The 87481-nt window shown below is 69.7% G+C and carries 95 protein-coding genes and 4 tRNA genes; 13 read left to right on the top strand and 86 right to left on the bottom strand.

Annotated features, from left to right (window positions below; all coding sequences use genetic code 11):
• Positions 1-1625 (bottom strand): DUF2264 domain-containing protein (locus EST92_RS03805; RefSeq protein WP_254068469.1); only part of this gene is annotated, 1625 nt, incomplete at its 3' end.
• Between the two features lie 278 nt (positions 1626-1903).
• Here EST92_RS03805 and EST92_RS03800 point away from each other — a divergent pair.
• On the top strand, positions 1904-2962 hold the full coding sequence (locus tag EST92_RS03800; protein WP_129279503.1) for a hydroxyacid dehydrogenase: 1059 nt from the start codon (positions 1904-1906) through the stop codon (positions 2960-2962).
• Positions 2963-3023: 61 nt separating this feature from the next.
• Positions 3024-3716, top strand: a complete 693-nt coding sequence (locus EST92_RS03795; protein ID WP_129279502.1) for an ester cyclase — start codon at positions 3024-3026, stop codon at positions 3714-3716.
• Positions 3717-3810: 94 nt separating this feature from the next.
• Here the strand turns inward: EST92_RS03795 and groL are convergent, their stop codons facing one another.
• Together groL and groES are read right to left on the bottom strand one after the other, a co-directional pair.
• Positions 3811-5436, bottom strand: coding sequence for a chaperonin GroEL (gene groL, locus EST92_RS03790; RefSeq protein ID WP_129279509.1), 1626 nt, complete (start codon positions 5434-5436; stop codon positions 3811-3813).
• Between the two features lie 134 nt (positions 5437-5570).
• Entirely contained in the window at positions 5571-5879 is a 309-nt protein-coding gene (gene groES, locus EST92_RS03785; protein ID WP_006604922.1) for a co-chaperone GroES, read from the bottom strand.
• Between the two features lie 536 nt (positions 5880-6415).
• Here groES and EST92_RS03780 point away from each other — a divergent pair.
• Positions 6416-7774: an FtsW/RodA/SpoVE family cell cycle protein gene (locus tag EST92_RS03780; protein WP_129279508.1), complete on the top strand. Its 1359-nt coding sequence runs from the start codon at positions 6416-6418 to the stop codon at positions 7772-7774.
• Between the two features lie 493 nt (positions 7775-8267).
• Complete coding sequence (locus EST92_RS03775; protein WP_129279501.1) at positions 8268-9593, top strand: class I SAM-dependent methyltransferase; 1326 nt, start codon at positions 8268-8270, stop codon at positions 9591-9593.
• Here the strand turns inward: EST92_RS03775 and EST92_RS03770 are convergent.
• The 4 genes from EST92_RS03770 to tsaB all read right to left on the bottom strand — a co-directional run bounded on the left by EST92_RS03770 (position 9577) and on the right by tsaB (position 12471).
• Positions 9577-9942, bottom strand: a complete 366-nt coding sequence (locus EST92_RS03770) for a hypothetical protein (protein ID WP_129279500.1) — start codon at positions 9940-9942, stop codon at positions 9577-9579. The genes EST92_RS03775 and EST92_RS03770 overlap by 17 nt on opposite strands.
• A gap of 125 nt (positions 9943-10067) precedes the next feature.
• Complete coding sequence (gene tsaD / locus EST92_RS03765; RefSeq protein WP_129279499.1) at positions 10068-11198, bottom strand: tRNA (adenosine(37)-N6)-threonylcarbamoyltransferase complex transferase subunit TsaD; 1131 nt, start codon at positions 11196-11198, stop codon at positions 10068-10070.
• A 5-nt stretch (positions 11199-11203) separates the two neighbouring features.
• On the bottom strand, positions 11204-11731 hold the full coding sequence (gene rimI, locus EST92_RS03760) for a ribosomal protein S18-alanine N-acetyltransferase (RefSeq protein ID WP_343283768.1): 528 nt from the start codon (positions 11729-11731) through the stop codon (positions 11204-11206).
• Between the two features lie 65 nt (positions 11732-11796).
• Positions 11797-12471, bottom strand: coding sequence for a tRNA (adenosine(37)-N6)-threonylcarbamoyltransferase complex dimerization subunit type 1 TsaB (gene tsaB / locus EST92_RS03755; RefSeq protein WP_129279498.1), 675 nt, complete (start codon positions 12469-12471; stop codon positions 11797-11799).
• Positions 12472-12607: 136 nt separating this feature from the next.
• On the opposite strand from tsaB, the gene EST92_RS03750 reads away from it, so the two are divergent.
• Positions 12608-13174, top strand: a complete 567-nt coding sequence (locus EST92_RS03750; protein WP_129279497.1) for a hypothetical protein — start codon at positions 12608-12610, stop codon at positions 13172-13174.
• Positions 13175-13264: 90 nt separating this feature from the next.
• Here EST92_RS03750 and EST92_RS03745 read toward each other — a convergent pair whose 3' ends face one another.
• The 9 genes from EST92_RS03745 to EST92_RS03705 all read right to left on the bottom strand — a co-directional run bounded on the left by EST92_RS03745 (position 13265) and on the right by EST92_RS03705 (position 22097).
• Complete coding sequence (locus tag EST92_RS03745) at positions 13265-13537, bottom strand: hypothetical protein (protein ID WP_129279496.1); 273 nt, start codon at positions 13535-13537, stop codon at positions 13265-13267.
• Positions 13538-13741: 204 nt separating this feature from the next.
• A complete protein-coding gene (gene tsaE / locus EST92_RS03740; RefSeq protein WP_129279495.1) occupies positions 13742-14269 on the bottom strand; it encodes a tRNA (adenosine(37)-N6)-threonylcarbamoyltransferase complex ATPase subunit type 1 TsaE in 528 nt (175 codons plus the stop codon).
• A 204-nt stretch (positions 14270-14473) separates the two neighbouring features.
• On the bottom strand, positions 14474-15811 hold the full coding sequence (locus EST92_RS03735; protein WP_129279494.1) for an alpha/beta hydrolase: 1338 nt from the start codon (positions 15809-15811) through the stop codon (positions 14474-14476).
• Positions 15808-16995, bottom strand: a complete 1188-nt coding sequence (gene alr / locus EST92_RS03730) for an alanine racemase (protein ID WP_129279493.1) — start codon at positions 16993-16995, stop codon at positions 15808-15810. The genes EST92_RS03735 and alr overlap by 4 nt, the downstream gene beginning before the upstream one ends.
• 59 nt (positions 16996-17054) lie before the next feature.
• Complete coding sequence (locus tag EST92_RS03725) at positions 17055-17870, bottom strand: L,D-transpeptidase (protein WP_254068467.1); 816 nt, start codon at positions 17868-17870, stop codon at positions 17055-17057.
• 108 nt (positions 17871-17978) lie between these two features.
• Positions 17979-19403 carry an NAD(P)H-hydrate dehydratase gene (locus EST92_RS03720; protein WP_129279491.1) on the bottom strand — a complete coding sequence of 475 codons (1425 nt, stop codon included), beginning with the start codon at positions 19401-19403 and terminating at the stop codon, positions 17979-17981.
• A gap of 121 nt (positions 19404-19524) precedes the next feature.
• Entirely contained in the window at positions 19525-19893 is a 369-nt protein-coding gene (locus tag EST92_RS03715) for a holo-ACP synthase (protein ID WP_129279490.1), read from the bottom strand.
• On the bottom strand, positions 19890-21737 hold the full coding sequence (glmS, locus tag EST92_RS03710) for a glutamine--fructose-6-phosphate transaminase (isomerizing) (RefSeq protein ID WP_129279489.1): 1848 nt from the start codon (positions 21735-21737) through the stop codon (positions 19890-19892). Before glmS ends, EST92_RS03715 begins: the two co-directional genes overlap by 4 nt.
• Before the next feature lie 81 nt (positions 21738-21818).
• Positions 21819-22097, bottom strand: coding sequence for a hypothetical protein (locus EST92_RS03705; protein WP_254068465.1), 279 nt, complete (start codon positions 22095-22097; stop codon positions 21819-21821).
• 195 nt (positions 22098-22292) lie between these two features.
• On the opposite strand from EST92_RS03705, the gene coaA reads away from it, so the two are divergent.
• A complete protein-coding gene (gene coaA / locus EST92_RS03700) occupies positions 22293-23276 on the top strand; it encodes a type I pantothenate kinase (RefSeq protein ID WP_129279488.1) in 984 nt (327 codons plus the stop codon).
• Positions 23277-23289: 13 nt separating this feature from the next.
• Positions 23290-24231, top strand: coding sequence for a DUF389 domain-containing protein (locus EST92_RS03695; protein WP_129279487.1), 942 nt, complete (start codon positions 23290-23292; stop codon positions 24229-24231).
• A gap of 28 nt (positions 24232-24259) precedes the next feature.
• On the opposite strand, the gene glmM is transcribed toward EST92_RS03695, so the two are convergent.
• The 4 genes from glmM to EST92_RS03675 all read right to left on the bottom strand — a co-directional run bounded on the left by glmM (position 24260) and on the right by EST92_RS03675 (position 28732).
• The gene (gene glmM / locus EST92_RS03690; RefSeq protein WP_129247634.1) at positions 24260-25618 is read right to left on the bottom strand and encodes a phosphoglucosamine mutase; all 1359 of its coding nucleotides are present in this window, start codon (positions 25616-25618) and stop codon (positions 24260-24262) included.
• Positions 25619-25756: 138 nt separating this feature from the next.
• Positions 25757-26260 carry a 30S ribosomal protein S9 gene (rpsI, locus tag EST92_RS03685; protein WP_129247635.1) on the bottom strand — a complete coding sequence of 168 codons (504 nt, stop codon included), beginning with the start codon at positions 26258-26260 and terminating at the stop codon, positions 25757-25759.
• Positions 26261-26304: 44 nt separating this feature from the next.
• On the bottom strand, positions 26305-26748 hold the full coding sequence (gene rplM / locus EST92_RS03680) for a 50S ribosomal protein L13 (RefSeq protein WP_129247636.1): 444 nt from the start codon (positions 26746-26748) through the stop codon (positions 26305-26307).
• Between the two features lie 349 nt (positions 26749-27097).
• The gene (locus tag EST92_RS03675; protein ID WP_129279486.1) at positions 27098-28732 is read right to left on the bottom strand and encodes an ATP-binding cassette domain-containing protein; all 1635 of its coding nucleotides are present in this window, start codon (positions 28730-28732) and stop codon (positions 27098-27100) included.
• A 56-nt stretch (positions 28733-28788) separates the two neighbouring features.
• Here EST92_RS03675 and EST92_RS03670 point away from each other — a divergent pair, with 56 nt between their 5' ends.
• Positions 28789-29661: a hypothetical protein gene (locus EST92_RS03670; protein WP_129279485.1), complete on the top strand. Its 873-nt coding sequence runs from the start codon at positions 28789-28791 to the stop codon at positions 29659-29661.
• A gap of 52 nt (positions 29662-29713) precedes the next feature.
• Here EST92_RS03670 and truA read toward each other — a convergent pair whose 3' ends face one another.
• From truA to EST92_RS03425, 47 genes are all read right to left on the bottom strand, one after another.
• Positions 29714-30568, bottom strand: a complete 855-nt coding sequence (truA, locus tag EST92_RS03665; protein ID WP_129279484.1) for a tRNA pseudouridine(38-40) synthase TruA — start codon at positions 30566-30568, stop codon at positions 29714-29716.
• An 82-nt stretch (positions 30569-30650) separates the two neighbouring features.
• Positions 30651-31124 carry a 50S ribosomal protein L17 gene (gene rplQ, locus EST92_RS03660; protein WP_129279483.1) on the bottom strand — a complete coding sequence of 158 codons (474 nt, stop codon included), beginning with the start codon at positions 31122-31124 and terminating at the stop codon, positions 30651-30653.
• A gap of 189 nt (positions 31125-31313) precedes the next feature.
• A complete protein-coding gene (locus tag EST92_RS03655) occupies positions 31314-32336 on the bottom strand; it encodes a DNA-directed RNA polymerase subunit alpha (RefSeq protein WP_003956430.1) in 1023 nt (340 codons plus the stop codon).
• Positions 32337-32445: 109 nt separating this feature from the next.
• Positions 32446-33072, bottom strand: coding sequence for a 30S ribosomal protein S4 (gene rpsD, locus EST92_RS03650; RefSeq protein WP_006604895.1), 627 nt, complete (start codon positions 33070-33072; stop codon positions 32446-32448).
• Between the two features lie 28 nt (positions 33073-33100).
• A complete protein-coding gene (rpsK, locus tag EST92_RS03645; RefSeq protein WP_004571845.1) occupies positions 33101-33505 on the bottom strand; it encodes a 30S ribosomal protein S11 in 405 nt (134 codons plus the stop codon).
• Positions 33506-33569: 64 nt separating this feature from the next.
• Positions 33570-33950 carry a 30S ribosomal protein S13 gene (rpsM, locus tag EST92_RS03640; RefSeq protein WP_006604894.1) on the bottom strand — a complete coding sequence of 127 codons (381 nt, stop codon included), beginning with the start codon at positions 33948-33950 and terminating at the stop codon, positions 33570-33572.
• A 195-nt stretch (positions 33951-34145) separates the two neighbouring features.
• Positions 34146-34259 (bottom strand): 50S ribosomal protein L36, encoded by a 114-nt coding sequence (gene rpmJ, locus EST92_RS03635; RefSeq protein WP_003956441.1) that lies wholly within the window; start codon positions 34257-34259, stop codon positions 34146-34148.
• Between the two features lie 60 nt (positions 34260-34319).
• Positions 34320-34541 (bottom strand): translation initiation factor IF-1, encoded by a 222-nt coding sequence (gene infA / locus EST92_RS03630; protein WP_003956442.1) that lies wholly within the window; start codon positions 34539-34541, stop codon positions 34320-34322.
• 214 nt (positions 34542-34755) lie between these two features.
• Positions 34756-35598 (bottom strand): type I methionyl aminopeptidase, encoded by an 843-nt coding sequence (map, locus tag EST92_RS03625; protein ID WP_129279482.1) that lies wholly within the window; start codon positions 35596-35598, stop codon positions 34756-34758.
• A 175-nt stretch (positions 35599-35773) separates the two neighbouring features.
• On the bottom strand, positions 35774-36427 hold the full coding sequence (locus tag EST92_RS03620) for an adenylate kinase (protein ID WP_129279481.1): 654 nt from the start codon (positions 36425-36427) through the stop codon (positions 35774-35776).
• The gene (gene secY / locus EST92_RS03615; protein WP_006604891.1) at positions 36427-37740 is read right to left on the bottom strand and encodes a preprotein translocase subunit SecY; all 1314 of its coding nucleotides are present in this window, start codon (positions 37738-37740) and stop codon (positions 36427-36429) included. The genes EST92_RS03620 and secY overlap by 1 nt, the downstream gene beginning before the upstream one ends.
• A gap of 225 nt (positions 37741-37965) precedes the next feature.
• Positions 37966-38421 carry a 50S ribosomal protein L15 gene (gene rplO, locus EST92_RS03610; protein ID WP_006604890.1) on the bottom strand — a complete coding sequence of 152 codons (456 nt, stop codon included), beginning with the start codon at positions 38419-38421 and terminating at the stop codon, positions 37966-37968.
• Position 38422: 1 nt separating this feature from the next.
• Positions 38423-38605 (bottom strand): 50S ribosomal protein L30, encoded by a 183-nt coding sequence (gene rpmD, locus EST92_RS03605; protein ID WP_006604889.1) that lies wholly within the window; start codon positions 38603-38605, stop codon positions 38423-38425.
• On the bottom strand, positions 38605-39207 hold the full coding sequence (gene rpsE, locus EST92_RS03600; protein ID WP_006604888.1) for a 30S ribosomal protein S5: 603 nt from the start codon (positions 39205-39207) through the stop codon (positions 38605-38607). Before rpsE ends, rpmD begins: the two co-directional genes overlap by 1 nt.
• A gap of 46 nt (positions 39208-39253) precedes the next feature.
• A complete protein-coding gene (rplR, locus tag EST92_RS03595; protein WP_129247643.1) occupies positions 39254-39637 on the bottom strand; it encodes a 50S ribosomal protein L18 in 384 nt (127 codons plus the stop codon).
• 3 nt (positions 39638-39640) lie between these two features.
• Positions 39641-40180: a 50S ribosomal protein L6 gene (gene rplF, locus EST92_RS03590; protein WP_129247644.1), complete on the bottom strand. Its 540-nt coding sequence runs from the start codon at positions 40178-40180 to the stop codon at positions 39641-39643.
• Between the two features lie 22 nt (positions 40181-40202).
• Entirely contained in the window at positions 40203-40601 is a 399-nt protein-coding gene (gene rpsH / locus EST92_RS03585; RefSeq protein ID WP_006604885.1) for a 30S ribosomal protein S8, read from the bottom strand.
• A gap of 240 nt (positions 40602-40841) precedes the next feature.
• The gene (locus EST92_RS03575) at positions 40842-41027 is read right to left on the bottom strand and encodes a type Z 30S ribosomal protein S14 (RefSeq protein ID WP_003956452.1); all 186 of its coding nucleotides are present in this window, start codon (positions 41025-41027) and stop codon (positions 40842-40844) included.
• A gap of 5 nt (positions 41028-41032) precedes the next feature.
• On the bottom strand, positions 41033-41593 hold the full coding sequence (rplE, locus tag EST92_RS03570; protein WP_006604884.1) for a 50S ribosomal protein L5: 561 nt from the start codon (positions 41591-41593) through the stop codon (positions 41033-41035).
• Entirely contained in the window at positions 41593-41916 is a 324-nt protein-coding gene (rplX, locus tag EST92_RS03565) for a 50S ribosomal protein L24 (RefSeq protein WP_006604883.1), read from the bottom strand. Before rplX ends, rplE begins: the two co-directional genes overlap by 1 nt.
• A 3-nt stretch (positions 41917-41919) precedes the next feature.
• The gene (gene rplN, locus EST92_RS03560; RefSeq protein WP_003998823.1) at positions 41920-42288 is read right to left on the bottom strand and encodes a 50S ribosomal protein L14; all 369 of its coding nucleotides are present in this window, start codon (positions 42286-42288) and stop codon (positions 41920-41922) included.
• Positions 42289-42392: 104 nt separating this feature from the next.
• Positions 42393-42674, bottom strand: coding sequence for a 30S ribosomal protein S17 (gene rpsQ, locus EST92_RS03555; RefSeq protein WP_006604882.1), 282 nt, complete (start codon positions 42672-42674; stop codon positions 42393-42395).
• Complete coding sequence (gene rpmC, locus EST92_RS03550; RefSeq protein ID WP_004950453.1) at positions 42674-42898, bottom strand: 50S ribosomal protein L29; 225 nt, start codon at positions 42896-42898, stop codon at positions 42674-42676. The genes rpsQ and rpmC overlap by 1 nt, the downstream gene beginning before the upstream one ends.
• The gene (rplP, locus tag EST92_RS03545; RefSeq protein WP_004571829.1) at positions 42898-43317 is read right to left on the bottom strand and encodes a 50S ribosomal protein L16; all 420 of its coding nucleotides are present in this window, start codon (positions 43315-43317) and stop codon (positions 42898-42900) included. The genes rpmC and rplP overlap by 1 nt, the downstream gene beginning before the upstream one ends.
• 5 nt (positions 43318-43322) lie before the next feature.
• Positions 43323-44150: a 30S ribosomal protein S3 gene (gene rpsC, locus EST92_RS03540; RefSeq protein WP_018090897.1), complete on the bottom strand. Its 828-nt coding sequence runs from the start codon at positions 44148-44150 to the stop codon at positions 43323-43325.
• Positions 44150-44497 carry a 50S ribosomal protein L22 gene (gene rplV / locus EST92_RS03535; RefSeq protein ID WP_037839423.1) on the bottom strand — a complete coding sequence of 116 codons (348 nt, stop codon included), beginning with the start codon at positions 44495-44497 and terminating at the stop codon, positions 44150-44152. The genes rpsC and rplV overlap by 1 nt, the downstream gene beginning before the upstream one ends.
• 44 nt (positions 44498-44541) lie before the next feature.
• Positions 44542-44823 carry a 30S ribosomal protein S19 gene (gene rpsS, locus EST92_RS03530; RefSeq protein WP_129279480.1) on the bottom strand — a complete coding sequence of 94 codons (282 nt, stop codon included), beginning with the start codon at positions 44821-44823 and terminating at the stop codon, positions 44542-44544.
• A gap of 12 nt (positions 44824-44835) precedes the next feature.
• On the bottom strand, positions 44836-45672 hold the full coding sequence (gene rplB, locus EST92_RS03525) for a 50S ribosomal protein L2 (protein WP_006604876.1): 837 nt from the start codon (positions 45670-45672) through the stop codon (positions 44836-44838).
• A 39-nt stretch (positions 45673-45711) separates the two neighbouring features.
• Positions 45712-46035, bottom strand: coding sequence for a 50S ribosomal protein L23 (gene rplW / locus EST92_RS03520; RefSeq protein ID WP_006604875.1), 324 nt, complete (start codon positions 46033-46035; stop codon positions 45712-45714).
• Positions 46035-46685: a 50S ribosomal protein L4 gene (gene rplD, locus EST92_RS03515; protein WP_129247646.1), complete on the bottom strand. Its 651-nt coding sequence runs from the start codon at positions 46683-46685 to the stop codon at positions 46035-46037. Before rplD ends, rplW begins: the two co-directional genes overlap by 1 nt.
• An 8-nt stretch (positions 46686-46693) precedes the next feature.
• Entirely contained in the window at positions 46694-47338 is a 645-nt protein-coding gene (gene rplC, locus EST92_RS03510; RefSeq protein WP_006604873.1) for a 50S ribosomal protein L3, read from the bottom strand.
• Positions 47339-47352: 14 nt separating this feature from the next.
• On the bottom strand, positions 47353-47661 hold the full coding sequence (gene rpsJ, locus EST92_RS03505) for a 30S ribosomal protein S10 (protein ID WP_003948644.1): 309 nt from the start codon (positions 47659-47661) through the stop codon (positions 47353-47355).
• A 446-nt stretch (positions 47662-48107) separates the two neighbouring features.
• On the bottom strand, positions 48108-49301 hold the full coding sequence (gene tuf, locus EST92_RS03500) for an elongation factor Tu (protein ID WP_129279479.1): 1194 nt from the start codon (positions 49299-49301) through the stop codon (positions 48108-48110).
• A gap of 159 nt (positions 49302-49460) precedes the next feature.
• The gene (gene fusA, locus EST92_RS03495; protein WP_129247648.1) at positions 49461-51581 is read right to left on the bottom strand and encodes an elongation factor G; all 2121 of its coding nucleotides are present in this window, start codon (positions 51579-51581) and stop codon (positions 49461-49463) included.
• Between the two features lie 39 nt (positions 51582-51620).
• Positions 51621-52091 (bottom strand): 30S ribosomal protein S7, encoded by a 471-nt coding sequence (gene rpsG / locus EST92_RS03490; protein ID WP_004571813.1) that lies wholly within the window; start codon positions 52089-52091, stop codon positions 51621-51623.
• 2 nt (positions 52092-52093) lie between these two features.
• Complete coding sequence (gene rpsL / locus EST92_RS03485; protein ID WP_003948652.1) at positions 52094-52465, bottom strand: 30S ribosomal protein S12; 372 nt, start codon at positions 52463-52465, stop codon at positions 52094-52096.
• Positions 52466-52856: 391 nt separating this feature from the next.
• Complete coding sequence (locus tag EST92_RS03480) at positions 52857-53336, bottom strand: DUF1707 and DUF4190 domain-containing protein (protein WP_129279478.1); 480 nt, start codon at positions 53334-53336, stop codon at positions 52857-52859.
• A 236-nt stretch (positions 53337-53572) separates the two neighbouring features.
• Positions 53573-57472, bottom strand: a complete 3900-nt coding sequence (locus EST92_RS03475; protein ID WP_129247650.1) for a DNA-directed RNA polymerase subunit beta' — start codon at positions 57470-57472, stop codon at positions 53573-53575.
• 100 nt (positions 57473-57572) lie between these two features.
• Positions 57573-61055: a DNA-directed RNA polymerase subunit beta gene (gene rpoB / locus EST92_RS03470; RefSeq protein ID WP_129247651.1), complete on the bottom strand. Its 3483-nt coding sequence runs from the start codon at positions 61053-61055 to the stop codon at positions 57573-57575.
• Positions 61056-61675: 620 nt separating this feature from the next.
• Positions 61676-62062, bottom strand: a complete 387-nt coding sequence (gene rplL, locus EST92_RS03460) for a 50S ribosomal protein L7/L12 (RefSeq protein WP_129279477.1) — start codon at positions 62060-62062, stop codon at positions 61676-61678.
• A gap of 84 nt (positions 62063-62146) precedes the next feature.
• Complete coding sequence (gene rplJ, locus EST92_RS03455) at positions 62147-62698, bottom strand: 50S ribosomal protein L10 (RefSeq protein ID WP_129279476.1); 552 nt, start codon at positions 62696-62698, stop codon at positions 62147-62149.
• A gap of 317 nt (positions 62699-63015) precedes the next feature.
• Positions 63016-63876, bottom strand: a complete 861-nt coding sequence (locus EST92_RS03450; protein ID WP_254068463.1) for a hypothetical protein — start codon at positions 63874-63876, stop codon at positions 63016-63018.
• A 149-nt stretch (positions 63877-64025) separates the two neighbouring features.
• Entirely contained in the window at positions 64026-64742 is a 717-nt protein-coding gene (rplA, locus tag EST92_RS03445; RefSeq protein WP_129279475.1) for a 50S ribosomal protein L1, read from the bottom strand.
• Between the two features lie 82 nt (positions 64743-64824).
• Positions 64825-65259 carry a 50S ribosomal protein L11 gene (gene rplK, locus EST92_RS03440; RefSeq protein ID WP_129279474.1) on the bottom strand — a complete coding sequence of 145 codons (435 nt, stop codon included), beginning with the start codon at positions 65257-65259 and terminating at the stop codon, positions 64825-64827.
• A 168-nt stretch (positions 65260-65427) separates the two neighbouring features.
• Entirely contained in the window at positions 65428-66291 is an 864-nt protein-coding gene (nusG, locus tag EST92_RS03435) for a transcription termination/antitermination protein NusG (protein ID WP_129247656.1), read from the bottom strand.
• A 73-nt stretch (positions 66292-66364) separates the two neighbouring features.
• A complete protein-coding gene (gene secE, locus EST92_RS03430) occupies positions 66365-66661 on the bottom strand; it encodes a preprotein translocase subunit SecE (protein WP_129247657.1) in 297 nt (98 codons plus the stop codon).
• Positions 66662-66768: 107 nt separating this feature from the next.
• A tRNA-Trp gene (locus tag EST92_RS03425) sits at positions 66769-66841 on the bottom strand.
• A 183-nt stretch (positions 66842-67024) separates the two neighbouring features.
• Here EST92_RS03425 and EST92_RS03420 point away from each other — a divergent pair.
• Positions 67025-68260, top strand: a complete 1236-nt coding sequence (locus EST92_RS03420; protein WP_129279473.1) for a pyridoxal phosphate-dependent aminotransferase — start codon at positions 67025-67027, stop codon at positions 68258-68260.
• 148 nt (positions 68261-68408) lie between these two features.
• Positions 68409-69473, top strand: coding sequence for an adenosine deaminase (locus tag EST92_RS03415; RefSeq protein WP_129279472.1), 1065 nt, complete (start codon positions 68409-68411; stop codon positions 69471-69473).
• Here the strand turns inward: EST92_RS03415 and EST92_RS03410 are convergent.
• The 6 genes from EST92_RS03410 to EST92_RS03385 form a co-directional block, all read right to left on the bottom strand.
• Positions 69463-70518, bottom strand: coding sequence for a UDP-N-acetylmuramate dehydrogenase (locus tag EST92_RS03410; RefSeq protein WP_129279471.1), 1056 nt, complete (start codon positions 70516-70518; stop codon positions 69463-69465). The two genes, EST92_RS03415 and EST92_RS03410, sit on opposite strands and share 11 nt — an antisense overlap.
• A 59-nt stretch (positions 70519-70577) precedes the next feature.
• Positions 70578-71012, bottom strand: coding sequence for a MaoC family dehydratase (locus EST92_RS03405; RefSeq protein ID WP_129279470.1), 435 nt, complete (start codon positions 71010-71012; stop codon positions 70578-70580).
• Position 71013: 1 nt separating this feature from the next.
• The gene (locus EST92_RS03400; RefSeq protein ID WP_129247662.1) at positions 71014-71466 is read right to left on the bottom strand and encodes a MaoC family dehydratase N-terminal domain-containing protein; all 453 of its coding nucleotides are present in this window, start codon (positions 71464-71466) and stop codon (positions 71014-71016) included.
• Positions 71467-71550: 84 nt separating this feature from the next.
• Positions 71551-71715: a 50S ribosomal protein L33 gene (gene rpmG, locus EST92_RS03395; RefSeq protein WP_006604855.1), complete on the bottom strand. Its 165-nt coding sequence runs from the start codon at positions 71713-71715 to the stop codon at positions 71551-71553.
• 88 nt (positions 71716-71803) lie between these two features.
• A tRNA-Met gene (locus EST92_RS03390) sits at positions 71804-71876 on the bottom strand.
• A gap of 46 nt (positions 71877-71922) precedes the next feature.
• Positions 71923-71995: transfer RNA gene (locus EST92_RS03385), tRNA-Thr, on the bottom strand.
• A 181-nt stretch (positions 71996-72176) separates the two neighbouring features.
• Between EST92_RS03385 and EST92_RS03380 the strand changes: the two genes are divergently transcribed.
• Positions 72177-73439, top strand: a complete 1263-nt coding sequence (locus tag EST92_RS03380) for an amidohydrolase family protein (RefSeq protein ID WP_129279469.1) — start codon at positions 72177-72179, stop codon at positions 73437-73439.
• Between the two features lie 89 nt (positions 73440-73528).
• Positions 73529-74191, top strand: coding sequence for an NAD(P)H-binding protein (locus EST92_RS03375; RefSeq protein ID WP_129279468.1), 663 nt, complete (start codon positions 73529-73531; stop codon positions 74189-74191).
• Between the two features lie 210 nt (positions 74192-74401).
• On the opposite strand, the gene EST92_RS03370 is transcribed toward EST92_RS03375, so the two are convergent.
• Positions 74402-74483: transfer RNA gene (locus EST92_RS03370), tRNA-Tyr, on the bottom strand.
• A gap of 188 nt (positions 74484-74671) precedes the next feature.
• On the opposite strand from EST92_RS03370, the gene EST92_RS03365 reads away from it, so the two are divergent.
• Positions 74672-75160 carry a YajQ family cyclic di-GMP-binding protein gene (locus tag EST92_RS03365; RefSeq protein ID WP_129247666.1) on the top strand — a complete coding sequence of 163 codons (489 nt, stop codon included), beginning with the start codon at positions 74672-74674 and terminating at the stop codon, positions 75158-75160.
• A 121-nt stretch (positions 75161-75281) separates the two neighbouring features.
• On the opposite strand, the gene EST92_RS03360 is transcribed toward EST92_RS03365, so the two are convergent.
• The 12 genes from EST92_RS03360 to EST92_RS03305 all read right to left on the bottom strand — a co-directional run bounded on the left by EST92_RS03360 (position 75282) and on the right by EST92_RS03305 (position 87124).
• The gene (locus EST92_RS03360) at positions 75282-75674 is read right to left on the bottom strand and encodes a YccF domain-containing protein (RefSeq protein ID WP_129279467.1); all 393 of its coding nucleotides are present in this window, start codon (positions 75672-75674) and stop codon (positions 75282-75284) included.
• 179 nt (positions 75675-75853) lie between these two features.
• Entirely contained in the window at positions 75854-76717 is an 864-nt protein-coding gene (gene htpX, locus EST92_RS03355) for a zinc metalloprotease HtpX (protein ID WP_129247668.1), read from the bottom strand.
• Between the two features lie 241 nt (positions 76718-76958).
• Positions 76959-78503: an NADH-quinone oxidoreductase subunit N gene (locus EST92_RS03350; protein WP_129279466.1), complete on the bottom strand. Its 1545-nt coding sequence runs from the start codon at positions 78501-78503 to the stop codon at positions 76959-76961.
• Positions 78503-80185: an NADH-quinone oxidoreductase subunit M gene (locus tag EST92_RS03345; RefSeq protein ID WP_129279504.1), complete on the bottom strand. Its 1683-nt coding sequence runs from the start codon at positions 80183-80185 to the stop codon at positions 78503-78505. Before EST92_RS03345 ends, EST92_RS03350 begins: the two co-directional genes overlap by 1 nt.
• A gap of 112 nt (positions 80186-80297) precedes the next feature.
• Entirely contained in the window at positions 80298-82295 is a 1998-nt protein-coding gene (locus tag EST92_RS03340) for an NADH-quinone oxidoreductase subunit L (protein ID WP_129279465.1), read from the bottom strand.
• Entirely contained in the window at positions 82292-82654 is a 363-nt protein-coding gene (gene nuoK, locus EST92_RS03335; RefSeq protein WP_129279464.1) for an NADH-quinone oxidoreductase subunit NuoK, read from the bottom strand. Before nuoK ends, EST92_RS03340 begins: the two co-directional genes overlap by 4 nt.
• A complete protein-coding gene (locus EST92_RS03330; RefSeq protein WP_129279463.1) occupies positions 82654-83277 on the bottom strand; it encodes an NADH-quinone oxidoreductase subunit J in 624 nt (207 codons plus the stop codon). The genes nuoK and EST92_RS03330 overlap by 1 nt, the downstream gene beginning before the upstream one ends.
• Positions 83274-83864 carry an NADH-quinone oxidoreductase subunit I gene (locus EST92_RS03325; protein ID WP_129279462.1) on the bottom strand — a complete coding sequence of 197 codons (591 nt, stop codon included), beginning with the start codon at positions 83862-83864 and terminating at the stop codon, positions 83274-83276. The genes EST92_RS03330 and EST92_RS03325 overlap by 4 nt, the downstream gene beginning before the upstream one ends.
• A complete protein-coding gene (locus tag EST92_RS03320) occupies positions 83861-84829 on the bottom strand; it encodes a complex I subunit 1 family protein (protein WP_129279461.1) in 969 nt (322 codons plus the stop codon). The genes EST92_RS03325 and EST92_RS03320 overlap by 4 nt, the downstream gene beginning before the upstream one ends.
• Positions 84826-86091, bottom strand: a complete 1266-nt coding sequence (locus tag EST92_RS03315; RefSeq protein ID WP_129279460.1) for an NADH-quinone oxidoreductase subunit C — start codon at positions 86089-86091, stop codon at positions 84826-84828. The genes EST92_RS03320 and EST92_RS03315 overlap by 4 nt, the downstream gene beginning before the upstream one ends.
• On the bottom strand, positions 86088-86732 hold the full coding sequence (locus EST92_RS03310) for an NADH-quinone oxidoreductase subunit B (RefSeq protein ID WP_129279459.1): 645 nt from the start codon (positions 86730-86732) through the stop codon (positions 86088-86090). Before EST92_RS03310 ends, EST92_RS03315 begins: the two co-directional genes overlap by 4 nt.
• On the bottom strand, positions 86723-87124 hold the full coding sequence (locus tag EST92_RS03305; RefSeq protein ID WP_129279458.1) for an NADH-quinone oxidoreductase subunit A: 402 nt from the start codon (positions 87122-87124) through the stop codon (positions 86723-86725). Before EST92_RS03305 ends, EST92_RS03310 begins: the two co-directional genes overlap by 10 nt.
• Positions 87125-87481: the final 357 nt, after the last annotated feature.

Below are 87481 nucleotides of genomic sequence, written 5' to 3'. Positions count from 1 at the left end.
GGGGTGGTGGCCCAGCCGGTCTGGCGTACGCGGGTGCCGGGGGCGGCGCCGGTGACCCGGTGGACGCGGAGTTCGGCGCGGCCGTGGACGAGGGTGGCGGACAGGATCCGGACGCCGGCGAGTTCGGTGCCGTCGGCATGGCGCGGTGTGTGGAGGGAGGAGGCCCGGTCGGGCCCGGTGGCATGCGGGGTGGCGGGGCCGCGGGTGGTGGGACGGCCGTCGAGGAGCAGGGCGAAGTGGTTGTCGGGCAGGGCCGGGTCCTCGGCGGCGGGCGCCGTGGGGCCGGTGCGGGTGGAGTAGGCGAAGCGGGCGTAGTAGGGGTCGGGGGTGCTGCGGACGGAATTGCTGCCGTGGTTGTGGAGGCGGACCAGGCCGTCGGAGGCGGTGGACTGGAGCAGCAGGCCCGTGGGGCCCAACGGCCCGGCGGCGTCGGCGGTTTCGGCGGGGAGCGCCTCCTCGGGAGCGGTCCAGGCGGGACGGTCGGCGGGGAGCAGCAGGCCGAGGAAGCCCTTGGCCGCCCAGTAGGGCGAGGCCGGGCCGGAGTAGCTCTGGAGCATCGGTGCGTACGGGCCGTACCAGCCGAGCGGTAACAGGCCGTCCCGGGTGAGGGCGCCGCGGTCGAGGAAGTGCCGCAGGGTCCCGGAGGCGAGGCGGCGGGTGGCGCCGGGGGTGAGCGGGGTGTGTCCGGTGAGGGCGCCCAGCCACGGGGCGGCCGCGGCGGCGAAGCGGTAGGTGAGGGAGCGGCCGAAGGGCAGCGGTGCCCCGTTGGCGTCGAAGAGGCGGGTGCAGGCGTCCAGTTGGGCGTGCAGGCGGGGGCCGTAGGTGGCCAGGAGGGCCCGGTCGGCGCCGAGATGGGCGTGCAGGACCGGGTAGAAGTGCAGCGCCCAGGCGTTGTAGTGGTCGAAGGCACGGTTGTCGCCGTCCGCATACCAGCCGTCGCCCCGGTACCACTCCTCGATGCGGGTCAGCGCACGGTCGATGGCCGCGCCGGCGCGGTCGGTCTCGATGCCCGCCTCGCGCAGGAAGCCGCCGACGGTGAGGCCGAAGAGCCACCAGTTGTTGTCGACGGGGGACGGGCCCAAGGCGGGCAGCAGCCACTCGACGACGCGGGCGCGGATGCCCTCGTCGAGGGTGTCCCACAGCCGGCGCCGGGTCAGGCGCAGCCCGAGGGCGAGCGAGGCGGCCTCGACACGGGCCTGGCGGACGGCGTCGATACGGGGCCAGGAATCCGGGTCGGCCGAGGTCAGCTCCCGTACGGCGGTGGGCCTGCGGGTGCCCGCGGCGAGGCCTTCGGCGTAACGGGGGAGGTAGCCGTGCGGGTCGCGGCCGTCGGCGCCGGCCACACGGAGCGCCGCGAGCAGGAACGTACGGGCGAAGCCTTCGAGGCCGTCCGAGCGGGGACCGGAGGAGCTGGGGCGGGCTCCGGGGAGGACGATCAGACCGTGGCGCGGGGAGGCATAGCGGGCGGCGGCCCCCAGCAGGCCGTCGGCCGTCGCCTCCCAGTGGGCGCGGGTCCAGCCGGTGTACGGGCTGCGGCGGCGGTCCTCGGGCGGCAGCGCAAATGGCGGGTGACACGGAGGACGCCGACGGCGTACGGCAGCAGGCTCGGGGTGCGGCTCGGACATGGCTCCCCCTGAGGCGGTGGGCGGCGGCCGGGTGACGAAATCCTTCAGTGGTGCCTGACCGCACGTCAATCGGGCATACCGGCCAACGGTTTCCCCGTCTCCTGCGCCCTTCATTCCCCCCACTCCTTCCCCTCGTCACCGGTCCGCTCCCCGCCGTCCGCCCGCCGGCGGTCGCCACCCTCAACCCTGCGGCGACACACTGGAAGAGCCGCTCCCGCCACCGGTGGCGGCAGGTGACGCGCACTGACGGGCGACCGCGAAGGAGCACGTTCCTCACTATGCACCCGACCTCTGACACCGCCGCCGGACCTGTGGAAAAGCCCCCTGCCCGGCCCACGTTGCTGCTTTCGATGGCACCCGGCCTCGCCGGCCGGCTGCTCGATGCCCGGCATCGCACCCGCCTGGTGGCGCTGGCCCGTACCGACCCGCACCTCGTCGCCCACGACCTGGCCGACCCCACCCCCGCGGTCGCCGCCGCCCTCGCCGACGCCGAGGTGCTCCTCACCTGCTGGGGCGTCCCGCCGCTCACCGGCGCCGTCCTGGCCGCGGCGCCCCGGCTGCGCGCCGTCATCCACGCCGCCGGCTCGGTCCGACACCACATCACCGACGCCTGCTGGGAGCGCGGCATCGCCGTCAGCTCGGCCGCCGGCGCCAACGCGCTCCCGGTCGCCGAGTACACGCTCGCCGCGATCCTCTTCGCCAACAAGCGGGTGCTGCACTCCGCCCACCGCTACCGGGACCTGCGCGCACCGCACGACTGGCAGCACGAACTGGCCGGCGCCGGCAACCACCAACGCACCGTCGGCGTCCTCGGCGCCTCCCGTATCGGCCGTCGCGTCATCGAGCTGCTGCGCCCGTTCGACCTGCGGGTTCTGCTGTACGACCCGTACGTGGACGCCACCGAGGCCGCCCGGCTCGGCGTGACATCGGTCCCGCTCGACGAACTCTGCGCCGGCAGCGACCTCGTCACCGTGCACGCCCCGGAGCTGCCCGCCACCCGCCATCTGCTCGGCGCACCCGAACTGGCCCTGATGCCCGACGGCGCCACCCTGATCAACACCGCCCGTGGCTCGCTCGTCGACCCGGCGGCGCTGCTCCCCGAACTGCTCAGCGGCCGCCTGCACGCCGTCCTCGACGTCACCGAACCCGAACTCCCGCCGCCCGACTCGCCGTTGTGGGACCTTCCGAACGTCCTGCTCACCCCACACATCGCCGGTTCGCTGGGCGGCGAGCTGCACCGTATGGCCGACCGTGCGCTGGACGAAGTGGCGCGGTTCGCGGCCGGCCTGCCCTTCGCGGACCCGGTCCTCCCGGCGTTCCAGGACCGCTCGGCCTGACCGCACCAGAGCCGCATTTCTCCCTAAAATTGATGTACTCCACCCATTTCGGGGAGGTGCCATGAAATTCGTACAAATAATCGACTACAAGACCGAGCGGCCTGACGGCATGAATGCACTCATGGACGAGTGGGTCGAGCAGACCAAGGGCAAGCGAACCGCCACCCACAGCCTCGTCGGCAAGGACCGGTCCGACGCGTCCCACTACGTCGAGATCGTCGAGTTCCCTTCGCACGAAGAGGCGGTGAAGAACTCCCACCTGCCGGAGACCGACCGGATCTTCCAGGAGATGGTGGCGCTCTGCGACGGGATGCCGTCGTTCACCGACCTCGACGTCGTCCGGGACGAACAGTTGAATGCCGCAACCGCCCGCCGGGTCTTCGACGAGATCTGCGTCGCGGGCAACCTCGACGTGATCGACGAGGTGTACGCGCCCGACTACCGGGACCACGACGTCATGAAGGAAGAGGAGACCGTTACCGGGTCCGACGTCATGCGCGGTGACGTCACCAGATGGCGCGGTGCCTTCGACTTCGCCTTCCGCCTCGACGACCAGATCGCCCAGGGCGACGATGTCGTCACACGGTGGACCTGGACCGGCACGCACCAGGGCGAATTCATGGGCGTCCAGCCGACCGGAAAGAAATACACCATGACGGGGACCACGACCTTCCGGTTCCGCGACGGAAAGATCCAGGAAGGCTGGTGGCACTACGACGTCGTGGGCCTGATGCGGCAACTGGGGGTGTTCTGACCGGGCCGTCAAGGATCACGCACGAAGGCCCCTGTCCCGCTGCTGACGAGCGGGACAGGGGCCTTTGCGCCGACCGTGCGGCGATGGCTGTGCGTCAGTGCGCGTGACCGTGGCCGTGCCCGGCCTCGGCCGGCTCGTCCTCGGCGGGCTTCTCGACGACCAGGGTCTCGGTCGTCAGCAGCAGCGAGGCGATCGACGCGGCGTTCTCCAGGGCGGAGCGGGTGACCTTGACCGGGTCGATGACGCCGGCCTTGACCAGGTCGCCGTACTCGCCGGTGGCGGCGTTGAAGCCCTGGCCCTTGTCCTGCTCGGCGACCTTGGCGGTGATCACGTAGCCCTCCAGGCCCGCGTTCTCCGCGATCCAGCGCAGCGGCTCGACGACGGCGCGGCGGACGACGGCGACACCGGTGGCCTCGTCGCCCTCCTTGCCGAGGGAGCCCTCCAGCACCTTGGCGGCGTGGACCAGAGCGGAGCCACCACCGGAGACGATGCCCTCCTCGACCGCGGCGCGGGTCGCGGAGATGGCGTCCTCCAGACGGTGCTTCTTCTCCTTGAGCTCGACCTCGGTGGCCGCACCCACGCGGATGACGCAGACGCCACCGGCGAGCTTGGCGAGGCGCTCCTGGAGCTTCTCGCGGTCCCAGTCCGAGTCGGTGGTCTCGATCTCGGCCTTGATCTGGGCGACGCGTCCGGTGACGTCGTCGGCCTTGCCGCCACCGTCGACGATGGTGGTGTCGTCCTTGGTGACGGTCACCCGGCGGGCGGTGCCGAGCACGTCCAGACCGGCCTGGTCGAGCTTGAGGCCGACCTCCTCGGCGATGACGGTCGCACCGGTGAGGGTGGCGATGTCGCCGAGCATGGCCTTGCGGCGGTCACCGAAGCCGGGGGCCTTGACGGCCACGGCGTTGAAGGTGCCACGGATCTTGTTCACGACCAGGGTCGACAGGGCCTCGCCCTCGACGTCCTCGGCGATGATCAGCAGCGGCTTGGAGGCACCGGCCTGGATGACCTTCTCCAGCAGCGGCAGCAGGTCCTGGATCGAGGAGATCTTGCCCTGGTGGATCAGGATGTACGGGTCCTCGAGGACGGCCTCCATACGCTCCTGGTCGGTGACCATGTAGGGCGAGAGGTAGCCCTTGTCGAAGGCCATGCCCTCGGTGAAGTCGAGCTCCAGACCGAAGGTGTTGGACTCCTCGACGGTGATGACACCGTCCTTGCCGACCTTGTCCATCGCCTCGGCGATCAGCTCGCCGACCTGCTTGTCCTGGGCGGACAGGCCGGCCACGGCGGCGATGTCGGACTTGTCGTCGATCGGGCGGGCGGTCGCGAGGAGCTCGTCGGACACGGCCTTGACGGCGGCGTCGATGCCCTTCTTGAGCGCGGCCGGGGAGGCACCCGCGGCGACGTTGCGCAGGCCCTCGCGGACCAGCGCCTGGGCCAGCACGGTGGCGGTGGTGGTGCCGTCACCCGCGATGTCGTTGGTCTTGGTCGCCACCTCCTTGACGAGCTGGGCGCCAAGGTTCTCGTACGGGTCGTCGACCTCGACCTCACGGGCGATGGTGACACCGTCGTTGGTGATCGTCGGGGCGCCGAACTTCTTGTCGATGACGACGTTGCGGCCCTTGGGGCCGATCGTCACCTTGACGGTGTCGGCAAGCTTGTTGACGCCGCGCTCAAGGGCGCGACGGGCGTCCTCGTCGAACTTCAGGATCTTCGCCATGGGTTGCTTCAAGTCCTCTCATTGCGATCCTCGGCCACGCAGTGGGGACCGCTGTCGCTCAAACGAACTGCGCCCCTGCCCCGGGTTGTTTAGACGCGGGAACCAGGGGCGCAGATCACGGCAAAACCGGTGACTTACTTCTCGACGATCGCGAGCACGTCGCGAGCCGAGAGCACGAGGTAGTCCTCGTTGTTGTACTTCACCTCGGTGCCGCCGTACTTGCTGTAGAGCACGACATCGCCGACGTTCACGTCGAGCTCGATGCGCTTGCCGTCCTCGACACGGCCCGGGCCCACGGCCAGGACGACGCCCTCCTGGGGCTTCTCCTTGGCGGTGTCCGGAATGACCAGGCCCGAGGCCGTGGTCTGCTCGGCGTCGAGCGGCTGGACCACAATGCGGTCCTCAAGCGGCTTGATGGCAACCTTGGAGCTGGTGGTCGTCACGATCCGACCTCCCCCTTCGGAGATCTCACGGGGTTAACTGTCTGAGGTGGCGACCAGGTGGATCCGTCGTCGCGGGTGCCGGACCTGCCCGTCGCTGTATGTCTGGCACTCCCCACTGGAGAGTGCCAACGCCGAGACTATGACGCGGTTAGCACTCGGTCAAGCGGAGTGCCAGCGCGGCGGGGGGAGGGTTCCACCGTCCTGGGTTGACCCGCCGTACGGCGGCGCGCCCCGGGGCCACCCCCCGACCCCAACCACGACCCTCCGGGCCGGAATCCGGGCAGGTTTCCAGGCAGGCTTCCGGGCAGGTCTGCGGGACGACCTCCGGACGGTTTCTACTAAATCGGACACACCTTCCCTTCCCTCGCAACCACGTCACGGGCTGCCCCGTCTACCTCTTTGCTGCCGAACCGACGAACCGGGCGCGCGCCCGGACGGCCGGCGGCGTCGACGACCGATGGCGGAGGACTCGCGTGCGTGGACTGACCAGCGTTCCCCGGGCTGCCAGGGAGCGGGAGAGCGATGCCGAACGCACCATGACGTTCGCCGCCCTCGCGCAGGCACCGGACCGCCGGCGGACCGAGGCGTGGCTGCTCGCCGTCGTCGTCCTGATCGCGGACTTCGGCTACGCCTACACCGGTCTGTCGATGACCGGCCGGCTGCCCAGCGGGCTGACCGGCTTCGCCGTCAGCATGTTGTTCGTGGCGCTGGTGCCGCATCTGGTGCTGCGCCGCTTCGCACCCCGCGCCGATCCGCTGATCCTGCCGCTGGCGACGCTGTTGACCGGCATAGGCCTGGTGCTGCTGCACCGCCTGGACGTCACCTACGCGCAAACGCCCCGGCTGAAGATCGCCGAGGCGGCGAGCGGCCAGCTGGTCTGGACGGTGATCGGGGTCGCCGTGTGCATCGGCATCCTGCTGGTGCTGCGCGACCACCGCATTCTGCAGCGCTACATCTATCTGACGATGGTGGTCGCGCTGGTGTTACTGATGGCGCCGGCCTTCTTCGGCGCGGACATGTACGGCGCCAAGCGCTGGATCCTGCTCGGGCCGCTGTCGCTGCAGCCCGGCGAGTTCGTGAAGATCATGATCTCGGTGTTCTTCGCGGGCTATCTCACCGTCAACCGCGACGCCCTGGCGTTGGCCGGGCGGCGGGTGCTGGGCGTCCAGCTGCCCCCGGGGAGGCAGCTCGCGCCGATCTTCACGATCTGGGTGATCAGCCTGCTGGTGCTGGTCTTCGAACGGGACCTGGGCACCTCGTTGATCTTCTTCGGGGTCTTCGTGATCATGCTCTACATGGCGACCGAGCGCACCAGTTGGGTGCTCTGCGGGCTGGCCATGGCCGTGGTCGGGGCCACCGTGGTCGGCTCGACGGAACCGCACGTCAAGGGCCGGATCATGGCCTGGCTGCACCCGATGGACATCTTCCTGCCACAGGCGCAGCGGCCGCCGGGACTGATCTCCGACCAGGCCGCACAGGCGCTGTTCAGCTTCGGCAGCGGCGGAATCTCGGGCAGCGGCCTGGGCCAGGGCCACCCGGAACTGATCGGCTTCGCCGGCAACAGCGACTTCATCCTCACCACGGTGGGCGAGGAGCTGGGCCTGGCCGGGATGATGGCCGTGATCATGCTGTACGTGCTGCTCGCCCAGCGCGGGTTGCGGGTTGCGCTGACCGCGCGCGACCCCTTCGGCAAGCTGCTGGCGGTCGGACTCTCCGGCGCGCTGCTGCTCCAGGTCTTCGTCGTCGCCGGCGGCGTCACCGGGCTGATCCCCCTGACCGGCAAGGCCCTCCCGTTCCTGGCCAAGGGCGGCTCCTCACTGGTCGCGAACTGGGTGATGGTGGCGTTGCTGCTCCGCATCAGCGACCATGCGCAGCGCCGGCGGGAGCCGGCGTAGTTTTCCCACGTTGTCGGCTTTCCCGCCGTGGGGCTTGCTCGCCGTGGCGCCTGCGGCGGGCTGGGTGGGTGTCGGGTGCGGTGACGGACCTCCGGGGCCTGTTATGTGGACTGCTTCGCTTTACGTCCACATAACAGGCCCCTCCGGCCCGTCCCCTCCCGTGAGTGGAGTACGTGACGGTGAGTGGGGGCGGGCCACCGATCACCGCTTTTTCCGTACGACCCATAAGGCGCGCTCGACCAGCCACGTTCACCCCCACCGGCCTTCCCCATCCCCCAACGGGAGGGGACGGGCCGGAGCGGGTGGGTGTCCGGACGTAAAGCGAAGCAGTCCGGACACCCACCCGCGGAGGCCCGTCACCGCACCCGACAGCCCCGCGCAGCGGCACCGCCCGCCGCAGGCGCCACGGCGCGCGCACCGCGAAGCGGGCGACAAACGGCGAACAACCCCCACGGCGGGAAAGCCAAAAACGTGGGGAGAGACAATGAACCCCATGGACGACCTCGACGCTTTCGTCGGCCTGCTCGCGCCGGAGGGGCAGGCCCTGCTTGCCGAGTTGCGGGACCACGACCCCGCCGACGAGTTGGCGGCAGCCACCCGGCTGCGCCGCGACCACCCCGCGCCGCTGGTCTCCGCCGCCCTCGGCCAGGCCCGGCTGCGTCAGCGCGCGGCGGCGAAGTTCGGGGCGGACGCGCAGCTGATGTACTTCACGCCGAACGGCGTCGAGCAGTCCACCCGTACCACCGTCGCCGCCCACCGCGCGGCCCGGTTCGCCGCGCTGGGCGTCCGTACGCTGGCCGATCTGTGCTGCGGCATCGGCGGTGACGCGCTGGCGCTGGCGCGGGCCGGGGTCCGGGTGCTGGCCGTCGACCGCGACCCGCTGGCCTGTGCGGCGGCCCGGGCCAATGCCGAGGTGCTGGGGCTCGCGGAGCTGATCGAGGTGCGCTGTGCGGACGTGACGGAGGTGGACACCGCCGGATACGACGCGGTGTTCGTCGATCCCGCGCGGCGCAGCAAGGCCCCGACAAGAGGGGCGGGGCGCAGCCCCTCGGGCAGGGGTGGTGGCCGGGCGACGGGTGGGCGCATCTTCGACCCGGAGGCGTACTCACCGCCGCTGTCGTGGGCCGTCGAGGCGGCCCGTACGGCGCCGTGCGCGGCGCTGAAGATCGCGCCCGGGGTGCCGCACGACGCCCTTCCCGAGGACGCCGAGACGGAGTGGATCTCGGACGGCGGCGACGTCAAGGAGGCCGTGGTGTGGTTCGGGTCGGCGGCGGAGGGCCGGGGCCCGGTCCCGGGCGGCCGCCGTGCCACTCTGCTGCCGGCCGGTGAATCGCTGCTCGGCGCGGGGTTGCCGGAACCGGCCGCCGCGGGCCCGAACGCCGCCCCGGCCGGCGGCGCTTCGGAAGACCACGCCCCGGTGGGGCCGGTCGGGGACTGGCTGTACGAACCGGACGGCGCGGTGATCCGGGCCCATCTGGTGGCGGACGTCGCCCGGCAGATCGACGGCCGGCTGATCGATCCGACGATCGCGTACATCACCGCGGACCGGCTGACGGCGACGCCGTACGCGACCGCCTACGCGCTCACCGACGTGCTGCCGTTCAACGTCAAGAAGCTCAAGGCCCTGCTGCGGGAGCGCCAGGTCGGGGTCGCGGTGATCAAGAAGCGGGGTTCCGCGGTGGAGCCCGAGGAACTGCGCAGGAAGCTGAAGCTGGGCGGTGGCCGCAACTCCTGCACGATCTTCCTCACCCGCGTCGCCGGCGCCCCCACGATGCTGCTGGGGCACCCGGCCACGGACCCGGTCACGCCAGGTCGGTGAGGTCCTCGGCGTAGATCTGGGAGAGCGGCTGCGGGCCGATGTACTGCTGGCAGGTGCACTGCCCGGCCTCGTACTGCACCGGCCGGTGGTCCTCGTCCCAGACCACCGCCACCTCGACCCGCTCATGGCACTTGCCCCGCTTGTCGTGCTTGGCGAGGTGGTGGGTGCAGCCGCACACCGGCTCCGGCGGTTTGTGGGCGGCAGCCAGCTCCTGCCGCTCCTGGCGCGCGGACTCCAGCCGCTCCATCTTGCGTTCGTGGCGGGTGCGCAGCGCCGTACGGCCGGCGTCCACGACCTTCGCGAATCCGCCCGCCATGAAGAAGATGAAGACCCACCAGAACCAGTCCACGGCCTGCCGCCTCCCCACGTGCGCGCCCAGTGCTGGTTGCCAGGGTAAGACCTCGGGTCACGCGCCGGGCGGGGGGAGGCGACAGCGCGCGAAGAACGACAAACGCCCTCCGCCCGCGGCCGTCGTCAGGAGTAGAGGTTGTGCTTGCTCACCTCGTGGACGTGGTCGTGGCCGTGGTGGTGCCCGGCCGGGGCCGCGGGCGCCTCGCCGGGCACGTGCGGCTCGGTGACCGGCAGCGACGAGTCCGCGGACAGGTCCCAGTCGGAGGCCGCACGGCCGCGGGCCACCATCTCCGCGCCCAGGGCGGCGACCATCGCGCCGTTGTCGGTGCACAGCTTGGGCCGCGGCACCCGCAGCGTGATGCCGGCGTCCTCGCAGCGGCGCTCGGCCATCGCCCGCAGCCGGGAGTTGGCCGCCACCCCGCCGCCGATCATCAGATGCTCCACGCCGTTGTCCTTGCAGGCCCGGACGGCCTTACGGGTCAGCACGTCCACCACGGCCTCCTGGAAGGACGCCGAGACGTCCGCCACCGGCACCTCCTCGCCGGCCGCCCGCTTGGCCTCGATCCAGCGGGCGACGGCCGTCTTGAGCCCGGAGAAGGAGAAGTCGTAGACCGGGTCGCGGGGGCCGGTCAGCCCGCGCGGGAAGCGGATCGCGTCGGGGTCGCCCTCGCGGGCGTAGCGGTCGATGACCGGGCCGCCCGGGAAGCCGAGGTGGAGCACCCGGGCGATCTTGTCGAAGGCCTCGCCGGCCGCGTCGTCGATGGTCGAGCCGAGCGGCCGGACGTCGGAGGTGATGTCGGGGGCGAGGAGGAGGGAGGAGTGGCCACCGGAGACCAGCAGGGCCATCGTCGGCTCGGGCAGCGGGCCGTGCTCCAGCTGGTCGACACAGATGTGCGAGGCGAGGTGGTTGACGCCGTAGAGCGGCTTGCCGAGGGCGTAGGCGTACGCCTTGGCGGCCGAGACGCCGACCAGCAGCGCACCGGCCAGGCCCGGTCCCGCGGTGACCGCGATCCCGTCCAGGTCGGAGGCGGCGACCCCGGCGTCCTTCAGGGCCCGCTGGATGGTGGGGACCATCGCCTCCAGGTGGGCGCGCGAGGCCACCTCCGGCACCACCCCGCCGAAGCGGGCGTGCTCGTCGACGCTGGAGGCGACCGCGTCCGCGAGGAGGGTGTGACCGCGGACGATGCCGACACCGGTCTCGTCGCAGGAGGTCTCGATGCCGAGGACGAGCGGTCCGCCGCGTGAGTCAGCCATGAGTGTCAAGTTCCTTGTACGGGGGGTGCTTCGGAGGAGGTCTGGGTGGTGCGGCGCATCACCAGGGCGTCGACGTTCCCGGGCTGGTAGTAGCCGCGGCGGAAGCCGATCGGCTCGAAGCCGAACCGCTCGTAGAGGCGCTGGGCACGGAGGTTGTCGACCCGTACCTCCAGCAGCACCTCACGGCACTCGAAGTCCGTGGCGGCGCCGAGGAGTTCGGTCAGCAGCCGGGAGCCGAGGCCGGAGCCCCACTGGTCGCGGGCGGTGGCGATGGTCTGGATGTCGCCGGTGCCGTCGATGGCGGCCAGTCCGCCGTAGCCGACCAGCCGGCCGTCCCGCTGGGCGCCCTCATCGGCGCGGCTGCGCGGCGGCACCAGTTCGGCGACGAGATAGCGGCGGGTGGCGTGTGGGCCGCGCGCATGGGCCAGCTCGGACCAGAACATGCCCGGCGACCAGGCGTCCTCGGGGAACAGCTCCCGTTCCAACGCCAGCACCGGCGCAAGATCCCACCAGCGCATCTCGCGCAGCACCAGGTCGCGGTCGCCGGGACCGCCCGGCGGCGGCGCCGGGGGCCGGGGATCGGGCGACGGGCGGACGCTCACCGGGGAGTGACCACCTTGTAGTTGGCCGGGACCTGGGCGTCCGGGCGGCGCAGGTACAGCGGCTGCGGCGGCAGCATCTCCTCGCCCGCCGCCAGCTTCTGTGCGGCCAGCGCGGCCAGCGCGGCGGCGGACTGGTGCTCGGGCCCGTCGCGTCGTACGCCGGTGAAGACGGTGTCGTAGAGCAGCGCACCCGCGCCCACCGCGGGGACCCCGGCCACCTCGTCGGCGATGTCCGCGGGGCGGTCGACGGCGGGCTCGGTCAGCCGGGTCACCGGGCGGGACGTCGCGCCGGGCTCGTAGCGCGCCCAGTAGACCTCCTTGCGGCGGGCGTCGGTGGCCACGACGAAGGGCTCGGTCAGCCCGGAGGCGTGGGCGAGGCCGTCGAGCGTGCACAGGCCGTGGACGGGCACGCCGAGCACCGCCCCGAAGGTGGCGGCGGTCACCAGGCCGACCCGCAGGCCGGTGTACGGCCCGGGGCCCACGCCGGCCACGATGTCGCTGACCGCGTCGAGCTTCCGGCCGGCCTCGGCCAGCACCCGGTCGACGGCGGGCAGCAGCAGTTCACCGTGCCGGCGGGCGTCCACCTGACGGGACTCGGCGAGGACGCCGGATCCGTCGTGGAGCGCGACGGTGACGGCGGGGGTGGCGGTGTCAAGAGCTAGCAGCAGCACGCCTCAAGACTACGGCGCGGCGGACGGTCTCCGTTCCGGTGCTACCGTCGCCCCGGTAGCCAGCAGCAAGCAGCCCGGCGTCAAGGCCCGGGACTCCCCGCCGGCGGCGGGGAGAGGGAGGAAAGGTGGCACAGCGGTGCCCGCTAAGAGCAGCACGATCGTCACCGCGCTGACGGCGGCGGCCCTGGTCGCGGTCGGGGTGCTCGGGTACCAGGCCTCGGCGTCCGCCCCGGACAGCCTCAACGAGGCCCGCAAGGACAGCCACCACGCCTCCAAGGACCAGCGGGACCACAACGACAAGAAGGCCAAGGCCCCGGCTCCCGCCCCGGTCCCCGCGGCCTCCGGCACCGGCCGGCGGATCGTCTACTCGCTCGGCGCCAAGCGGGTCTGGCTGGTCGACGCGAAGGGCACGGCACGGCGTACGTTCGCGGTCACGCCCAGTACGGTCAGCCCCCCGACCGGCAGTTACGCGGTCGGCTCGCGGTCGGTGAGCGTGATGGGCTCGGACGGCATCGCGATCGAGCACGTCGTGCGGTTCGCCGCCGTCAACGGCGTCACGGTCGGCTTCAGCGCCGCCGTGAACGGCTCGCGGCCCGCACCGGACGCGGGCAAGAAGACCGGCGGCATCCGGGAGTCGCGCGAGGACGGCAAGGCGATGTGGGACTTCGCGCTGCACGGCACCAAGGTCGTCGTGGTCTCCTGACCGCGCAGGACCTGCAGCCGCGCGGGGCCCGGACCGCGCAGGACCTGAACCGCCCGCGGCCCCGGAGCGTCGTGCTGTCGCCCCTACGGGCTACGCCGCGTCCCGGCCGCCGGTGGACGCCGGCCTCGTTCCGGCCCCGGCCTCCTCTTCCCGGTCCTGCTGATCTTCCTGCGCGCGCTGCTCTTCCGGAGCGCCGGGCACCGCGGCCCGGCGGGCCTCCTCGGCGGCGTCGGGGGGCGTGGAGACGGCGCTGGCCGCGGCGCACGCCGCCAGCAGCTCGTTCATGGTCGGCGTCTCGCGCGCCTCGCGCCCGGCCGCCTCGACGGGCCCTTCAGGCGTAGGGAAGGGCTGGTGGGCCGACATGGATGCCTCCCGGGGCTCCTGGGGCAACGCGACAGAAGCTAGGCTGGCTACTTAGGCTGACCTAACTAGGGGTCTCTCCCCATGTCACCACGCCCGGCACCAGGTACGCAACATCTTACCGACGGCTTGTCGGAAACTACGGGCGGGCGACCGGTCGCGACGCCGCTCCACAACGGCGCGACAGTCGGCGGCTCCGCCCCGAGGTCAGCAGGTCTCCAGGGCGGGCAGCCCGGCGTCCACCCAGCGCGCGCCGAAGCCGGTCACCGTCACCTCACGGACGTCGTCCACGTCCTCTTCCGGCGCCCCGGCCGGGCCGTCGCTCCCCACGGCCCGCCCGATGACCACATGCAGCCGGTTCTCGGACAACTCCTCGACCTTGCCCTCGCCCCACTCCACGACCACCACCGACTCCGGCAGCGAGACATCGAGGTCGAGGTCCTCCATCTCGTCCAGGCCGCCGCCGAGCCGGTAGGCGTCGGCATGCACCAGCGCGGGGCCGCCGGTCAGCGAGGGGTGGACCCGGGCGATGACGAAGGTGGGGGAGGTGACCGCGCCGCGCACGCCCAGGCCCTCGCCCAGGCCGCGGGTCAGCGTGGTCTTGCCGGCGCCCAGCTCACCGGTGAGCAGCACCAGGTCGCCGGGGCGCAGCAGCGGGGCCAGCCGACGGCCCAACTCCTGCATCTGGTCAGGGGACTTGACGGTGAGGTGCGCGATCGCGCCGGTGGTGCTCATGCCGCAAATGGTACGGCCCGGACGCGGTGGCGGTCCCGGACCGGGTGACAGGGCGGGCCGCCGGGCGCGTGGATCATGCCTGGTAGGGGACTCGAAGGCCGTGCGGGGCCAGTCCTGGCGAGGGCCCGTCGGCCGTGCGGGGCCGGCCTCCGGCCCACGCCGAGCCAGCCTCCGGCCCACGCCCGAGGCCGGCCGACCCGCCGCTCAGGCGCGGGCGGTCCGGGAGCTGCGGGCCGTCGCGCTCGCCCGTTCCACCAGCGACACCAGATGGTCGTTGACCAGCTCGGGCCGCTCCAGCATCACCAGATGTCCGGCGTCCGGAACACACACCAGCTCCGCGTCGGGCAGCACCTCGGCGATCGTCCGGCTGTGGTCGGCGGGCGTGATCAGATCGCTCTCCCCGGCGAGCACCAGCGCGGGCACCGCGTCGTACGCCACCAGCGCCTCGGTCTTGTCGTGCACCGCGAACGCCGGGAAGAACTCGGCGACCACATCGATCGGGGTCGCCTCGATCAGCCGCTCGCCGAACCGCGCGATGCCCGGGTCCACCTTCTCCGGCGTCCCGAACGAATACCGCTTGATCAGCCCCGCGAAGAGATCGGCGGTGGCCCGCCGCCCGCGCTCGACGATCTCGTGCTGCCAGCCCAGCGCCTTGAGCACGCCCGGCGCGAGCCAGTGGAAGGCCTTCATGCCCATCGACGGCAGCCCGTAGGTGACCTCGCTGAGCCGCCCCGCGGACGTGCCGATCAGGGCCACCCCGACCACCCGCTCCGCGACGAACTCCGGGAACTGGTCGGCCAGCGCCATCACCGTCATGCCGCCCATGGAGTGCCCGACCAGCACGATCGGCCCCTCGGGGACCGCGGCGTCCAGCACCGCCTTCAGGTCCCGGCCCAGCAGATCGATGGTGACCTCTTCGGTGCCGTCGATCTGGCTGTGGCCGCGCGAGGAGCGGCCGTGGCTGCGCTGGTCCCAGTGGACGGTGCGCACCGTGCCGCGCAGCGCGGAGCGCTGGAAGTGCCAGGAGTCCTGGCTGAGGCAGTAGCCGTGGCTGAAGACGACCGTGGGGGCCGCGGAGCGCCGGCCGAGCGCCGCCGTGAGCCGCTTGCGCAGACCGCCCTGGGCCTCCTGCGCGGCCCGGGCCTCCTTGCCACGGACGGGCTTGGCCGACCGGTCGCCCTTGCCGTTCCGGCCGTTCTTGGCCGCCCGGCCCGCCCGGTCGTCCTTCTCCGGCCGGCCCGGCTCCGGGCCCACCTCGTCGACCTCGTAGTACAGCTCGGTGCCGTCCTCGGCGATCGCCGCGCCCGGTGTGCCGCGCAGCGTGCCGTACGGGCCGGCGGCGTCCAGCGCGAGCCGGGCCCGGCGGCGCATCCCGCGGCCGACCGTCATCCGCTCTATCGCCACCCCGGCCGCGGCACCCGCCGCGACCACGCCGATCGCGGCGCCGGCGATACCGGCGTGCCGGCCCGCCCGCGCCCAGTTGCCGGCGGCCTCGGCCGCCGCCTCGACCGCCTGCGCGGCGGCCTCCTGTCCCTCGGTCATGCCGTACCCCCCGTGAGCGTGCGGTCTCCTTCGGTTGCGCTGCGCGTGTCGCTGTCCACATAGACGCGCGGCACCCGCGTTCCGATCCGGGTGACGATCTCGTAGCCGATGGTTCCGGCCACCCGGGCCCAGTCCTCCGCGGTCGGCTCACCGCGGTCGCCGGGGCCGAACAGCACCGCCGGATCGCCCGGCTCGGCGCTGTCGCCGCCCAGGTCGACCACGAACTGGTCCATCGCGATCCGCCCGGCGACCGTGCGCCACTTGCCGGCGACCAGCACCGGGCCACCGTTCGAGGCGTGCCGCGGGACGCCGTCGGCATAGCCGAGCGGGACCAGTGCCAGGGTCGTCTCGCCGGGGGTCGTGTAGTGATGCCCGTACGACACGCCGTGGCCGCCCGGGACGCGCTTGACCGACGCCAGCGCGGCCTCCAGCGTCATCGCCGGCCGCAGCCCCAGCTCCGGCGAGGTGCCGACCTCGGGGCTGGGAGAGATCCCGTAGATGCCGATACCGGTACGGACCAGGTCGAAGTGCGCCTCGGGGAGGGTCAGCAGCGCCGGGGTGTTGGCGAGGTGCCGCACCTCGGGGCGCAGCCCGGCCCGCTCGGCGATCGCCAACCCCTCGTGGAAGGCGGTCAGCTGGGCGGCGATGGAGGGGTGGCCGGGCTCGTCGGCGCAGGCGAAGTGCGACCAGACGCCGGTGATCCGCAGCACGCCCTCGGCCTCGGCGGCGCGGGCCGCGGCGGTCAGTTCCGACCAGTCGGCGGGCATACAGCCGTTGCGGCCGAGACCGGTGTCGATCTTGAGCTGGACGCGGGCGGTCCGGCCGCAGGCCCGCGCCGCCGCGGTCACCTCGCGCAGCGCCCACATGCCGCTCACCGAGACGTCGATGTCCTGCTCGACGGCCGTGCGCCAGGGGCCGCCCGGCGTCCACAGCCAGCACATCAGCCGCCCGGTGTCACCGGCCGCGCGCAGCGCGAACGCCTCCTCGGGCAGCGCCGTGCCCAGCCAGTCCGCACCGGCCTCACGGGCGGCGCGCGCACAGCGCACCGCCCCGTGTCCGTAGCCGTCCGACTTGACCACGGCCATCAGCTCTGCCCGGGGTGCACGGTCCCGCAGGGCACGCACATTCGACCGCACGGCGGCGACGTCGACGGTGGCGCGGGCGCGCTTTGCTGTCTCGTTCATCCCCCTCAGTGTTGCAGGCGACGCCGTGGGGCCCCGGGGGACGGGCGGGGAAACCGTGCTCACACCCCGGGTTTCCGCCCCCAGACGTACACAATGTCGCCCTTCTTCAGTACCTCCCAGACCCTCCGCGCGTCCGTCATGGTGAGGTTGACGCAGCCGTGCGAGCCGGGCCCGGAGAAGATGTCCTCGTAGACGCCGTGCAGCGCCTCCCCGCGGTCGAAGAACTGCGCGTAGGGCATCGCCGTGTGGTACAGGTTCGAGATGTGGTGCCGGTGGCGCAGATAGATCCGGTACATCCCGGTACGGGTCTCCATCGACGGCGCACCGGAGCGGATCGTGACCGGGTCGAAGATCACCCGCCCGTTCTGCTGCACCCACATCAGCTGCCGGTTCAGATCGACGCAGGCCGTACGCTCGGCCCGGTCGGGGCAGTGCCCGGCCCGGTTGGGGTCCTTCTTGGCCCGCATCAGCCGCACCATGGCCCCGGTGACCGGCCCGGCGAAGCCGGTCGCCGGCGCGATGCGGTGCGCCTGTTGGAAGCGCCGGATCGCCCGGCAGTCCCCCAGGCTCTGCCGCCCGTCCACGTCCCGCCGCAGGTAGCGCTCGGCCTGCCGCTGGTAGGGCCCGGTGGACTGGCTGCACGCCGCCGCCCGGAGCCCGTGGGGCACTTCGGACCGCGGTACGTACTCGGTGTGCGACCGCGGCGGCCCGTAGGGGGCGGCCGCCGGTGCCCGGCCGGTGCGGGCCGGCTCCTGCGGGAGGCCGGGTACCAGGTCGGACGCCTCCGCGGACGACGGGACGACGGCCACCGCGGGCGGCCCGACGGCAACGAGCAGCGAGGCGCAGACCAGCAGCGCCGAAAAGGTGCGTTTCATGCCCTCACGCATGCCATGATCGGACGGTCATACCGCCCGCCGCGCACCAGGTTCGCCCTGGTGCCCGCCCCTTTCCCCCGCGGGGCGTAACGCCGTACGCGGCAGCTGTCAGTCCGTCACATCCCGCCAGGCCGCGTCCAGATGGGCGGCCACTTCGGAGGCCAGGATCGGGGCGCCCGCCGGCCCGGCCGCCCGGCGCGCGGCCAGCCCGTGCAGATACGCGCCGACGGATCCCGCGTCCCGGGCCGGCAGCCCCGCGGCGAGCAGCGAGCCCGTCACCCCCGACAGCACGTCCCCGCTCCCGGCCGTCGCCAGCCAGGCGGTCCCGGTGGGGTTGACCCGCACCGGCCCGTCGGCCGCCGCTACCAGCGTCGTCGAGCCCTTGAGCAGCACCGTGGCGCCGAAGCGCCGCGCCAACTCCCGTACGGTCGCCAGCCGTGCCGCCTCGACCTGGCCGCGCCCGCTCCCGAGCAGCGCCGCGGCCTCCCCGGCGTGCGGCGTCAACAGCGTCTCGGCGCGGCGTTCCCGCACCCGCTGTGGCGTCAGGAACCGCAGCCCGTCCGCGTCCACCAGCACCGGCACGTCCGACGCCAGCACGTCGTCCAGCGCGTCCGACTCGTCCCCGATCCCGGGCCCGATCACCCACGACTGCACCCGCCCGGCCTTGTCCGGCGGCCCGGCATGCACCAGCGTCTCCGGGAACCGGGCCAGTACCGCGTCCGCGGCCGGCCCGACGTAGCGCACCGCCCCCGCGCCGCCCCGCAGCGCCCCGGCCACCGCGAGCACCGCCGCCCCCGGATACCGCGCGGACCCGGCGACCACCCCCACCACGCCCCGCCGGTACTTGTCGCTCTCGGCCGCCGGGCGCGGCAGCAGCTCCGCCACGTCCGCGTGCTGCAACGCCTCCATGGCGGCGTCCGCCGGCAGCGTGAGCCCGATGTCCACCAGCCGCAGCGCCCCCGCCCGCTCCCGCGCCGGGTCGGTCAGCAGCCCCGGCTTGTACGCGCCGAAGGTCACCGTGGCGTCGGCCCGCACCGCCTCCCCGCTCACCTCGCCGCTGTCCGCGTCCACCCCGCTCGGCAGATCGACGGCCACCACCGGCGCCGACTCCCATGCCGCCCGCGCCAGTTGCGCCGCCTCGGGCCGCAGCCCGCCGCGCCCCCCGATCCCGACGATCCCGTCCACCACCAGATCGGCCCGGGCGATGTCCCGCAGCGCCGCGTCCGACACCCGGCCCCCGACCGACCGCAGCGCGGCGAGCCCGCCCCGGTGTGCCCGTTCGGGCGACAGCAGCACCGCCACCACCCCGGCCCCCCGCCGCGCCAGCCGGGCACCGGCGTACAGCGCGTCCCCGCCGTTGTCGCCGCTGCCCACGAGCAGCACCACACGGGCGCCGTACACCCGCCCCAGCAACTCCGCGCAGGCCACGGCCAGTCCGGCCGCGGCCCGCTGCATCAGGGCCCCTTCGGGCAGCCGGGCCATGAGCTCCTGCTCGGCGGCCCGCACGGTCTCCACGCTGTAGGCAGTTCGCATACCCACAAGTCTCGCCCCTGGGAGGCGGGGTACGGCGCATTTCCTCTGTGCACGAGAACGGCGCCCGCCCACCGACGAACGGGGGCGGGCGCCACAGCAGGCTCCAGGAGGACGACAGGGCCTACGCCTCGGCGACCACCACGGCGGAGGCGACCCCCGCGTCATGGCTCAGCGACACATGCCAGGACCGGACGCCGAGTTCCGTGGCGCGCGACTCGACCGTCCCGCACACCCGCAGCCGCGGCTGCCCGCTGTCCTCGACACACACCTCGACATCGGTCCAGCGCAGCCCGCCCGGTGCCCCGAGCGCCTTGGCCACCGCCTCCTTGGCGGCGAACCGGGCCGCCAGCGACGCGGTACCGCGGCGTTCCCCGCTCGGCAGCGTCAGCTCCGCGGGGAGGAACAACCGCCGCGCCAGCTCGGGCGTACGGTCCAGCGCCGCCCCGAAGCGGTCGATCTCGGCGACGTCGATCCCGACCCCGACGATCATTCGACGGTCACCGACTTGGCGAGGTTGCGCGGCTGGTCGACCTCGTTGCCGCGGGCGGTGGCCAGCTCACAGGCGAAGACCTGCAACGGCACCGTCGACACCAGCGGCTGCAGCAGCACCGGCGTCCGCGGAATCCGCACGAGGTGATCGGCGTACGGCACGACCGTCTCGTCGCCCTCCTCCGCGATCACGATCGTCCGCGCCCCCCGGGCCCGGATCTCCTGGATGTTCGACACGATCTTGTCGTGCAGCACGGACCGCCCACGCGGCGACGGCACGACCACCACCACCGGCAGGTCCTCCTCGATCAACGCGATCGGCCCGTGCTTGAGCTCACCGGCCGCGAAGCCCTCCGCGTGCATGTACGCGAGTTCCTTGAGCTTCAGCGCGCCCTCCAGCGCCACCGGATAGCCCACGTGCCGGCCGAGGAACAGCACCGTGTTCTTGCCGGCGAGGCTGCGCGCCAGCTCCCGTACCGGCTCCATCGTGCCGAGCACCTGCTCGACCTGGGTGCCGATGGCCGCGAGTTCGCGCACCACGGCCCGGATCTCGTCGCCCCACTTGGTGCCCCGTACCTGCGCGAGGTAGAGCGCCACCAGATAGCAGGCCACCAGCTGGGTCAGGAACGCCTTCGTCGACGCCACCGCCACCTCCGGCCCGGCGTGCGTGTACAGCACCGCGTCCGACTCCCGCGGGATGGTCGACCCGTTGGTGTTGCAGATGGCGAGCACCTTCGCGCCCTGCTCGCGCGCATGCCGCAGCGCCATCAGGGTGTCCATGGTCTCGCCGGACTGGCTGATGGCGATGACCAGCGTGTGCCGGTCCAGGATCGGGTCCCGGTAGCGGAATTCGCTGGCCAGCTCGGTCTCGCAGGGGATCCGCGTCCAGTGCTCGATCGCGTACTTGGCGATCATCCCCGCGTGGTACGCCGTCCCGCACGCCACGATGACGACCTTGTCGACCTCGCGCAGCACCTCCGGCGGGATCCGCACCTCGTCCAGCGACAGCACGCCCGACGCGTCGATCCGCCCCAACAGCGTGTCCGCGACGGCCTTCGGCTGCTCCGCGATCTCCTTCAGCATGAAGTAGTCGTAGCCGCCCTTCTCGGCGGCCGAGGCGTCCCAGTCGACGTGGTACTCCCGCACCTGCGCGGGCACCCCGTCGAAGTCGGTGACCGTCACCGTCTCCCGGCGCAGCTCCACGACCTGGTCCTGGCCCAGCTCGATCGCCTCGCGGGTGTGCGCGATGAACGCCGCCACGTCCGAGGCGAGGAACGCCTCGCCGTCCCCGACCCCCACCACCAGCGGCGAGTTCCGGCGTGCCCCGACCACCACATCCGGCTCATCGGCATGCACGGCGACCAGCGTGAAGGCGCCCTCCAGCCGCCGGCACACCTGCCGCATCGCCTCGGCCAGCTCCCCGCAGGACGAGTAGGCCTCGGCGAGCAGGTGCGCCACGACCTCGGTGTCCGTCTCGGACGCCAACTCGTGCCCACGGTCGGTGAGTTCGGCGCGCAGCCCGGCGAAGTTCTCGATGATGCCGTTGTGCACGACGGAGACCCGGCCGGCGTTGTCCAGATGCGGGTGGGCGTTGGCGTCGGTGGGCGCGCCGTGGGTCGCCCACCGGGTGTGCCCGATGCCCGTCGACCCCGTCGGCAGCGGACGGTCGGCCAGTTCCTTCTCCAGATTGGCGAGTTTGCCGGCCTTCTTGGCGGCCGCCAGCCCGCCGTCGGCCAGCACGGCGACACCCGCCGAGTCGTAGCCGCGGTACTCCAGCCGCTTCAGCCCGGCCAGGACGACGTCAAGGGCGCTCTGCCCGCCCACATATCCCACGATTCCGCACATGGAGGCAGCGTACGCTGCGGGCGCGCACGGCCCGCAGCGGCACGTTGCGGCGGGTCACAGCCGAAGGATCGGACCCGCCCCTCAATACCCCAGAGCTATCCGATCATGCGCCTCGCGCACCGTCTCCAGGAACTCCTCGTCCGCCTCCGCGTCCACGCCGATCCCGCCGGCCGGCTCGTAGCGCTCCAGGAAATCGGCGAGGTCCTCGCCCAGATCCTCGTCCGGCAGCTCCTCCGCCAGCTCGGCGTAGACCCGCGCGGCGAAGCAGTCCGACGCGGCCTTCCTGCCCCTGACGCGGACCGCTCCCGCGGACCTCCCCCACGGCCGCTGTCCCAACAGACCGGCCTTACGCGCTCCCACACGTGCCCCCTTGCATCGTCCACGGCCCTGGGCGGGCGTGTCCCCGCCACCGACCGTACCGGGCAATATCCATTCGGGTACAGACAGCCAGGTGGAGAAGCGCCCAAGCCGACCCTGACAGGTACAACCCCACCCGCGGACGCCAGCGTGGCACCCGGAGGTGAACGGCACATGACGGCTGCGCACAATGGGCGCGTGCCCTCGACGACCGATCCGCAGCAACGACGCCGCGCCGAAAGCTCCCCGTACGTCGATCTGACGCGCGCGCAGTGGAGCGCCCTGCGGGAGAAGACCCCGATGCCCCTGACGGCCGACGAGGTCGAACGGCTGCGGGGGCTCGGCGATGTCATCGACCTCGACGAGGTCCGCGACGTCTATCTCCCGCTGTCCCGGCTCCTCAACCTCTATGTCGGCGCCACCAGCAACCTGCGCGGCGCGCTGAACACCTTCCTCGGCGACGCGGGCGGCGGCCCCCAGACCGGCACCCCCTTCGTCATCGGGGTCGCGGGCAGCGTGGCGGTCGGGAAGTCCACCACCGCCCGGCTGCTGCGGGCGCTGCTGGCCCGATGGCCCGAGCATCCGCGGGTGGAGCTGGTCACCACCGACGGCTTCCTCTTCCCCAATGCCGAGTTGCACCGCCGCGGTCTGATGTCCCGCAAGGGCTTCCCGGAGTCCTACGACCGGCGGGCGCTGACCCGCTTCGTCGCGGACGTGAAGTCCGGCCGGGCCGAGGTCTCCGCGCCCGTCTACTCCCACCTGATCTACGACATCGTGCCCGGCGAGCGGCTGACCGTACGCCGCCCGGACATCCTCATCGTCGAGGGGCTGAACGTCCTGCAGCCGGCGCTGCCCGGCAAGGACGGCCGCACCCGCCTCGGCCTCGCCGACTTCTTCGACTTCTCCGTCTACGTCGACGCCCGCACCGAGGACATCGAGACGTGGTACCTCGGCCGCTTCCGCAAGCTGCGCGAGACCGCCTTCCAGAACCCGTTCTCGTACTTCCGCAAATACACCCAGGTCTCCGAGGACGAGGCCCTCGACTACGCCCGGAAGATGTGGCGGACCATCAACAAGCCCAATCTGCAGCAGAATGTGGCCCCGACCCGCGGCCGCGCGAACCTGGTGCTCCGCAAGGGCCCGGACCACAAGGTGCAGCGGCTGTCGCTGCGCAAGCTCTGAGGAGTACGAACCCGTGCTGCATCTGCGACTGATGATGCCCGCCGACCGTACGGACGAGGTGGTCGAGCTGCTGGAGACGACCGTCGGAACGACCCATCTGGCGGTACTGAGCGGTGCCGCACGTGACCCGCAGGGCGATGTGGTGCTGTGCGACGTGGCGCGGGAGGCCGGGAACGGACTGCTGGCCCGGCTGCGGGCGATGGATCTGGACAAGACCGGCTCGATCGCGATCGAGCACATCGACCTGTCGCTGTCGCTGCGCGCGGACCGGGCGGAGGACGAGGCCCCCGGCGAGGGCGCCGACGCCGTGCTGTGGGAGTCGCTGAGCGATGCGACGCACGAGGAGTCGACTCTCTCCGTCACCTACCTGGCATTCCTGACGCTCGCCACGATGATCGCGGCCTGCGGTGTGGTCCTCGACAACGCGATCCTGATCGTCGGCGCGATGGCCGTGGGGCCGGAGTTCGGCCCGCTGGCCGGCTTCTGCACCGCGCTCGTCCGGCGCGCACCGCGGCTGGCCTGGCGCTCGCTGACGGCGCTGCTCGTCGGATTCGCGGTGGCGATGGCGGTGACCGTCGGCTTCAGTCTGTTCATGGATGCGGTGGGGCTCTTCCACATCACGGCCGTGGAGGCCGCGCGGCCGAACACCAACTTCATCTACCGGCCCGACTGGTTCTCGTTCGTCGTCGCCGTGCTCGCCGGCATTGCCGGGGTGCTCTCGCTGACCTCCGCGAAATCGGGCGCGCTGGTGGGCGTGGCGATCTCCGTGACCACGGTCCCGGCCGCCGCCAATGCTGCGGTCGCCCTCGGCTACGGGGAACTCGGCCAGGCCTGGCACTCCATGGAACAGCTGGTGCTGAACCTGGCGGGCATCGTGATCGCGGGCACGCTGACCCTGGCCACCCAGAAGCTGCTGTGGGCCCGGCACGACTCGGGCCCGGCCCCTCGCAGTTAGCGAAGAGCCGGGCCCGGCACGACAGCCCCTACCCCAGTGCGGACTTGACCGCGTCGGCCAGCCGTCCGGCCACCGCCCGGGCCTGCTCGATGTCGGCCGCCTCCACCATCACGCGGACCAGCGGCTCCGTGCCGGACGGCCGCAGCAGCACCCGCCCGGTCGCGCCCAGTTCCCGCTCCGCCTCGGTGACCGCCGCGGTCAGCTCGGGGGAGGTGGCCACCCGCGCCTTGTCGACGTCGGGGACGTTGATCAGGATCTGCGGCAGCCGCTCCATGACGCCCGCCAGCTCGGCCAGTGGCCGGCCGGTCGCGGCGACCCGGGCGGCCAGCATCAGCCCGGTCAGCGTGCCGTCGCCGGTGGTGGCGTGGTCCAGCACGATGACGTGCCCGGACTGCTCACCGCCCAGCGCGAAGCCGTGCGCCTTCATCTCCTCCAGGACGTACCGGTCGCCGACCGCGGTCTGCACGAGCTCGATGCCCGCGCGCTCCATGGCCAGCTTGAAGCCCAGGTTGGACATGACGGTCGCGACCACGGTGTTCTTGCGCAGCGTCCCGGCCTCGCGCATCCCGAGCGCCAGCACCGCCAGGATCTGGTCCCCGTCGACCTCGTTGCCCTCGCGGTCCACCGCCAGGCAGCGGTCCGCGTCGCCGTCGTGGGCGACACCCAGGTCGGCGCCGTGCTCGACGACGGCCGCGCGCAGCAGCGCGAGGTGGGTGGAGCCACAACCGTCGTTGATGTTCAGCCCGTCGGGCTCGGTGCCGATCGTGATGACCTCGGCGCCGGCCCGGGCGAAGGCCTCCGGCGAGACCCGCGCCGCCGCGCCGTGCGCCCCGTCGATGACGACCTTCAGCCCGTCCAGGCGGTTGGGCAGGACGCCGACGAGATGCGCGACGTAGTTGTCGAAGCCCTCGTCGTAGACGGTGACCCGGCCCACGCCGGCACCGGTCGGCCGCTCCCAGGGCTCACCGGAACTGTGCGCACGGTAGGTCTGCTCGATACGGTCCTCCAGCTCGTCGGCGAGCTTGTGGCCGCCGCGGGCGAAGAACTTGATGCCGTTGTCGGGCATCGGGTTGTGGCTGGCGGAGAGCATCACGCCGAGGTCCGCGCCGAGCGAACCGGTCAGGTACGCGACCGCCGGGGTCGGGAGCACCCCCACCCGCAGCACGTCCACGCCGGCACTGGCCAGGCCCGCGACGACCGCGGCCTCCAGGAACTCCCCGGACGCACGTGGATCACGTCCGACCACCGCCACCGGCCGGTGACCTTCGAAGGTGCCCACTTCGGCGAGCACATGCGCCGCAGCGACCGACAGACCGAGCGCCAGCTCCGCCGTCAGATCCGCATTGGCGACACCGCGCACACCGTCCGTGCCGAAGAGTCGTCCCACTGGTGTCCTCCGAGTAGATGAGCTTGGACCAGAGATTTACGTCCAGGTATACGCGTCCGGTCCCGGATAGCCGAACGCCCCGGCAGCACGGAGGTGCCACCGGGGCGTACGCCAAGGGCTGCATGGAGCAGCGCGCGGTCAGCGCTTGCTGTACTGCGGCGCCTTGCGGGCCTTCTTCAGACCGGCCTTCTTGCGCTCGACCGCACGGTCGTCACGCTTGAGGAACCCGGCCTTCTTCAGCGCGGGGCGGTTGTTGTCGGCGTCCGCCTCGTTCAGCGCACGGGCCACGCCCAGGCGCAGCGCACCGGCCTGGCCGGAGATGCCACCGCCGGCGATGCGGGCGATGACGTCGTAGCGGTTGTCGAGCTCGAGCACCTTGAAGGGCTCGTTGACTTCCTGCTGGTGCACCTTGTTGGGGAAGTAGCCCTCAAGGGTGCGGCCGTTGATCTTCCACTGGCCGGTGCCCGGAACGATCCGGACGCGGGCGATGGCGTTCTTGCGACGGCCCAGGCCGGCCGCCGGCTGCGGGTCGCCGAAGCGGGACGCGAGGGACTCGGAGGTGTACTCCGACTCCACGACCTCGGTCTCGGTGGTGTACTCCTCGACCTCGTCCAGCGGGGTCTCGGGGGTGGTCTCAGCCACGATGCTCCTCAGATTCTCTCTGTCGTCTTAGGGGGTGGCCGGACTTACTGCGCGACCTGGGTGATCTCGAACGGGACCGGCTGCTGCGCAGCGTGCGGGTGCTCGGCGCCCGCGTAGACCTTCAGCTTCGAGAGCATCTGACGGCCGAGGGTGTTCTTGGGGAGCATGCCCTTGATGGCCTTCTCGACGGCCTTCTCGGGGTTCTTGTCGAGCAGCTCGTCGTAGCGGACGGAGCGCAGACCACCCGGGAAGCCGGAGTGCCGGTAGGCCATCTTCTGGGTCCGCTTGTTGCCGGACAGGTGCACCTTGTCGGCGTTGACGATGATGACGAAGTCACCCGTGTCAACGTGCGGCGCGTAGACCGGCTTGTGCTTACCCCGCAGGAGGGACGCGGCCTGGGTGGCCAGGCGGCCCAGGACAACGTCCTGCGCGTCAATGATGTGCCACTGGCGCTGGACATCGCCGGGCTTGGGGCTGAACGTACGCACGTCTTAGCCTTTGCTTGTGAGTTGGGGTCTCCCCTGGTCATTAAGACCTTGGGGAAGGGTCCTGTACTGGTCGCCTCGGCTGATCACACAGCAGGGCGGCTCTACGGGTGACGCAACCCGATCGTCCGCCGCTGGCCATCGGCCGACGGGACCGGCGTAAGGGCCCCTCACGTGAGATAGAGCAAGCCAATACGCATAACGAACTGGCAGAATACCGGGCCGTCCCCAGCGGGGTCAAAACACGCCCCGAACCGGCGTACGGTTCCGGACCGGGACGGGGCGCGGTCACCGTCGGTATCGCCCGCCCTACGGCGGGCACCCGCCGCCCGGTGCCCGCCGGCCGCCCCCGCTACCGCTTCCGCGCCACCCTGCGCTCGTCCCACACGGGCTCGGCGGTCTCCCGCACCAGCCCGTCCGACCCGAACACCAGGAACCGGTCGAAGGCCTTCGCGAACCACCGGTCGTGCGTCACCGCCACCACCGTCCCCTCGTAGGCCTCCAGCCCCTCCTGCAGCGCCTCCGCCGACTCCAGGTCCAGGTTGTCCGTCGGCTCGTCGAGCAGCAGGGCGGTGGTGCCGGCCAGCTCCAGCAGGAGGATCTGGAAGCGGGCCTGCTGGCCGCCGGAGAGCCGCTCGAAAGGCTGCTCGGCCTGCTTCTCCAGCTCGTAGCGGCGCAGCGCCGACATGGCCTGGCCCTTGTCCCGGGCGTGCTCGGTCCACAGGATGTCGAGCAGGGTGCGGCCCAGCAGCTCGGGGTGGGCATGCGTCTGCGCGAAGTGACCGGGCACCACGCGGGCGCCCAGTTTCCAGCTGCCCGTGTGGGCCACCGGGCTCTCCGTGTCCCCGGCCAGCAGCCGCAGGAAGTGCGACTTGCCGGAGCCGTTGGAGCCGAGGACCGCGACCCGCTCGCCGTAGAAGATCTCCAGGGAGAACGGCTTCATCAGGCCGGTCAGCTCCAGGTCCGCGCAGGTCACCGCCCGTACACCGGTCCGCCCGCCGCGCAGCCGCATCGTGATGTCCTGCTCCCGCGGCGGCTCCGGCGGCGGCCCGGCCTCCTCGAACTTCCGCAGCCGGGTCTGTGCCGCCGCATAGCGCGAGGCCAGCTCGTGGCTGACCGAGGCCGCCTGCCGCAGCGAGACCACCAGCTTCTTCAGCTGCGCATGCTTCTCGTCCCAGCGCCGCCGCAGCTCCTCGAAGCGGGCGAAGCGCTCCTTGCGCGCCTCGTGGTACGTGGCGAAGCCCCCGCCGTGCACCCAGACGTCGGAGCCCGCCGGCCCCGGCTCGACGCTGACGATCTTCTCCGCGGCGCGGGCCAGCAGCTCCCGGTCGTGGGAGACGAACAACACGGTCTTGCGGGTGGTGCGCAGCTGCTCCTCCAGCCAGCGCTTGCCGGGGACGTCCAGATAGTTGTCCGGCTCGTCCAGCAGCAGCACCTCGTCGGTGCCGCGCAGCAGCGACTCCAGCACCAGCCGCTTCTGCTCGCCCCCGGACAGCGTGCGCACCTGCCGCCACTGCGCCTTCTCGTACGGCATCCCCAGGGCCGCCATGGTGCACATGTCCCAGACCGTCTCGGCCTCGTAGCCGCGCGCCTCGGCCCAGTCGCTGAGCGCCTGGGCATAGGCCATCTGCGCGGCCTCGTCGTCGCCCTCGGCGCTCATCATCGCCAGCTCGGCGGCGTCCACCGCCGCGGCTGCCTGCCTGATCCGCGGCTGCGCCACCGAAACCAGCAGGTCACGCACCGTACGGTCATCGCGTACGGAGCCCACGAACTGCGGCATCACGCCCAGCCCGCCGCTGACCGTGACCGCCCCGCCGTGCGGCTGCAACTCCCCCGCGATCAGCCGCAGCAGCGTCGTCTTCCCCGCGCCGTTGGCTCCCACCAGTGCGACCGACGCGCCCTCCCCCACGCGGAAGGACACATCTCCCAGCAGGACCCTCCCGTCCGGCAGGTAGTACTCCAGATGCCCGGCCTCAAGATGTCCCATGAGCGGGATTGTCACCGGTCGTTCCGCGTTCCACCAACCCCATTAGGATGCGCGGCATGAGCTTTGGGCAGGGGGGGCCGTTCGACGGCCCCGGGGGTTCTTCGTCGTCCACTCCGGACTGGGGTGCACTCGCCGAGGAGAGCGAGGCACAGGCCCGCCGCAAACGCCGGCTGTGGATCGGCGGCGGCGCACTGGCGACCCTCGCGGTGGCCGGCATCGTCACCGCCGCCGTCATGGCCGGGAGCGGCGGTTCCCCGGGCGGCGGCGCGTCGGCGTCGCCCACGGCGTCCGACCAGGCCGCGGCGCCGGACGACAAGCCGTCCTTCCCCGACGTGTCGGTGCCGCCCCCGCCGAACCCGCAGGACTACATCTCCGATCCGAAGAAGGACACCGCGCCGCTCACCCCGGCCACCCTCTTCCCGCAGAAGAGCATGGTCGTCGGCGAGCACACCTACCCGCGCACCAGCACCGCCAGCACCAAGGACTGCACCGCCGCCGCCCAGGGCGCGCTGGTCTCCTCGCTGTCCCACAACGGCTGCAAGCAGCTGCTGCGCGCCACGTACTCCAAGGGCGGCGTCGCGGTCACCCTCGGCGTCGCGGTCTTCGACTCGCCCGCCAGGGCCGCCAAGGTCATGAACGAGGGCAAGCCCAACCTGATGCCGCTGCCCGGCAACGGCGTCCCCTCGGACTTCTGCCAGGGCACCAAGTGCCGGATGGCGACCAATGCCACCGGCCGGTACGCCTACTTCACCATCGCCGGCTACCTCAACGGCAAGGACGTCACCGGCACCGAGACCAAGGCCCAGCAGATCGCCCGGGACGGCGGGGCCTACGCCTTCACGCAGATCACCCAGCGCGGCAAGGACCAGGCCGCGAAGGCCGCCGAGCGGCAGCTGAAGGAAGCCCAGCGGAAGGCCGGCCGGTCCTGACCCCGGCCGGCGGGCCCGGCGGCGCCACCGCCGGGCCCGGCCACCCGCCGCCTCAGCAGCAGCCGGCCCCCGGCAGCGTCCGCTTGTTCCGCGCCTCCTGGTTGCGCGCCCTCAGCAGCTCATCGGCCGGATAGCCGACCTCCTCCAGCGTCAGCCCGTGCGGCCGCACGACATGCACCGCGGAGTCCCGCACCCCCGCCGCCAGCACCTTGCCCGGCCAGTCCGTCGGCCGGTGCCCGTCCCCCACGAACAGCAGCGCGCCGATCAGCGAACGCACCATGTTGTGGCAGAAGGCGTCCGCCCGCACGGTCGCCGTGATGATCCCGTCCGTGCCCCGTTCGAGGCTCAGGGCCTGGAGCGTACGGATGGTCGTGGCGCCCTCCCGCTTCTTGCAGTACGCCGCGAAGTCGTGCTCCCCGAGCAGCGGGCGGGCCGCCTCGTTCATGGCGTCCACGTCGAGCGGCCAGTCGTGCCACAGCACATGGCTGCGCAGCAGCGGGTCGACGCCGCCCGGGTTGTCGGTGACCCGGTACGCGTAGCGCCGCCAGACGGCGGAGAAACGGGCGTTGAAGCCGCTGGGCGCCTCCCTGACGGCCCACACCCGTACGTCCTTGGGCAGGCGCCCGGCGAGCCGCTTGAGCAGCTTCCCGCTCTGCTCGGCCCAGATCTCCCGGGGCAGGTCCACATGCGCCACCTGCCCCCGCGCGTGCACCCCCGCGTCCGTCCGTCCGGCCACGGTCAGCTCGTAGGTCTCCCGCGAACGGGTGACCGTACGCAGCGCGTCCTCGATCTCCCCCTGCACCGTCCGCCGCCCGCCGGCCTGCTTGGCCCAGCCCGAGAATTCCTTGCCGTCATAGGAAAGGTCCAGCCGCACCCGGACGTAGCCGGGCTCCACCTCGTCACTCACGCGATCAATCCTCTCAGGCTCCCGGCAACGCGAAGCGGGCCCGCCCCCGAAGGGACGGGCCCGCTCACAGCCAGGCAGCGCCTCAGGCGTCCTTGCTCTCCTCGGCCGGAGCCTCGGTGGCCGCCGCGGCGGCCTCGGCGTCCTTGGCCGCACGCTTGGTCGCGGCCTCGGCCTCACCGGTGGCCTGCTGGGCCACGGTCAGCGCCTCCACCAGCTCGATGACGGCCATGGGCGCGTTGTCGCCACGGCGGTTACCGATCTTGGTGATACGGGTGTAGCCACCCGGGCGGTTCTCGAACCGCGGCGCGATCTCGGTGAACAGCGTGTGGACGACGCTCTTGTCCGAGATCAGCTGCATGACCTGGCGGCGGTTGTGCAGGTCCGCCTTCTTCGCCTTGGTCACCAGGCGCTCCGCGTACGGACGCAGACGACGGGCCTTGGCCTCGGTCGTCGTGATGCGACCGTGCTCGAAGAGAGCGGTGGCGAGGTTGCGCAGCATCAGACGCTCGTGCGCAGCGCTGCCGCCCAGACGGGCACCCTTGGTGGGCTTCGGCATTTCTTTCTCCTTGGTATCTGCCCCGGCCGTATCAGGTACCGAGGTCAGGACCCGGTGAGCGGTTGCTCACCGGCAACAACCAGCGCCCCGTGAGGGGCGCGGGGCTGCGAAGACCTTGCTGCTCCGCAGCGTGGGCGCGACCGGCCACAGCGGTCGCGCAGCCACAATCCGGCAGTCTCGACCGAGCTCTCAGTACTGCTCGGTCTCGACGAAGCCCGCATCCGCGTCGTCGTCCGCGCCGAAGGCGTCCGCCGCAGCCGTCGGGTCGAACCCGGGCGGGCTGTCCTTGAGGGCCAGGCCCATGCCGGCCAGCTTCGCCTTGACCTCGTCGATCGACTTCGCACCGAAGTTGCGGATGTCGAGCAGGTCGGCCTCGGAGCGCGCCACGAGCTCACCCACGGAGTGGATGCCCTCACGCTTGAGGCAGTTGTACGAGCGGACCGTGAGCTCCAGCTCCTCGATCGGCAGCGCCAGGTCGGCAGCGAGGGCGGCGTCCGTGGGGGACGGGCCCATGTCGATGCCCTCGGCGTCGATGTTGAGCTCACGCGCCAGACCGAACAGCTCGACCAGGGTCTTACCGGCCGACGCCATGGCGTCACGCGGGCGCATGGCCTGCTTGGTCTCGACGTCGACGATCAGCTTGTCGAAGTCGGTGCGCTGCTCGACACGGGTCGCCTCGACCTTGTAGGTGACCTTGAGCACCGGCGAGTAGATGGAGTCGACCGGGATACGGCCGATCTCCTGGCCCACCTGCTTGTTCTGGACGGCGGAGACGTAGCCGCGACCGCGCTCGACGGTCAGCTCCATCTCCAGCTTGCCCTTGCCGTTGAGAGTGGCGAGGACCAGGTCGGGGTTGTGCACCTCGACCCCGGCCGGCGGCGCGATGTCCGCGGCGGTGACCAGACCCGGGCCCTGCTTGCGCAGGTACATCACGACGGGCTCGTCGTGCTCCGAGGAGACGACCAGCTGCTTGATGTTCAGGATCAGGTCGGTGACGTCCTCCTTGACGCCCGGCACGGTGGTGAACTCGTGCAGGACACCGTCGATCCGGATGCTGGTCACCGCAGCACCGGGGATCGAGGAGAGGAGGGTACGACGCAGGGAGTTACCGAGGGTGTAGCCGAAGCCCGGCTCCAGCGGCTCGATCACGAACCGGGAGCGGTATTCGTCGACGACCTCTTCGGTCAACGAGGGACGCTGAGCAATCAGCATGGTGTTCGATCCTTCAGTCGTGGACGCCCGCTATTTGACGCCCGCTGTACTGACAAGGGTACGGGCGGCACGGCGCAAAACGCTCCGTACCGCCCCCACCGGTCAGCTCTTACTTGGAGTAGAGCTCAACGATCAGCTGCTCCTGCACCTGGGTGTCGATCACCTGGCGCTCGGGCATGCTGTGCACGAGGATCCGCAGGTTCGACGGAATCGCTTCCAGCCAGGCCGGAACCGTCTTCTCGCCGGCCTCGGCCTTGGCCACCTCGAAGGGGGTCAGGTTCCGAGAGCCCTCGCGGACCTCGACGATGTCGTTCACGGACACACGAGCCGACGGGATGTCGGTCTTGCGGCCGTTCACGTTGATGTGTCCGTGACGGACCAGCTGACGGGCGTGGTCGCGGGACTTGGCAAAGCCGGCCCGGTAGACCACGTTGTCGAGGCGGGTCTCAAGGATGCGCAGAAGGTTCTCACCGGTCTTGCCGGTCTTCTGGTTCGCTTCCTTGTAGTAGTTCACGAACTGCTTCTCAAGGACACCGTAGATACGGCTGCACTTCTGCTTCTCACGAAGCTGGAGCAGGTACTCGCTGTCCTTGGTGCGCCCGCGACCGTGCTCACCCGGGGGGTAAGGACGGATCTCGATCGGGCACTTCGCGCTCTCGCACTTGCTCCCCTTGAGGAAGAGCTTCTGCTTCTCCCGACGGCAACGCTTGCAGTCGGCCCCGGTGTAACGCGCCATTGTCTAGTTGTCTCCTACTTCAGGGTGGTCAGACGCGGCGACGCTTGGGCGGGCGGCATCCGTTGTGCGGGGTGGGGGTGACGTCCTGGATCGAACCGACCTCGAGGCCGGTGGCCTGGAGCGAGCGGATCGCGGTCTCACGGCCGGAGCCGGGACCCTTGACGAAGACGTCGACCTTGCGCATGCCGTGCTCCTGCGCGCGGCGGGCGGCCGACTCGGCGGCCATCTGCGCGGCGAAGGGGGTGGACTTGCGCGAGCCCTTGAAGCCGACGTGGCCGGCCGAGGCCCAAGAGATCACGTTGCCCGTGGGGTCCGTGATCGAGACGATCGTGTTGTTGAACGTGCTCTTGATGTGAGCGTGCCCGTGGGCGACGTTCTTCTTCTCCTTGCGGCGCACCTTCTTGGCGCCGGCCGTACGGCCCTTCGGAGGCATTCATTACTCCCGTGGAGGTGGTCGGTCCTACAGCGAAGACCGCTGGTGAGCGTCCTGCTGAGGACTACTTCTTGCCCGGCTTCTTCTTGCCGGCGATCGCGCGACGCGGGCCCTTGCGGGTACGGGCGTTCGTGCTGGTGCGCTGACCGTGCACCGGCAGACCGCGGCGGTGACGCAGACCCTGGTAGCAGCCGATCTCGACCTTGCGGCGGATGTCGGCCTGGATCTCGCGACGGAGGTCACCCTCGGTCTTGAGGTTGTTGTCCACGTACTCGCGGATCTTGACGAGGTCTTCCTCGGCCAGGTCGCGAACACGGGTGTCCGGGTTCACGCCGGTGGCGGCGAGAGTCTGCTGAGACAGCGTCCGCCCGATACCGAAGACGTAGGTGAGGGCGACCTCCACGCGCTTTTCGCGCGGGAGATCAACGCCTGCGAGGCGTGCCATTGATGTGGCTCCTGATGGCTATTCGGAGGTCTTCCGCAGCACCGTTCCCGTAAGACTCTGCAGAATTACGAGCCGGGTCCCCGGCCTCCGAGCCGGGGGTGTCGTCCCACGCGAGAAGTGCGGGGGTCGGGTGACTGCGTATGTACGTGTGTGCTTGCGTCGCGCGAACTGCGAAATGCAGGTGGTCGGCGTGCGTCAGCCCTGGCGCTGCTTGTGGCGCAGGTTGTCGCAGATGACCATGACCCGGCCGTGGCGGCGGATCACCTTGCACTTGTCGCAGATCTTCTTGACGCTCGGCTTGACCTTCATGGGATGTGAGGTTCTCCGGGTCAGTGCCGTCACCCCACGGGAGCGGGGCGCCGACAAGATCTACTTGTAGCGGTAGACGATCCGGCCACGCGTCAGGTCGTAGGGAGAGAGCTCCACGACGACCCGGTCATCCGGGAGGATGCGGATGTAGTGCATCCGCATCTTGCCGCTGATGTGCGCGAGGACCTTGTGACCGTTCTGGAGCTCCACCTTGAACATGGCGTTCGGGAGGGACTCGATCACGGTGCCCTCGATCTCGATGGCACCTTGCTTCTTGGCCACGCTTCGCCCTTCGAATCGGCTACCTTGATCGACTCCCTTTCAACCGTGATCCCTGTAGACAGGCATACGGATGCACGAGAGCCGACGCGTCAGTCTACGTCAGCGCCTACGAAAAGACGAATCCAGAAGTATTGCCCACGGCACGTGATCCTTACGCGCCAAGGGCGCGGCGCACTCCGGGCCGCGGCGCACACGAGGGGGCCGCGCCCGCTCCTTACGCCCCAGCGGAGGGGTCGGGCGCCGCCGTGATCCCCAGCTCGGCCAGCTTGGCCTTGCCACCGTCCGGCGCGGTGAGCACCAGCGGGCCGTCCTCGGTCAGCGCGACCGAGTGCTCCCAGTGCGAGGACCAGCTGCCGTCGTTCGACTTGACCGTCCAGTCGTCGTCGAGGACGTGGGTCTTGGCCGTGCCGAGATTGACCATCGGCTCGATCGCGATGCAGAAGCCGGGCACCAGCTTGGGGCCGCGGCCGCGCTTGCGGTCGACGTAGTTCAGCAGATGCGGGTCCATGTGCATCTGCGAGCCGATGCCGTGGCCGCCGTAGTCCTCGACGATGCCGTACTTGCCGCTGGCGGGACGGGGCTGGCGGCGGATGTAGCCCTCGATGGCCTTGGAGATGTCGACCAGCCGGTTACCCTTCGCGACCGCGGCGATACCGGCCCACATGGACTCCTCGGTGACCCGGCTCAGCTCGACCAGCTCCGCCGAGTGACCGGAGCCGACGAAGGCGGTGTACGCGGCGTCGCCGTGCCAGCCGTCGATGATCGCGCCGCAGTCGATGGAGATGATGTCGCCGTCCCGCAGCACCGTCTCGGCGTCGGGGATGCCGTGGACCACGACGTCGTTCACCGAGGTGCAGATCGTCGCGGGGAAGCCGCCGTAACCGAGGAAGTTCGACTTCGCTCCGTGGTCGGCGAGCACCTTGCGGGCCGCGTCGTCCAGGTCCTTGGTCGTGGCGCCCGGCACCGCGACCTCCCGGGTCGCCGCGTGGATGGCGGCGACCACCAGCCCCGCCTCGCGCATCTTCGCGATCTGCTCGGGGGTCTTGATCTCCACCATTACGGCCTTCCTTTGCGGCTGGTCCGCCGCCGCTCCCGCGGAGGTGGCCGACCGCCGCTGTGTCTCACTCGATGGTCGCTGCCTACGGTAACCGGTCCGGAGCCGGGCGGCCCCACCCCGGATACACCGCGGCCGCGGTACCCCGTAAGGGCACCGCGGCCGTGCGGCCTGCTGCTTATGCGCCGCGCTGGAGGGCATCCATCGAGCGCTTGGTGACCTCTTCGACCTTTCCGAGGGCCGGGATCGTGACGACCAGATCCTGGTCCTTGTAGTAGTCGATGATCGGCTCGGTCTCCGTGTGGTAGACCTCCAGCCGCTTGCGGACGGTCTCCTCGCGGTCGTCGTCCCGCTGGTACAGCTCGCCACCGCAGACGTCACAGACGCCCTCGGCCTTGGGCTTGTTGTACTCGGCGTGGAAGACGTGGCTGGAGTCCTTGCGGCAGATGCGCCGACCGGCGATCCGCTTGACGACCTCGTCCTCGGGGACCTCCAGGTCCAAAACGGCGTCCAGCGTGAGGCCGTTGTTCTTGAGGTACTCGTCCAGCGCCTCGGCCTGGCCGAGGTTCCGCGGGAAGCCGTCCAGGAGGAAACCCCCGGCGGCGTCGGCCTGTTCCATACGGGCTTCGGCCATCCCGATGGTCACCGAGTCGGGGACCAGATTGCCGGCGTCCATGTACGACTTCGCCTCGACACCCAGGGGCGTGCCCTGGCTGATGTTGGCACGGAACAGGTCCCCCGTGGAGATGTGCGGGATCGCGAGGTTCTTGGCAAGGTACGCAGCCTGCGTACCCTTGCCGGCCCCCGGGGGTCCGACGAGGACGATTCGCATCAGCGGAGGAACCCTTCGTAGTTGCGCTGCTGAAGCTGGCTCTCGATCTGCTTCACGGTCTCCAGGCCCACACCCACGATGATGAGGATGCTCGTCCCGCCGAACGGGAAGTTCTGGTTCGCGTTGAAAAGCACCAACGCCACTGTTGGTACGAGCGCGATCAGCCCCAGGTACAGCGAGCCCGGCCACGTGATCCGGTTGAGCACGTAGCTGAGGTACTCGGCCGTCGGGCGACCAGCCCGGATACCCGGGATGAAGCCACCATACTTCTTCATGTTGTCGGCAACTTCTTCGGGGTTGAAGCTGATGGCGACGTAGAAGAACGCGAAGAACACGATCAGCAGGAAGTACGTAACGATGTAAACCGGGTGGTTTCCCTTGGTGAAGTTGGTGGCGATCCACGTCGCCCATGCCGCCTTCGACCCGCTGAACTGTGCAACGAGGGCTGGAATGTAGAGCAGCGATGACGCGAAGATGACGGGAATCACACCCGCCTGGTTCACCTTGAGCGGGATGTACGTGGACGTACCGCCGTAGGACCGACGGCCGATCATCCGCTTCGCGTACTGCACGGGAATGCGCCGCTGAGCCTGCTCGACGAAGACCACCAGGGCGACCATCGCCAGACCGACCGCGATCACCGCGAAGAACTCGATCCAGCCGTCGGCCAGCTTGCCGGTGAGCTTGATCTGCCACAGGGCGCCCGGGAAGCCGGCGGCGATCGAGATGAACATCAGGATCGACATGCCGTTGCCGATACCGCGGTCGGTGACGAGCTCACCGAGCCACATGATCAGGCCGGTGCCGGCGGTCATCGTGATGACCATGGTGATGGTGGTGAAGATCGAGTCGCTGGGCACGATCTCACTGGCGACCGGGCAGCTCTGGAAGAGCGCACCGCTGCGGGCGGTGGCCACCAGGCCGGTGCCCTGCAGGATGGCGAGCGCCACGGTCAGATAGCGGGTGTACTGGGTGATCTTCGCCTGGCCGGACTGCCCCTCTTTCTTGAGGGCTTCCAGCCGCGGAATCACCACGGTCAGCAGCTGGAGGATGATGCTCGCCGTGATGTACGGCATGATCCCCAGCGCGAAGATCGTGATCTGCAGCAGCGCACCACCGCTGAACATGTTCACCAGGGCGAACAATCCGCTGTTGCCGCCGGCCTGCTTCATGCAGGTCTCGACGTTCGCGTAGTTCACCCCGGGGACCGGGACATGGGCGCCGATCCGGTAGAGCACGATGATGCCCAACGTGAACAGCAGCTTCTTGCGCAGGTCGGGCGTCTTGAACGCTCGGGCGAACGCGGTGAGCACGGTGCCTCCTGCGCCTCCCGCCTCGAATGCGAGAGGTGACGGTCTTGAGGATCGACGAATAGTGAGCGGCCGAGCCACGCGGACACGGCCCACGCGGCGGGGACCGGGGCCCGGGGCCCCGGAAAAAACGGTCCATGCCACCTTACCGGCGACGGAACCCCCGTGGAACGACCAACCGGGGATGCCCCATTCGCTGGGCATCCCCGGTCAGTTGAAGCAACGAACTCAGATGAGCTCGGTGACGGTGCCGCCGGCAGCGGCGATCTTCTCCTTGGCGGAGCCGGAAACGGCGTCAACCGAAACCTGCAGCGCCACGGAGACCTCGCCCTGGCCCAGGACCTTGACGAGCTCGTTCTTGCGCACCGCGCCCTTGGCGACCAGGTCGGCCACCGTGACCTCGCCACCCTGCGGGTAGAGCTCGGCCAGCTTGGCCAGGTTCACGACCTGGAACTGCTTGTGAGCGGGGTTCTTGAAGCCCTTCAGCTTCGGGAGGCGCATGTGGAGGGGCATCTGCCCACCCTCGAAGCGCTCCGGAACCTGGTAACGGGCCTTCGTGCCCTTGGTACCACGACCAGCGGTCTTACCCTTGGACGCCTCACCACGACCGACACGGGTCTTGGCGGTCTTGGCGCCCGGGGCGGGCCGGAGGTTGTGGACCTTCAGCGGGTTGTTCTCCGCCATGTCAGTCGACCTCCTCAACCGTCACGAGGTGGCGGACGGTGTGCACCATGCCGCGGAACTCGGGGCGGTCCTCCTTGACAACCACGTCGTTGAGCCGCTTGAGGCCCAGCGAACGGAGGGTGTCGCGGTGGTTCTGCTTGCTACCGATGTAGGACTTCGTCTGCGTGATCTTGAGGTGCGCCATTACGCGGTCACCCCAGCACGCGCCCGCAGCAGAGCGGCGGGAGCAACGTCCTCCAGCGGCAGGCCACGACGGGCCGCGATCTCCTCGGGGCGCTGCAGGCCCTGAAGCGCGGTCACCGTGGCGTGCACGATGTTGATCGGGTTCGACGAGCCGAGCGACTTGCTCAGCACGTCGTGGATGCCCGCGCACTCCAGAACGGCACGCACGGGGCCACCGGCGATCACACCGGTACCGGGGGAAGCCGGCTTGAGCAGGACGACGCCCGCAGCCTTCTCGCCCTGGATGGGGTGCGGGATGGTGCCCTGGATACGGGGGACCTTGAAGAAGTTCTTCTTGGCCTCTTCCACGCCCTTGGCGATGGCAGCCGGAACTTCCTTGGCCTTGCCGTAACCGACACCTACGGTGCCGTCACCGTCGCCCACCACGACCAGCGCGGTGAAGCTGAAGCGACGACCACCCTTGACAACCTTGGCGACGCGGTTGATCGCGACAACGCGCTCAACGTACGCGGTCTTCTCGGCGGCAGCGCCACCGTCGCGACCCTTCCGGTCCCGCCGCTCGCCGCCACCGGCACCGCTCCCGCGGCGCTGGGGTCCAGCCATTGGATTTACCTCTCTCTGTTACGTCCGCTAGCTCCGGAACCGGGGCTTAGAACTTCAGCCCGGCTTCGCGGGCGGCGTCGGCCAGAGCGGCAATCCGCCCGGCGTACTGCTTGCCACCACGGTCGAACACGACGGCCTCGACACCGGCGGCCTTGGCACGCTCAGCGACCAGGGAGCCGACCTTCTGGGCCTGGGCGCTCTTGTCGCCCTCGCCACCACGGATCGACGCGTCCAGGCTCGACGCCGAGGCCAGCGTGTGGCCCTTGATGTCGTCGATGACCTGCGCGGTGATGCCACGGTTGGTCCGCGTCACCACCAGACGCGGACGCTCCGGGGTACCCGAAATCCGCTTGCGGATGCGGATGTGGCGACGCTTGGCGGCGGCGCGCTTGTAGGCGTCACCCTTCGCGATCTTCACACCGTATGCCATGGCTTACTTACCAGCCTTTCCGACCTTGCGGCGGATGACCTCGCCGGCGTACTTGACGCCCTTGGCCTTGTACGGGTCAGGCTTGCGCAGCTTGCGGATGTTCGCCGCCACCTCGCCGACCTTCTGCTTGTCGATCCCCTCGACGGTGAGCTTGGTCGGGGACTCGACCTTGAAGGAGATGCCCTCGGGCGCCTCGACGACGATGGGGTGGCTGTAGCCCAGCGCGAACTCCAGGTTGGAGCCCTTCGCCTGAACGCGGTAGCCGACACCGCTGATCTCGAGCGCCTTGCTGTGCCCCTGGGTCACGCCGGTGATCATGTTCGCCACCAGCGTGCGGGACAGGCCGTGCAGGGCCTTGTTCTGACGCTCGTCGTTCGGGCGGGAGACGTTGATCACGCCTTCCTCACCCTTGGCGACCTCGATGGGCGCCGAGACGGTGAGCGAGAGGGAACCCTTGGGGCCCTTCACCGCGACCGTGCGGCCCTCGATGGTGACGTCCACACCAGCAGGAACCTGGATGGGCAGCTTGCCAATACGCGACATTAGCTATTCCTCCGTTCCCTGGTTACCAGACGTAGGCGAGGACTTCCCCACCCACGCCCTTCTTGCTGGCCTGCTGACCGGTCAGGAGACCGTGGGACGTGGAGATGATCGCCACGCCCAGGCCGCCGAGGACCTTCGGCAGGTTGGTGGACTTTGCGTAGACCCGGAGGCCCGGCTTCGAGATCCGCTTGATGCCGGCGATCGAGCGCTCGCGGTTCGGGCCGAACTTCAGCTCGAGGACGAGGTTCTTGCCAACCTCTGCGTCCTCGACACGCCAGCCGGTGATGTAACCCTCCTGCTGGAGGATCTCCGCGATGTGCGACTTGATCTTGCTGTGCGGCATCACGACGGTGTCGTGGTACGCCGAGTTCGCGTTCCGCAGACGGGTCAGCATGTCTGCGATGGGATCAGTCATGGTCATGAATTGGCCTTCGGCCTCTCTCGCCGGGGTTTCCTATGTGCGCCATCCCTCTCCCCGATCAGAGTCGGGACGGGTGCGGCGCGGGGACCTACGGCGTAGTAAGCGACGTTATGCGGGCTCGGCCCGCGGTCGGTCTCGGGCGGCGAGGCGCCCAAACCCTTCCAGCCTACGGGACAGAAGGGGCGGGGCGCCCGCCGACCGAATGCTTACCGAGAGCTTCCAGTCATCCCAACTAAGGGATTACCAGGAGCTCTTGGTCACGCCCGGCAGCTCGCCACGGTGAGCCATCTCACGAAGGCACACGCGGCACAGGCCGAACTTGCGGTAGACGGAGTGCGGACGGCCGCAGCGCTGGCAGCGCGTGTACGCACGCACACCGAACTTCGGCTTGCGAGCAGCCTTGGCAATCAGAGCCTTCTTCGCCATCTCGCTCACGCCTCCTTGAACGGGAAGCCGAGGTGACGAAGGAGGGCGCGGCCCTCGTCGTCGTTGGTCGCCGTGGTGACCACGGTGATGTCCATACCCCGGGTGCGGTCGATCTTGTCCTGGTCGATCTCGTGGAACATGACCTGCTCCGTGAGACCGAAGGTGTAGTTGCCCCGGCCGTCGAACTGCTTCGGGGACAGACCACGGAAGTCGCGGATGCGCGGGAGCGCGAGCGACAGCAGACGGTCCAGGAACTCCCACATGCGGTCACCGCGGAGGGTGACGTGGGCACCGATCGGCTGGCCCTCACGCAGCTTGAACTGCGCGATGGACTTACGGGCCTTGGTGACGGCCGGCTTCTGGCCGGTGATCGTGGTGAGGTCGCGGATGGCGCCCTCGATCAGCTTGGAGTCGCGGGCGGCGTCGCCCACACCCATGTTGACCACGATCTTGGTCAGACCGGGGATCTGCATGACGTTCTCGAGCGAGAACTCGTCCTTCAGCTTCCCGGCGATCTCTTCGCGGTAGCGCGTCTTGAGACGCGGCGCGTTGGTGGTGGCAGTCATCAGATGTCCTCACCGGTCCGCTTGGCAACGCGGATCTTGTTGCCCTCGTCGTCGAAGCGGTATCCGACGCGGGTGACGACCTTGTTCCCGTCCTTCTCCACGACCAGCTGAACGTTGCTGACGTGGACGGGGGCCTCGGTCGTCACGATGCCGCCGGTCTTCGACCCACGAGCGGTCTGTCCGGCCTTGGTGTGCTTCTTGACCCGGTTGACACCCTCGACCAGGACGCGGTCCTCGCGGGGGAAGGCCTGGATGACCTTGCCCTGCTTGCCCTTGTCCTTACCGGTGATGACCTGGACCAGGTCGCCCTTCTTGATCTTCATCGGTTACAGCACCTCCGGCGCGAGCGAGATGATCTTCATGAACTTCTTCTCGCGCAGCTCCCGGCCCACGGGGCCGAAGATGCGGGTGCCGCGGGGGTCGCCATCGTTCTTGAGGATGACGGCCGCGTTCTCGTCGAAGCGGATGTACGAGCCGTCCGGCCGGCGGCGCTCCTTGACGGTGCGAACGATGACCGCCTTGACGACGTCACCCTTCTTCACGTTGCCACCGGGGATCGCATCCTTGACGGTGGCGACGATGACGTCACCGATGCCCGCGTAGCGGCGACCGGAACCACCGAGAACACGGATGCAAAGGATCTCCTTCGCACCAGTGTTGTCGGCGACACGCAGTCGCGACTCCTGCTGGATCACGTCTATCTCCTGAATGTCTGCCGGTTCCCGGCGAGAAGCGCGCGTGCTGCGCGCCTCTCGCCGAGCCTGGCGGAACTGTTCCTAGGGGGTCCCCCTAGGAGGGATTACTTGGCCTTCTCGAGGATCTCGACGATGCGCCAGCGCTTGGTGGCGGACAGCGGCCGGGTCTCCATCAGGAGGACGCGGTCGCCGACGCCGGCAGCGTTCTGCTCGTCGTGCGCCTTGAGCTTGTTGGTACGGCGGATGACCTTGCCGTACAGCGCGTGCTTGACGCGGTCCTCGACAGCGACGACGACGGTCTTGTCCATCTTGTCGCTGACGACGAGACCCTCACGGGTCTTGCGGAAACCGCGCTCGTTCGTCTCAGTCACATTCTTCTCGCTCATCAGGCGCTCTCCACCGTCTCGATGCCCAGCTCGCGCTCACGCATCAGGGTGTAGATCCGGGCGATGTCCTTGCGGACGGCCTTCAGCCGGCCGTGGTTCTCGAGCTGTCCGGTCGCCGCCTGGAAGCGGAGGTTGAACAGCTCCTCCTTGGCCTCACGCAGCTTGGCAACGAGGTCCTCGTTGTTCAGCTCGCGCAGCTCGGTCGCCTTGGTACCGGCCGCCATCACGACTCACCTGCCTCGCGCCGCACGATGCGGCACTTCATCGGAAGCTTGTGGGCGGCGCGGGTCAGCGCCTCCTTGGCAACCTTTTCGTTCGGGAAGGACAGCTCGAACATCACCCGACCGGGCTTGACGTTCGCGACCCACCACTCCGGAGAACCCTTACCGGAACCCATGCGGGTTTCGGCCGGCTTCTTCGTCAGCGGACGGTCGGGGTAGATGTTGATCCACACCTTGCCGCCACGCTTGATGTGACGGGTCATGGCGATACGAGCGGACTCGATCTGCCGGTTCGTCACGTAGGCCGGGGTGACGGCCTGGATTCCGTACTCACCGAAGGCCAGCTCGGTGCCACCCTTGGCCATGCCGTTGCGCTTCGGGTGGTGCTGCTTGCGGTGCTTGACCCTGCGAGGGATCAGCATGTCGGTCAGGCCTCCGTTCCGGGGGTCTCCGCCGGAGCAGCGGCTGCGGCCTCGGCCTTGGGGGCCTCGGCAGCGGCGGTCTGCTGCTGCGGCTTGCGGCCACCACGGCCGCCACGCTCGCCACCGCGGCGCGGGCGGTCGTTGCCGCCACCGCGGGCCGGGCGGTTACCCGCACGGGCGGCAGCGTTCTCGGCACGCACCTCGGCGATGTTCTTGACGTCGCCCTTGTAGATCCAGACCTTCACACCGATGCGGCCGAAGGTGGTCTTGGCCTCGAAGAAGCCGTAGTCGACGTTCGCGCGGAGGGTGTGCAGGGGCACACGGCCCTCGCGGTAGAACTCCGAGCGGGACATCTCGGCGCCGCCGAGACGGCCACCGCACTGGATCTTGATGCCCTTGGCGCCGGCCTTCATCGTCGACTGCATGCTCTTACGCATGGCGCGACGGAAGGAGACACGGGAGGACAGCTGCTCGGCGACGGCCTGGGCCACCAGCTGAGCGTCGGTCTCGGGGTTCTTGACCTCGAGGATGTTCAGCTGGACCTGCTTGCCGGTCAGCTTCTCCAGCTCGCCGCGGATGCGGTCGGCCTCGGCGCCGCGGCGGCCGATGACGATGCCCGGACGAGCGGTGTGGATGTCAACGCGGACGCGCTCACGGGTGCGCTCGATCTCCACCTTGGAGATACCGGCGCGCTCCATGCCCTTCGTCATCATGCGACGAATGGCGACGTCTTCCTTGACGTAGTCCTTGTACAGCTTGTCGGCGTACCAGCGGGACTTGAAGTCCGTGGTCACACCGAGGCGGAACCCGTGCGGGTTTACCTTCTGGCCCATTACCGGGTTCCTTCCTTGCTGCTGACGACCACGGTGATGTGGCTGGTCCGCTTGCGGATCCGGTAGGCACGGCCCTGGGCACGCGGACGGAACCGCTTCAGGGTCGGGCCCTCGTCGACATACGCCTCGGAGATGACGAGGCTGCCGGCGTCGGTGTGGTCGTAGTTGTGCGCGGCGTTGGCAATGGCGCTGTCCAGCACCTTGCCCACCGGCACGCTCGCGGCCTGCGGGGCGAAACGCAGGACCGCCTGAGCCTCCGTGGCATTCATGCCACGGATAAGGTCCACCACGCGGCGGGCCTTCATGGGCGTGACGCGGATGTACCGCGCCTGGGCCCTGGCTTCCATGGTTGTCCCTTCGGTGTCAGTCATAGTCTTCGCACTCCGGTCGATCAGCGACGACGCGACTTGCGGTCGTCCTTCTCGTGGCCGCGGAAGGTGCGGGTCGGCGCAAACTCGCCGAGCTTGTGGCCGACCATCGACTCGGTGACGAACACCGGGACGTGCTTGCGGCCGTCGTGCACCGCGATCGTGTGGCCGAGCATGGCCGGGACGATCATGGAGCGGCGGGACCAGGTCTTGATGACGTTCTTGGTGCCTGCATCGTTCTGACCATCCACCTTCTTGGCGAGGTGGTCGTCGACGAAGGGCCCCTTCTTGAGACTGCGCGGCATCTGAACCCGCTCCTAGCGCTTCTTGTTCGTCTTGCGGCGGCGGACGATGTACTTGTTGCTGGCCTTCTTCGGCGAGCGAGTACGACCCTCCTTCTGGCCCCAGGGCGAGACCGGGTGGCGACCACCGGAAGTCTTGCCCTCACCACCACCGTGCGGGTGGTCAACCGGGTTCATCACGACACCACGCACGGTCGGGCGGACGCCCTTCCAGCGCATGCGGCCGGCCTTACCCCAGTTGATGTTCGACTGCTCGGCGTTGCCGACCTCGCCGACGGTGGCGCGGCAGCGCACGTCGACCAGGCGGATCTCACCGGACGGCATACGAAGGTGGGCCATCGCGCCCTCCTTCGCCAGCAGCTGCACGGAGGCGCCGGCCGAGCGGGCGAACTTCGCACCGCCGCCCGGACGCAGCTCGATCGCGTGGATCGTCGTACCCACGGGGATGTGACGCAGCGGCAGGTTGTTGCCCGGCTTGATGTCGGCGCCAGGGCCGTTCTCAATCCGAGCACCCTGGGCCAGGCCACGGGGCGCGATGATGTAGCGCTTCTCGCCGTCTGCGTAGTGCAGGAGCGCGATGCGCGCGGTGCGGTTCGGGTCGTACTCGATGTGCGCGACCTTGGCCGGCACGCCGTCCTTGTCGTGACGACGGAAGTCGATCACTCGGTAGGCGCGCTTGTGGCCACCGCCCTGGTGGCGAACGGTCACACGACCGGCGTTGTTACGGCCGCCCTTGCTGTGCAGCGGGCGGACCAGCGACTTCTCCGGCGTGGACCGCGTGATCTCGACAAAGTCGGCGACGCTGGAGCCACGACGGCCCGGGGTCGTCGGCTTGTACTTGCGGATACCCATTTCTCAGTCCTCGTCCGATTCCGGACGACTCGGACTCCGTTAGGAGACCGGGCCGCCGAAGATGTCGATACGGTCGCCCTCGGCGAGGGTCACGATGGCGCGCTTGGTGTTCGCGCGCTTGCCGTAACCGGTGCGGGTGCGCTTGCGCTTGCCCTGCCGGTTGATCGTGTTGACCCCGGTGACCTTGACCGAGAAGACCGCCTCGACGGCCTGCTTGATCTGGGTCTTGTTGCTGCCGGGCGCGACGATGAACGTGTACTTGTTCTCGTCCAGCAGCGCGTAGCTCTTCTCCGAGACAACCGGCTTGACGAGCACGTCACGCGGGTCCGAGAAGGTCTTGCTGGTGACGACGGCCTCAGTCATCAGGCGTCGCTCCCTTCGGTCTCAGCGGCCTTGGGGCCAGACACGAAGGACTCGAAGGCGGCCTTGGTGAAGACCACGTCGTCGGAGACGAGCACGTCGTACGTGTTCAGCTGGCCCGGCTCCAGGATGTGAACCTGGGGCAGGTTGCGGGCGGACAGCCACGCGGCCTCGTCGCTGCGCTCGGCGACCAGCAGCACGTTCTTGCGCTCGCTGACCTTGCCGAGGAGAGCCTTGGCGGCCTTGGTGGAGATGTCGCCCTCGACCACGCCGGAAACGACGTGGATACGGCTGTTGCGGGCCCGGTCGGTGAGGGCACCGCGCAGGGCGGCGGCCTTCATCTTCTTCGGGGTCCGCTGGCTGTAGTCACGCGGCACGGGGCCGTGGACGATGCCACCGCCGGCGAACTGCGGCGCACGGGTCGAACCCTGACGCGCCCGGCCGGTGCCCTTCTGGCGGTACGGCTTCTTGCCACCGCCGCGGACCTCGCCGCGAGTCTTGGTCTTGTGCGTGCCCTGACGGGCCGCGGCCAGCTGCGCGACAACGACCTGGTGGATCAGCGGAACGCTGACCTTGGCGTCGAAGATCTCCGCGGGGAGCTCGACGGACCCGGCCTTGTCGCCTGCCGGCGAAAGGATGTCAATGGTGCTCATCGGTTACCTCAGGCCCCCTTGGCCGCGGTACGGACCAGGACGAGGCCGCCGTTCGGACCAGGAACTGCGCCCTTGATGAGCAGCAGACCCTTCTCCGCGTCAACGGCGTGGACGGTCAGGTTCTGGGTGGTGACCCGCTCATTGCCCATACGGCCGGCCATCCGCATGCCCTTGAACACGCGGCCCGGGGTGGCGCAGCCACCGATGGAGCCCGGCTTACGGTGCACACGGTGGGCACCGTGGGACGCCTTGCCGCCGTGGAAGCCGTGACGCTTCATGACGCCGGCGAAGCCCTTGCCCTTGCTCTTGCCGGTCACGTCCACCTTGACGCCGGACTCGAAGGTCTCAGCGGTCAGCTCCTGGCCGAGGGTGTACTCACCGGCGTCGGGAGTACGGACCTCGACGAGGTGACGACGGGGGGTGACGTCGGCCTTCGCGAAGTGGCCCTTGAGGGGCTTGTTCACCTTGCGCGGGTCGATCTCGCCGAAGGCGATCTGGACGGAGTCGTAACCGTCCTGGTCATTGGTGCGCACCTGGGTAACGACACAGGGGCCGGCCTTGACCACAGTGACCGGGACGACACGGTTGTTCTCGTCCCAGACCTGGGTCATGCCGAGCTTCTCGCCCAGGATGCCCTTGATCTGCTTAGCCATCTCTTCCGCGCCTCTCAGAGCTTGATCTCGATGTCAACGCCGGCCGGAAGGTCCAGGCGCATCAGCGAGTCAACGGTCTTGGGCGTCGGGTCGAGGATGTCGATCAGGCGCTTGTGCGTGCGCATCTCGAAGTGCTCGCGCGAGTCCTTGTACTTGTGCGGCGACTTGATGACGCAGTACACGTTCTTTTCAGTGGGCAGCGGCACCGGGCCCGCGACCGACGCACCAGTGCGGGTCACCGTCTCGACGATCTTCTTCGCCGAGGAGTCGATGACCTCGTGGTCGTAGGCCTTGAGCCGGATGCGGATCTTCTGTCCCGCCATGGCTACTTCGTAGTCCTGTCTCTCGTAACGCTCTGGGACCCGGGAGGCTGCGCTTCATCGAGAAGCACTGTTCTTCTCCGACCCACGCGGTCGGGCGTGTCGCGCCCCTTCTCGTAAATCTCCACAGGGGAGATCCTTCAAGAAGGAGAGGCAGGGGAAGAACACCCACCGGGCGCCTGGCCGAGGCACCCCGCTGACGCTTCCCGGAAGATTCCCGTATTTCCGACCCTGAGAAGGGACGACGAATACCTGGGACTCGCTTCCGGTCCTCCCGGCGGGAGGCGCGCAGCATCGGCACTCAACCGAGCAACCTGGACAGTGTGCCATACCCGGCATGCCCAAGGCCAATCGGACCCCAACTGTCAAGGAGCCCCGCCCACCTGATGGTGGACGGGGCTCCTTGTGAGCTCCGGGGAGCTACGACCGGATCAACCGGATCAGCGAAATTACTTCGTGATCTTGGTGACCTGGCCGGCGCCGACGGTCCGGCCACCCTCACGGATGGCGAACTTCAGGCCCTCCTCCATGGCGACCGGCTGGATCAGCTCGACCGACATCTCGGTGTTGTCGCCCGGCATGACCATCTCGGTGCCCTCGGGGAGGGTCACGACGCCGGTCACGTCCGTGGTACGGAAGTAGAACTGCGGGCGGTAGTTGTTGAAGAACGGGGTGTGACGGCCACCCTCGTCCTTCGACAGGATGTACGCCTGGGCCTCGAAGGAGGTGTGCGGCGTGACCGAACCCGGCTTGATGATGACCTGGCCGCGCTCGACGTCCTCGCGCTTGATGCCGCGGAGGAGCAGACCGACGTTCTCACCGGCCTGGCCCTCGTCGAGGAGCTTCCGGAACATCTCGATGCCGGTGACCGTGGTGGTGGTCTTCTCGGTCTTGATGCCGATGATGTCGACGGTCTCGTTGACCTTGAGGACACCACGCTCGATACGACCGGTGACAACGGTGCCACGGCCGGTGATCGTGAAGACGTCCTCGATCGGCATCAGGAACGGCTTGTCGACGTCACGCTCGGGCTGCGGGATCGCCTCGTCGACGGCGTTCATGAGCTTGAGGACGGAGTCGCCCCACTCCTTGTCGCCCTCGAGCGCCTTGAGCGCCGAGACCTTGACGACCGGAACGTCGTCGCCGGGGAACTCGTACTCGGAGAGGAGCTCACGGACCTCGAGCTCGACGAGCTCCAGGATCTCCTCGTCGTCCACCATGTCGGCCTTGTTCAGGGCGACAACGATGTACGGAACGCCGACCTGGCGGGCCAGGAGCACGTGCTCCTTGGTCTGCGGCATCGGGCCGTCGGTCGCGGCGACCACGAGGATGGCGCCGTCCATCTGCGCCGCACCCGTGATCATGTTCTTGATGTAGTCCGCGTGACCGGGGCAGTCGACGTGGGCGTAGTGACGGTTCTCCGTCTGGTACTCGACGTGCGCGATGGAGATGGTGATACCGCGCTGGCGCTCCTCAGGAGCCTTGTCGATCTGGTCGAAGGCCGAGGCCTCGTTCAGGTCCGGGTACGCGTCGTGCAGCACCTTGGTAATGGCGGCCGTGAGGGTCGTCTTACCGTGGTCAATGTGACCGATGGTGCCGATGTTGACGTGCGGCTTAGTCCGCTCGAACTTCGCCTTCGCCACTGGGGTCCTCCTGTGGAGTGGTTCTGTACGCCTTACTCATCGGCGCCAGGTGATCTTTGCTGGGGTGCCGGCTGACGGGGGCAATCCTCACGGTTGCGGGGATTGCCCCGTCAGACGGTGTCAAGCCTAAAGCGTGTTCCGACTCTCGGGAGACGGGACTTACTCGCCCTTGGCCTTCGCGATGATCTCCTCGGCGACGTTCCGGGGAACCTCGGCGTAGGAGTCGAACTGCATCGAGTAGCTTGCGCGACCCGACGTCTTGCTGCGGAGGTCTCCGACGTAGCCGAACATCTCCGAGAGCGGAACCAGGCCCACGACGAGCTTGGCGCCACTGCGGTCCTCCATGGACTGGATCAGACCACGGCGGGAGTTGATGTCGCCGATCACGTCGCCCATGTAGTCCTCGGGCGTGGTGACCTCGACCTTCATCATCGGCTCGAGCAGGGCCGGGGAGGCCTTGCGGGCAGCCTCCTTGAAGGCCATCGAACCGGCGATCTTGAAGGCCATCTCGGACGAGTCGACCTCGTGGAACGCACCGTCGAGGAGCGTGACCTTGACACCGGTCAGCGGGTAGCCGGCGAGAACACCGAACTCCATGGCCTCCTGGCAGCCCGCGTCCACGGACGGGATGTACTCCCGCGGGATGCGGCCACCGGTGACCTTGTTCTCGAACTCGTACCCGTCGCCCTCGAGCGGCGCGATCGCGATCTGCACCTTCGCGAACTGGCCGGAACCACCAGTCTGCTTCTTGTGCGTGTAGTCGAGACGCTCGACCGGCTTGCGCAGGGTCTCACGGTAGGCGACCTGCGGCTTGCCGACGTTGGCCTCGACCCGGAACTCGCGCTTCATACGGTCGACCAGCACGTCGAGGTGCAGCTCGCCCATACCCGCGATGATGGTCTGGCCGGTCTCCTCGTCGGTGTGCACCTGGAACGAGGGGTCCTCTTCGGCGAGACGCTGGATGGCGACACCCAGCTTCTCCTGGTCGCCCTTGGACTTGGGCTCGATGGCGACCTGGATGACCGGGGCCGGGAACTCCATCGACTCCAGGATGACCTGGTTGGCGGAGTCACAGAGGGTCTCACCGGTGGTGGTCTGCTTCAGACCCATGACGGCGACGATGTCACCGGCACCCACCGACTCGATCTCCTCACGCTTGTTCGCGTGCATCCGGTAGATCTTGCCGATGCGCTCCTTCTTGCCCTTCACCGAGTTCTGCACCTGCGAGCCGGCCTCAAGGCGGCCCGAGTACACCCGGATGAAGGTGAGCTTGCCCAGGTGGGGGTCGCTCGCAATCTTGAACGCCAGGGCGGAAAGCGGCTCGTCCTCGGACGGCTTGCGCTTGATGACCTCTTCCGGGTCGTTGACCGCGTGGCCCTCAATGGCCTCGACGTCCAACGGGGAGGGGAGGTAGCGCACGACCGCGTCGAGCAGCGGCTGCACACCCTTGTTCTTGAACGCGGTACCGCAGAACACCGGGGTGACGGTGGTGTTCTCGGCCTTGCCCGAAGCGATGGTGATCCGGCGGATCGCCGCGTAGAGCTGCTCCTCGGTGGGCTCCTGGCCCTCCAGGTACAGCTCCATGACCTCTTCATCGTTCTCGGCAACGGCCTCGAGCAGCTTGCCGCGCCACTCGTCGGCCGCCTCGATGTGGGTGTCCGGGATGTCGACGGTGTCGTACATCTCGCCCTTGGCGGCCTCGGCCGACCAGACCAGGGCCTTCATCGTCACGAGGTCGACGACGCCCTTGAAGTCCATCTCGGTGCCGATCGGCAGCTGCATCACGATCGGGGTCGCACCCAGGCGGTCCGTGATCATGTCGACGCAGCGGTGGAACTCGGCACCCGTACGGTCGAGCTTGTTGACGAAGCAGATACGCGGCACGCCGTAGCGGTCCGCCTGGCGCCAGACGGTCTCGGACTGCGGCTCGACACCGGCGACGCCGTCGAACACCGTCACCGCACCGTCCAGGACGCGCAGCGAGCGCTCCACCTCGACCGTGAAGTCGACGTGGCCCGGGGTGTCGATGATGTTGATGGTGTTGTCGACGTCTTCCAGCGGCCAGTGGCAGGTCGTCGCGGCAGACGTGATGGTGATGCCGCGCTCCTGCTCCTGCTCCATCCAGTCCATCGTGGCAGCGCCGTCGTGGACCTCACCGATCTTGTACGAAACACCGGTGTAGAACAGGATCCGCTCGGTGGTGGTCGTCTTGCCCGCGTCGATGTGGGCCATGATCCCGATATTGCGGACCTTGGCCAGGTCAAGCGAAGTGGTGGCCATAGTGGCTCAATCTTCTCTCGGTCTCGATGTGGGTTGCGACTACCAGCGGTAGTGCGCGAAGGCCTTGTTGGACTCGGCCATCTTGTGCGTGTCCTCACGCTTCTTGACCGAAGCGCCGAGGCCGTTGGAGGCGTCGAGCAGTTCGTTCATGAGGCGCTCGGTCATGGTCTTCTCGCGGCGGGCGCGGGAGTAGCCCACGAGCCAGCGGAGCGAGAGGGTGGCGGCACGGCCGGGCTTGACCTCGACCGGGACCTGGTAGGTCGCGCCACCGACGCGGCGGGACTTGACCTCAAGGGTCGGCTTGATGTTCTCGAGCGCGCGCTTGAGCGTGATGACCGGGTCGTTACCGGTCTTCTCGCGCAGACCCTCCATGGCGCCGTAGACGATGCGCTCGGCGGTGGAGCGCTTGCCGTTCAGCAGCACCTTGTTGATGAGGGAGGTCACCAGAGGAGAACCGTAGACCGGGTCGATGATGACCGGGCGCTTCGGGGCGGGGCCCTTACGAGGCATTCTTACTTCTCCTTCTTGGCGCCGTAGCGGCTGCGAGCCTGCTTGCGGTTCTTGACGCCCTGCGTGTCGAGGGAGCCGCGGATGATCTTGTACCGAACACCCGGCAGGTCCTTCACACGACCACCACGCACGAGCACGATCGAGTGCTCCTGCAGGTTGTGGCCCTCACCCGGAATGTAAGCGGTGACCTCGATCCCGCTGGTCAGACGCACACGCGCGACCTTACGCAGGGCCGAGTTCGGCTTCTTCGGGGTGGTCGTGAAAACACGCGTGCAGACGCCACGGCGCTGGGGGGAACCCTCGAGCGCGGGCGTCTTGTTCTTCTCGACCTTGTCCTGCCGGCCCTTGCGGACCAGCTGCTGGATCGTAGGCACCGTTTCTCCGGTTTCTGTGTGCCAGTCTCGGTAAAGCTAACCTGGAACTTCCCCGACCCACGCGGTCGGGTGTGTCGAATACTGCAGTCCGATCCCTCGCTGGAACGAGCGTGGCGGCAGATTGCGGTGTCAAAACCTGGCTTCCGTACTGAGGGCACTCCCGGCCGAAAGCTCGGGAGATTGCGCGCACGGCAGCCCAGGGACACCCCAGGCACAAGGTCAGAGCGTACCTACCGCATTGGCTGCGGTCAAAACAAATGCACACGCGAAGGACACGCCGGACTCCACACGGCGTTGCGGCCACCGTAGTGCGATCTACGGCCGGACGGAAGAAGGCACCGCGCGATCCGCTGCTGCCCCCGCGCGGCCCACCCCGAGACCCGGGCAGGCCCTAGAGATGGGCCACGGCCAGGAGGACCGACAGCAGGAAGAACAGCGACCAGCCGCCGATGCCCAGCCAGCCGAGCACCAGCCCCGCGAGGGCCTGTCCGTCCCCGCGCTCGCCGGTGCGGCGGATCTCGGCGCGCGCCTTGTGGCCCAGGATCACGGCCGGGATCGCCGTCAGCCCCCACGTCACCGGCGTCATGATCCCGCAGACCAGCGCGCCGGTCGCCGAGCTGTTCGTCGACACCGGGGCCGGCATCTGCATCGGCATGAACGTCGCCGGCACCGGGCGCTGCGGCAGGAACTGCGCCTGCGGCACCGGTCCCTGCGGCAGATCCGCGACCAGCATCTGCAGTTCGGCATGGGTCTGTGCGTGGTAGGCCCGCGTGATCCGCTGCTCGTACTCCGTCTGTTGCAGCCGTCCCTCGGCGAATCCCGCCTTGAGCACATCGACCGCCCGCTCACGATCGGCGTGCGAGGCACGCATGACAGGCACCTGATTCGACGGCTGAGCGGGCTGCCCACCCTGCCACGGCTGGAATGCCACTTCGCGAACCTCCCCCCGCTCGACAGTTCTCCCCATCTTCTCATCAGAGACGCAGAGATGGGCGGACAAGTTCCCCGCGCGGCCCACGACCACGGGGACCACACTCCGGCCCCGCACGCCGCAGGGCGGCCACCCCGTAAGGGATGGCCGCCCTGTTGCTGTCGTACGGACCAGACTTACTGGTTGTACGGACCGTAGTCGTAGTCCTCCAGCGGGACCGCCTGGCCGGAGCCGGTGCCGAAGGGCGAGTAGTCGATGTCGTCGTAACCGACGGCCGAGTACATCGCGGCCTTGGCCTCCTCGGTGGGCTCGACCCGGATGTTGCGGTAGCGGGACAGGCCCGTACCGGCCGGGATGAGCTTACCGATGATGACGTTCTCCTTGAGGCCGATGAGCGAGTCGGACTTGGCGTTGATCGCCGCGTCCGTCAGGACTCGAGTCGTCTCCTGGAAGGAGGCGGCCGACAGCCAGGATTCCGTCGCCAGCGAAGCCTTGGTGATACCCATCAGCTGCGGACGGCCGGAGGCCGGGTGGCCGCCTTCCGCCACGACCCGACGGTTCTCGCCCTCGAACTTCGTGCGCTCCACCAGCTCGCCCGGCAGCAGCTCCGCGTCGCCGGACTCGATGATCGTCACACGGCGCAGCATCTGCCGGATGATGATCTCGATGTGCTTGTCGTGGATCGCCACGCCCTGGCTGTTGTAGACCTTCTGGACCTCGCCGACCAGGTGGACCTGGACGGCACGCTGGCCGAGGATCCGCAGCACGTCGTGCGGGTTGACGGCACCCACGGTCAGCGGCTGGCCGACCGTGACGTGGTCGCCCTCGCCCACCAGGAGACGGGCGCGCTTGGAGACGCCGTAGGCGGTCTCGTCGCTGCCGTCGTCCGGGGTGACGATGACCTTCTTGGTCTTCTCGGTCTCCTCGATCCGGACGCGGCCGGCCGCCTCCGAGATCGGGGCGACGCCCTTGGGCGTACGGGCCTCGAAGAGCTCGACGACACGCGGCAGACCCAGGGTGATGTCGTCACCCGCCACACCACCGGTGTGGAAGGTACGCATCGTCAGCTGGGTGCCGGGCTCACCGATGGACTGGGCGGCGATGATGCCGACCGCCTCACCGATGTCGACCAGCTTGCCGGTGGCCAGCGAACGGCCGTAGCAGAAGGCACAGGTGCCGACCGCGGACTCACAGGTCAGGACCGAACGGGTCTTGACCTCCTCGACGCCCGCGTTGACCAGCGCGTCGATGAGCACGTCACCGAGGTCCACGTTGGCCGGCGCGACGACCTTGCCGTCGACGACGACGTCCTCGGCCAGCATCCGTGCGTAGACGCTGGACTCGACGTCGTCCGCCTTGCGCAGGACGCCGTCCGCACCCTTCGAGGCGATCCGCAGCTTGAGCCCACGCTCGGTGCCGCAGTCCTCCTCGCGAATGATGACGTCCTGGGAGACGTCGACCAGACGACGGGTCAGGTAACCGGAGTCGGCGGTACGAAGGGCGGTGTCCGCCAGACCCTTACGGGCACCGTGGGTGGAGATGAAGTACTCCAGCACGGACAGACCCTCGCGGAACGATGCCTTGATCGGACGCGGGATGGTCTCGTTCTTCGCGTTCGACACCAGACCACGCATACCGGCGATCTGCCGCATCTGCATCATGTTTCCTCGGGCACCCGAGTCAACCATCATGAAGATGGGGTTCGTCTTGGGGAAGTTCTCGTTCATCGCCTCGGCGACCTCGTTGGTCGCCTTGGTCCAGATGTTGATCAGTTCCTGAGTGCGCTCGTCCTTGGTGATCAGACCGCGCTCGTACTGCTTCTGGACCTTCTCGTCCTGGGCCTCGTAGCCCGCGACGATGGCCTTCTTGGCCTCCGGGACGACGATGTCCGAGACGGCGACGGTGACGCCGGAACGGGTCGCCCAGTGGAAGCCGGCCGCCTTCAGGTTGTCGAGCGTCGCCGCCACGATGACCTTGGGGTAGCGCTCGGCCAGGTCGTTGACGATCGCGGAGAGCTGCTTCTTGCCCACCGAGTAGTCGACGAACGGGTAGTCCTCGGGCAGCAGCTCGTTGAAGAGCGCACGGCCCAGGGTCGTCCGCAGCCGGAAGCTGTCACCGGGCTGCCACTCGGGCTCGCCCTCCTCCGGAACCGGCGGGGTCCAGCCGCGGGGCGGGACGGTGCCGATCGGGAAGCGGATGTCGACCTTCGCCTGGAGCGAGAGCTCCTTGGCGTCGAACGCCATGATCGCCTCGGCGGTCGAACCGAACGCCCGGCCCTCGCCGATGACCTTGCGCTCCTCTTCATCCGTGGTGAGGAAGAAGAGACCGAGCACCATGTCCTGGGTCGGCATGGTGACCGGACGGCCGTCGGCCGGCTTGAGGATGTTGTTCGAGGACAGCATCAGGATGCGGGCCTCGGCCTGGGCCTCCGCGGACAGCGGGAGGTGGACGGCCATCTGGTCACCGTCGAAGTCCGCGTTGAACGCGGTGCAGACGAGCGGGTGAATCTGAATGGCCTTGCCCTCGACCAGCTGCGGCTCGAAGGCCTGGATGCCCAGACGGTGCAGGGTGGGTGCACGGTTCAGCAGCACCGGGTGCTCGGCGATGACCTCTTCGAGGACGTCGTACACCACGGTGCGGCCGCGCTCGACCATGCGCTTCGCGCTCTTGATGTTCTGCGCGTGGTTGAGGTCCACCAGACGCTTCATCACGAACGGCTTGAAGAGCTCCAGCGCCATGGCCTTGGGCAGACCGCACTGGTGCAGCTTGAGCTGTGGGCCGACGACGATGACGGAACGCGCCGAGTAGTCGACTCGCTTACCGAGCAGGTTCTGACGGAAGCGGCCCTGCTTACCCTTCAGCATGTCGCTGAGGGACTTCAGCGGGCGGTTACCGGGACCGGTGACCGGGCGACCGCGGCGGCCGTTGTCGAACAGCGCGTCGACGGCCTCCTGCAGCATCCGCTTCTCGTTGTTCACGATGATCTCGGGCGCGCCGAGATCGAGAAGCCGCTTGAGGCGGTTGTTGCGGTTGATCACACGGCGGTACAGGTCGTTCAGGTCGGAGGTCGCGAAGCGGCCACCGTCCAGCTGCACCATCGGACGCAGGTCCGGCGGGATCACCGGGATGCAGTCCAGCACCATGCCCTTGGGGCTGTTGCGGGTCTGCAGGAAGGCGGAGACGACCTTGAGGCGCTTGAGCGCACGGGTCTTCTTCTGGCCCTTGCCGGTACGGATGATCTCGCGGAGGCGCTCGGCCTCCTCGTCGAGGTCGAAGGTCTCCAGGCGCTTCTGCAGGGCAGCGGCACCCATCGAGCCGTCGAAGTACGTGCCGAAGCGGTCCCGCAGCTCGCGGTAGAGCAGCTCGTCGCCCTCCAGGTCCTGGACCTTGAGGTTCTTGAAGCGGTTCCAGACCTCGTCGAGACGGTCGATCTCGCGCTGCGCACGGTCGCGCAGCTGCTTCATCTCACGCTCGGCGCCCTCGCGCACCTTGCGGCGGACGTCCGCCTTGGCGCCCTCGGCCTCCAGCTCGGCCAGGTCGGTCTCGAGCTTCTTGGCGCGGGCCTCCAGGTCGGAGTCGCGGCGCTGCTCGATCTGCTGGCGCTCGACGGAGACGTGCGCCTCCAGCGAGGGCAGGTCGCGCGTACGACGCTCCTCGTCCACCCACGTGATCATGTAGGCGGCGAAGTAGATGACCTTTTCGAGGTCCTTGGGCGCGAGGTCCAGCAGGTAGCCCAGCCGGCTCGGCACGCCCTTGAAGTACCAGATGTGGGTGACGGGAGCGGCCAGCTCGATGTGGCCCATCCGCTCACGCCGCACCTTGGCGCGAGTGACCTCGACGCCGCAGCGCTCGCAGATGATGCCCTTGAAGCGGACGCGCTTGTACTTACCGCAGTAGCACTCCCAGTCCCGGGTCGGACCGAAGATCTTCTCGCAGAAGAGTCCGTCCTTTTCGGGCTTGAGCGTGCGGTAGTTGATGGTCTCGGGCTTCTTGACCTCGCCGTGGCTCCACTGACGGATGTCGTCAGCGGTAGCCAGACCGATCCGGAGCTCATCGAAGAAGTTGACGTCGAGCACTATGCGTCAATCCCTCTCAGGGTTGTAAGTCTTGGGGTCTGAAACGGGGGTCCTGGGGCCGGCCGGGGGAGCCATCGCTGGCTCCCCGGCCGAACTCCCGTCAGACCTCTTCGACGCTGCTCGGCTCGCGCCGGGACAGGTCGATGCCGAGCTCCTCCGCAGCGCGGAAGACGTCCTCGTCGGTGTCGCGCATCTCGATGGACATGCCGTCCGAGGACAGCACCTCCACGTTGAGGCACAGGGACTGCATTTCCTTGATGAGCACCTTGAAGGACTCGGGAATGCCGGGCTCGGGGATGTTCTCGCCCTTGACGATGGCCTCGTAGACCTTCACGCGGCCGGTCACGTCGTCGGACTTGATCGTCAGCAGCTCCTGGAGGGCGTATGCGGCGCCGTATGCCTCCAGCGCCCACACCTCCATCTCACCGAACCGCTGGCCACCGAACTGAGCCTTACCACCCAGCGGCTGCTGGGTGATCATCGAGTACGGACCGGTCGAACGCGCGTGGAGCTTGTCGTCGACCAGGTGGTGCAGCTTGAGGATGTACATGTACCCGACCGAGATCGGGTCCGGGAACGGCTCACCGGAGCGGCCGTCGAACAGCTGGGCCTTGCCGGAGGACTTGACCATCCGCTCGCCGTCCCGGTTGGGGAGCGTCGAGTCGAACAGACCCGCCAGCTCGTCCTCGCGCGCACCGTCGAAGACCGGGGTCGCGACGTTGGTGCGCGGCGCGACGTCGTCGGCGCCGATCGCCTGCAGACGCTGCTGCCACTCGTCGGAGCCCTCGACCTTCCAGCCCTGGCTGGCGAGCCAGCCGAGGTGGATCTCCAGGACCTGACCCGGGTTCATTCGGGACGGGACACCCAGCGGGTTGAGGATGATGTCGACCGGGGTGCCGTCCTCCAGGAACGGCATGTCCTCGACCGGCAGGATCTTCGAGATGACGCCCTTGTTGCCGTGCCGGCCGGCGAGCTTGTCGCCGTCGGTGATCTTGCGCTTCTGCGCGACGTAGACGCGGACCAGCTGGTTCACGCCCGGGGGCAGCTCGTCGCCCTCTTCGCGGTCGAAGACGCGGACGCCGATGACCTTGCCGATCTCACCGTGCGGCACCTTCAGCGAGGTGTCGCGCACCTCGCGCGCCTTCTCACCGAAGATCGCGCGGAGCAGGCGCTCCTCGGGGGTCAGCTCGGTCTCACCCTTGGGCGTGACCTTGCCGACGAGGATGTCGCCGGCGACGACCTCGGCACCGATCCGGATGATGCCGCGCTCGTCGAGGTCGGAGAGGACCTCCTCGGAGACGTTCGGGATGTCCCGGGTGATCTCCTCGGGGCCGAGCTTGGTGTCACGGGCGTCGACCTCGTGCTCCTCGATGTGGATCGAGGAGAGGACGTCGTCCTGCACGAGGCGCTGCGACAGGATGATCGCGTCCTCGTAGTTGTGGCCCTCCCACGGCATGAACGCGACGAGCAGGTTCTTGCCGAGCGCCATCTCGCCTTCGTCCGTGGACGGACCGTCGGCGAGGACCTGGCCCTCGATGACCCGCGCGCCCTCGTCCACGACGACCTTCTGGTTGAAGGAGGTGCCCTGGTTGGAGCGGGTGAACTTGGCGACGCGGTACGTGGTGTACGTGCCGTCGTCGTTGGCGACGGTGATGTAGTCCGCGGAGACCTCCTGGACCACACCGTCCTTCTCCGCCTTGATGACGTCGCCGGCGTCGACCGCGCAGCGGTACTCCATGCCGGTGCCGACCAGCGGCGACTCCGCCTTGATCAGCGGAACGGCCTGGCGCATCATGTTCGATCCCATGAGCGCGCGGTTGGCGTCGTCGTGCTCGAGGAACGGGATCATGGCGGTCGCGGCCGACACCATCTGGCGCGGCGAGACGTCCATGAAGTCGACCTCGTCGGCGGGGACCAGGTCGACCTCGCCGCCACGCCGGCGGACCAGGACACGCTGCTCCGCGAAGCGCATGTCGTCGGTCAGCTTCGCGTTGGCCTGGGCGATCAGGAAGCGGTCCTCCTCGTCAGCGGTGAGGTAGTCCACCTCCTCCGTGACCTGGCCGTCGACGACCTTGCGGTACGGCGTCTCGATGAAGCCGAAGACGTTGACCCGGCCGTACGACGCGAGCGAACCGATCAGACCGATGTTGGGACCTTCAGGGGTCTCGATCGGGCACATACGGCCGTAGTGCGAGGGGTGCACGTCACGGACGTCCAGACCGGCCCGCTCACGGGAGAGACCACCCGGGCCCAGCGCCGACAGACGGCGCTTGTGGGTCAGACCCGACAGCGGGTTGGTCTGGTCCATGAACTGGGACAGCTGGCTGGTGCCGAAGAACTCCTTGATGGAGGCGACGACCGGCCGGATGTTGATCAGGGTCTGCGGCGTGATCGCCTCGACGTCCTGGGTCGTCATGCGCTCACGCACGACGCGCTCCATACGCGCCAGACCCGTACGGACCTGGTTCTGGATGAGCTCGCCGACGTTGCGCAGACGACGGTTGCCGAAGTGGTCGATGTCGTCGGTCTCGACAACGATGGAGTTGCCGTTCTCGCCGATCGTCTCGGTCTCGCCGGCGTGCAGCTTGACCAGGTACTTGATCGTGGCGATGACGTCATCGGTGGTCAGCACACCGGCGTCGAGCGGCTCGTCGCCACCGAGCTTCTTGTTCACCTTGTAGCGGCCGACCTTCGCGAGGTCGTAGCGCTTGGGGTTGAAGTAGAGGTTCTCGAGCAGCGTCTGCGCGGCCTCACGGGTCGGCGGCTCGCCCGGGCGCAGCTTGCGGTAGATGTCGAGCAGCGCGTCGTCCTGACCCTGGGTGTGGTCCTTCTCCAGGGTGGCGCGCATGGACTCGTACTCGCCGAACTCCTCCAGGATCTGCTCGGTGGTCCACCCGAGCGCCTTGAGCAGGACGGTCACGGACTGCTTACGCTTGCGGTCGATGCGCACACCGACCATGTCGCGCTTGTCGATCTCCATCTCCAGCCAGGCACCCCGGGACGGGATGATCTTGGCGGAGAAGATGTCCTTGTCGGACGTCTTGTCGATGGAGCTGTCGAAGTACACGCCCGGCGAGCGGACCAGCTGCGAGACGACGACACGCTCGGTGCCGTTGATGCAGAAGGTTCCCTTGTTGGTCATGAGCGGGAAGTCGCCCATGAAGACCGTCTGGGACTTGATCTCGCCGGTCTCGTTGTTCGTGAACTCCGCGGTGACGAAGAGCGGAGCGGCGTACGTGAAGTCGCGCTCCTTGCACTCGTCGATGGAGTTCTTCGGGGGCTCGAAGCGGTGGTCGCGGAACGTCAGCGACATCGACCCGGAGAAGTCCTCGATCGGGGAGATCTCTTCGAAGATCTCTTCCAGACCGGACTTGGTGGGGACTTCCTGCCCACTCTCCAGCGCAGCCTCGACGCGACCCTTCCATGCGGCATTGCCGAGCAGCCAGTCGAAGCTTTCGGTCTGCAGCGCAAGGAGGTTCGGAACCCCGAGGGGCTCCTTGATCTTCGCAAAAGAGATGCGCAGCGGGGCGGTGCTGTCGCCGTTGTTCGTATTGGCAGTCGAGGCGTTGCGCGAGGCGGCCAAGAGGGGGTCCTTCCGAGGGCTCGGACTCACTACGCGCGTACCGGTCCCGAACCGAACAGACTGAGGGAGAGCCCAGGTCAGGGCGGTTCTTCAGCTTTGCTCGGGCTCGGGTATGCCCCTGGTGACGGGCAGGGAGCAGCTAACAGGCAGCGCAAAGGGTCAGTGTAGCCACTCGGCCCACTGATGTCCAGAGCGAGTTTCCGGAGACCGGTTCAGCACCGTGATACCGATCTTCTCCCTCCGGGAGGTCGTGTCCTCCGCACCGGAGGAAGCCCTCGTTTGTTCTTCTCAATGCCCTGCGCCTGCCGAAAGCCCTGCGCCAGTGGCGCACACCGATGCTTCCCTCTTCGTCGGCGATCCATGCCTCGAACCCTGGATCGCTTCTGCGTCGCGTCCCGAGAATTGCGCGCCGCGTCCGGTTCGTCAAGGCCCCCCACCTCTGGGAGATCGTCACATGGGGGCAGGTCCGGGCAACGAAGATCACCATACTCGCACGCAGGCGCGAGGCAATGCAGCCGTGACGAGCACGCCGAAGGGCGACCACCCGCATGGGTGATCGCCCTTGGCTGGTGTCCCTGACGCCTCAGGCGCTCAGGACGTGAGTCGGAGACTCAGTGAAGTCACTTGACCTCGACGGAGGCACCGGCGCCCTTGAGGGCCTCGACGGCCTTGTCGGCGGCGTCCTTGGCGACCTTCTCGAGGACCGGCTTCGGGGTGCCGTCGACGAGGTCCTTGGCCTCCTTCAGGCCCAGGGAGGTCAGCTCACGCACGACCTTGATGACCTGGATCTTCTTGTCGCCCGCACCGGTGAGGATGACGTCGAACTCGTCCTTCTCCTCCTCGGCGGCGGCGGCCGGGGCGGCCGGGCCACCGGCGGCGGCAACGGCGACCGGGGCGGCGGCCTCGACGTCGAACTTGTCCTCGAACGCCTTCACGAACTCGGAGAGCTCGATGAGGGTCATCTCCTCGAACTGCGCGAGCAGGTCTTCCTGGCTGAGCTTCGCCATGGTGGCGGTCCTTCCACTAATTCGGCTGGTGCCGGATGTACATGTCTGGCGGGCGTACTTCGGGCCCGCTGGGCGTCCGAGTGATTACTCGGCAGCCTCGGCGGGAGCCGGCGTACCGGCACCGCCCTGCTCGACCTTGCTGCGAAGCGCGTCCGCGGTGCGGGCGAACTTCGTGAGCGGGGCCTGGAGGGTCGCCGCGGCCTTGGCCGTGGACGCCTTCAGCGCACCCGCCAGCTTGGCGAGCAGAACCTCACGGGACTCAAGGTCCGCAAGCTTCTTGATCTCGTCGGCAGACAGCGCCTTGCCATCAAGGACACCGCCCTTGATGACGAGAGAGGGGTTCTCCTTGGCGAAGTCACGAAGACCCTTCGCCGCCGTGACCGGGTCACCGGTCACGAAGGCGACAGCAGTCGAGCCCTTGAGGTGCTCGTCCAGCTGAATCCCGGCCTCCTTGGCCGCGATCTTGGTCAGCGTGTTCTTCACCACACGGTACTGAGCGTTCTCGCCGAGAGAACGACGCAGCTCCTTGAGCTGCGCCACACTCAGTCCGGTGTAAGAAGTCACAACAGCTGCGTGCGAGTCGCGGAGCTTCTCCGTGATCTCCGCAACGGCTGCGTTCTTGTCAGACGTCGCCATGAGCCTCGGCCTCCTTCCGGGTGATGAGGACCGCGCAGAAGGGGCTGGGCAAAACAAACGCCCCGGCGCAGGCGCACGGGGCGTACTCAACCGAAACGGAATTCCGTCCGGGAGTTCATCCATACACGCCTGCGCAGGCCGTCCGCAGCTAGCGGATCCTTCGGCCACCACACGCCCGGAGTTCGGACGCGCAGAGACAACCAGCGGTCTTTGGCTTCCGGGAAAAGATACGGGAGCGGACCGCGGTCAGGCAAATCCGCCTGAGCGGGGGCATCCGTGCGCCCCCGCTCAGGCCGTCACACGCGCTGCGGTGCCGGTCAGACGCCGGGCGCGGTCGCCGTCTGGCTCGCCGGCGGCGGGGCCACGTCGACCTTGGTGCCGTAGTCCGAGAAGAGCGCCGTGGAACTGCTCGGCTGCTTGCCGCCGAGCTTCTCCACCTTCTTGACCAGCAGGTTGTCGGCGTCGATCCAGACGTCGAGCTGCTCGCTCTTCGCGCCGCCCTTTGCGAGCTGCTTCTGGACCAGGTCACGGACCGACTTGCTGACCTTGCCGCTCAGCTGGTCCATCGTGACGGTGCCGGTGTAGTGCGTCGCCTGGACGCCGTTCACGGCCTCCTTGCCGACGGCCTTGGCCGTGCCGGAGGCGATCAGCAGCTCGATCGGCTGGCTCGGGTTCGCGTTCTGCAGGACGTCCTGGAACAGCGTGCCGGAGCCGCCCAGCTGCTTCGAGAGCGCCGCGTACGAGTACTTCATCCAGGGCTTGCTGCTCGCACCGGGCATGGCCGCGCCCATGTTGATGTACACGGCGTCCTTGGTGTAGATCGCCTTGATCGGCTTACCGGGGCTCCCCCCGCCGGTCATGGTGTTCTCCACGTTCATCTGCATGCCCTGCGTCCAGTCCAGCCCGCCCTTGGTGGACTGCTTCACCTGGCCGTTGGTGGTGGTCGTGGTCGTCGAGCCGTCGATCTTCGCGGTCTTCTTGCCCGCGGTCGCCTCCTGGGCGGCCTTCAGCGCGTCCACCGGGTTCTGCGCCGGGTCCTGCTTGCCGCCCGCCGTGTCGCTGCTCCCGCCGCTGCTGCTGCCGCCGGAGGCCTTGCCGCCGTCGTCGTTACAGGCGCTCAGGCTGCCCACCAACATCACTGCACCCGCCACGGCGGCGGCTATACGCGTGCTACGCACGTGAGGCTCCCCCTTAGATCATCTTTATGGACCTCGGGGGCGACTGTAATGCAGGGCACCGACAGCACATGCGTCAGGCCCCGTCCCTCCCGGAGGAGAGACGGGGCCTGACGCGGTGCAGACGGGCTACGAGGCGCTGATCAAGGAGATCAGACGGCCTCGTCCTCGACGAGGAGGTTGCGGGTGCGGTTGGCGTCCAGCGGGATGCCGGGACCCATCGTGGTGGTGATGGTGGCCTTCTTGATGTAGCGGCCCTTGGCGGCGGACGGCTTGAGGCGGGTGATCTCCTCGAGCGCCGCGGCGTAGTTCTCCACCAGCTTGGCCTCGTCGAAGGAGACCTTGCCGATGATGAAGTGGAGGTTCGCGTGCTTGTCCACGCGGAACTCGATCTTGCCGCCCTTGATGTCGGTGACAGCCTTGGCGACATCCGGGGTGACGGTGCCGGTCTTCGGGTTCGGCATCAGACCACGGGGACCGAGCACGCGGCCGAGGCGGCCGACCTTGCCCATGAGGTCCGGGGTGGCGACGACGGCGTCGAAGTCCAGACGGCCCTTGGAGACCTCGTCGATCAGTTCGTCCGAGCCGACGATGTCGGCGCCGGCGGCTTCCGCGGCCGCAGCACGGTCACCGGTCGCGAAGACCAGGACCCGGGCGGTCTTACCGGTGCCGTGCGGGAGGTTCACGGTGCCACGGACCATCTGGTCGGCCTTGCGCGGGTCGACGCCCAGACGCATGGCAACCTCGACGGTCGCGTCGAACTTGACGGAGGCGGTGTCCTTGGCGAGACGGACGGCCTCGAGGGGGGCGTACACACGCTCCCGGTCGATCTTCGCGTCCGCGTTGCGAAGAGTCTTGCTGCGCTTCACTTCTGCTCCTGGTGCAGTGGGGTGGAGTCGTGGTGCGGACCAGCGCCTGGTCCTGCCACGGGGTGCCGAAAGAGGCTGGAGGTCAGCCCTCGATCGTGATGCCCATGGAACGGGCGGTGCCAGCGATGATCTTCTCGGCGGAGTCGAGGTCGTTGGCGCTCAGGTCGGGCATCTTGGTGGTGGCGATGTCGCGGATCTGGTCGCGGGTGACCTTGGCGACCTTGGTCTTGTGCGGCTCGCCGGAGCCCTTCTCCACGCCCGCGGCCTTCAGGATGAGCTTCGCGGCCGGCGGAGTCTTGGTGATGAAGGTGAAGGAACGGTCTTCGTAGACCGTGATCTCCACCGGCACGACCATGCCACGCTGCGACTCGGTCGCGGCGTTGTAGGCCTTGCAGAACTCCATGATGTTGACGCCGTGCTGACCCAGCGCGGGGCCGACCGGCGGAGCCGGGTTTGCGGCACCGGCCTGGATCTGGAGCTTGATGAGCCCCGTGACCTTCTTCTTCTTGGGAGGCATGCTCTCTCCGGGTCCTAGTGAGAGGTGTTTCGCCGATCCACCCGGTCATCCGGATGGAGGCATACCGCACAACGATAACGGGTATGGTCGTGCGGCCAAAAACCGAGCAGGTCAGACCGGCTGTGAGCCCGTCTGACCTGGTCGATTTGGCTGGTGGTCCGGAAGAACCTAGTTCTTCTGGATCTGGTCGAAGCTCAGCTCGACCGGGGTCTCGCGGCCGAAGATCTCGACGAGACCCTTGACCTTCTTCGAGTCGGCGTTGATCTCGTTGATCGTCGCCTGGAGCGTCGCGAACGGGCCGTCGGTGACGGTGACGGAGTCGCCCACCTCGAAGTCCAGCACCTGGACCTCGACCTTGCGGGACGGCGCCGGCTTGCCCTCGGCCGCGGCGGCCTCCTTGGCGGCCTTCTCCTCGGCCTCCGGGGCGAGCATCTTGACGATCTCGTCCAGCGTCAGCGGGTAGGGGTCGTAGGCGTTGCCGACGAAGCCGGTGACACCCGGGGTGTTGCGGACGACGCCCCAGGACTCGTTCGTCAGGTCCATCCGCACCAGCACATAGCCCGGGAGCTTGTTCTGGCGGATGGTCTTGCGCTCGCCGTTCTTGATCTGGGCGACCTCTTCCTGCGGCACCTCGGCCTGGAAGATGAAGTCCTCGACGTTCAGCGAGACGGCACGCTGCTCAAGGTTGGTCTTCACGCGGTTCTCGTACCCCGCGTAGGTGTGGATGACGTACCACTCGCCGGGCAGGCCACGGAGCTCGTCGCGGAGGGCGGCGACGGGGTCGACCGGCTCCTCCTCGTCCTCGGTGACCTCGGTGGTGGCCTCGGCGTCCTCGTCGACGTGCACCGCGGCCTCTTCGGCGGGCTCACCGGCGGCGGCGTCCTCGGCGTCGAGCTCGTCGACCGCGTCGGCGTTCTCGACGATGTCACGCGCGGTGTCGTCGCCCTCGACCTCGGCCGAGGCGGCCGCGTCCACGTCGGCCGCTGCCGTTTCGGCGGAGTCGGCGGCGTCGTTCAGGTTCGGGTCAGACACGGTGGCTGCTTCTTCCTGGCTTCAAGGGGTTGAACATGCGAAATGGGCGCCCGCTGAGGCGCCCTCCGCGGGATCAGCCGAAGACGTACCCGACGACTCGGTTGATTCCCAAGTCAATCACGGTTACGAGACCGATGATGATGACAACGAAGACGATCACCACACTGGTGTACGTCGAGAGCTGGCTGCGCGTGGGCCAGACGACCTTGCGGAGCTCCGCCACGATCTGGCGGTAGAAGAGCGCGAGCCGCGCGAAGGGGCCCTTCTTGCCGCGCTTGCCGCCGCGACGGGGCTTCTTCTGGGACTCCGCGGCCTCGTCCTCGGAGCGACCGCGCTCAGGCATGTCGATGGAGCCCAGGGCGTCCGTCACTCGTCCTCACCTGAATCCGGGTCGTGGCCGTGCCGCGCCCTGCCCTGCCGCACGGCGGTGCATGTCATACGTACGCGTGCACGCACTGCGGTGGAGAGTGCGTGTAGCAGGGCCGGAGGGACTTGAACCCCCAACCGCTGGTTTTGGAGACCAGTGCTCTACCAATTGAGCTACGACCCTTTGTGGTTCCCCCAACCTACCGCATGCGGGCGACTGCACTTGGTGCATGTGCCGCGGCGACCTGTTGGGAGCCAACGGTCAGCGAGTGTACGTGGTTCGGGGCCGGTCGTCGAACACGATCCTCGCGGGTGGTGCCCGCAAACCCGTGTGTCGGGCTCGTGGGCGGTCTGCAACGATGCATGTATGAGCGCTGCAACCCCTTCCGCATCGTCCGCCACCGAGCGCCGGGTCTCGGCCCGCGTCGGTTCGATCTCCGAGTCCGCGACCCTCGCCGTAGACGCCAAGGCGAAGGCCCTCAAGGCCGCCGGACGCCCGGTGATCGGCTTCGGCGCCGGTGAGCCCGACTTCCCCACGCCCGACTACATCGTCGAGGCCGCAGTCGAGGCCTGCCGCAACCCGAAGTACCACCGCTACACCCCGGCCGGCGGCCTCCCCGAGCTGAAGACCGCGATCGTCGCGAAGACGCTGCGCGACTCCGGCTACGAGATCGAGGCCGCGAACGTCCTGGTGACGAACGGCGGCAAGCAGGCGATCTACGAGGCGTTCGCAGCGATCCTCGACCCGGGTGACGAGGTCATCGTCCCGGCGCCGTACTGGACCACCTACCCCGAGTCGATCCGTCTCGCCGGCGGTGTGCCGGTCGACGTGGTCGCCGACGAGACCACCGGCTACCGCGTGACCGTGGAGCAGCTGGAGGCGGCCCGTACGGACCGCACCAAGGTGCTGCTGTTCGTCTCGCCGTCGAACCCGACCGGCGCGGTCTACACCCGCGAGCAGGTCGAAGCGGTGGGCCGCTGGGCCGCCGAGCACGGCCTGTGGGTGCTGACCGACGAGATCTACGAGCACCTGGTCTACGGCGACGCGGAGTTCTCGTCGCTGCCGGTGGTCGTGCCCGAGCTGCGCGACAAGTGCATCATCGTCAACGGCGTGGCGAAGACGTACGCGATGACCGGCTGGCGGGTGGGCTGGGCGATCGGCCCCAAGGACGTCATCAAGGCCGCCGCGAACCTCCAGTCGCACGCCACGTCCAACGTCTCGAACGTGGCGCAGGCCGCGGCCATCGCGGCGGTCTCCGGCGATCTGACGGCCGTCGAGGAGATGAAGGTCGCCTTCGACCGCCGCCGTCGCACCATCGTGCGGATGCTCAACGAGATCGACGGGGTGCTGTGCCCGGAGCCGGAGGGCGCGTTCTACGCGTACCCGTCGGTGAAGGAGCTCCTGGGCAAGGAGATCCGCGGCAAGCGCCCGCAGACCAGCGTGGAGCTGGCCGGGCTGATCCTGGAGGAGGCGGAGGTCGCCGTCGTCCCGGGTGAGGCCTTCGGCACCCCCGGCTACCTGCGGCTTTCGTATGCGCTGGGCGACGAGGACCTGGTCGAGGGCGTCTCGCGCCTCCAGAAGCTGCTGGCGGAGGCCAAGTAGGTCACCAGAACGGCTCCACCTGCGGATATCCGTGGGTGACACGAGCGGGCGCCGGGATTCCTTCCCGGCGCCCGCTCGTCCGTTCTCCCGGACACCCCTTCGGGAAAGGGCCTACCGGCGTACCGGTCTCATACGGCAAGATCCTCGGATGGAGAGCGTTCGTGCCCGCGGCGGAGCCGCCATTCGAGACCTGCGCCGATTGCCGAAGGCCCATCTGCACCTGCACTTCACCGGTTCGATGCGGCCGACGACCCTGCTGGAGCTCGCCGACAAGTACGGCGTCCATCTGCCGGAGGCGCTGCGGGGCGGTGAGCCGCCCAGGCTGCGGGCCACGGACGAGCGCGGCTGGTTCCGCTTCCAGCGGCTGTACGACATCGCGCGGTCCTGTCTGCGGGCGCCCGAGGACATCCAGCGGCTGGTGCGCGAGGCCGCCGAGGAGGACGTCCGCGACGGGTCGCGCTGGCTGGAGATCCAGGTCGACCCGACCTCGTACGCGCCACGGCTGGGCGGGCTGATCCCGGCGCTGGAGATCATCCTGGACGCGGTGCGCGGCGCGTCCCGTGACACCGGGCTCGGCATCCGCGTCCTGGTCGCCGCGAACCGTATGAAGCACCCGCTGGACGCCCGGACGCTGGCGCGGCTCGCGGTGCGCTACGCCGACCACGGAGTGATCGGTTTCGGGCTGTCCAACGACGAACGCCGGGGTTTCGCCCGGGACTTCGACCGGGCCTTCGCCATCGCGCGCGAGGGCGGTCTGCTGGCGGCGCCGCACGGCGGCGAGCTGTCGGGGCCGGCCAGCGTCCGGGACTGCCTGGACGATCTGCACGCCGGCCGGGTGGGGCACGGCGTCCGGGCCGCGGAGGACCCCGCGCTGCTGCGCCGGCTGGCCGCGCGCGGGGTGACCTGCGAGGTGTGCCCGTCGTCGAACGTGGCGCTGGGGGTCTACGAGAAGCCGGAGGACGTGCCGCTGCGGACGCTGTTCGACGCGGGCGTGCCGATGGCGCTGGGCGCGGACGATCCCCTGCTGTTCGGGGCGCGGCTGGCCGCGCAGTACGAGATCGCCCGCACCGCGCACGACTTCACCGATGCCGAACTGGCCGAACTGGCCCGGCAGTCCGTCCGCGGCTCGTGCGCGCCGCGGGACGAGCAGCAGCGGCTGCTGGCGGGGATCGACGACTGGCTGGCCGAGGGGTCCGGGTCCCCTAGAGGCTGACGCCGACCGTGACCGGTTCGTTGACGAGCGTGACGCCGAAGGCCGCGTGCACCCCGTCGCGGACCTCGCGGGCCAGGGCGAGCAGGTCCTCGGTGGTGGCCTTGCCGCGGTTGGTGAGCGCGAGGGTGTGCTTGGTGGAGATGCGGGCCGGGCCGCTGCCGTAGCCCTTGGTGAAGCCCGCCCGGTCGATGAGCCAGGCGGCGGAGGTCTTCACCAGGCCGTCGCCGGCCGGGAAGGCGGGCGGGGCGACATCGGGGCCGAGGCGGTCCTGGACCCGCTGGAGGAAGGCGGCGTGCTCGGCCTCGCTGAGGATCGGGTTGGTGAAGAAGGAGCCGGCCGACCAGGTGTCGTGGTCCTCGGGGTCCAGCACCATGCCCTTGCCCGCGCGCAGCGCCAGGACGGTCTGTCGGGCGACGGCGGCCGGGACCCGGTCACCGGCCTCGACGCCGAGGGCGCGGGCGGTCTCGGGGTACTTCAGGGGCGCGGAGAGGCCCCCGGCGTCCTCCAGGGTGAAGCGCACCCGCAGCACCACGAACCGGTCGGGGTGCTCCTTGAAGCGGCTGTGGCGGTAGGAGAAGCCGCACTGGGCGCCCGGGATCGTGACGGTCTCGCCGGCCCGGCGGTCGTAGGCGACGACCTCGGTGATCGTGGCGGAGACCTCCTGGCCGTACGCGCCCACGTTCTGGATCGGGGTGGCGCCCGCCGAGCCGGGGATGCCGGCCAGGCACTCCACGCCGGCCAGACCGGCCTCGACCGTACGGGCGACCGCGTCGGACCAGTTCTCGCCGGCGGCGAGCGTGAGGGCCGTGCCGTCGAGCTCGAAGCCGCGGGTGGCGATGCGCAGGGCCGTGCCGTCGAAGCCCTTGTCACCGATGACGAGGTTGCTGCCGCCACCGATGATCAGCAGCGGTTCCCCGGCGTCGTCGGCCGCGCGGACGGCCGCGATCACCTCGTCGTCGGTGGTGGCCGTGACGAGGCGGGTGGCCGGGCCGCCGAGGCGGAAGGTGGTCAGCGGGGCGAGGGGCGCGTCATGGAGTTCCTGCACGCGCCCAAGGGTACGGGGGCGGTCCGACATCCTCGGCCGGCCGCCCCCGGCGGCCGCCGTCAGGCGAGGCGGACCACGGCGCGGGACATGCCCAGCACCTTCTGGCCCGCGCTCATCGCGGTGAGATCGACCCGGACCGTACGGTCGTCGTCGTCCAGCTTGGCCGCGACCTTGGCGCTGACCTCGATCAGCGCACCGGTCTCGTCGTTGGGGACGACGACGGGCTTGGTGAAGCGCACGCCGTACTCGGCGACCGCGCCCGGGTCGCCGGTCCAGTCGGTGACCACGCGGATCGCCTCGGCCATGGTGAACATGCCATGGGCGATGACGTCCGGCAGCCCGACCTCCTTGGCGAACTTCTCGTTCCAGTGGATCGGGTTGAAGTCGCCGGAGGCACCCGCGTACCGGACGAGCGTGGCGCGGCTCACCGGGAAGGTCTGCGCCGGGAGTTCGGTCCCGACCTCGACCTCGTCGTAAGAAATCTTGGCGGTCAACTCAGGCCTCCCGGTCGGCGCGGGCCACCAGCTTGGTGAACGCGGTCACGACGTGTTCGCCCGCCTCGTCGTGCACCTCACCGCGGATGTCGATGATGTCGTTGCCCGCCATGCTCTTGATGGCCTCGATGGTGGAGGTGACGCTCAGCCGGTCCCCGCTGCGCACCGGCCGGGTGTAGGCGAACTTCTGGTCGCCGTGCACCACCCGGCTGTAGTCCAGGCCCAGTTGCGGGTCCTCGATGACCTGTCCCGCGGCCTTGAAAGTGATCGCGAAGACGAACGTCGGCGGCGCGATCACATCGGAGTACCCGAGCGCCTTGGCTGCTTCGGCGTCGGTGTAAGCGGGGTTGGTGTCACCGATGGCCTCGGCGAATTCCCGGATCTTTTCCCGGCCGACTTCGTAGGAGTCGGTGGGCGGGTACGTGCGCCCCACAAATGACTGGTCGAGCGCCATGGGCTCGCAACCTCCCTGTACTGATGGTGATAACGCCGTGAGGCCGCCCCCACGAATGGGGACGGCCTCACGGACGAGCCTGTGTTATCGCGTCTCGCGGTGCGCAGTGTGCGAGTTGCAACGGGGGCAGTGCTTCTTCATCTCAAGACGGTCCGGGTCGTTGCGCCGGTTCTTCTTGGTGATGTAGTTCCGCTCCTTGCACTCCACGCAGGCCAGCGTGATCTTCGGGCGGACGTCGGTGGCAGCCACGTGAGTGCTCCTTGACGGACGGATGGTCGGGTTAACGCATAGAAGAGTAGCCGATCGGAGGACCGACCCCACAATCGGCTACTGTCAGTAGCGGTGACCGGACTTGAACCGGTGACACAGCGATTATGAGCCGCTTGCTCTACCGACTGAGCTACACCGCTGTGATGCGAGGGGACCCCGCCCGAGGGCGGGAACCTCACACATCAGAGCCCCAATACGGAATCGAACCGTAGACCTTCTCCTTACCATGGAGACGCTCTGCCGACTGAGCTATTGGGGCGAGCGATGAAGACATTACACGGCCCGCCGCCAAAGGTGAAATCCGTATTGGGCCGTGCCCCAACGGCCCCGGGCACCACACCGGTACGACTATTTCGCGCCTGCGCAACGCTCTCCCGGCAGCGTCCTAGGCTCGGAAGAACGCTGCGTGATCTTGCACGCCGGTGCTTTCGAGGAGCGCGATGTCCGACAGCAGTTCGCCGCAGCCCCAGTCGGGAAAGCCCGGCGGCGCCGGCCGGTACGCCAGGCCGGAAAGCGGTGCGCTGGTGCTGTGCGGGGCCCGGCTCGCCGACGGCCGGACGGTGGACGTACGGCTCGGCGGTGGGCACATCGAGGCCGTCGGGACGGCGGGCAGCCTCGCCCCGCAGGGCGCCCGCGTCGACCTCGCCGGCTACCTCCTGCTCCCGGCCCCCGCCGAGCCGCACGCACACTGCGACACCGCGCTGACGGCGGACTCCGACGGCCCCGCTTCCGGCTCTCCCGAGGACGTCCAGCGGCGGACGACCGAGGCCGCGTTGCTGCAGTTGGGGCACGGGGCCACCGCCTCGCGCAGCCACGTCAGGATCGGCGACGTCCAGGGCCTGCGCTCGCTGGAGGCGGTGTTGCAGGCCCGCAGGTCGCTGCGGGGGCTGGCCGATCTGGCGGCGGTGGCGGTGCCGCGGGTGCTGACCGGGGTGGCCGGTGCGGACGGGCTGGCGATGCTGCGGGACGCGGTGAAGATGGGCGCCTCTGTCATCGGTGGCTGCCCGGACCTCGACCCCGACCCCGCCGGGTACGTCGAGACGGTGCTGGAGCTGGCCGGCGAGCACGGCTGTCCGGTGGATCTGCACACCGACGGTGACGATCCGGCGCGGCTGGCGCGGTTCGCGGCGATGTCGGGCGGGCTGCGGCCGGGGGTCGCACTCGGCCCGTGTGCGGGGATGGCGCGGATGCCGCGGAGCGTGGCCGCGCGGGTCGCCGAGCAGTTGGCCGCCGCCGGCGTCGCCGTCGTCTGTCTGCCGCAGGGCGACTGCACGGGCCTGGAGCGCTACGGCTCGCGGGTGTCGCGGCCGGCGCCGGTACGGCTGCTGCGGGCGGCCGGGGTGCGGGTGGCGGCGGGCAGTGGGGCACTGCGGGACGTGGCGAACCCGGTGGGGCGCGGCGACCCCCTGGAGGCCGCGTACCTCCTGGCGTCCCTGGGCGAGGCCACACCGGAGGCGGCGTACGAGACGGTGAGCGCGGCGGCGCGGGCCACGCTGAGCCTGCCGGAGGTGCGGGTCGAGGCGGGCTTCCCCGCGGAGCTGCTGGCGGTGCGCGGGGAGCGGATCGCCGGGGTGCTCTCGCTCGCCTACAGCCGGATCGTGATCCACCGGGGGCGGGTGGTCGCCCGGACCAGCGCGGTGCGGGAGTACTGCGACTCGGCGGCGGAGGTGGCGCTGGAGCTGCCGCGGCAGTCGCAGCGCTGAGCCGCGGCGCTGAGCCGCGGCGGCGAGAAGGCGGCGGCACCCGGCCGGTCCCGCTCCGCGTGGCGGACGTTGGGCGTACGGTCGGGATCATGCGCATTGTCATCGCAGGTGGACATGGTCAGATCGCGCTGCGGCTGGAGCGGTTGCTCGCCAAGCGCGGGGACGAGGTCGCGGGCATCCTCCGTCGGCCGGAACAGGCCGGCGACGTGCTGGCCGCGGGTGCCGAGCCGGTGGTCTGCGACCTGGAGTCGGCGTCGGTGGAGGATGTCGCCCGGCACATGGAGGGGGCCGACGCGGCCGTCTTCGCGGCGGGCGCGGGCCCGGGCAGCGACGTGGGGCGCAAGGACACGGTGGACCGGGGCGCGGCGGCGCTCTTCGCGGACGCGGCCGAGGCCGCGGGCGTCCGGCGCTTCCTCGTCGTCTCCTCCATGGGCGCGGACCGTGAGCCGCCGGAGGGCACCGATCCGGTCTTCGCGGCGTATCTGCGGGCGAAGGGTGCCGCGGACGCGGACGTACGGGCCCGCGCCGGGCTGGACTGGACGATCCTGCGGCCCGGCCGGCTGACGAACGACCCCGGAACGGGCCGGGTGACGCTGGCGGAGTCGACCGGCCGCGACGAGGTGACCCGGGACGACGTGGCGGCCGTCCTGGCGGCGCTGCTCGACGAGCCGGGCACCATCGGCCGGACGCTGGAGCTGATCGGCGGGGAGGTGCCGGTGGCGGACGCGGTACGGGCGGTGGCGGGGCGCTGAGGACGGCGCGGCGTGGAGAGCCTGCGCGGCGCCGCACGTTGCGGGGCAGGCACCTTCGGGGTCGTCCACGGCCCGTCCACGCCCTCCGGGATGCGGCGTGCGGCGTGCGGCATCGAGGAGGCGGGAGAACCGCACCGACGGACGCGAGCGCGCATCACAAAGGGCCCCTGGCTTGCGGATTCCGCAAGCCAGGGGCCCTTTGCATTCCTGTGGCGGCGCCAGGATTCGAACCTGGGAAGGCTGAGCCGGCAGATTTACAGTCTGCTCCCTTTGGCCGCTCGGGCACACCGCCTGGGTTTGCTGCCGGGAGGCCCGCTGTGGGCGGTGCTCCGTGGCAACGACGTAAACCATACCCGATGACCGGGGGTGGTCTGCCACTCGATTCGGAAGCGCTGGATCTTGGTCGGGTGGCTAGGCTTGGCAGGCGGTCCGGGACGGGCCGTACCCCTGACGGATCTACGTACGAGGAGCCAACTCAACATGGCCGACTCCAGTTTCGACATCGTCTCGAAGGTAGAGCGGCAGGAGGTCGACAACGCCCTCAACCAGGCCGCCAAGGAGATCTCGCAGCGCTACGACTTCAAGGGCGTGGGCGCGTCGATCGAGTGGTCGGGCGAGAAGATCGAGATGCGGGCCAACGCCGAGGAGCGGGTGAAGGCCGTACTCGACATCTTCCAGTCCAAGCTGGTCAAGCGCGGGATCTCGCTGAAGGCGCTGGACGCCGGCGAGCCGCAGGCCTCGGGCAAGGAGTACAAGATCTTCGCCTCGATCGAGGAGGGGATCTCGCAGGAGAACGCGAAGAAGGTCGGCAAGATCATCCGCGAGGAGGGCCCGAAGGGCGTCAAGGCGCAGGTGCAGGGCGACGAGTTGCGGGTCAGCTCGAAGAGCCGGGACGACCTGCAGGCGGTGCAGCAGCTGCTGAAGGGCAAGGACCTGGACTTCGCCCTGCAGTTCGTGAACTACCGCTAGGAGCCCGGTTTTCGGGTGCCACAGGATGGGGCGGCGCGCTGCGGCGTGCCGCCCCACCTGTGTCCCGGGCGCCCCGCAACAGCCCGTACGCGTCCGGGCGGCGCGGGGCCGGGGCGGGAGGTCAGCGCACCGCGAACGGCGCGTCCGTCGGGACGATGTCGCGGCCGAGCGGCACGAGGGAGATCGGGATCATCTTGAAGTTGGCGATGCCGAACGGGATGCCGATGATCGTCACGCACAGCGCGAGGCCGGTGATGATGTGCCCGAGGGCCAGCCACCAGCCCGCGAAGATGATCCAGATGACATTGCCGATCGCCGAGCCGACACCGGCGTCATAGCGCTGGACGGTCGTCCGGCCGAAGGGCCACAGGGCATAGCCGGCGATCCGGAAGGACGCGATGCCGAAGGGGATCGTGATGATCAGGATGCAGCAGACGATTCCTGCGACGACATAGCCGATCGCCAGCCAGAAGCCGCTGAGGACCAGCCAGAGGACGTTGAGGATGAGCTTCATGATCAGCAGCCTTCCCAGGGCACGACGGAGAGTGTGTCTGCCGAGCTAGACGCGCTGAGTCCGGTGAATCGTTGCGTTCCTTGCGATGTCTTCGTATCGCGCCGTTGCCTTCGTAGCGCTGCCTTCATCATGCGATGAGTCCGTGCGGACGGCCACTCTCCGATTCCGGCACCGGGGCATCAGGGGCGACGGCCCGCCTGCCGTTCGAGGCGGGCGATGCGCTCGCGCATCGGGGGGTGGGTGGAGAACAGCCGGGACAGGCCCTCGCCCGCCCGGAACGGGTTGGCGATCATCATGTGGCCGGCGGTCTCCAGGCGCGGCTCGGGCGGCAGCGGCAGCTGCTGGGTGCCGGCCTCCAGCTTGCGCAGGGCGGAGGCCAGGGCCAGCGGGTCGCCGGTGAGCTGGGCGCCCGAGGCATCGGCCTCGTACTCGCGGGAGCGGCTGACAGCGAGCTGGATGAGGGAGGCCGCGACCGGGCCGAGGATCATGATCAGCAGCATGCCGAGGAGGCCGGGGCCCTCGTCGTCGTCGGAACGGCCCACGGGGATCAGCCAGGCGAAGTTGACGAGGAACATCACGACCGAGGCCAGCGCGCCCGCGACGGAGGAGATGAGGATGTCGCGGTTGTAGACGTGGCTGAGCTCGTGGCCGATGACGCCGCGCAGCTCGCGTTCGTCGAGCAGTTGGAGGATGCCGTCGGTGCAGCAGACCGCGGCATTGCGGGGGTTGCGGCCGGTGGCGAAGGCATTGGGCGCCTGGGTCGGGGAGAGGTACAGGCGCGGCATCGGCTGGCGGGCGGTGGTGGAGAGCTCCCGGACCATGCGGTACAGCTGTGGCGCCTCGAACTCGCTGACGGGGCGGGCGCGCATGGCCCGCAGCGCGAGTTTGTCGCTGTTCCAGTACGCGTACGCATTGGTGCCCAGGGCGACGAGAACGGCGATGATCAGGCCCGTACGGCCGAAGAGGCCGCCGATGACGATGATGAGGGCGGACAGGCCCCCGAGGAGTACGGCGGTCCTGAGCCCGTTGTGCCGGCGGTGCACGGTACGCCCTCCAAGAGGTGCGGCAGGGGAACCCTGTGCTGCGTTTCTCCACTCTCCGGTGGATCCTTACTCACTGGTCAACGCGGGATGAACGGGCCTGGTTCCCCGGTGTGCGAGCGGCGGGCCGGGCAGCGCGTACGGAGGCGCCCCGTGGGGCCGTGTCTCCGTACGGGTGGGCAGGCGGCCGTGCGGCCGTCCGGGGCGCCGGGCCTGCCGTGTGTGGCGGGCCCGGCCCGGCGGCTCAGAGCAGCGCGCCGGAGGCGAAGCGCAGCACGAGCTGCGGGGCGCCGGAGAGGGCGATGCCGAGGACGGCGGCGAGCGCGATGGCGGTGGCGAGCGGGGCCGGGAGGTCGGTGCGGTGCGGCGCCTGCGCGGGAGCGGCCTCGGGAGCCCGGGCCGCCGCGGTCTCCTCCGCTCCCCGGAAGAGGACCGTGGTCCACTGCAGGTAGTAGTAGAGCGCGATCACGACATTGACCGCCATGACCACGGCGAGCCAGGCCAGGCCCGCGTCGACGGCCGCGGAGAAGACCGTGACCTTGGCGAACAGGCCGATGATGCCCGGCGGCAGGCCGGCGAGGCAGAGCAGGAAGAAGCCGAGGGCGAGCGCCACCAGGGGCCGCCGGTGGTACAGGCCCCGGTAGTCGGTGATCCGGTTGGCGGGCCGGGTGCGGGCCACTACGGCGGCGACGGCGAAGGCGCCGAGGTTCACGGCCGCGTACATCAGGGCGTAGGCGACGGTGGAGCCGATGGCGTGCGCCGGGTCGTGGAGGTAGCCGGCCGCCGCGATCGGGACCAGGAGGTAGCCGGCCTGGCCGACGGAGGACCAGGCGAGCAGGCGGACGGCGCTGTGGGCGCGGCGGGGGTCCTGGCGCAGGGCCGCGACATTGCCGACGGTCATGGTCAGCGCGGCCAGGACGGCCAGCGCCGGCCCCCAGACACCGGCGTAGGAGGGGAAGCCCTGGACCGTGACGAGGATCAGGCCGGAGAAGCCGACGGCCTTGCCGACCACCGAGAGGTAGCCGGCGATGGGCAGCGGTGCGCCGACGTAGGTGTCCGGCACCCAGAAGTGGAACGGCGCGGCCGCGGTCTTGAAGGCGAAACCGACGAGGGTCAGGGCGACACCGGCGCTCGCCAGGGTGGCCAGTCGCGGGTCGGGGAGGGCGGTGAGCGCGTGTGCCACCCGGGAGAGGTGCAGGCTGTCGGTGGCCGCGTACAGGAAGCTCACGCCGAGCAGCATCACGGCGGTGGCGGCCACCGAGGACAGGAAGAATTTCAGTGCCGCCTCGGAGGAGAGCCGGTCCCCGCGGCGCAGCCCGACCAGGGCGAAGGCGGGCAGCGAGGCGACTTCGAGCGCGATGACGAGGGTGGCCAGGTCCCGGGAGGCGGGCAGCAGGGCGGCACCGGCCGCCGAGGACAGCAGCAGGAACCAGTATTCGCCGGCGGGCAGGTCGTGGTCCCTGATGGTGTCGACGGACAGCAGGGCGGTCAGCAGCGCCCCGGCGAGCACCAGGAACTGGATGACCAGGGCGAACGGGTCGGCCACATAGCTGCAGACGTCGGGGTGGCCGGACAGGCAGAAGGTGCGGCGGTCGCCGCCCAGGAGCGGCAGGAGGGAGAGCGCGGCGAGCGCGAGGCCGGCCGTGGCGATCCACCCCAGCAGCGGCTTGCGGGCCGCGGGGAGGAAGAGGTCGGCGACGAGCACCACCAGGGCGACGGCCGCGGTGAGGGTGGGCGGCGCCAGGGCGAGCCAGTCGACGGACTGGACCAGCGAGGGGACCGAGCTCATCACTTACCGCCTCCGAGGAGCTGCTGGACGGCCGGGTCGGTGAGGCCGAGGAGGGCCGCGGGCCACAGTCCGGCGAGGACGGTGAGGGCGGCCAGGGGGGTCCAGGCCGCGTATTCGTAGCGCGCGAGGTCGGGCACGGCGGGGGCCGGCGCGGGCGTGCCGTCCGGGTCCGCGCCGGTCCCGCCGTGCGGGTCCGCGGTGCCGAGCACGGCGGCCCCGGCCAGGTCCACCGAGCCGCCCATGCAGACCCGGCGGACGACGAGGAGCAGATAGGCGGCGGTCAGCAGGGTGCCGAGACCGGCCAGGACCATGAACGTCAGGAAGGCGGGGCGGCTGAGGCCGGCGGCCGGACGGAAGGCGCCGAACATCGCCAGCATCTCGCCCCAGAAGCCGGCCAGTCCGGGGAGGCCGAGGGAGGCGACGGCCCCGAAGGCGAGCAGGCCGCCGAAGCGGGGTGCCCGGGCGTAGAGGGCGGCACCGGACGGGGCGGGAAGCAGCGCGGCGGCGCCGGCCCCCGCGGGCCGGGGGCCGGGCGCGGAGCGGGCGAGGGTGTCGAGGTCGGTGCTGCCGGTGCGGTCCTTGAGCGCGCCGACCATGAAGAAGAGCAGGCCGGTGATCAGGCCGTGCGCGATGTTGGCGAACAGCGCGCCGTTCACGCCGGTGGGGGTCATGCTGGCGATGCCGAGCAGGACGAAGCCCATATGGCCGACCGAGCTGTAGGCGATCAGGCGCTTGAGGTCGCCCCCGGCTCCCTTGCGGACGAGAGCCAGGCAGGCGAGCGAGCCGTAGATGATGCCGACGGCGGCCAGCGCGGCGAGGTACGGCGCGAAGGTGTGCATGCCCTCGGGCGTGATGGGCAGCGCGATCCGTACGAAGCCGTAGGTGCCCATCTTCAGCAGGACGCCGGCCAGCAGCACCGAGCCGACGGTGGGGGCGGCGGTGTGCGCGTCGGGCAGCCAGCTGTGCAGCGGCCACATCGGGGACTTGACGGCCAGTCCGATGCCGATCGCGAGCACCGCGAGAAGCTGAACCGTGTGGCTGAGCTGGGCTTTCGGGCCGTTGTCAGTGGCCAGTGCCACCATGTCGAACGTGCCGGATTTCACGCCGATGAGGAGGAGGCCGAGCAGCATCACGACGGAGCCGAGCAGCGTGTAGAGGATGAACTTCCAGGCCGCCGCCTGCTTGTGGGCACCGCCCCAGCGGGCGATGAGGAAGTACATCGGGATGAGGACCATCTCGAAGGCGAGAAAGAAGAGCATCAGGTCGAGGACGGCGAAGGTGGCGAGGGTACCGGCCTCAAGAGTGAGCAGCAGGGCCACAAATGCCTTGGGTGACGGGCCCGTTGGCATCCGGAAGTAGCTGTAGAGCGCGCAGAGGAAGGTCAGCAGCGCGGTCAGGACGAGGAGGGGGAGCGAGATGCCGTCGACGCCGAGGTGGATACGGATGTCGAGCGCCGGGATCCAGCTGATGTCGGTGGTGGCCTGCATACGGGCCGGGTGGCCGTGGTCGAAGCCGGCGGCCAGGGCGATGGCCGCGGCGAGCACGACGCCGGTGACGGTCACGCCGTGGCGCAGTACGGCCTGGTCGGGGTTCTTGCCCTGCAGGCCGGGCGGCGGCGGGAGCAGTGCGGCGAGCGCGCCGACGAGGGGCAGGACGACGAGGCCCGCGAGGAGAAGCTGCATAGCGGTGTGATTCACGGGTCAGGCCCTCCTCAGGGTTTCGGCTCCGGCGAGGCAGGCCACGAGGGCTGTCGGCTGGGCGTACGGGTGTCGGCCCCCGGGGGATGGCAGCACGTCAGGCTCCCGTGCCCGTGGCGACGAGGACGGCGGCGATGGCCAGGACCAGCGAGCCCGCGAGCAGCGCGCCGAGGTAGGTCTGCACGTTCCCGGTCTGGGCCCGGCGGACGGCGGCACCCAGCCAGCGCGGTGCGGCGCCCGCCCCGCGGACGTAGGTGTCGACGACCTCACGGTCCAGGAAGCGGACGAGCGTGGCCGCGGCGCGTACGGGCCGCACGAAGAGCACGGAGTAGACGGCGTCGAGATGGAAGCCGACGGCCGCATGCGGCTGCAGCGGGCCGAGGAGGAGGCGGCCGGGGTCGGCCGGGTCCGCGGCGCCGGCGTTGTCGCCGTAGACCGCGGCGTGGGTGGCGATGGCCGTCTCCTCGGCGGCCTCGGGGCCCGCGTCCGGGGCGGCCACGACCGCACCGATGGGGGTGCGGGCGGCCAGGGCGGTGGTGTGGCGCCAGGCGCCGTAGGTGACCAGGCCGCCGACGAGGGCGATGCCGGTACCCAGGACGGAGGTGGTCAGGGTCGGCGCGAGCGAGCGTCCGTCGAACCACTCGGGCAGGAGCGGGGCGGCCAGACCCAGTGCGACGGTCGGGACGAAGAGCGCCCACAGGACGGCGTTCATCACGACCGGCTGCCGGCCGTGGTCGGGGGCTTCGGCCCCCGTGCCGCGGAAGGCCCGCAGCCACAGCCGGGTGGCGTAGGCCGCGGTGAGGAGGGCGGTGAGCAGTCCGGAGACCAGGACGGTCCAGCCGGCCGCGCCGGGGATGCCGTGCGCGGCGCCGGTGGCGGCGTGTTCGGCGGCGCCCAGGACGGCTTCCTTGGAGAAGAAGCCGGCGAACGGCGGGATCGCGGCGAGCGCGAGCAGCGCGACGGTCATGGTCCAGTAGGCGTCCGGGATGCGCCGGGCCAGGCCGCTCATCCGGGACATCGCGGCCAGCGAGTTGGTGCCCGCGGCGTGGATGATCACGCCCGCGCCGAGGAAGAGGAGGGCCTTGAACGCACCGTGCGAGATGAGGTGGAAGACGGCGGCACCGCGGTCGCCGACGGCCAGCGCGCCGAGCATGTAGCCGAGCTGGCCGACCGTCGAATAGGCCAGCACGCGCTTGATGTCGTCCTGGGCGAGCGCGGCCAGACCGGAGCCGACCATGGTGAGCGCGGCCATGACGGCCATCACCACCAGCGCGGCCGCGGAGGCCGCGAAGACGGGGAGGAGACGGGCCACGACATAGATACCGGCCGCCACCATCGTCGCGGCGTGGATCAGCGCCGAGACCGGCGTCGGGCCGGCCATCGCGTCCGGGAGCCAGGTGTGCAGCGGGAACTGCGCCGACTTGCCCGCGACACCGCCCAGCAGCAGCAGCGCGATCAGCGTCGGGTGGTCCAGCCCGCCGCTCGCGACGGAGCCGAGGATGCCGGTGATGCGGAACGTTCCGGCGTCGGCGGCCAGCGCGAAGATGCCGAAGAGGAAGGGGACATCGCCGAGCTTGGTGACGACGAAGGCCTTCAGGGAGGCGGCCCGGGCGGCCTCGGTCTCCCAGTAGTGGCCGACGAGGAAGTAGGAGCAGATGCCCATGACTTCCCAGCCGACCAGCAGCATCATCAGGTCGCCGGTGTAGACGACCAGCAGCATCGCGGAGGTGAAGAGGGAGACCAGCGCGGCATAGGAGGGGTAGCGCGGGTCGTTGCGCAGATAGCCGGTGGAGTAGAGCTGCACGCAGGTCGCCACGACACCGACCAGGACGGCGATCAGTACGGCGAAGCCGTCGAGGTGCAGGGCCAGATCGATGGGGATCGAGCCGGTCGGGGTGAGCTCGGTGGCGACGTCGGTGGCCGGGCCGGTGCCCTGCCCGACGGCGACGAGCACCGCGAGCACGGCGGCGGCCAGGGTCGGCAGCACCGCCAGCGGCCGCACGAAACCGGGCGCCCGGCGGCCCAGGAGAAGGCCCGCGACGGCCCCGAGGAAGGGCAGGAGGGGAACGAGTACGGCAGTGGTCGTGAGCGTCACGCGGCGGCCTCCGCCGTGGTGTCCGGCTGCGGTTCCCCGTCCGCGGCCCCCGGCTTCTCGGCGAGGTCACGGAGCCGGTCGATGTCGGAGCTGCCGCGGTTGCGGTGGACGAGCAGCACGATCGCCAGGCCGATGCCGATCTCGGCGGCGGCGATGGCGATGGTGAAGAGGGTGAGCGCCTGGCCGGCGTGCAGGGTGTCGCGCAGCCAGACGTCGAAGGCGACGAGGTTGAGGTTGACGGCGTTGAGCATCAGCTCGACGGACATCAGCACCAGGATCGCGTTGCGGCGGGCCAGCACGCCGTACAACCCGGTGCAGAAGAGGAGGACGGCGAGGACGGCCGGGTAGGCGAGATGCATCAGCGCTGCTCCTCTCGGGGGGCGGGGGCGGCGGGAGCGCGGGCGGCACCGTTGGTGAGGGCCGCCGCCGCGGCCTCGCCCGCACCCGACTTGCGGGACAGCACGATCGCCCCGACGAGCGCGGCCAGCAGCAGCACGGACAGCGCCTCGAAGGGCAGCACCCAGTACTGGAAGAGGCTGCGTCCGGATGCCTCGGTGGAGCCCTGGGCGGCGCCGTCGAGGTTGATCCAGGTGGCACGGAAGGCGTCGACCACGACCCAGACCAGCGCGGCCGCCGAGGCAAGGGCCACGACGAGCGCGGCCCAGCGGTTGCCCGAATCGGCGTCCGGGGAACGGCCGATGGGCGCCTTGGTGAGCATCAGCCCGAAGAGCAGGAGGACGACGACCGAACCGACGTAGATCAGTACCTGCACCCAGGCGATGAACTCGGCCGTCAGGAGCAGATATTCCACGGCGACCCCGCCGAGGGCGACGACCAGCCAGAGGGCCGCGTGCACCAACTGCCGGGTGGTGACGGTCAGGACGGCCGCGCCGAGGGTGGCGATCCCGACGAGGACGAAGGCGATCTCGACGCCGCTGGGCGACAGGAAGCCGTGGCCGGCTGCGGTGGCGGCGAGCGTCACGTGCCCTCCCCTGGGGTGTCCGGTCGGTCCTGCGGCGCCTCTTCCCGGGCCTCGGCCTGAGCCGCCTGCTGGGCGGCGAGCTTGTCCGCTGCCTTGCGGGCGGCGGTGAGCTCCTTGGGATCCTCGGCGGCCGGGTCGAGCGCCGGCGGCTCGGGCACCGTCCACATCCACTCGCGGAGCTTGTCGCGCTCGTGGGTCAGCTCGCGGATGTCCGTCTCGGCGTACTCGAATTCGGGTGACCAGAAGAGCGCGTCGAAGGGGCAGACCTCGATGCAGATGCCGCAGTACATGCACAGCGCGAAGTCGATCGCGAAGCGGTCCAGCACGTTACGGCTGCGCTCACGGCCTCCGGGGGCGGCCGGCGGCACCGTCTCCTTGTGGGAGTCGATGTAGATGCACCAGTCCGGGCACTCGCGGGCGCAGAGCATGCAGACCGTGCAGTTCTCCTCGAACAGCCCGATGACGCCGCGGGTACGGGGCGGGAGGTCGGGCTGGACGTCCGGGTACTGCGCGGTGACCGATCGCTTCGTCATCGTCCGCAGGGTGACGGCCAGCCCCTTGGCGAGGCCGGAACCGGGGAAGCTCATGACGAGATCACCACCTTGACGACGCCGGTGAGGGCGATCTGGGCGAGGGCGAGCGGGATGAGGACCGTCCAGGCGAGCTTCTGCAGCTGGTCCTCGCGCAGCCGCGGGTAGGTCACCCGCAGCCAGATGACGCCGAAGGCGAGGATCACGGTCTTCAGCAGCGTCCACAGCCAGCCCAGGCCGTCGGCGCCGAACGGGCCGTGCCACCCGCCGAGGAAGAGGACGGAGGTCAGCGCGCAGAGGACGACGATGCCCGCGTACTCGGCGAGGAGGAAGAGCGCGAAGCGCAGTCCGGTGTACTCGGTGTACGCACCGAAGATGATCTCCGAGTCGGCGACCGGCATGTCGAACGGCGGCCGCTGGAGCTCGGCGAGCCCGGCGGTGAAGAAGACCACGCCGCCGACGAGCTGCCAGGGCACCCACCACCAGTGGAAGGCCTCGATGATGCCGGGCAGCGAGAGCGTGCCGGCCGCCATCGCGACCGACGCCGCGGCCAGCAGCATCGGCAGCTCGTACGCGAGCAGCTGTGCGGCCGTCCGCAGACCGCCGAGCAGCGAGAACTTGTTCGCCGAGGCCCAGCCCGCCATCAGCGAGCCGAGCACGCCGACGCCCATGACGGCGAGGACGAAGAAGATTCCCGCGTCCAGGGCCTGACCCACGGCGTTGTGCGGGCCTATCGGGATGGCGACCAGGACCAGGAGGTACGGCAGCAGGGCGACGGCGGGCGCGAGTTGGAAGATCCGCCGGTCGGCGCCGGCCGGAACGATGTCCTCCTTCTGCGCGAACTTCACCCCGTCGGCGACCAGTTGCGCCCAGCCGTGGAACCCGCCCGCGTACATGGGACCGAGGCGGCCCTGCATATGAGCCATGACCTTGTGCTCGGTCTGCCCGATGACCAGGGGGAACACCAGGAAGACGACGAAGACGGCGACGAGGCGCAGCGCGATGTCGAGCGCGTCGCTCATGGGGTGTCGCCTCCTTCCGGGGCCTGGGGCTCGGGCTTTGTCTCCGGCGCGGGCTTTGTCTCCGGCGCGGCCTGGTCCGGCCTTCTCTCAGACTCGGCCGGCTCGGGCTGTTCGGTCTCCGGTCCGGACGTCTGCGCCTGCTCGGGCCTCTCCACGCCGGGCTTCCCGGACTCGTCGACCTTCGCGGTTTCGTCGAATGCCGGACGCGCGTGGTGCCATGGCGCGTCGGACGAGCGCGGGGGAGCCGCCTTGGGGGCCGCCGCCTCCGGGGCCGCCGCCGGCGTCTCCTCCGTCGGGGCCGCTTCCGCCGCCTGCTGCTGACCGGCCGAGCCCGCGCTCGCCGACCGCGTACGACGGGCCGGGCGCTCCGGCCGTTCGGTCCCCGCCGGAGCCTCCGGCGTGCCGGCTGCCTCCCCGGCGGCCTGCTGACTGGCCGAGCCCGCGCCGGCGGTCCGGGTCCGCCGGGCCGGGCGCTCGCCCGCGGCGGCACCGGCCGCACGGGCACCGCCCGCGGCCCGCGCGCCCCGCGCCGGCCGCGCGGGTGCCGGCGGCAGCTGGCCCTTGAGCGGGCCCCATTCGTTCGGGTCCGGGACGCCCGGGGGCAGCATCTGGCGGCGCTTGGGCCCGCCGTGCTCGGGCTCCCCCGGCTCCTTGGCCCCGGGCCAGGCCTTCGCCACCCGCGCCGCCAGCACGAAGTCCTTGCGCAGCGGGTGCCCTTCGAAGCTGTCCGGGAGCAGCAGCGGTACGAGGTGCGGATGGCCGGTGAAGTCGACGCCGAACATCTCGTGGGTCTCGCGCTCGTGCCAGCCCGCGCCCGCGTACACCTCGACGGCGGTGGGCAGCGCGGCCGCCTCGTGCGGCACGGTCGTCCGCACGATCAGCCGGCGTACGGTGCCGGGGCGCGCCACATCCGCGAGATGGGCGCAGATCCGGAAGCCGGTGCCGGGCTCGTCGACGGCGCTCAGCCAGTCGAAATAGCTGCAGCCCAGGTCGTCCCGGGCGGCCGTCAGCGCGGTGAGCCAGCCGTCCGCCGGGACGTCAACGGTCAGCAGGTCGTACGCCAGCTCCGCCGTGGCCCCGGTGCCGAAGATCTCGCTCGCGGGCCGCGGCAGCCAGCCGACGACGGGCTCGGCCGCGGGCGCTTCCGGCTGCTCCGGCGCCGCCGACTGCTCGGCGCTCGCCGACTCCTGCTCGGGCTGCTCGGGCTTCTCCGGCTGCTTGAGCTTCTCGGGCTGCTCAGGCTTGTCGGGCTGCTCGCTCATCGGGGCTCCTCCCCCGCCGTCGTCGGCGCGGGCGGCGTGACGAGTCCGCTGCGCAGCGCGGCCGCCGAGGGCCGGGCCGCGCCGCCCTTCGCGTAGCGCTCCCCCAGCGACTCGCGGGCGATCTTCTCCTGGAGCTTGAGGATGCCCTGGAGCAGCGCCTCCGGACGCGGCGGGCAGCCCGGGACGTACACATCGACCGGGATGATCTGGTCGACGCCCTTGGTGACCGAGTACGAGTCCCAGTAGGGGCCGCCGCAATTGGAGCAGGCCCCGAAGGAGATGACGTACTTCGGCTCGGGCATCTGCTCGTAGAGCCGCTTGACCGCCGGCGCCATCTTGTCGGTGACCGTGCCGGAGACGACCATCAGGTCGGCCTGGCGCGGACCGGGCGCGAACGGGATCACGCCGAGCCGGATGAAGTCGTGCCGCGCCATGGAGGCGGCGATGAACTCGATGGCGCAGCAGGCGAGGCCGAAGTTGAAGACCCACAGGCTGTAGCGGCGGCCCCAGTTGAGGACCACCTTCATCGGTTCGGGCGCGAGCCGGGCGAGGGTGCCCAGGCGCCGTGGCTCCGGCAGGAACTCGGCCCTGGCGCCCTCGGACGCGGCTGCGGATCCGTGGGGTGCGGGGTTCACGTCCATTCCAGGACGCCCTTCTTCCATGCGTAGAGCAGGCCGACGGTGAGGAAGCCGAGGAAGACGAACATCTCCACCAGCGTCACACCACCGAAGCCGGGGGCGGCGAAGATCGTCGCCCAGGGGAACAGGAAGATCGAGTCGACGGCGAAGATGACGTAGAGGAAGGCGTAGACGTAATAGCGGACCTGGGTGTGTGCCCAGCCCTCGCCGACCGGGTCCACGCCGCATTCGTACGTCAGCAGCTTCTCGGGCGTCGGCACCACCGGCCGCAGCAGCCGCCCGGCCCCGAAGGCCACGGCGACGAAGAGCACACCGATCACCGCGATGCTCCCGACGACCGAGTAGCCCTGGAAATAGTCCGCGGCGACGGTGGTGCGTCCGGTCGCGTCCACCACGTCCGCCCCTCGCTCCCTGACTGCGCTTGTTCAACGACTTCGACGATCTGTACGGACGGGAGTCTAGGCCCTGGCCGGGCCGCCCCGATAAGCCGCGTCGTCGCCGACGGTGAGCTTGTCCCTACTTCGCCCTTCCTGGGCGGCAGGGAGCGTAGACCGGACGCCAGGTTGTCTCAGCAGGTGTCTCACAGAGCGGACGCAGGAGGGGGCTGCGGAGGCCGGCCGTCCCCTCCACTGGGCCACTCATCGGGACGGGCCGTCCGGGGGCCGGGGAGGGGCGGAAGGGGCTCCGTAGGGGACGGCCGGCCTCCGCAGCCCCCTCCTGCGTCCGCTCTGTGAGACACCTGCTGAGACAAC

Origin of the sequence: Streptomyces sp. TM32, from assembly GCF_004122755.1 — a bacterium.
Classification (GTDB): domain Bacteria; phylum Actinomycetota; class Actinomycetes; order Streptomycetales; family Streptomycetaceae; genus Streptomyces; species Streptomyces sioyaensis.
This window is presented reverse-complemented; position numbering and strand designations above follow the sequence as displayed.

What these genes read in the sequence shown, in the direction of transcription:
- rpsS (WP_129279480.1), bottom strand. Translation starts at nt 44,823, where the DNA reads ATGCCGCGCAGTCTCAAGAAGGGGCCCTTCGTCGACGACCACCTCGCC.
- rplE (WP_006604884.1), bottom strand. Translation starts at nt 41,593, where the DNA reads ATGACTGCCACCACCAACGCGCCGCGTCTCAAGACGCGCTACCGCGAA.
- rplV (WP_037839423.1), bottom strand. Translation starts at nt 44,497, where the DNA reads ATGGAAGCCAGGGCCCAGGCGCGGTACATCCGCGTCACGCCCATGAAG.
- EST92_RS03620 (WP_129279481.1), bottom strand. Translation starts at nt 36,427, where the DNA reads ATGCGAATCGTCCTCGTCGGACCCCCGGGGGCCGGCAAGGGTACGCAG.
- EST92_RS03400 (WP_129247662.1), bottom strand. Translation starts at nt 71,466, where the DNA reads ATGGCGCTCGACCAGTCATTTGTGGGGCGCACGTACCCGCCCACCGAC.
- EST92_RS03670 (WP_129279485.1), top strand. Translation starts at nt 28,789, where the DNA reads ATGAGCTTTGGGCAGGGGGGGCCGTTCGACGGCCCCGGGGGTTCTTCG.
- EST92_RS03795 (WP_129279502.1), top strand. Translation starts at nt 3,024, where the DNA reads ATGAAATTCGTACAAATAATCGACTACAAGACCGAGCGGCCTGACGGC.
- EST92_RS03720 (WP_129279491.1), bottom strand. Translation starts at nt 19,403, where the DNA reads ATGCGAACTGCCTACAGCGTGGAGACCGTGCGGGCCGCCGAGCAGGAG.
- groL (WP_129279509.1), bottom strand. Translation starts at nt 5,436, where the DNA reads ATGGCGAAGATCCTGAAGTTCGACGAGGACGCCCGTCGCGCCCTTGAG.
- rpsK (WP_004571845.1), bottom strand. Translation starts at nt 33,505, where the DNA reads ATGCCTCCGAAGGGCCGTACGGCCGGCGCCAAGAAGGTGCGCCGCAAG.
- map (WP_129279482.1), bottom strand. Translation starts at nt 35,598, where the DNA reads ATGGTGGAGATCAAGACCCCCGAGCAGATCGCGAAGATGCGCGAGGCG.
- rplP (WP_004571829.1), bottom strand. Translation starts at nt 43,317, where the DNA reads ATGCTGATCCCTCGCAGGGTCAAGCACCGCAAGCAGCACCACCCGAAG.
- EST92_RS03725 (WP_254068467.1), bottom strand. Translation starts at nt 17,870, where the DNA reads ATGAAACGCACCTTTTCGGCGCTGCTGGTCTGCGCCTCGCTGCTCGTT.
- EST92_RS03365 (WP_129247666.1), top strand. Translation starts at nt 74,672, where the DNA reads ATGGCCGACTCCAGTTTCGACATCGTCTCGAAGGTAGAGCGGCAGGAG.
- rplQ (WP_129279483.1), bottom strand. Translation starts at nt 31,124, where the DNA reads ATGCCGAAGCCCACCAAGGGTGCCCGTCTGGGCGGCAGCGCTGCGCAC.
- EST92_RS03375 (WP_129279468.1), top strand. Translation starts at nt 73,529, where the DNA reads ATGCGCATTGTCATCGCAGGTGGACATGGTCAGATCGCGCTGCGGCTG.
- EST92_RS03345 (WP_129279504.1), bottom strand. Translation starts at nt 80,185, where the DNA reads ATGCAGCTTCTCCTCGCGGGCCTCGTCGTCCTGCCCCTCGTCGGCGCG.
- rplD (WP_129247646.1), bottom strand. Translation starts at nt 46,685, where the DNA reads ATGAGCACCATTGACATCCTTTCGCCGGCAGGCGACAAGGCCGGGTCC.
- rplB (WP_006604876.1), bottom strand. Translation starts at nt 45,672, where the DNA reads ATGGGTATCCGCAAGTACAAGCCGACGACCCCGGGCCGTCGTGGCTCC.
- EST92_RS03655 (WP_003956430.1), bottom strand. Translation starts at nt 32,336, where the DNA reads ATGCTGATTGCTCAGCGTCCCTCGTTGACCGAAGAGGTCGTCGACGAA.
- EST92_RS03735 (WP_129279494.1), bottom strand. Translation starts at nt 15,811, where the DNA reads ATGACCGAGGGACAGGAGGCCGCCGCGCAGGCGGTCGAGGCGGCGGCC.
- rplR (WP_129247643.1), bottom strand. Translation starts at nt 39,637, where the DNA reads ATGGCATACGGTGTGAAGATCGCGAAGGGTGACGCCTACAAGCGCGCC.
- EST92_RS03350 (WP_129279466.1), bottom strand. Translation starts at nt 78,503, where the DNA reads ATGAGCTCGGTCCCCTCGCTGGTCCAGTCCGTCGACTGGCTCGCCCTG.
- EST92_RS03325 (WP_129279462.1), bottom strand. Translation starts at nt 83,864, where the DNA reads ATGAGCTTCCCCGGTTCCGGCCTCGCCAAGGGGCTGGCCGTCACCCTG.
- rplX (WP_006604883.1), bottom strand. Translation starts at nt 41,916, where the DNA reads ATGAAGATCAAGAAGGGCGACCTGGTCCAGGTCATCACCGGTAAGGAC.
- EST92_RS03315 (WP_129279460.1), bottom strand. Translation starts at nt 86,091, where the DNA reads ATGAGCGAGCAGCCCGACAAGCCTGAGCAGCCCGAGAAGCTCAAGCAG.
- rpmJ (WP_003956441.1), bottom strand. Translation starts at nt 34,259, where the DNA reads ATGAAGGTCAAGCCGAGCGTCAAGAAGATCTGCGACAAGTGCAAGGTG.
- glmS (WP_129279489.1), bottom strand. Translation starts at nt 21,737, where the DNA reads ATGTGCGGAATCGTGGGATATGTGGGCGGGCAGAGCGCCCTTGACGTC.
- rplL (WP_129279477.1), bottom strand. Translation starts at nt 62,062, where the DNA reads ATGGCGAAGCTCAGCCAGGAAGACCTGCTCGCGCAGTTCGAGGAGATG.
- tsaD (WP_129279499.1), bottom strand. Translation starts at nt 11,198, where the DNA reads ATGGCTGACTCACGCGGCGGACCGCTCGTCCTCGGCATCGAGACCTCC.
- EST92_RS03675 (WP_129279486.1), bottom strand. Translation starts at nt 28,732, where the DNA reads ATGGGACATCTTGAGGCCGGGCATCTGGAGTACTACCTGCCGGACGGG.
- rpsM (WP_006604894.1), bottom strand. Translation starts at nt 33,950, where the DNA reads ATGGCACGCCTCGCAGGCGTTGATCTCCCGCGCGAAAAGCGCGTGGAG.
- EST92_RS03360 (WP_129279467.1), bottom strand. Translation starts at nt 75,674, where the DNA reads ATGAAGCTCATCCTCAACGTCCTCTGGCTGGTCCTCAGCGGCTTCTGG.
- EST92_RS03800 (WP_129279503.1), top strand. Translation starts at nt 1,904, where the DNA reads ATGCACCCGACCTCTGACACCGCCGCCGGACCTGTGGAAAAGCCCCCT.
- rpmD (WP_006604889.1), bottom strand. Translation starts at nt 38,605, where the DNA reads ATGGCGCACCTCAAGATCACGCAGACGAAGTCCTACATCGGTAGCAAG.
- tsaE (WP_129279495.1), bottom strand. Translation starts at nt 14,269, where the DNA reads ATGAGCACCACCGGCGCGATCGCGCACCTCACCGTCAAGTCCCCTGAC.
- fusA (WP_129247648.1), bottom strand. Translation starts at nt 51,581, where the DNA reads ATGGCCACCACTTCGCTTGACCTGGCCAAGGTCCGCAATATCGGGATC.
- rplO (WP_006604890.1), bottom strand. Translation starts at nt 38,421, where the DNA reads ATGGCGGAGAACAACCCGCTGAAGGTCCACAACCTCCGGCCCGCCCCG.
- alr (WP_129279493.1), bottom strand. Translation starts at nt 16,995, where the DNA reads ATGAACGAGACAGCAAAGCGCGCCCGCGCCACCGTCGACGTCGCCGCC.
- EST92_RS03715 (WP_129279490.1), bottom strand. Translation starts at nt 19,893, where the DNA reads ATGATCGTCGGGGTCGGGATCGACGTCGCCGAGATCGACCGCTTCGGG.
- rpsJ (WP_003948644.1), bottom strand. Translation starts at nt 47,661, where the DNA reads ATGGCGGGACAGAAGATCCGCATCCGGCTCAAGGCCTACGACCACGAG.
- EST92_RS03480 (WP_129279478.1), bottom strand. Translation starts at nt 53,336, where the DNA reads ATGCGTGCCTCGCACGCCGATCGTGAGCGGGCGGTCGATGTGCTCAAG.
- rpsG (WP_004571813.1), bottom strand. Translation starts at nt 52,091, where the DNA reads ATGCCTCGTAAGGGCCCCGCCCCGAAGCGCCCGGTCATCATCGACCCG.
- rplK (WP_129279474.1), bottom strand. Translation starts at nt 65,259, where the DNA reads ATGCCTCCCAAGAAGAAGAAGGTCACGGGGCTCATCAAGCTCCAGATC.
- nuoK (WP_129279464.1), bottom strand. Translation starts at nt 82,654, where the DNA reads ATGCATCTCGCCTACCCGGCCGTCCTCGCCGTCCTCCTCTTCTGCACC.
- rplJ (WP_129279476.1), bottom strand. Translation starts at nt 62,698, where the DNA reads ATGGCGACGTCTGACAAGAACGCAGCCGTTGCGGAGATCACGGAGAAG.
- rplC (WP_006604873.1), bottom strand. Translation starts at nt 47,338, where the DNA reads ATGGCTAAGCAGATCAAGGGCATCCTGGGCGAGAAGCTCGGCATGACC.
- rplF (WP_129247644.1), bottom strand. Translation starts at nt 40,180, where the DNA reads ATGTCGCGTATTGGCAAGCTGCCCATCCAGGTTCCTGCTGGTGTGGAC.
- EST92_RS03320 (WP_129279461.1), bottom strand. Translation starts at nt 84,829, where the DNA reads ATGAGCGACGCGCTCGACATCGCGCTGCGCCTCGTCGCCGTCTTCGTC.
- EST92_RS03775 (WP_129279501.1), top strand. Translation starts at nt 8,268, where the DNA reads ATGGACGACCTCGACGCTTTCGTCGGCCTGCTCGCGCCGGAGGGGCAG.
- rpsC (WP_018090897.1), bottom strand. Translation starts at nt 44,150, where the DNA reads ATGGGCCAGAAGGTAAACCCGCACGGGTTCCGCCTCGGTGTGACCACG.
- EST92_RS03380 (WP_129279469.1), top strand. Translation starts at nt 72,177, where the DNA reads ATGTCCGACAGCAGTTCGCCGCAGCCCCAGTCGGGAAAGCCCGGCGGC.
- rpsD (WP_006604895.1), bottom strand. Translation starts at nt 33,072, where the DNA reads ATGGCGCGTTACACCGGGGCCGACTGCAAGCGTTGCCGTCGGGAGAAG.
- EST92_RS03780 (WP_129279508.1), top strand. Translation starts at nt 6,416, where the DNA reads ATGACGTTCGCCGCCCTCGCGCAGGCACCGGACCGCCGGCGGACCGAG.
- EST92_RS03310 (WP_129279459.1), bottom strand. Translation starts at nt 86,732, where the DNA reads ATGGACGTGAACCCCGCACCCCACGGATCCGCAGCCGCGTCCGAGGGC.
- rpsE (WP_006604888.1), bottom strand. Translation starts at nt 39,207, where the DNA reads ATGGCTGGACCCCAGCGCCGCGGGAGCGGTGCCGGTGGCGGCGAGCGG.
- EST92_RS03420 (WP_129279473.1), top strand. Translation starts at nt 67,025, where the DNA reads ATGAGCGCTGCAACCCCTTCCGCATCGTCCGCCACCGAGCGCCGGGTC.
- rpsQ (WP_006604882.1), bottom strand. Translation starts at nt 42,674, where the DNA reads ATGAGCGAGAAGAATGTGACTGAGACGAACGAGCGCGGTTTCCGCAAG.
- rpsH (WP_006604885.1), bottom strand. Translation starts at nt 40,601, where the DNA reads ATGACCATGACTGATCCCATCGCAGACATGCTGACCCGTCTGCGGAAC.
- EST92_RS03745 (WP_129279496.1), bottom strand. Translation starts at nt 13,537, where the DNA reads ATGTCGGCCCACCAGCCCTTCCCTACGCCTGAAGGGCCCGTCGAGGCG.
- rplW (WP_006604875.1), bottom strand. Translation starts at nt 46,035, where the DNA reads ATGACTGAGGCCGTCGTCACCAGCAAGACCTTCTCGGACCCGCGTGAC.
- rpmC (WP_004950453.1), bottom strand. Translation starts at nt 42,898, where the DNA reads ATGGCGGCCGGTACCAAGGCGACCGAGCTGCGCGAGCTGAACAACGAG.
- EST92_RS03415 (WP_129279472.1), top strand. Translation starts at nt 68,409, where the DNA reads ATGGAGAGCGTTCGTGCCCGCGGCGGAGCCGCCATTCGAGACCTGCGC.
- EST92_RS03575 (WP_003956452.1), bottom strand. Translation starts at nt 41,027, where the DNA reads ATGGCGAAGAAGGCTCTGATTGCCAAGGCTGCTCGCAAGCCGAAGTTC.